General features: G+C 74.9%; 97 protein-coding genes and 1 pseudogene (1 of these 98 only partly in view). 49 read left to right on the forward strand and 49 right to left on the reverse strand.

Translation table 11 applies throughout. From position 1 onward, the window contains the following. The 4 genes from ACIRBX_RS02900 to ACIRBX_RS02915 form a co-directional block, all read left to right on the forward strand. A protein-coding gene (locus ACIRBX_RS02900) for an acyclic terpene utilization AtuA family protein (RefSeq protein ID WP_402293361.1) crosses the window boundary here: on the forward strand, positions 1-948 show its 3' portion. It extends 723 nt beyond the left edge of the window; the window shows 948 of its 1,671 coding nt (coding positions 724-1,671); the start codon falls outside the window, past its left edge; it ends in the stop codon at positions 946-948. Beyond that, positions 945-2,543: an acyl-CoA carboxylase subunit beta gene (locus tag ACIRBX_RS02905; protein ID WP_402293362.1), complete on the forward strand. Its 1,599-nt coding sequence runs from the start codon at positions 945-947 to the stop codon at positions 2,541-2,543. Before ACIRBX_RS02900 ends, ACIRBX_RS02905 begins: the two co-directional genes overlap by 4 nt. Before the next feature lie 116 nt (positions 2,544-2,659). Continuing rightward, positions 2,660-4,570, forward strand: coding sequence for an acetyl/propionyl/methylcrotonyl-CoA carboxylase subunit alpha (locus ACIRBX_RS02910; protein ID WP_402293363.1), 1,911 nt, complete (start codon positions 2,660-2,662; stop codon positions 4,568-4,570). Positions 4,571-4,619: 49 nt separating this feature from the next. After that, positions 4,620-5,798 (forward strand): acyl-CoA dehydrogenase family protein, encoded by a 1,179-nt coding sequence (locus ACIRBX_RS02915; RefSeq protein WP_402293364.1) that lies wholly within the window; start codon positions 4,620-4,622, stop codon positions 5,796-5,798. Between the two features lie 66 nt (positions 5,799-5,864). Here ACIRBX_RS02915 and ACIRBX_RS02920 read toward each other — a convergent pair whose 3' ends face one another. Together ACIRBX_RS02920 and ACIRBX_RS02925 are read right to left on the reverse strand one after the other, a co-directional pair. Then, positions 5,865-6,434 carry a hypothetical protein gene (locus ACIRBX_RS02920; RefSeq protein WP_402293365.1) on the reverse strand — a complete coding sequence of 190 codons (570 nt, stop codon included), beginning with the start codon at positions 6,432-6,434 and terminating at the stop codon, positions 5,865-5,867. 114 nt (positions 6,435-6,548) lie between these two features. Next, entirely contained in the window at positions 6,549-7,058 is a 510-nt protein-coding gene (locus tag ACIRBX_RS02925) for a GNAT family N-acetyltransferase (protein ID WP_402293366.1), read from the reverse strand. 76 nt (positions 7,059-7,134) lie between these two features. Here ACIRBX_RS02925 and ACIRBX_RS02930 point away from each other — a divergent pair, with 76 nt between their 5' ends. After that, complete coding sequence (locus ACIRBX_RS02930) at positions 7,135-7,335, forward strand: hypothetical protein (RefSeq protein WP_402293367.1); 201 nt, start codon at positions 7,135-7,137, stop codon at positions 7,333-7,335. A gap of 13 nt (positions 7,336-7,348) precedes the next feature. On the opposite strand, the gene ACIRBX_RS02935 is transcribed toward ACIRBX_RS02930, so the two are convergent. Next, on the reverse strand, positions 7,349-8,257 hold the full coding sequence (locus ACIRBX_RS02935) for a LysR family transcriptional regulator (RefSeq protein WP_402293368.1): 909 nt from the start codon (positions 8,255-8,257) through the stop codon (positions 7,349-7,351). Positions 8,258-8,484: 227 nt separating this feature from the next. On the opposite strand from ACIRBX_RS02935, the gene ACIRBX_RS02940 reads away from it, so the two are divergent. The 5 genes from ACIRBX_RS02940 (at position 8,485) to ACIRBX_RS02960 (ending at position 13,201) form a co-directional block, all read left to right on the forward strand. Next, the gene (locus ACIRBX_RS02940; RefSeq protein ID WP_402293369.1) at positions 8,485-9,132 is read left to right on the forward strand and encodes a dihydrofolate reductase family protein; all 648 of its coding nucleotides are present in this window, start codon (positions 8,485-8,487) and stop codon (positions 9,130-9,132) included. A gap of 54 nt (positions 9,133-9,186) precedes the next feature. Beyond that, the gene (locus ACIRBX_RS02945) at positions 9,187-9,735 is read left to right on the forward strand and encodes a dihydrofolate reductase family protein (RefSeq protein WP_402293370.1); all 549 of its coding nucleotides are present in this window, start codon (positions 9,187-9,189) and stop codon (positions 9,733-9,735) included. A gap of 250 nt (positions 9,736-9,985) precedes the next feature. After that, the gene (locus tag ACIRBX_RS02950; protein WP_402293371.1) at positions 9,986-10,549 is read left to right on the forward strand and encodes a GNAT family N-acetyltransferase; all 564 of its coding nucleotides are present in this window, start codon (positions 9,986-9,988) and stop codon (positions 10,547-10,549) included. A gap of 119 nt (positions 10,550-10,668) precedes the next feature. After that, positions 10,669-11,997: a serine hydrolase domain-containing protein gene (locus tag ACIRBX_RS02955; protein ID WP_402293372.1), complete on the forward strand. Its 1,329-nt coding sequence runs from the start codon at positions 10,669-10,671 to the stop codon at positions 11,995-11,997. Positions 11,998-12,475: 478 nt separating this feature from the next. Continuing rightward, positions 12,476-13,201: a transglycosylase family protein gene (locus ACIRBX_RS02960; protein ID WP_402293373.1), complete on the forward strand. Its 726-nt coding sequence runs from the start codon at positions 12,476-12,478 to the stop codon at positions 13,199-13,201. 90 nt (positions 13,202-13,291) lie between these two features. Here the strand turns inward: ACIRBX_RS02960 and ACIRBX_RS02965 are convergent, their stop codons facing one another. Further along, positions 13,292-13,927, reverse strand: a complete 636-nt coding sequence (locus ACIRBX_RS02965; RefSeq protein ID WP_402293374.1) for a DUF6629 family protein — start codon at positions 13,925-13,927, stop codon at positions 13,292-13,294. 219 nt (positions 13,928-14,146) lie between these two features. Beyond that, positions 14,147-14,512: a hypothetical protein gene (locus tag ACIRBX_RS02970; protein WP_402293375.1), complete on the reverse strand. Its 366-nt coding sequence runs from the start codon at positions 14,510-14,512 to the stop codon at positions 14,147-14,149. Positions 14,513-14,648: 136 nt separating this feature from the next. Between ACIRBX_RS02970 and ACIRBX_RS02975 the strand changes: the two genes are divergently transcribed. The 3 genes from ACIRBX_RS02975 (at position 14,649) to ACIRBX_RS02985 (ending at position 16,404) form a co-directional block, all read left to right on the forward strand. After that, complete coding sequence (locus ACIRBX_RS02975) at positions 14,649-15,020, forward strand: hypothetical protein (RefSeq protein ID WP_402293376.1); 372 nt, start codon at positions 14,649-14,651, stop codon at positions 15,018-15,020. 74 nt (positions 15,021-15,094) lie between these two features. Further along, positions 15,095-16,018, forward strand: coding sequence for a hypothetical protein (locus tag ACIRBX_RS02980; protein WP_402293377.1), 924 nt, complete (start codon positions 15,095-15,097; stop codon positions 16,016-16,018). Further along, on the forward strand, positions 16,015-16,404 hold the full coding sequence (locus ACIRBX_RS02985; protein ID WP_402293378.1) for a roadblock/LC7 domain-containing protein: 390 nt from the start codon (positions 16,015-16,017) through the stop codon (positions 16,402-16,404). The genes ACIRBX_RS02980 and ACIRBX_RS02985 overlap by 4 nt, the downstream gene beginning before the upstream one ends. 394 nt (positions 16,405-16,798) lie before the next feature. On the opposite strand, the gene ACIRBX_RS02990 is transcribed toward ACIRBX_RS02985, so the two are convergent. After that, positions 16,799-16,921 (reverse strand): hypothetical protein, encoded by a 123-nt coding sequence (locus ACIRBX_RS02990; protein ID WP_402293379.1) that lies wholly within the window; start codon positions 16,919-16,921, stop codon positions 16,799-16,801. 78 nt (positions 16,922-16,999) lie between these two features. Between ACIRBX_RS02990 and ACIRBX_RS02995 the strand changes: the two genes are divergently transcribed. From ACIRBX_RS02995 to ACIRBX_RS03045, 11 genes and pseudogenes are all read left to right on the forward strand, one after another. Further along, the gene (locus tag ACIRBX_RS02995) at positions 17,000-18,001 is read left to right on the forward strand and encodes an aldo/keto reductase (protein WP_402293380.1); all 1,002 of its coding nucleotides are present in this window, start codon (positions 17,000-17,002) and stop codon (positions 17,999-18,001) included. A gap of 135 nt (positions 18,002-18,136) precedes the next feature. Further along, positions 18,137-19,663: a hypothetical protein gene (locus ACIRBX_RS03000; protein WP_402293381.1), complete on the forward strand. Its 1,527-nt coding sequence runs from the start codon at positions 18,137-18,139 to the stop codon at positions 19,661-19,663. Next, complete coding sequence (locus tag ACIRBX_RS03005) at positions 19,660-20,802, forward strand: ARPP-2 domain-containing protein (RefSeq protein WP_402293382.1); 1,143 nt, start codon at positions 19,660-19,662, stop codon at positions 20,800-20,802. The genes ACIRBX_RS03000 and ACIRBX_RS03005 overlap by 4 nt, the downstream gene beginning before the upstream one ends. A 76-nt stretch (positions 20,803-20,878) precedes the next feature. Beyond that, positions 20,879-21,097, forward strand: coding sequence for a hypothetical protein (locus ACIRBX_RS03010; RefSeq protein ID WP_402293383.1), 219 nt, complete (start codon positions 20,879-20,881; stop codon positions 21,095-21,097). Between the two features lie 74 nt (positions 21,098-21,171). Beyond that, positions 21,172-22,596, forward strand: coding sequence for a hypothetical protein (locus ACIRBX_RS03015; RefSeq protein ID WP_402293384.1), 1,425 nt, complete (start codon positions 21,172-21,174; stop codon positions 22,594-22,596). A gap of 155 nt (positions 22,597-22,751) precedes the next feature. Further along, entirely contained in the window at positions 22,752-23,984 is a 1,233-nt protein-coding gene (locus tag ACIRBX_RS03020; RefSeq protein ID WP_402293385.1) for an AAA family ATPase, read from the forward strand. Then, on the forward strand, positions 23,981-25,378 hold the full coding sequence (locus ACIRBX_RS03025) for a VWA-like domain-containing protein (RefSeq protein WP_402293386.1): 1,398 nt from the start codon (positions 23,981-23,983) through the stop codon (positions 25,376-25,378). The genes ACIRBX_RS03020 and ACIRBX_RS03025 overlap by 4 nt, the downstream gene beginning before the upstream one ends. A gap of 88 nt (positions 25,379-25,466) precedes the next feature. Further along, positions 25,467-25,883, forward strand: a pseudogene (locus tag ACIRBX_RS03030) (nuclear transport factor 2 family protein); the annotation flags it as partial. 89 nt (positions 25,884-25,972) lie between these two features. Next, complete coding sequence (locus ACIRBX_RS03035) at positions 25,973-26,818, forward strand: NAD(P)H-binding protein (RefSeq protein ID WP_402293387.1); 846 nt, start codon at positions 25,973-25,975, stop codon at positions 26,816-26,818. 118 nt (positions 26,819-26,936) lie between these two features. Continuing rightward, on the forward strand, positions 26,937-27,503 hold the full coding sequence (locus ACIRBX_RS03040; protein WP_402293388.1) for a TetR/AcrR family transcriptional regulator: 567 nt from the start codon (positions 26,937-26,939) through the stop codon (positions 27,501-27,503). A 245-nt stretch (positions 27,504-27,748) separates the two neighbouring features. Beyond that, positions 27,749-28,006: a DUF6221 family protein gene (locus ACIRBX_RS03045; RefSeq protein ID WP_402293389.1), complete on the forward strand. Its 258-nt coding sequence runs from the start codon at positions 27,749-27,751 to the stop codon at positions 28,004-28,006. Between the two features lie 21 nt (positions 28,007-28,027). Here the strand turns inward: ACIRBX_RS03045 and ACIRBX_RS03050 are convergent, their stop codons facing one another. From ACIRBX_RS03050 to tdh, 5 genes are all read right to left on the reverse strand, one after another. Next, positions 28,028-28,918, reverse strand: coding sequence for a Gfo/Idh/MocA family protein (locus tag ACIRBX_RS03050; protein WP_402293885.1), 891 nt, complete (start codon positions 28,916-28,918; stop codon positions 28,028-28,030). A 385-nt stretch (positions 28,919-29,303) separates the two neighbouring features. Further along, on the reverse strand, positions 29,304-30,221 hold the full coding sequence (locus ACIRBX_RS03055) for a LysR family transcriptional regulator (protein WP_402293390.1): 918 nt from the start codon (positions 30,219-30,221) through the stop codon (positions 29,304-29,306). A gap of 595 nt (positions 30,222-30,816) precedes the next feature. After that, positions 30,817-31,017 (reverse strand): hypothetical protein, encoded by a 201-nt coding sequence (locus ACIRBX_RS03060; RefSeq protein ID WP_402293391.1) that lies wholly within the window; start codon positions 31,015-31,017, stop codon positions 30,817-30,819. 526 nt (positions 31,018-31,543) lie between these two features. After that, a complete protein-coding gene (locus tag ACIRBX_RS03065; RefSeq protein WP_402293392.1) occupies positions 31,544-32,752 on the reverse strand; it encodes a glycine C-acetyltransferase in 1,209 nt (402 codons plus the stop codon). Between the two features lie 34 nt (positions 32,753-32,786). Beyond that, a complete protein-coding gene (gene tdh, locus ACIRBX_RS03070; protein WP_402293393.1) occupies positions 32,787-33,815 on the reverse strand; it encodes an L-threonine 3-dehydrogenase in 1,029 nt (342 codons plus the stop codon). Positions 33,816-34,152: 337 nt separating this feature from the next. Here tdh and ACIRBX_RS03075 point away from each other — a divergent pair, with 337 nt between their 5' ends. The 4 genes from ACIRBX_RS03075 to ACIRBX_RS03090 all read left to right on the forward strand — a co-directional run bounded on the left by ACIRBX_RS03075 (position 34,153) and on the right by ACIRBX_RS03090 (position 36,545). Then, positions 34,153-35,004 carry a carbon-nitrogen hydrolase family protein gene (locus tag ACIRBX_RS03075; RefSeq protein ID WP_402293394.1) on the forward strand — a complete coding sequence of 284 codons (852 nt, stop codon included), beginning with the start codon at positions 34,153-34,155 and terminating at the stop codon, positions 35,002-35,004. A gap of 72 nt (positions 35,005-35,076) precedes the next feature. Continuing rightward, on the forward strand, positions 35,077-35,265 hold the full coding sequence (locus ACIRBX_RS03080; RefSeq protein ID WP_402293395.1) for a hypothetical protein: 189 nt from the start codon (positions 35,077-35,079) through the stop codon (positions 35,263-35,265). 134 nt (positions 35,266-35,399) lie between these two features. Then, positions 35,400-35,987, forward strand: a complete 588-nt coding sequence (locus ACIRBX_RS03085; protein ID WP_402293396.1) for a GNAT family N-acetyltransferase — start codon at positions 35,400-35,402, stop codon at positions 35,985-35,987. 18 nt (positions 35,988-36,005) lie between these two features. Further along, on the forward strand, positions 36,006-36,545 hold the full coding sequence (locus ACIRBX_RS03090; RefSeq protein WP_402293397.1) for an Imm21 family immunity protein: 540 nt from the start codon (positions 36,006-36,008) through the stop codon (positions 36,543-36,545). A gap of 54 nt (positions 36,546-36,599) precedes the next feature. Here the strand turns inward: ACIRBX_RS03090 and ACIRBX_RS03095 are convergent, their stop codons facing one another. Then, positions 36,600-37,661: an ATP-dependent DNA ligase gene (locus ACIRBX_RS03095; protein WP_402293398.1), complete on the reverse strand. Its 1,062-nt coding sequence runs from the start codon at positions 37,659-37,661 to the stop codon at positions 36,600-36,602. A 109-nt stretch (positions 37,662-37,770) separates the two neighbouring features. Between ACIRBX_RS03095 and ACIRBX_RS03100 the strand changes: the two genes are divergently transcribed. The 6 genes from ACIRBX_RS03100 to ligD all read left to right on the forward strand — a co-directional run bounded on the left by ACIRBX_RS03100 (position 37,771) and on the right by ligD (position 41,950). Then, complete coding sequence (locus tag ACIRBX_RS03100; protein ID WP_402293399.1) at positions 37,771-38,265, forward strand: low molecular weight phosphotyrosine protein phosphatase; 495 nt, start codon at positions 37,771-37,773, stop codon at positions 38,263-38,265. A gap of 196 nt (positions 38,266-38,461) precedes the next feature. After that, positions 38,462-38,845, forward strand: coding sequence for a hypothetical protein (locus ACIRBX_RS03105; RefSeq protein ID WP_402293400.1), 384 nt, complete (start codon positions 38,462-38,464; stop codon positions 38,843-38,845). Then, the gene (locus ACIRBX_RS03110; protein WP_402293401.1) at positions 38,845-39,933 is read left to right on the forward strand and encodes a hypothetical protein; all 1,089 of its coding nucleotides are present in this window, start codon (positions 38,845-38,847) and stop codon (positions 39,931-39,933) included. Before ACIRBX_RS03105 ends, ACIRBX_RS03110 begins: the two co-directional genes overlap by 1 nt. Positions 39,934-40,024: 91 nt before the next feature. Further along, on the forward strand, positions 40,025-40,432 hold the full coding sequence (locus ACIRBX_RS03115) for a roadblock/LC7 domain-containing protein (RefSeq protein ID WP_402293886.1): 408 nt from the start codon (positions 40,025-40,027) through the stop codon (positions 40,430-40,432). A 32-nt stretch (positions 40,433-40,464) separates the two neighbouring features. Continuing rightward, the gene (locus ACIRBX_RS03120; protein WP_402293402.1) at positions 40,465-40,839 is read left to right on the forward strand and encodes a hypothetical protein; all 375 of its coding nucleotides are present in this window, start codon (positions 40,465-40,467) and stop codon (positions 40,837-40,839) included. Positions 40,840-40,954: 115 nt separating this feature from the next. Further along, the gene (ligD, locus tag ACIRBX_RS03125) at positions 40,955-41,950 is read left to right on the forward strand and encodes a non-homologous end-joining DNA ligase (RefSeq protein ID WP_402293887.1); all 996 of its coding nucleotides are present in this window, start codon (positions 40,955-40,957) and stop codon (positions 41,948-41,950) included. Positions 41,951-41,967: 17 nt separating this feature from the next. On the opposite strand, the gene ACIRBX_RS03130 is transcribed toward ligD, so the two are convergent. The 4 genes from ACIRBX_RS03130 to ACIRBX_RS03145 form a co-directional block, all read right to left on the reverse strand. Then, positions 41,968-42,180 (reverse strand): hypothetical protein, encoded by a 213-nt coding sequence (locus tag ACIRBX_RS03130; protein WP_402293403.1) that lies wholly within the window; start codon positions 42,178-42,180, stop codon positions 41,968-41,970. A gap of 363 nt (positions 42,181-42,543) precedes the next feature. After that, the gene (locus tag ACIRBX_RS03135) at positions 42,544-43,719 is read right to left on the reverse strand and encodes an alanine--tRNA ligase-related protein (RefSeq protein ID WP_402293404.1); all 1,176 of its coding nucleotides are present in this window, start codon (positions 43,717-43,719) and stop codon (positions 42,544-42,546) included. 335 nt (positions 43,720-44,054) lie between these two features. Continuing rightward, positions 44,055-44,639: a GNAT family N-acetyltransferase gene (locus tag ACIRBX_RS03140; protein ID WP_402293405.1), complete on the reverse strand. Its 585-nt coding sequence runs from the start codon at positions 44,637-44,639 to the stop codon at positions 44,055-44,057. A gap of 20 nt (positions 44,640-44,659) precedes the next feature. Continuing rightward, complete coding sequence (locus ACIRBX_RS03145) at positions 44,660-46,009, reverse strand: hypothetical protein (RefSeq protein WP_402293406.1); 1,350 nt, start codon at positions 46,007-46,009, stop codon at positions 44,660-44,662. Between the two features lie 246 nt (positions 46,010-46,255). Between ACIRBX_RS03145 and ACIRBX_RS03150 the strand changes: the two genes are divergently transcribed. Both ACIRBX_RS03150 and ACIRBX_RS03155 read left to right on the forward strand, forming a co-directional pair. Beyond that, positions 46,256-46,717 (forward strand): ATP-binding protein, encoded by a 462-nt coding sequence (locus ACIRBX_RS03150; RefSeq protein ID WP_402293407.1) that lies wholly within the window; start codon positions 46,256-46,258, stop codon positions 46,715-46,717. A gap of 106 nt (positions 46,718-46,823) precedes the next feature. After that, the gene (locus tag ACIRBX_RS03155; protein ID WP_402293408.1) at positions 46,824-47,045 is read left to right on the forward strand and encodes a hypothetical protein; all 222 of its coding nucleotides are present in this window, start codon (positions 46,824-46,826) and stop codon (positions 47,043-47,045) included. 397 nt (positions 47,046-47,442) lie between these two features. Here ACIRBX_RS03155 and ACIRBX_RS03160 read toward each other — a convergent pair whose 3' ends face one another. Further along, positions 47,443-48,441 (reverse strand): ArsR/SmtB family transcription factor, encoded by a 999-nt coding sequence (locus ACIRBX_RS03160; protein ID WP_402293409.1) that lies wholly within the window; start codon positions 48,439-48,441, stop codon positions 47,443-47,445. A gap of 271 nt (positions 48,442-48,712) precedes the next feature. On the opposite strand from ACIRBX_RS03160, the gene ACIRBX_RS03165 reads away from it, so the two are divergent. Then, on the forward strand, positions 48,713-49,351 hold the full coding sequence (locus tag ACIRBX_RS03165; protein ID WP_402293410.1) for a GNAT family N-acetyltransferase: 639 nt from the start codon (positions 48,713-48,715) through the stop codon (positions 49,349-49,351). A 7-nt stretch (positions 49,352-49,358) separates the two neighbouring features. On the opposite strand, the gene ACIRBX_RS03170 is transcribed toward ACIRBX_RS03165, so the two are convergent. After that, positions 49,359-50,600, reverse strand: a complete 1,242-nt coding sequence (locus tag ACIRBX_RS03170) for an alpha/beta hydrolase family protein (protein WP_402293411.1) — start codon at positions 50,598-50,600, stop codon at positions 49,359-49,361. A gap of 112 nt (positions 50,601-50,712) precedes the next feature. Here ACIRBX_RS03170 and ACIRBX_RS03175 point away from each other — a divergent pair, with 112 nt between their 5' ends. The 3 genes from ACIRBX_RS03175 (at position 50,713) to ACIRBX_RS03185 (ending at position 52,764) form a co-directional block, all read left to right on the forward strand. Further along, positions 50,713-51,348: a TetR-like C-terminal domain-containing protein gene (locus ACIRBX_RS03175; protein ID WP_402293412.1), complete on the forward strand. Its 636-nt coding sequence runs from the start codon at positions 50,713-50,715 to the stop codon at positions 51,346-51,348. Positions 51,349-51,478: 130 nt separating this feature from the next. Continuing rightward, on the forward strand, positions 51,479-52,114 hold the full coding sequence (locus ACIRBX_RS03180; protein ID WP_402293413.1) for an HAD-IA family hydrolase: 636 nt from the start codon (positions 51,479-51,481) through the stop codon (positions 52,112-52,114). Further along, complete coding sequence (locus ACIRBX_RS03185) at positions 52,111-52,764, forward strand: maleylpyruvate isomerase N-terminal domain-containing protein (protein ID WP_402293414.1); 654 nt, start codon at positions 52,111-52,113, stop codon at positions 52,762-52,764. The genes ACIRBX_RS03180 and ACIRBX_RS03185 overlap by 4 nt, the downstream gene beginning before the upstream one ends. 48 nt (positions 52,765-52,812) lie before the next feature. Here ACIRBX_RS03185 and ACIRBX_RS03190 read toward each other — a convergent pair whose 3' ends face one another. The 7 genes from ACIRBX_RS03190 to ACIRBX_RS03220 form a co-directional block, all read right to left on the reverse strand. Further along, positions 52,813-53,760, reverse strand: coding sequence for a hypothetical protein (locus ACIRBX_RS03190; RefSeq protein WP_402293415.1), 948 nt, complete (start codon positions 53,758-53,760; stop codon positions 52,813-52,815). Between the two features lie 250 nt (positions 53,761-54,010). Further along, positions 54,011-54,484 (reverse strand): hypothetical protein, encoded by a 474-nt coding sequence (locus ACIRBX_RS03195; RefSeq protein WP_402293416.1) that lies wholly within the window; start codon positions 54,482-54,484, stop codon positions 54,011-54,013. 207 nt (positions 54,485-54,691) lie between these two features. After that, positions 54,692-55,237 carry a hypothetical protein gene (locus ACIRBX_RS03200; protein ID WP_402293417.1) on the reverse strand — a complete coding sequence of 182 codons (546 nt, stop codon included), beginning with the start codon at positions 55,235-55,237 and terminating at the stop codon, positions 54,692-54,694. 162 nt (positions 55,238-55,399) lie between these two features. Continuing rightward, positions 55,400-56,593 (reverse strand): 8-amino-7-oxononanoate synthase, encoded by a 1,194-nt coding sequence (locus ACIRBX_RS03205; RefSeq protein ID WP_402293418.1) that lies wholly within the window; start codon positions 56,591-56,593, stop codon positions 55,400-55,402. A 492-nt stretch (positions 56,594-57,085) separates the two neighbouring features. After that, entirely contained in the window at positions 57,086-57,769 is a 684-nt protein-coding gene (locus ACIRBX_RS03210; protein ID WP_402293419.1) for a hypothetical protein, read from the reverse strand. After that, on the reverse strand, positions 57,697-58,290 hold the full coding sequence (locus ACIRBX_RS03215; RefSeq protein ID WP_402293420.1) for a hypothetical protein: 594 nt from the start codon (positions 58,288-58,290) through the stop codon (positions 57,697-57,699). The genes ACIRBX_RS03210 and ACIRBX_RS03215 overlap by 73 nt, the downstream gene beginning before the upstream one ends. Positions 58,291-58,541: 251 nt before the next feature. Next, positions 58,542-61,145, reverse strand: a complete 2,604-nt coding sequence (locus tag ACIRBX_RS03220; RefSeq protein ID WP_402293421.1) for an ATP-dependent Clp protease ATP-binding subunit — start codon at positions 61,143-61,145, stop codon at positions 58,542-58,544. A 236-nt stretch (positions 61,146-61,381) separates the two neighbouring features. On the opposite strand from ACIRBX_RS03220, the gene ACIRBX_RS03225 reads away from it, so the two are divergent. Both ACIRBX_RS03225 and ACIRBX_RS03230 read left to right on the forward strand, forming a co-directional pair. Further along, positions 61,382-62,596, forward strand: a complete 1,215-nt coding sequence (locus tag ACIRBX_RS03225) for a glycosyltransferase (protein ID WP_402293422.1) — start codon at positions 61,382-61,384, stop codon at positions 62,594-62,596. 422 nt (positions 62,597-63,018) lie between these two features. Next, positions 63,019-64,782 carry a SpoIIE family protein phosphatase gene (locus tag ACIRBX_RS03230; RefSeq protein WP_402293423.1) on the forward strand — a complete coding sequence of 588 codons (1,764 nt, stop codon included), beginning with the start codon at positions 63,019-63,021 and terminating at the stop codon, positions 64,780-64,782. Between the two features lie 47 nt (positions 64,783-64,829). Here ACIRBX_RS03230 and ACIRBX_RS03235 read toward each other — a convergent pair whose 3' ends face one another. Continuing rightward, a complete protein-coding gene (locus tag ACIRBX_RS03235) occupies positions 64,830-65,705 on the reverse strand; it encodes a hypothetical protein (RefSeq protein WP_402293424.1) in 876 nt (291 codons plus the stop codon). 333 nt (positions 65,706-66,038) lie between these two features. Here ACIRBX_RS03235 and ACIRBX_RS03240 point away from each other — a divergent pair, with 333 nt between their 5' ends. After that, the gene (locus ACIRBX_RS03240; RefSeq protein ID WP_402293425.1) at positions 66,039-67,574 is read left to right on the forward strand and encodes an APC family permease; all 1,536 of its coding nucleotides are present in this window, start codon (positions 66,039-66,041) and stop codon (positions 67,572-67,574) included. Positions 67,575-67,746: 172 nt separating this feature from the next. Here the strand turns inward: ACIRBX_RS03240 and ACIRBX_RS03245 are convergent, their stop codons facing one another. The 3 genes from ACIRBX_RS03245 to ACIRBX_RS03255 form a co-directional block, all read right to left on the reverse strand. Next, positions 67,747-68,496 carry a response regulator transcription factor gene (locus tag ACIRBX_RS03245; RefSeq protein ID WP_402293426.1) on the reverse strand — a complete coding sequence of 250 codons (750 nt, stop codon included), beginning with the start codon at positions 68,494-68,496 and terminating at the stop codon, positions 67,747-67,749. A 216-nt stretch (positions 68,497-68,712) separates the two neighbouring features. After that, positions 68,713-69,669 carry a hypothetical protein gene (locus tag ACIRBX_RS03250; protein ID WP_402293427.1) on the reverse strand — a complete coding sequence of 319 codons (957 nt, stop codon included), beginning with the start codon at positions 69,667-69,669 and terminating at the stop codon, positions 68,713-68,715. A 170-nt stretch (positions 69,670-69,839) separates the two neighbouring features. Next, complete coding sequence (locus ACIRBX_RS03255) at positions 69,840-70,421, reverse strand: hypothetical protein (RefSeq protein WP_402293428.1); 582 nt, start codon at positions 70,419-70,421, stop codon at positions 69,840-69,842. A gap of 186 nt (positions 70,422-70,607) precedes the next feature. Between ACIRBX_RS03255 and ACIRBX_RS03260 the strand changes: the two genes are divergently transcribed. From ACIRBX_RS03260 to ACIRBX_RS03280, 5 genes are all read left to right on the forward strand, one after another. Beyond that, on the forward strand, positions 70,608-72,101 hold the full coding sequence (locus tag ACIRBX_RS03260; protein ID WP_402293429.1) for a sensor histidine kinase: 1,494 nt from the start codon (positions 70,608-70,610) through the stop codon (positions 72,099-72,101). 289 nt (positions 72,102-72,390) lie between these two features. After that, on the forward strand, positions 72,391-73,680 hold the full coding sequence (locus ACIRBX_RS03265; protein WP_402293430.1) for a choice-of-anchor A family protein: 1,290 nt from the start codon (positions 72,391-72,393) through the stop codon (positions 73,678-73,680). A 107-nt stretch (positions 73,681-73,787) separates the two neighbouring features. Continuing rightward, positions 73,788-74,729, forward strand: a complete 942-nt coding sequence (locus tag ACIRBX_RS03270; RefSeq protein ID WP_402293431.1) for a peptidoglycan-binding protein — start codon at positions 73,788-73,790, stop codon at positions 74,727-74,729. 95 nt (positions 74,730-74,824) lie between these two features. Continuing rightward, complete coding sequence (locus ACIRBX_RS03275; protein WP_402293432.1) at positions 74,825-76,462, forward strand: PAS domain-containing protein; 1,638 nt, start codon at positions 74,825-74,827, stop codon at positions 76,460-76,462. A gap of 25 nt (positions 76,463-76,487) precedes the next feature. Continuing rightward, positions 76,488-77,537, forward strand: coding sequence for a lytic polysaccharide monooxygenase (locus ACIRBX_RS03280; protein WP_402293433.1), 1,050 nt, complete (start codon positions 76,488-76,490; stop codon positions 77,535-77,537). Positions 77,538-77,611: 74 nt separating this feature from the next. Here the strand turns inward: ACIRBX_RS03280 and ACIRBX_RS03285 are convergent, their stop codons facing one another. Both ACIRBX_RS03285 and ACIRBX_RS03290 read right to left on the reverse strand, forming a co-directional pair. After that, positions 77,612-77,821, reverse strand: coding sequence for a DUF6243 family protein (locus ACIRBX_RS03285; RefSeq protein WP_402293434.1), 210 nt, complete (start codon positions 77,819-77,821; stop codon positions 77,612-77,614). A gap of 70 nt (positions 77,822-77,891) precedes the next feature. Beyond that, positions 77,892-78,593, reverse strand: coding sequence for a hypothetical protein (locus ACIRBX_RS03290; protein WP_402293435.1), 702 nt, complete (start codon positions 78,591-78,593; stop codon positions 77,892-77,894). Positions 78,594-78,713: 120 nt separating this feature from the next. Here ACIRBX_RS03290 and ACIRBX_RS03295 point away from each other — a divergent pair, with 120 nt between their 5' ends. Then, on the forward strand, positions 78,714-80,021 hold the full coding sequence (locus ACIRBX_RS03295; protein WP_402293436.1) for a cytochrome P450: 1,308 nt from the start codon (positions 78,714-78,716) through the stop codon (positions 80,019-80,021). Positions 80,022-80,028: 7 nt separating this feature from the next. On the opposite strand, the gene ACIRBX_RS03300 is transcribed toward ACIRBX_RS03295, so the two are convergent. The 18 genes from ACIRBX_RS03300 to ACIRBX_RS03385 all read right to left on the reverse strand — a co-directional run bounded on the left by ACIRBX_RS03300 (position 80,029) and on the right by ACIRBX_RS03385 (position 102,729). Then, a complete protein-coding gene (locus tag ACIRBX_RS03300; RefSeq protein WP_402293437.1) occupies positions 80,029-80,949 on the reverse strand; it encodes a TIGR04222 domain-containing membrane protein in 921 nt (306 codons plus the stop codon). A 141-nt stretch (positions 80,950-81,090) separates the two neighbouring features. Continuing rightward, positions 81,091-82,338, reverse strand: coding sequence for an ATP-grasp domain-containing protein (locus tag ACIRBX_RS03305; protein WP_402293438.1), 1,248 nt, complete (start codon positions 82,336-82,338; stop codon positions 81,091-81,093). Between the two features lie 30 nt (positions 82,339-82,368). Next, positions 82,369-83,238 (reverse strand): dimethylargininase, encoded by an 870-nt coding sequence (gene ddaH, locus ACIRBX_RS03310; RefSeq protein ID WP_402293439.1) that lies wholly within the window; start codon positions 83,236-83,238, stop codon positions 82,369-82,371. Positions 83,239-83,277: 39 nt separating this feature from the next. Continuing rightward, on the reverse strand, positions 83,278-84,540 hold the full coding sequence (locus tag ACIRBX_RS03315) for an acyl-CoA dehydrogenase family protein (protein ID WP_402293440.1): 1,263 nt from the start codon (positions 84,538-84,540) through the stop codon (positions 83,278-83,280). A 1-nt stretch (position 84,541) separates the two neighbouring features. Next, positions 84,542-85,123: a flavin reductase family protein gene (locus ACIRBX_RS03320; RefSeq protein ID WP_402293441.1), complete on the reverse strand. Its 582-nt coding sequence runs from the start codon at positions 85,121-85,123 to the stop codon at positions 84,542-84,544. A gap of 19 nt (positions 85,124-85,142) precedes the next feature. Beyond that, a complete protein-coding gene (locus ACIRBX_RS03325; RefSeq protein WP_402293442.1) occupies positions 85,143-86,507 on the reverse strand; it encodes an FAD-binding oxidoreductase in 1,365 nt (454 codons plus the stop codon). Beyond that, the gene (locus tag ACIRBX_RS03330) at positions 86,497-86,850 is read right to left on the reverse strand and encodes a hypothetical protein (protein WP_402293443.1); all 354 of its coding nucleotides are present in this window, start codon (positions 86,848-86,850) and stop codon (positions 86,497-86,499) included. The genes ACIRBX_RS03325 and ACIRBX_RS03330 overlap by 11 nt, the downstream gene beginning before the upstream one ends. After that, a complete protein-coding gene (locus ACIRBX_RS03335) occupies positions 86,847-88,163 on the reverse strand; it encodes an ATP-grasp domain-containing protein (RefSeq protein WP_402293444.1) in 1,317 nt (438 codons plus the stop codon). The genes ACIRBX_RS03330 and ACIRBX_RS03335 overlap by 4 nt, the downstream gene beginning before the upstream one ends. Then, positions 88,160-89,314 carry an NAD(P)/FAD-dependent oxidoreductase gene (locus ACIRBX_RS03340; RefSeq protein ID WP_402293445.1) on the reverse strand — a complete coding sequence of 385 codons (1,155 nt, stop codon included), beginning with the start codon at positions 89,312-89,314 and terminating at the stop codon, positions 88,160-88,162. The genes ACIRBX_RS03335 and ACIRBX_RS03340 overlap by 4 nt, the downstream gene beginning before the upstream one ends. 1 nt (position 89,315) lies before the next feature. Further along, complete coding sequence (locus tag ACIRBX_RS03345; RefSeq protein ID WP_402293446.1) at positions 89,316-90,872, reverse strand: class I tRNA ligase family protein; 1,557 nt, start codon at positions 90,870-90,872, stop codon at positions 89,316-89,318. Beyond that, positions 90,869-91,243, reverse strand: coding sequence for a cupin domain-containing protein (locus ACIRBX_RS03350; protein ID WP_402293447.1), 375 nt, complete (start codon positions 91,241-91,243; stop codon positions 90,869-90,871). The genes ACIRBX_RS03345 and ACIRBX_RS03350 overlap by 4 nt, the downstream gene beginning before the upstream one ends. After that, a complete protein-coding gene (locus ACIRBX_RS03355) occupies positions 91,243-92,529 on the reverse strand; it encodes a lysine N(6)-hydroxylase/L-ornithine N(5)-oxygenase family protein (RefSeq protein ID WP_402293448.1) in 1,287 nt (428 codons plus the stop codon). Before ACIRBX_RS03355 ends, ACIRBX_RS03350 begins: the two co-directional genes overlap by 1 nt. A 181-nt stretch (positions 92,530-92,710) precedes the next feature. Then, positions 92,711-94,852, reverse strand: a complete 2,142-nt coding sequence (locus ACIRBX_RS03360) for a hypothetical protein (RefSeq protein ID WP_402293449.1) — start codon at positions 94,850-94,852, stop codon at positions 92,711-92,713. A gap of 105 nt (positions 94,853-94,957) precedes the next feature. Then, positions 94,958-96,196, reverse strand: a complete 1,239-nt coding sequence (locus ACIRBX_RS03365; RefSeq protein WP_402293450.1) for an MFS transporter — start codon at positions 96,194-96,196, stop codon at positions 94,958-94,960. A 139-nt stretch (positions 96,197-96,335) separates the two neighbouring features. Continuing rightward, the gene (locus tag ACIRBX_RS03370; protein ID WP_402293888.1) at positions 96,336-97,169 is read right to left on the reverse strand and encodes an isocitrate lyase/phosphoenolpyruvate mutase family protein; all 834 of its coding nucleotides are present in this window, start codon (positions 97,167-97,169) and stop codon (positions 96,336-96,338) included. A 119-nt stretch (positions 97,170-97,288) separates the two neighbouring features. Continuing rightward, positions 97,289-97,915 (reverse strand): hypothetical protein, encoded by a 627-nt coding sequence (locus tag ACIRBX_RS03375; protein WP_402293451.1) that lies wholly within the window; start codon positions 97,913-97,915, stop codon positions 97,289-97,291. 58 nt (positions 97,916-97,973) lie between these two features. After that, complete coding sequence (locus tag ACIRBX_RS03380; protein ID WP_402293452.1) at positions 97,974-99,299, reverse strand: lanthionine synthetase C family protein; 1,326 nt, start codon at positions 99,297-99,299, stop codon at positions 97,974-97,976. A gap of 334 nt (positions 99,300-99,633) precedes the next feature. After that, the gene (locus tag ACIRBX_RS03385; RefSeq protein WP_402293453.1) at positions 99,634-102,729 is read right to left on the reverse strand and encodes a lantibiotic dehydratase; all 3,096 of its coding nucleotides are present in this window, start codon (positions 102,727-102,729) and stop codon (positions 99,634-99,636) included. Between the last annotated feature and the right edge of the window lie 150 nt (positions 102,730-102,879).

Here is a 102,879-nt window from a genome sequence, read left to right on the forward strand (position 1 = left end):
CTGCTGTACGAGACTTCGGGCGCCCGCTACGCCGGGCCGGATGTCACGGCCCGGCTGGACAGCGTCCGGCTCAGCCAGGACGGGCCGGACCGGGTGCGGATCGAGGGGGTCCGGGGCGAGGCCCCGCCGCCCACCCTCAAGGTGGGGCTCAACCGGCTCGGCGGCTGGCGGAACGAGGTGGTGTTCGTCCTCACCGGCCTGGACATCGAGCGGAAGGCGGACCTGGTCCGCCGTCAACTCGCGCCGCAGATCGGCGACATCGACGCCCGGTGGACGCTCGCCCGGACCGACCACCCGGACGCCGGCACCGAGGAGACCGCCTCCGCGCTGCTCCGCGTCACGGTCCGCAGCGAGGACCAGCACGCCGTCGGCCGGGCCTTCACCGCAGCCGCCGTCGAGCTCGGCCTCTCCGGCTACCCGGGCTTCCACGTCACCGCCCCGCCCGGCCCGGCCACCCCGTACGGCGTCTTCGAGTCCGTCCACCTGGACGCGGCGACGATCCCGCACACCGCCGTGCTCCCCGACGGCACCCGCCGGTCCGTGCCGCACCCCGGGACCACCCGGGCCCTGGAGCCGGCCGCCGTACCGCCGCTGCCACCGCCGCCACCGCCCGGCCCCACCCGCCGCGCACCGCTCGGCCTCGCCTTCGGCGCCCGCAGCGGCGACAAGGGCGGTGACGCCAATCTCGGCGTCTGGGCCCGCAGCGAGCCGGGCTGGCGCTGGCTGGCGCACCGCCTCACCGTCGACCGGCTCCGCGAACTCCTCCCGGAGACGGCCGACTTGACCATCCGCCGGCACCTGCTGCCCAACCTCCGCGCGGTCAACTTCGAACTCGTCGGCCTGCTCGGGGCCGGCGTCGCCTCCCAGCACCGCTTCGACCCGCAGGCCAAGGCCCTGGGCGAGTGGCTGCGCGCCCGTCACGTCGACCTTCCCGAGGAGCTGCTGTGACCACGCTGCCCACCCGCCTGGACCCGTCCTCCCCGGAGTACGCCGAGCACCGCGCCGCGATGCTCGGCAAGCTGGCCGAGCTGGACGCCGAGCACGCCAAGGCACTGGCCGGCGGCGGGCCCAAGTACCTGGAACGGCACCGGAGTCGGGGCAAGCTGCCGGCCCGCGAGCGGATCGAGCTGCTGCTCGACCCCGGTGCGCCGTTCCTGGAGCTGTCACCGCTGGCCGCCTGGGGCAGCGACCACCCGGTGGGGGCGGCGCTGGTCACCGGGATCGGGGTGATCGAGGGCACCGAGTGCGTGATCACCGCCAACGACCCGACCGTGCGCGGCGGGGCGAGCAATCCGTGGACCCTGCGCAAGGCACTGCGCGCCAACGAGATCGCGCTCGCCAACCGCCTCCCGGTGGTCAACCTGGTGGAGTCCGGCGGGGCCGACCTGCCCAGCCAGAAGGAGATCTTCATCCCGGGCGGCGCGCTCTTCCGCGACCTCACCCGGCTCTCGGCCGCCGGCATCCCCACCGTGGCGGTGGTGTTCGGCAACTCCACGGCGGGAGGCGCCTACGTCCCCGGGATGTCCGACCACACCGTGCTGGTCCGCGACCGGGCCAAGGTCTTCCTCGGCGGACCGCCGCTGGTGAAGATGGCCACCGGCGAGGAGTCCGACGACGAATCGCTCGGCGGCGCCGAGATGCACGCCCGCACCTCCGGGCTGGCCGACCACCTGGCCGAGGACGAGCACGACGCGCTGCGCACCGCCCGCCGGATCGTCCGCCGTCTGCGGTGGACGAAGGCCGGCCCAGGGCCGGACCTCGCCGCACGGCCGCCGAAGTACGCCGAGGAGGAGCTGCTCGGGCTGGTGCCCGCCGACCTCAAGGTGCCGTTCGACCCGCGCGAGGTGATCGCCCGGATCGTGGACGGCTCGGACTTCGACGAGTTCAAGCCGCTGTACGGGCCGAGCCTGGTCACCGGCTGGGCCGAGCTGCACGGGTACCCGGTCGGCGTGCTGGCCAACGCGCAGGGCGTGCTGTTCAGCGCGGAGTCCCAGAAGGCCGCCCAGTTCATCCAGTTGGCGAACCAGCGGGACATCCCGCTGGTCTTCCTGCACAACACCACCGGCTACATGGTGGGCCGGGCGTACGAGCAGGGCGGCATCATCAAGCACGGCGCGATGATGATCAACGCGGTCTCCAACAGCAAGGTCCCGCACCTCTCCGTCCTGGTCGGCGCCTCCTACGGGGCCGGGCACTACGGCATGTGCGGGCGGGCGTACGAGCCGCGCTTCCTGTTCGCCTGGCCGAGCGCCAAGTCCGCGGTGATGGGCCCCCAGCAGCTGGCCGGGGTGCTGTCGATCGTGGCCCGCCAGTCGGCGGCGGCCAAGGGGCAGCCGTACGACGAGGACGCCGACGCGGCGATCCGGGCCATGGTGGAGCAGCAGATCGAGGCCGAGTCGCTGCCGGTCTTCCTCTCCGGCCGGCTCTACGACGACGGGGTGATCGACCCCCGGGACACCCGCACCGTGCTCGGCATCTGCCTCTCCGCGATCCACAGCGCACCGGTCGAGGGCGCGCGGGGGTACGGCGTCTTCCGGATGTAGACCGGGGCCGCACCGACAGCTCCACGCGCGCACGGCACACCGGCTGCCCATCCCGCACGGCGCACGCCCCCTCCCACCGAACGGCCCGCCCCACCACGACACAGAGGGACTGACGGATGATCACATCGGTACTGGTCGCCAACCGGGGCGAGATCGCCCGCCGGGTCTTCCGCACCTGCCGGGCGCTCGGCATCGCCACCGTCGCCGTGCACTCGGACCCGGACGTCGACGCCCCGCACGTCCGGGAGGCCGACGCGGCCGTCCGGCTGCCCGGGGCGACGGCGGCGGAGACCTACCTGCGCGGCGAGCTGCTGGTGAAGGCGGCGCTGGCGGCCGGGGCGGACGCGGTCCACCCGGGGTACGGATTCCTCTCCGAGAGCGCGGAGTTCGCCCGCGCGGTGCTGGACGCCGGGCTGGTCTGGATCGGTCCGCCGCCGGAGTCGATCGCCGCGATGGGATCCAAGACGGCGGCCAAGCGGCTGATGGCGGAGGCCGGGGTGCCGGTGCTCGCGGTGCCGGCCGAGCCGACCGAGGCGGATCTGCCGCTGCTGGTCAAGGCGGCGGCCGGCGGCGGCGGCCGGGGCATGCGGATCGTCCGCCGACTGGCCGACCTGCCGGGCGAGTTGGCGGCGGCCCGGGCGGAGGCGGAGCGGGCCTTCGGGGACCAGGAGGTGTTCTGCGAGCCCTACCTGCCGGACGGCCGGCACGTGGAGGTGCAGCTGCTGGCCGACGGGCACGGCACCATCTGGGCGGTCGGCGACCGGGACTGCTCGCTCCAGCGGCGCCACCAGAAGGTGGTCGAGGAGGCCCCGGCACCGGGCCTCTCCGAGACGCTCCGGGCCGAGCTGCACCGCGCGGCGGTGGCGGCGGCCCGGGCGATCGGCTACCGGGGCGCCGGGACGGCCGAGTTCCTGCTCGGGCCGGACGGCCGGTGCTGGTTCCTGGAGATGAACACCCGCCTCCAGGTCGAGCACCCCGTCACCGAGTGCGTGACCGGGCTCGACCTGGTGGCCTGGCAGCTGCGGATCGCCGAGGGCGCCGCGCTGCCGCCCGAGCCGCCCGCCACCCGCGGCCACGCGATCGAGGCCCGGCTCTACGCGGAGGACGCCGAGCAGGACTGGCAGCCGCGCACCGGCACCCTGCACCGGCTCGAAGTGCCGGGCGTGACGGCCGAGTTCGAGACCGGCTCGACGGAGACCGGCCTGCGGCTGGACTCCGGGGTGGGCGACGGCACCGAGATCGGCCCGCACTACGATCCGATGCTGGCCAAGCTGATCGCCTGGGCTCCCACCCGCGCCGAGGCGGCCCGGCTGCTCGCCGCCGCGCTGGACCGGGCCCGGATCCACGGGCCCGGCAGCAACCGCGCGCTGCTCACCGCTGCGCTGCGCCACCCCGCCTTCCTGGCAGGCGAGTTGCACACCGGCTTCCTGACGGCGCACGACCTGGGCGGCGGCCGGCCGGACCTGCCGCTCGCCGCCCTGGTGGCAGCGCTGGCCGGGGCCGGCGGCGGCCCGTTCCCGCCCGGCTGGCGCAATCTGCCCTCCCAGCCGCAGCAGCGGACGTTCCGCGCCGAGGACGGCACCGAGCACCTCGTCCGCTACCGGCTGGACCGCTCGGGTCTGCACGTCGAGGGCTTCCCGGATCTCCAACTCCTGGAGCGCTCACCCGAGTCGGTGGCCCTGCGGGTCGCCGGGGTCACCCGGCGCTGGCGGCTCGCCCGCTACGGCGACCGGCTGTACCTGGACGGCCCGACCGGCGCCGTCACCCTCACCGAACTCCCGCTGCTGCCCGCACCGGTGGCCACCCACGCCCCCGGCGCCCTGCTCGCGCCGATGCCCGGCACCGTCACCCGCACCGCCGCCGAGCCCGGCCAGCGCGTCACCGCCGGGCAGCCGCTGCTCTGGCTGGAGGCGATGAAGATGGAGCACCGGATCAGCGCGCCGGCCGACGGCGTGCTGGCGGAACTCCGGGTCGCCGTCGGCCAGCAGGTCGAGCCCGGCACCCTGCTCGCCGTGGTCGAGAGCTGACCGCGCCCTCTCCCGAAGACCGTCCACCCCGCACGGAAGGACCACCCTCATGTCCGCGTCCGCACCGCTGCCCAGCACCGTCGAATCCGAGGAACACCAGGCCCTGCGCCGCGCGGTGGGCGATCTCGCCCGCAGCTTCGGCCCCGAGTACTTCCGCCGCAAGGCCCGGGCCGGCGAGCCCGTGGACGAGCTCTGGGCCGAGGCCGGCAAGGCCGGCTACCTGGGCGTCAACCTGCCGGCCGAGTACGGCGGCGGGGGCGGCGGTATCACCGAACTCGCGATCGTCCTGGAGGAGTTGGGCGCAGCCGGGGCGCCGCTGCTGATGATGATCGTCTCCCCGGCGATCTGCGGCACCGTGATCGCCCGCTACGGCACCGCCGAGCAGCGTGAGCGCTGGCTGCCCGGTCTGGCCGACGGCACCCGGCGGATGGCCTTCGGCATCACCGAGCCGGATGCCGGCTCCAACTCGCACCGGCTCACCACCACCGCCCGCCGGGACGGCACCGACTGGCTGCTCTCCGGCCGCAAGGTCTTCATCTCCGGTGTGGACCACGCCGACGCGGTGCTCTTCGTGGCCCGCACCGAGGACGCCCGGACGGGGCGGCTGAAGCCCGCCCTGTTCGTCGTCCCGCGCGACACCCCGGGCTTCGAGTACCGGCCGATCCCGATGGAACTGGTCACCGCCGAACGGCAGTTCCAGGTCTTCCTGGACGACGTCCGGCTGCCGGCGGACGCCCTGGTCGGCGCCGAGGACGCCGGGCTCGACCAGCTCTTCGCCGGGCTCAACCCCGAGCGGGTGATGACCGCCGCCTTCGCCCTCGGCCTGGCCCGGCAGGCCCTGGACGTGGCCACCGACTACGCCCGCACCCGCACCGTCTGGGACACCCCGATCGGCGCCCACCAGGCCATCGCCCACCCGCTGGCCCAGTGCGCGATCGAGATCGAGCTGGCCCGTCTGATGACCTCCCGGGCCGCCCAGCTCTACGACCTCGGCCACCACCAGGCGGCCGGCGAGGCGGCCAACATGGCCAAGTACGCCGCCGCCGAGGCCGCCTGCCGCACCGTCGACCAGGCCGTCCACACCCTGGGCGGCAACGGGCTCACCCAGGAGTACGGCCTGGCCGCCCTGCTCACCGCCACCCGGGTGGCCCGGATCGCCCCGGTCAGCCGGGAGATGATCCTGAACTACGTGTCCCAGCACACCCTGGGCCTGCCCCGCTCGTACTGATCCCCCGTCGGCCCGCTTCCGCGCCGTCCGGGGACGGTACGGAAGCGGGCCGACGCCGCACCGGGATCAGCGGATGGCGTTCTCGTAGGCCTTCGCCTGATCCGCCGTCAGCACGTGCGACACCCGCACCACCGTCACGCCCGAGCGGTAGAGGTGGTCCGGCGTGCTGAAGCCGCTGAACGTCGCCTGCATGGCGTCCACGTACTTCACCCAGGTCTCGGCGTCCTCCGGGGTCGCGAAGACCTCGACCGTCCCGCCGTAGGAGATGCTGTCCCGCCGCCCCTGCGAGGCGCCGTCCTTCGCCTTCGGCGAGTCGCTCACCCGGGTGTCGTCGAACGCGGTCTTCGACAGGTACTGGTGCGGACGGCCCAGCTTGCCGTTCGGGTCGCTAGTGGCGTCGTACGTCACGGTCAGCCGGACCGGCAGGGTCCTGGCGAGCTTCTCGGTGACGCTCTTCGCGTCGGGTGCCGGCGCGGCCGGCCGGGCGGACGAGGCGGATGGTGCGGACGGTGCGGACGGGCTGTCCGCGGCCGTGGCGGGCGGTGCCGCCACCGGGGCCGGGCCGGCGGCCTCACCGCACGCGGTGGTGGCGGTGAGGAGGAGGACGGAGAGGGTGATGGTGCTGCCGAAGCGCATGTTTTCCCCTGGTGCATTGAGAGTTGGGGAGACGGTAGTGCGCGCTCCGGTGGTGGGATGCCGAAGATGCCGACCTGTGACGCTGCACCGCAGCGGTCCGGCGGGCGTGCGTCCTCAGAGCTCCCGGATCATCACCTGGCGGGGCCAGCGGTCCAGGCCGTGGGCGGCTTCCGCCTCCCGGACGGTGCGCTGACCGGGGGTCAGGTCGGTGTCGGGGACGGTGTGGAAGCCGAGGCGGGCGTAGTAGGGCGCGTTCCAGGGCACGTCGGTGAAGGTGGTGAGGGTGAGGGCGGGCAGGCCCTCGGCGGCGGCGTGGGTGGCGGCCCGGTCGATCAAGGCGCGGCCGATGCCCCGGCGGCCGTGGTCCGGGTGCACGGAGACCTGCTCCACGTGCAGGTAGCCGTCCAGCGGCTCGGCCAGCAGGTAGCCGACCGGTGCGCCGTCGTCGGGGTCGAGGGCGACCCAGGCCAGGCCGGCCCGTTGGTGGGCGGCCATCCTGTCGAGCGGGATCGGGTCGTCGGAGGCCACCTCGTCCATCCCGATCCCGGCGAACAGGCGGCCGGCGGCCACCTCGATCTCCTGGAGCAGCGGGAGTTCCTCGGTGCGGGCGGTTCTGATCTGCATGCGGGCATTGTCGCCGGAGGCCGAGGGTCCGGGCGAGGCATTTGCGCCGAGCCGGCCACGGCCTCGGGATCGTCCGGTGACCGGCTCGTCCTCCGTCGGGTACGCCGCCCTGTGGACCACCGACCGCGACGCCCGGGTGCCGGAGCGGGCCGGTGACGGCTGTCTTCCGCTCAGCAGGGGACCGGCCCCGTCCTGCCTGGTGACCCGTCACGAGGAGCCGGCGGAGCGGATCGTGGCCCGGATGCCTGCCGCCGGGGTGGAGGTGGTGGCCCCCTGAGGCCGCGCCCTGGTCAGCGGGTGGTGGGGTCGTCCTGCTCGCGGAGTTCGTGGATGACGTTGACGAAGGCGCGGATGCGGGCGTTCTCGGCGGCGGTCAGCCAGAGCAGGCCGTAGTCGATGGTCGGTGCGTCGCCGAACGGGACGAAGACCACCCCGGGCCGGGTGTAGTAGGACGCGCCCCTGGCCGCGACCACCGAGACGCCGCTGCCCGCGCTGATGTGGGCCAGCACCTCCTGCCAGTAGGTGATCGGCGCCCCGTGCGGGATCGGCCGGCCGGAAGGGGTGCGGCTGGGGTAGTGGTACTCCAGCCAGTAGTCCGGGATCTTCCCGGTCATCGGGAGCAGCACGGTGTCCGCCAGGTCCTCCAGCGAAACGGTGGCCCGGCCGGCGAACGGGTGGTCGGCCGCGACCATCAGGGCGCGCGGCTCGGAGAAGACCAGCGGCCCGACCGTGATGTCCGGTTCGCGGACCGGGAACTCGGTGAGCTGGAGGTCGAGTCGGCCCGCGCGCAGCGGCCCGAACGGGTCGCCGAGCTGGGCCTCCTCGATCCGCACCTCGCAGTCGGGGTACCGCGCCCGGAACACCTCGGCGGCCCGGATCACCAGATCGCCGCACCAGAGTGCGGAGTACCCGACGGCCAGACTGCCGGTGATGCCGCGCGCGGCGATGATCGCCTGGGCCAGCCCGGCGCCGATCTGCTCGTAGGCCGGCCCGAGGTCGGCGCGGAGCCGCTCCCCGAGGGCGGTCAGCCGCACGTCCCGGCTGGTCCGCTCGAACAGCGGGGCACCGACCTGCCGTTCGAGCTTCTTGATGGTCTGGCTGATCCGCCCCGTACTGACGTGCAGGCGTTCGGCGGTGCGGCCGAAGTGCAGTTCCTCCGCCAGCGTCAGGAACGCCTCCAACTCCAGCCTCTCCAGCACGACTCCCCCGTCCGCGAACTGTCCACCCGATCCGTCAGCACGCTAGCCGGTCCGGCCCGGGGGCGTTGAACCGGGCTAAACGCTCGTGCCGGTGATGGCCGTTGATCGCCCTCCCGGCTCCCCGGCAGGCTGGAGCCGTCCGGCCGCGTCAGATCGGCCGGGCCGGGCTCCCGGTGACATCGACTCCCGGTGGAAGGCCCGTACTCGACCGACATTCCGGAGTGACCATGAAGCTCACCGTGACCACCTTCGTCTCCCTCGACGGCGTCCTGCAGAGCCCCGGCGGGCCGACCGAGGACGCCACCGACGGCTTCGACCTCGGCGGCTGGCTGGTCCCGTACGTCGACCAGGGCTTCGGCGAGATCGCCGGCCCGTGGTTCGACGACGCGGACGCCTTCCTGCTCGGCCGCCGCACCCACCAGCTGATGGCGGCACACTGGCCGCACGTCACCGATCCGGCCGACACGGCCGCGGTCAAGCTCAACTCCCTGCCCAAGTACGTCCCGTCCACCGGCCGCGAGGTCGCCGCATGGGCCGGGACCACGGTGCTCTCCGGCGACCTGGCGGCCGAGGTGAGGGCGCTCAAGGAGCTGGACGGCCGGGCGCTCCAGGTGCACGGCAGCGGTCGGCTGATCCAGTCGCTGCTGGCCCACGACCTGGTGGACGAACTGCGGCTGCTCACCTTCCCGGTGGTCCTGGGCCGGGGCAAGCGCCTGTTCGAGCCCGGCACCGTGCCGGCCGCCTGGCGGCTCACCGACGTCCGCTCCACCCCGGCCGGGGTGATCGGTCACACCTACGCCTTCGCCGGGCGGCCGGCGACGGGCGGCATCGGCATCGACGCCGACGGCCACGAGGAGCTGCTCCCGGTCTCCTGACCCGGGGCGCCTCCCGCTCCGGCCCCGACTCCCTTCATCCGGAAGGACGTTCACATGCGCAGCCTCACGGCCGGCTTCTTCGTCTCGCTCGACGGAGTCGTCGAAGCCCCGTACACCTGGCACTTCCCGTACCTGACCGACCAGGTCACCGAGGCGGTGATGGCGATGACCGCCAAGGCCGACGCCATGCTCTTCGGCCGGCACACCTACCAGGAGTTCGCCTCCCACTGGACCACCCAGCCCGACGACGACCCGCTGGCCGCCCACCTCAACTCCCTCACCAAGTACGTGGCGTCGAGCACCCTGGAGACGGCCGACTGGCAGAACTCGACGCTGCTCGGCGCCGAGGGCCTGGCCGAGCGGATCACCGGGATCAAGCAGCAACCGGGTGGCGACATCGCCGTCTCGGGCAGTGCCACCCTGGTCCGCTGGCTGCTCGCCAACGACCTGCTCGACGAACTCACCCTGCTGGTCCACCCGGTGGTACTCGGCACCGGCGCCCGCCTGTTCGAGGGCACCCTGCCACGCCGGGCGCTCACCCTGGCCCACTCCGCCGTCCTGGACAACGGGACCCTCCACCTCACCTACCGCACCACCCCCTGACGGCGGTCCGCCCCGGCTCCCCTCCCCCACGGAGGGCCGGGGCGGACCGTCCCGGGGCCGGCGGCCGTCAAGCCGGCCGGAGCGGCGGCCGTAAATCCGGTGCGACCGGGCCGCCCCGCCCCTACGGTGTCCGCCATGACTGCCGGCACCACCACCCCGTCCGCCTATCCGCCGCTCAACCTCCGGGTGAGCACCCCCCCGGCTCGAACTCCTCGGCGCCACCGACGAACTGCTGGAGCGCCTGCTCCCGGTGGTCCGCGCGGGCGTGGCCGACGGGCCGCCCCACCCGTTCGACGACCCGATCTCGCTCTACCTGGACAGCCCCGACCGCGAATGGGCCTGGCTCCGGGGCGTCTGGAACGGGCGTGCCCAGGTGCACGACGGGAACTGGCGCCTCTACTTCGTGGTGGTCGTGGACGGTGAACCCGTCGGCATGCAGGACGTGTTCGGCACCGACTTCGACACCTTCGGCACCGTCGGGACCTTCTCCTGGCTCGGCCCGGCCGCCCGGGGCAAGGGCTTCGGCAGGGAGATGCGCGAGGCGATCCTGCACCTGGCCTTCGAGGGCCTCGGCGCCCGGGAGGCCGCCAGCGCCGCCTTCTCCGACAACCTCGCATCCAACCGCGTCTCCGAGTCCCTCGGTTACACGCCCAACGGCACCGAGTGGGCCACCCGCCTGCTGGAGCCGGCCCCGATCGACCGCTGGCGCCTCACCCGCGCGCGGTGGTCCGCCCACCGCCGATCCGACATCACCCTCGCGGGCGTCGAGGCCTGTCTCCCGGTCCTCGGCATCCCCTCTCCCGCCGGGCCCTGACGGGCCGTCACCCCACCCCGGCACCGCGCTTTCGACGGCGCGGCACTATCGTTCGACCGGAACCCGAAGAGCCGGACAGTGGGGTCCCGGAGTCCGGACGCCCGTGGGGAGGTCGTCACGTGCTGGACGGACTGGACGAGCTGTGCACCGAGGCGCTGGCCCGACACGGCTGTGCCTCGGTCTCCGTCGCGGTGGCGGAGCGCGACGAGGTGGTCTTCACCCGGGCCTGGGGCCAGGCAGACCTGGCCACCCGTCGCCCCGCCACCCCGGAGACCGTGTACGGGCTGGCCTCCGTCACCAAGGCGTTCACCGCCACCGCCGTCCGGCTGGCCGCCGCCGAGGGCCTGCTCGACCTGGACTCCCCGGTCCCCGGCCGCTTCGACCGGGGCGCCCCCACACCGCGTCAGCTCCTGCTGCACCGCGGCGGCCTCCCGGCCTTCTACGACTTCCACTACGGCACCGGCCCGCGCCCCGTCCGGGCCGAGCGGTACCGTGCCCAGGTACGCGCACCCGGGACCGACTTCGAGTACGCCAACCTCGGCTACCAGGAGCTCGCCGACCTGCTGGAGCGCACCACCGGCCGCCCGTTCGCCACCTTCCTCCGGGACCGGATCGCCACACCGCTCGGCCTCACCGGCTTCACCCACGGCGCCGCCGGTCCGGCCCCGGACTCCACCGCCGTGGCGACCCGCTACTCGGCCGCCGGCCGCGCCTACCCCACCTGCCGCACCGGCCATCCGGCCGCCACCGCCGCCTGGGCCACCGCCGCCGACATCGCACTCTTCGCCCGGACCTCCGCCCGCCTGGTCGCCTCGGCACCGGAGGACGCCGAGCCCCTCAACGCCCACACCGGGTACGGCTACGGCCGGCTCGTGTCGCGCGGCCCGGGCCCGCTGGTCCTCAGCCACGGCGGAGGGATGGGTGGGGTCGCCGCAATGATGATCGACTTCCCCGAGCAGGAGGTCTCCCTCGCCGTCCTGACCAACTCCACCGACAAGTCCACCCGCGACCTGGTGGTCCGTCACCTCGGCACCGGCCTGGTCCCCGGCTTCGACCCGGAGCGGCACCTCGACACCGGCTCCGACGCCTCCCGCCCGGCCGACCTCCCGGCGGGTCGCTGGAGCGGTGGGATCACCACGCCCGAGGGCCCCGTCCCGCTCCGCCTCGACCTGCTGCCGCCCGACCGGGTGCGGATCCACCTCGCCGGTGCCCCGCCCATCACCTGCGGCGCCACCGCCTCCACCCGCCACGACCTCCAGGCCACCGCGCCGCTCCAGCTCCCCACCGCGGACGCCCGGCTGAACAGCCCGCACCTCGGGCTCGCCCTCGGCTTCCGGCAGGGCGCCCTCACCGGCCGGGCCGTCGCCTACAAGCCCGACGACCGGGAGGGCTTCCTCGGCTCCTACCTCCCCCATTCCTGCACCCTCCGCCCGCTGGACCACGGCTGATCCGGGCGCGGGTGGGGTGGGTGTGAGGGGGGCCACGGGCGGGTGCGGTCGGGTCGGACCCTCCGTGGCCGGGCGCTCGCACTCGGTCGAGACCGCACCCCCGAGCACCACCGCCAGGCCGTGGCACCGGTCACAACAACACCCGCAACGATCTCCCCCACCACCCGTCCGGCCCGCCACCTCGGGCCCCACGCCCGGACCCTACCTTCGGTAACCCCACCCTGAGCTGCGATCTCCTCCGAATCCTTGCCCCCACGCCCAACCACTCGTAGCTTCGAAACCAGTGCACAGCGCACCACCCGGGCCCACCACCCGCAGCCCCCGCCCACCCGGCGGCCGGGCACACACGGCGAAGGTGACCGGGGCGGCAGACCGCGACCGACACGCGAACAGCCGCCCACCGAGTGCGACATCACGGAACACCCCCCTCACAGGGCCCACTCCGTGCTGTCCGTCCGGGACTTCCGAGAGGATCCGTATGACCTTCCGTCACGAGACCACCGCCGCCACCACCACCTCCTCCGCCAAGCGCAACCGCCTGCGGATGGTCCTCATCGGCGGCGCCGTGGCCGCCCTCCCGGCAGCAGGCCTCGTCACGGCCACCTCGGCCTCCGCCGCGTCCTCCTCCACCTGGGACGCCGTCGCCCAGTGCGAGAGCACCGGCAACTGGAACACCAACACCGGCAACGGCTTCTCCGGCGGCCTCCAGTTCACCCCCAGCACCTGGGCCGCCTACGGCGGCACCCAGTACGCCGGCTCCGCCGACCAGGCCACCAAGGGACAGCAGATCGCCGTCGCCGAGAAGGTCCTCCAGGGCCAGGGCCCCGGCGCCTGGCCCGTCTGCTCCGTCAAGGCCGGCCTCACCAAGGGCGGCACCCCCGCCCAGACCGACACCACCACCGCGAGCACCCCGGCGAAGTCCACCAAGACCGCCAAGTCCGCGGACCAGACCACCAAGGCCGCCCCCAAGAACGACACCCAGGCCGCCTCCCGCAGCACCGAGCGCACCCCGGTCACCAAGACCACCCCCGCCGCCCCCACGCAGCAGAACACCAGTGACAGCTACACCGTCAAGAGCGGCGACACCCTCGCCGCCATCGCCGCCACCAACGGCGTCGACCTCGGCACCCTCTACACCAACAACGCCTCCGTCATCGGCGACGACATCGACCTCATCCTGCCCGGCCAGGTCCTCAGCATCTGACCCCACAGAAGACCAGCCACGGCACACCACGAAGCCCCCGCGCACCCACCCACACGGCGCACGGGGGCTTCGACCGCTCTCAACCGTCCTTCACCGCTCCGGCTCCGAGGACGGCCGACGGAGCCAGCGCAGCAGCAGGACGCTGGCCAGCGCGGCCAGTGCACACCAGGTGGAGACGAAGGCGGTCCGCCAGAGCAGCGCGCAGACCCCCGCCGCCACCGCGACCGACCAGCCCAGCAGGCGGAGTTCCGGGACGGGGTTGAGCACCAACGGGCCCAGTACCGCGAGCAGATAGGTCGTCAGGAACACGGGGGCGAACGGGACCCCGACCGCGTACTCCAGGGTGTGCCCGCGCACCTCGGCGGTGACCGGCCCGCCCAGCACTGCGAGGGTGAGCACCACTGCGGTGACCAGCCCGATCGCCACGAACCCGACCAACCGGCGGGGCCGCCCGGCGGCCCGCCAGGCACCCACCGGGACCAGCAGGGCGAGCAGCGGCATGGCGATCAGCGCCCACCCGACCCCGGCCGACCGGGCGAGCCCGGGACCGATCCGACCCTCCTCGCCCAACCACACCACGGCTTCGACGAGTTGGTGCACCCCGAGGACCAACGGCAGTGCCGCCAAGGGCAGTTGCCGACGGTCACGCACCGCCCCCAGGCACACCACCCCGAGGCCCGAGACCCCGGCGCCCATCACCAGGTCCGCCTGCGCACTCCAGCACATCGCCCCGCCCGGACCTCGACGCCGACCTCTCCGCCCGACGATCGGTCACCCCGGCCGCCGCCAGCGTGATTGACGGGACCGACCGGGAACGAATCACCTGACCGGACCACAGATCCGTGACACCCCGTCATTGCCGCGTCACGCATTCCGGAATCACCACGACAGGACATCGTGCACGAACTCACCGTCGTGCCACCTCCGCCGGCCGGGACGCCCGGATCAGAAGTCGAGCGCGGCCTCGATGCGCTTGAGACCGTGCCGGGCGAGTGCCAGGTTGGCCCGCGAGCGGTCCAGCGCGAGGTAGAGGAAGAGCGATCCGTGACTGCGGGCCAGCGGGCGGATCAGGTGGTACTGCGTGCCGAGGGTGATGAGGATGTCCTCGATGACGTCGTCGATCGAGAGCGCGGCGAGGGCCCGCACCTTGGCCCGGACGACCTCGGTGTTGGCGGCCGCCGCGACCTCGAGGTCGAGCTGCTGACCGCCGCCGAGGACCCCGAGCGACATACCGCTCTCGTAGTCGGCGAGGGCCACGCCGACGGCACCTTCGATGGCCATCGCTTCCTTGAGTGCGACGTCAATGTTCATGCGCTGTTCGTCCTTTGAATGACTTCCGAGTGGAACTCCCGCGTGCGGGACCAAAGTAGCAAGAAACTCCCGGGCGATGATCACCTCATGGAATGGGTGCACTAAAGTACGGTCCCAGTGTTCGCAAGGCGAAGGGATGCAGGTGCACGCGCTCGAAGCCGCCCTCTCCGACGTGCTCGGCTCCCCCGGAGTGGTCGGCGCCGCCCTCGTCGACGGCGTCACCGGCCTGACCTACCGGGCCTGTGGTGACCACCCCCTGCTGGGAGCCGGATCCGGGCCGGAGCTGGCCGAGTTGGCTGCTCTGATCGAGGAACGCCTCTGCGCGGCGGGAGCGGGCGACGGGTTGGAGGGCATCGTGGTGACCAGCACCCGCCACCACGAGGTCACCCGGGTCCTGCACGGCCACGGCGATCCGCTGCTCCTCGTCACGGTGCTGGACCGCGAGCGGACCAATCTCGCGCTGGCGGTCCACCAGAGCGCCGTCCAGGCAAGGGACTTGCTGGCATGACCGGTCCCTCTCCCGACCCGACGTCGGCACCGGCACCGGCATCCGCACCAACAGGACAGCCCGCCGTACGGAACGTGCCCGCGCTGCTGCTCGCGCTGCGCGAGGAGGGCTTCACCGGCTCGGTCGTCATCTCCAGTGCCCCCGGCGGCACGATCCACCTGGAGCACGGACTGGTCACCGCCATCGAGACGCCCGGGGCTCCGACCGCCGAGACCCTGCTGCTGAAGTCACGACGCGTCAGCGAGCACGACTGGGCTGCCGCCGAGGCGGCGGCCCGGTCGGCCGACCATGCCGCAGGCCGGCCTGCGGACCTCGGGGCGGCCCTGGTGGCCCAGGCATCGATCGGGGCGGCCGAGCTCGAAACCGTATGCGCCGCCGCCGTGTTCGACGGGGCCTTCGCCCTGGTGCTGAGCCCGCCCGGGAGTTGGGAGACGCACGCTGCGACTCCGCCTGCCGGGCTCGCCCTGCGTCCCGGGGTCGAACCGCAGCGGCTCTTCGCCGAGACCGCTCGCCGGACGGCCCTGCTCACCCGCCTCTGGGGCCCGCCCGGGGAGCTCGCCCGCCGGCGGATCACACCCGCCACGACCTCCGTCGCCACCTCCCCGGGGATCCCGCTCCGCCAGCGGGAGGTGCTCGCCGCCGCCACCGGCCGGCGGACCGCACGGGACATCGCCTTCGCCCTGGGGCGGGGCGTGTTCGCGGTGCTCCTCGACCTGGTCCGGCTGGACGCCCGGCGCCTGCTCCACCGGCCCGCGGCCCCTGCCGCGACCGCTCCGAGCGTGGCCCGGCGCACCCCGCCGAGCGAGCCGCAGGCCGGCCGCCCCGGCGCCGACCCGCTCCCCCTGCCGCGCCGCGTGCCGGGCGGACGCAACCCCGCCTCGCACCACCGCTCCGCCGTCAGCACCACACCGGCCGAGGGGGCGTCAGCTCCGTTCGGCAGCCCAGCAGTCCCTCACCGCGCCCGCGCCACGGACACCACCGAGAAGAGCACACCATGACCAGTCAGACACCCGCCGCCGTCCTCGTGGGCGAGCTGCAGTCCCTCCGTGACCGGGTCATGGGCATCTCCGAGAGCGTCATCTCCACCGCCGACGGCCTGCTGGTCGCGGCCGACACCGCTGGCGTCCATCCCGAGTCGGCATCCGCCCTCTCGGCCGCCATGCTCGGCCTGGGCCGGCGCACAGCGGCCGAGTTCGGCGTGGGCGGCCTGCGGGACGTGGTCACCCGGTGCAGCGGCGGCTACGTCGTGGTGCTGGCGATCGGGGATCAGGCCCTGCTGATGGTCCTCGGTGACGAGGGCCTCGACATCGCCGGCCTGCACCGCGAGTCCGCCGCCACCGTCCGCCGCCTCGGCGAGCTCCTCGGGCTGGTCCCGGCCGCCTGAGCGTCCTCGCGCCGCTTCGTCCGTACGCTCGTCGCGCTCGTGATCGAGTCCTGGACGATCGATGGCGCATGCCCTGGGACCGCCTCGTCCGAGACGGTCCTGGGAGGAGGGTGCGCGCGCGATCGGTCCGCCTCCGGCCTCGTCCCGCAGTGCGTGCGCGTCCGCCGGACGGGGCGCCGTGCCCGGGCATGACGCTCCACCAGGTCGCCAGGGGATTCCGGCGACTCCTCGCGACCTGGGACGGCCCGCGCCCGACGCGCCACCGACCACCTGCCCGACCCACACCGGCCCCGCCCTCAGCCTCAGCCCCGGCCCCGGCCTGACGAAGCACTACCAGGACGTCCCGGCAGGTCGGAGCGTCGCCACCGGCCGGGACGTGTTCGGTGCGGTGCAGCTACTCGCACTCGTCGAAGAGCAGCACGCTGCCGACCGGCAGCCGGCCGGGAGGTATCGACCTGGCATCGCCGAGGTCCACCAGGGTGGCACCGGCCCCGGCCGGCGAAGCGTCCCGGACCACATCCGCAGGATGCGGGCGTGACCGGCCGCTGACGTAGGGTTCGGGTACGGAACCCGCCTCGCCGAAGGGACGCCCAGCATGGCCACCACCCCCACCACCGGATCCACCGTCAGCTCCGCCGCGGGGGTCACCCGGTTCGGGCTGGGGACGGCGGCGGTCGGGCGGCCCGGGTACATCAACCTGGGCCGGGAGGCGGACCTGCCGACCGGGCGGAGCGTGGCCGGGCTGCGGCAGCGGACGCACGAGTTGCTGGACCAGGCGTTCGCGGCGGGCGTGCGGTACCTGGACACCGCCCGCTCCTACGGCCTGGCCGAGGAGTTCCTCGGCGAGTGGCTGGCCGGGCACCCGCAGGCGGCGCGCGAGGTCACGGTGGGGAGCAAGTGGGGCTACACCTACACGGCCGACTGGCAGGCCTCGGGCGTGTCGGTGCACGAGGTGAAGGACCACTCGGTCGAGGTGTTCGACCGTCAGATCGCCGAGAGCCGCACGCTGCTGGGCAAGCGGCTGGACGTCTACCTGGTGCACTCCGTGACGCCCGACAGCCCCGCCCTCACCGACGCCGCGCTGCACGGCCGGCTGGCGGCACTGGCCGCCGAGGGGATCCGGATCGGGCTCTCCACCAGCGGCCCGGCGCAGGCCGCCACCCTCCGCGCGGCGGGCGGGGTGACGGTGGACGGGCAGCCGCTGTTCAGCGCCGTGCAGTCCACCTGGAACGTGCTGGAGCCCTCCGCCGGGCCCGCGCTCGCCGAGGCGCACGCGGCCGGCTGGCTGGTGGTGATCAAGGAGGGGATGGCCAACGGCCGCCTGGCGGGCCGGCACGCCACCACCCCGTGGACCGCCCCGCTGCGCGCCGTGGCGGCGGAGACCGGGGCCGGCCCGGACGCCGTCGCGCTGGCGGTCGCCGCCGCGCAGCCGTGGGCCGACGTGGTGCTCTCCGGCGCGGCCACCTCCGAACAGTTGGCCTCCAACCTGGCCGCCGCCGAGCTGCGGCTCACGGCCGGCCAGCTCGCCGCCCTGGCCCCGCTGGCCGAGCCCGCCGAGGAGTACTGGCGCACCCGCTCGGCACTGCCCTGGGCCTGAGTGCTACCGTCGGACGGCCGGCCGCGGGACTCCGGTGCGACTTCCGGAGCCTTCCTATAACGCAGTGATTCGCAGTTCGCGCCCCCATTCCCCGGCCGGCTCCCCATTCAAGGCCGGCAGCGAGGACGAGAGACCGTGGAGACGTACGGCGACCTGATCGCCGCCGACGACGTACTGCTCTTCGTCAACGCCGCGATCACCGCGACCGGCCAGCGCGAGTTCCATGCCGAGGCGGCCGAGCAGCAGCTCTCGCTCGGCTTCCTGCACGAGTACATGTTGGTCAACTACCGTGGCCCGTACGCCGCTTCGCTCGCGCTGGACATCAACGACCACAATGCCGCGCTGATCGTCCGCCAGCTGCTGGAGACCGCGAAGGACGCCACCGAGGAGCAGCGCCGCACCGAAGGACGGCTGATCGCCCGCCGGCTCGCGCTGCTGCCGCCGCAGCGGGTCTACCGGCTGATCGGCGAGCTGCGCCGGGCCCGGGTGAACAACCGCCGCACCCGGGCCATCCTGCGCGACTGGCTGGCCGCCCGGCCGGACCAGACGCTGGACGCGGTCAAGTACCGGGGCGGGCTCAAGCTGGCCCTCCGGCACCTGCACCTGCGGCCCGCCGAGCCCGAGACCGGGGACTTCCTGTTCGGCAAGGCCGCCCGGCGGGCCGGGCGGTACCGGGCACCGCTGCTGGACGCCTGGACCAGGGCGCACTACGAGCAGGGCGCCCTCTACCAGCTGCCGTACACCGTGGCGGAGGGCTTCGCCGCCAAGCACGGCATCCCGCGGGAGGCCTTCCTCCGGAAGATCGAGCCCCGGATGACGGCCCTGGAGCGGCTCCGGCTCCAGGAATCGGCCCGCCGGACCGGGGCCGCCGAGGTCGCCGCCGACCTGCACCGGATGCCGCTCACCCGGCTCGCGGTCTACGCGCTGGGGCTGCCGACCGCCGACCGGATCGCCCGCCGGGCCGAGCTCACCGACGCGCTGCGCGCCGCCGCTCGCCGCACCGCCGGTACGCAGCAAGGGAGTTGGGGACGGGTCTCGGCGGTGCTGGACGACAGCTTCTCCTCGGCCGGCTCCGGGCAGAAGCGCCGCCGACCGCTGGCTGCCGCCCTGGCCTGCCACTTCCTGCTGGAGGCGCTGGCCGCCGAGGGCGGGTACCGGGCCTTCTGGACCTCGGGTCGCACCGATGCGCTGCTGCTCCACCCGCTCGGCCCGACACCGCTGGGGCGGCGGATCGTGGACGCCCTGGAGACCACGCCCGACCGGCTGGTGATCCTCTCGGACGGCTGGGACAACGCCCCGCCCGGGATGGCCGCCGAGGTGCTGCGGGTCTGGCACACCCGGCTGGATCCGGACCACCGGACCGGCATCGTCCATCTGAACCCGGTCTTCGACGCCGAGACCTTCGACGTCCGCCGCCTGGCCCCGACCGTGCCCACCGCCGGACTGCGGGACGCGGCGGACCTGCCGACCCTGGCCGAGTTCGCCCGGTTCGCCGAAGGGCGCACCGGTATCGGCGAGTTGACCGCGCACCTGGCCCTGCGCATCGAGCGGTTCCTCGACCCCGCACGCGCCGGGGAGCCCGGACCGTCCGGGGACTCAGGGAAGCCCGGGGAGCCTGGGGAACCGTCGCCGGACCCGTCCCGAACGGGAGGAGCGCAGTGAGCACCACCCCCTTCACCCTCACCCTCGACGGGCTGACCACCCGGCCGGCCCAGGTCTGGGGCGGGGTCCGGCTGGTGCCCCTGGTCCGCGAGCAGCCGATCACCGACCTGCGGCTGCGCCAGGAGCTGTACGGCGAGCGCGAGGCCACCGTCACCGCCGGCCCGCAGGCCTACACCGCCTTCCTGCCGCACGGCTTCGTGGCCGACTGGACCCGGGACGGCACCCCGGCCGCCGCCTACGGCACCCAACTCGGCTCCGCCGCACCGGAGTCCGTGCCGCTGGAGCGTCGGCCGGGCCGGCTCGCCCAGCGGGCCGACCGGACCCGGCTGCGCTTCCTCCCGCTCCACCTGGCCCTGGAGGGCTACCTCGCCCTGCACTTCGGCGGGCCCGCCCTGGCCTGGCGCGAGTGGTCGCAGCGCGCGCTGCGGCACGGCCTGTCGCCGCGCGAGGAGGAGGCGTACTGCGGGGCCGCCGTGCGCGGACTCGCCGACGCACTCCGGGTGTTCGAGCTGCACCCGGGCCAGTGCGGCCTGCTGCTGTACGTCGCGGACGCGCTCGCCGCCGCCTTCGTGGTGCCGCACCCGGAGGACTACCGGGCGCTGCACCGGAGCCTGCTGCTCGACCTCTACGGCGACGCGGTGCACCACTACGCACTGCTCTCCGCTCCGGTGCCGGACTTCCGGGCCGATCTCCGCTCCGGCCCGCCGATCCGCTCGCTGACCGAGCTGCGGGCGGCCGTGGGGCAGCAGGAGCATGCCTGGGCGGAGTTCCACGACTCCACGATGGCAGGGGAGTTGCTCGGCGCCGTCTACCGCGGCAGGACGGTGCGCCGGATGGACCGCTTCACGCTGCTGCGCTTCCTGCCCGAGTTCCGCCCCCGGCAGGAGAACCACATCGGGGAGGCGATCACCGACGAGCACGGCCGCCTGGCCTACCTGAAGACCTTCCGCCTCTCCGAGGCCCAGACCAAGCGCGGCCACCTGCTGGACACCCTGGCCGCCCACGACTGGCACCTGACGAACGCCGCCTCCGCCCTCGGCCTGGAGGAGCACCAGCTGGGCCTGCGCCTGGAGTCGGCCGGCTTCGGCCACCTGCTCCGCCAGGACGTCCTCGACCACTACCGCCGTCAGGCCCGCTGAGCTCGTCGCCGGGCGGGCCCGGCCCCGCCCGGAAAACCCCTGGCCCGGCTGCTCCCCGGAATGATGCGATGCCTGGATGGAGAACTCCCCGTGGGACCGGCTACCGCCGCAGGCTCGGATCGAAGCGGACCGGCTGATCGCCGCCGGGCAGCACGTCCGGGCGATCTGGTGGATGCGCGAGTGCTCCGCCGCGCCGAAGCCCGGCATCCACGCATGCCTCGACCTGATCTCGGAGCGCATCCCGGTGGTACGGGGACCGGTGTCGCCCAACCCACTGGCGCCGGACGGGCGGTAGGGGTTACGCTCCCCCACGATGATCACTCACTCCTTCTTCGGATCGGGGGTCTCGTCCACGTTCGGTGAGTGCTGATGGCCACTCACCCCGTGTACGAGGACTCCTACCTCTCCCGCTGGCTGCGCGTGCGCGAGTACGCCGTGCCGCCCGTCATGATCGAGCAGTCCACCGCCCGCCGCGCCGTCGGCGACTGGGCGGGAGCCTGTGCTGCCGCCCACCTGGACGTGGACCTCGATCTACGGACCGTGAACCGGGCCTTCGGCCGCGAGTTCACCGGTCGACTCCGTTCCGATCTCCGCCACCTGGCGCCCGATCTGCTGCGCTGGCACCTGCCCAGGACGGCCCCCGACGGGCTGCTCCGGGCCGGGCTGACGCTCAGCCTGGCCCGGTACCGGCTGCCCGGCCGGTCGGCGCCGGTGCACCTGGTGGCCCGTACCCCGCCCGCCTGGGCGGACGGCGGTCAGCGCTTCTCGCTGGCCCTCTGGGGAGCCGACGACACCGACCCCGGCGTACCGCACCCGCACCTGCGGCCGGACCCGCGCTTCCGGTTCGATCTGCACCGCCACCTCTGGGACGTCCGCCGGACGGCCGAGCTGCCGACCAGGGTCGGCGCTGACCGTCAACCTCCCGATGAGCAGCCCGAGTTGGCGGCCCTGCGGCAGCCCGACCTGGTGGCCATGCGGCAGCCCGAACTGGCGACCGCACGATGGGCCGCCGAAGCAGCGCTGCTGCGGGCGGCCGACGGCTGCCCGGAACACCCGGTGGTAGTGCGGCTCGGCATCCGCCATCGCCGGCTCCTGCTGCCGGACGGTCGGCTGGTCGACGGTGAACCACCGGCAGCCCTGCGGAGGTTCGGCAGCGGAGGGTGGGCTGCCCTGCCCGTGCTGCCCGACGCCTCGACCTGGACGCTGCCGGACCTGCTGCTGCTCCGCAGCGGCGTGATCGACCCCGGCCGGCTCCATCCCCTGGTCGCGTCGGCCCTGGCACCGGGCTACCCCGCCTCACCGCTGCCCCCGTCGGCCACCGTCGCCGGACCACAGCTGGTGGACTGCCAGGGTGCCCGGCACCGGATCGGCCTGGTCGAGGGCGTCCTCAGCGCACTCGATCACGACCCGGCGGAGATCGCCCGGGAGCAGCTGATCGGCGCCCTCGGCGGTCGCCAGCTCCCGTGCCTGGAGACGATCGAGCGGGCCCACCGGCACCCCGAGGAGCTGACCGGCGTCCGGGAGCGCCTGGTGCACGGTGACACCTCCGGCGCGCTGGCCGTGATCGAGGCGCTGCTCGGCCCCGCCGCCCTGCTGCCCCCGGGCAGACTCCGTGAGGAGTTGGAGGCGGCGGCCGAACGGCGCGTCGTGCACGGCCTCCACCGGGCCGACCTGCTGAGCCGCCACCGCCCGACGCCCCGGACCGGTCGGCGGATCGACGGCCGGGTCCGGGTCCGGGGTGACCTTCGGGACCGGCTCCGGAACCGTCCCCGGCTCGCCGCCCTGCCGCGCTGACCCCGGCCGCTCCGACGGCTTCTGCACCTCCTCCGCAGCACTGACCCTCGCTCCGCCCCCGTCCCTGAACCCGAGCCGCACCGGCCGCGCCGCCGCAGGGCTGCCCCCTGCCGCACGAAGACGCCTCGGCTCCCGAATCCCCAAGGTGACCCGCCATGATGACCTCCCCTGCCCCGATGCCCCAACTCGACGTCGCCGAGCAGCTGTTGACGCTGCTCGGCAGCACCACCACCGAGCCCAGGACCGACCCCCAGCTGGAGGCCCTGACCCTGGCCGTGGCCGCCGACCTGCCGGTTCTGCTCTGGGGCGAGCCCGGCATCGGCAAGACCGCCGCCCTCACCCAGCTCGCCGAGACCCTCGACCTGCCGCTGACCACCGTGATCGCCAGCGTGCACGAGCCCTCCGACTTCTCCGGCCTTCCGGTGATCGGCGACGACCCCGCCGTCCAGGGCGTGCCGATGGCCCCACCGGACTGGGCGGTCCGGCTGGTCCGGGCCGGGCGCGGGCTGCTCTTCCTGGACGAGCTCTCCACCGCACCCCCGGCCGTCCAGGCCGCGCTGCTGCGCCTGGTGCTGGAGCGCCGGGTCGGCGCGCTCCGACTCCCGCCCGGCGTACGGATCGTGGCCGCCGCCAACCCGCGCTCCTCGGCTGCCGACGGCTGGGAGCTGAGCGCACCGCTGGCCAACCGCTTCGTCCACCTCCGGTGGACCCACGAGCACGAGGTGGTGGTGCGCGGCTTCGGCGGCACCTGGCCGCGCGCGGTCCTGCCGGCCCTCGACCCGGACGCACTGCCGGAGGCCGTCGCCTTCGCCCGCCGGGCGGTCTGCACGCTGCTGACCGTCCGTCCGGAGCTGGTGCACCGGCTGCCCGACGGCGAGACCCGGCGCGGCGGGCCCTGGCCCTCGCCGCGCAGTTGGGAGATGACGCTCCGTCTGATCGCCTTCGCCACCGCCGCCGGGTCCTCCCGCGAGGTGCTCTCGATGCTGGTGCGCGGCACCGTCGGCGACGGCCCCGGTCTGGAGCTGATGGCCAGCGCGGAGCGGATGGACCTGCCCGATCCGGAGCTGCTGCTGGCCGACCCGGCCGCCGTCGAGCTGCCGCACCGCGGCGACCTGCGGCAGGCGGTGCTGGACGGTGTGGTGGCGGCGGTGCGCAAGCGGCCGACCCAGCAGCGCTGGGACGCCGCCTGGCAGGTGCTGGCCCTGGCGCTGGAGACCGGTGCGCCCGATCTGGTGGTGGTCCCGGCGAACACCCTGGCCTCGCTCCGGCAGGACGGCTGGACGGTGCCCACGATCGTCGACCGCCTGGCCGGGACGGTCCAACTGGCCCAGCGCGCCGACCGCTTGGCGGCCGCCACCGCCAAGGAGGCTGCGGGGGTGGGCCGATGAACAACGCACCGGTCAGCACCTGGCCGACCGACACCGCGCCGATCGACACCGTGCCGCCGCGCCCAAAGCCCGCCCCGCCGAGGCCCCGCCCGCAACCCCACCCCGGCCCGCCGGTAGTGCCGCAACGGCCGGCCACCCCCACGACCCCGACGCCACCGCCCGCACTGGACCTGGAGAAGCTGTACGCCGCCCGCCTGCACGCCGCCCGGGCCCGTCCGTACCTGGCCACCGCGCTGTACGCGCTGCACGTGGTGGAGTCCCGGCGGGTGCCGACCATGGCCGTCGACTCGCACTGGCGCTGCTACGTCTCCCCGTCCTTCGTCGCCAAGACCCCGCTCGCCGACCTGGCCTCGGTCTGGGTGCACGAGGTGTCCCACCTGCTCCGCGACCATCACGGCCGGAGCGAGCGGTACGCCCGGCGCCACGGGCTCACCGGCCCCGCGGAGCGGCTGCGGATGAACATCGCGGCCGATCTGGAGATCAACGACGACGCCTTCGGGGACGGCCTGGTGCAGCCGGCGGGCGCGCTGACGCCGGATCAGCTGGCTCTGGGTGAAGGGCAGTTGATGGAGGAGTACCTGCACTTCGTGGGGCTAGGCAAGCTCACCGAAGCGTGGGCCTGGCTGGACTGCGGCAGCGGCGCCGACGGCCTGGAGCGGGAGTGGGACCTCGGGCCCGGCGGCGCGAACGGGCTGTCCGCGCACGAGCGGGACGCGGTGCGGTTCCGGGTGGCACAGGGCATCAACGGCGCTCCGGGGTCGGCACCCAAGGGCTGGCGGCGCTGGGCCGACGAGGCACTCCACCCGCCGCAGCCCTGGCGGCAGTTGCTCGGTGCGGCGCTGCGCGCGGCCGTCTCCGGCTCCGGCGCGGGCGAGGACTACAGCTACGGCCGACCCGCCCGCCGCTCGGCCGGACTGCCCGGGGTGGTGCTGCCCAGCCTGCGCCGCCGCCCGCCCCGGGTGGCGGTGGTGATCGACACCTCCGGCTCGGTCAGCGACCACGAACTCGGCACCGCCCTGCTGGAGGTGGCCGCGATCACCCGCGCCGTCGGCAACCGCCGGGACCAGGTCTCGGTGATCTCCTGCGACGCCTCGGCGACGCTGGCGCGCACGCTCTGCGAGGACGCGGGCATCCCGCTGATCGGCGGCGGGGGCACCAACCTGCGGGCCGGCTTCACCAGGGCGCTGCGACTGCGCCCGCACCCGGACGTGGTGGTGGTGCTGACTGACGGTCAGACCCCCTGGCCCTCCGCCCCGCCGCCGGCCCGGACCGTGGTCGGCCTCTTCCCGCGCGAACGCCGCCCCGGCTACGACGAGGAGGACCCGGACTACGTCCCGGACCACCCACCGGCCTGGGCCCGCACCGTCGTGCTCGGCTCCTCCTCGGCGGCCTGACCTCGCTTGATAAGCGGACCAGCAGTCCGTATGGTTGCGGCCATGCGGACCGCCGGTCCGCTTCGTCCTGCCGATCGGAGCTGCCTTCATGCCCCCTTCCCCCTCTGCCGAAGAGCTCTACCGCCACGGCCTGCGCCTGCTGCTGGCCCGGGACGTCGCCGGCTGGGTCGACCTCTGGGCGGAGGACGGCGTGATGGAGTTCCCGTTCGCCCCCGAGGGCTGGCCCACCCGGCTGACGGGCCGGGCCGCCGTGGCCGGGTACATGCGGCACTACCCCGACCACGTCGAGCTGCACGACTTCCCGGAGTTGACGGTGCACCGGACCGCCGATCCGGAGACGATCGTGGCCGAGATGCGCGGCACCGGCCGGCTGGTACGGACCGGCGGACCCTTCGAGATGACCTACATCGCCGTGGTCACCGTCCGGGACGGCCGGTTCCAGCACTACCGCGACTACTGGAACCCGCTGGCCGTCCCCCTGCCCGGCGCCGGCTTCGCCGCAGCCGAAGCCGAACCCGAGACCGGGACCGGGGCCGAGACCGAAGTCGGGACCCGGGCCGAGATCACCGGAGCCGACACGAGCGGCGCCGCCCGATGAGCGCCGTCCTGGTCACCGGGGCCACCGGCACCACCGGCCGCCGGGTCAGCGCCGGGCTGGCGGCCGAGGGCCACCGGGTGACGGCGGCCGGACGGGCAGCCTCCCCGGTGGCGGGCGCCCGGGCCGTGACCTTCGACTGGCACCGGCCCGCCACCTGGGCCGGGGCCCTCGACGGTGCGGACCGCGTCTACCTCGTCCCGCCGGTCGGCGACGCCGAACCGGCCGGAGTGATGCTGCCCTTCCTCCGGCTGGCCCGCGAGCACGGGGTGCACCGGGCCGTGCTGCTCGGCTCCTCGGCGATCCCGGCCGGCGGCCCGGCGGTGGGGCGGGTGCACGCCGAACTGCCCGGCCTGTTCCCCGAGTGGGCCGTGCTCCGGCCGTCCTGGTTCATGCAGAACTTCACCGGGTCGATGCCCCACGCCCGCAGCATCCGGGAGGAAGGGGTGATCCGGACGGCCACCGGGAGCGGCCGGGTCGGGTTCGTCGACGCGGACGACATCGCCGCCGTCGCGGTCCGCGCCCTCACCGACCGGACGGTCCCCGGCACCGACCTGGTGCTGACCGGCCCCCGGGCCCTGGGGTACGACGAGGTGGCCACGATCCTCAGCGAGGTGACCGGACGCCCGGTCGCCCACCGGAAACTGACGGTCGACCAGCTGCGGGAGCGCTGGGCCGCCGAGATCCCAGACGAGTTCGCCACCCTGCTGGCCGAGCTCGACCGGTCCATCGCGGCGGGGGCGGAGGACCGCACCACGGACACCGTCCGCCGGGTCACCGGCCGCGATCCGGGCTCCTTCCGCGCCTTCGCCGAACGGGAGCTGGGCCGGACCGCCGGCCACTGACGGCCGGGCCGGGGTGCACGGGCCCCGACGCCGAGCCCCGTGCACTCCGGCCCGGTCGCAGGACGTATCGTCGACTGTTCGCCGGCACCCCGGCCGGCCGGACCCCGGAAGGACCCCCGTGACCCAGCGGACCGAGCGCGCGGACGCGCAGCGCAACCGCGAGGCCGTACTCGCGGCGGCCGACGCCCTGTTCGCCGCGAGCAGCGCCCCGCACGACGTGTCGATGGACGAGGTCGCGGCGGCGGCGGGGGTGGGGAAGGGCACGCTGTTCCGCCGCTTCGGTGACCGGGCGGGGCTGATCGGCGCGCTGATCGAGGCCCGGTTCGGCCCGGTCCGGCAGGCCGTGCTGGCGGCGGCGGAGGGTGCGTCACCGGAGCGACGGGTGCGCGAACTGCTGGACGCCGCCCTCCGCTTCAAGGCCGAGAACCGGCACCTGATGGCCGCCGCCGAGAGCGCCGGGCTCGGCTCCCCGTACCAGGCCGGGCACTACGCGTGGTGGCACACCACCCTGCGCGCCGCCCTGGCCGAGCTGCCGGCCGTCCACGGCCCGGACTTCACCGCCCACGCCCTGCTGGCCGCGATCCGCGCCGACCTGGTGGTCCACCTGATCGACCGTCAGGACGAGACCCCCGACAGCCTGCGCGCCGCGCTGGCCGCCCACCTGGACGACCTGCTCGGCAGCTGACCGGGCACCGGCCCGCGATCGCCGGACGGTGCCGGTCGACCCGACGGCCTGCCGGGCGCACCGGCACGTCCGGCTCGGACCGAGCCCGACGACCAAGCGCCCGGTGATTCCGGCGGCGGCCGGGGCACCGGAGTCCACCTCTCCGCCCCCTCCTCCGGGCGCGGGGATGACCCGACTCGTCGGGCGGGCCGGTCGGGACGGAAATGCCTTGTCCCACGCTGCTGCCCGTAGGCGACGATGACCTCATGGACGACCTCGTCGGATTCCTTCAGCGCCGCATCATGGCCGACAACCACGCCTATGTCGAGGTGGCCCACCGCTTCGGGGGCGACGCCCTGCTCGACAGCCACCTGCCGATGCTCGACCTGGTCGAGATGCTGGCCAGGCAGTACGAGGCGATGGAGCCGGCGGATGCCCGCCGCCCCGGCCTCGCGTACGCGCTCACCGTCCTGGCGCAGTCGTACGACGAGCACCCCGACTACCGCCAGGAGTGGCGTCCGTAGGCCCGGTCGCCGAGGCACCCGCTACCCGCCGATCCGCTCCACGATCAGCTCGCACAGCTCGTGGGTGCGCAGCGCGTCCCGGGCGGACACCGTCCGGCCGGAGCGGACGGCGTCCAGGAAGCCGGTGACGACCTGCTCGATGCCCCGCTGGCGGGCCACCGGCACCCAGTCGCCCCGGCGGCGGACGGTGGGCTGGCCCCGGTGGTCGATCACCTCGGCGAGGTTGTGCACCTCGCGCTTGGAGTCGCCGCCGGAGACCTCGAGGATCTCCTCGGTGGAGCCGGAGAGGCGGTTCATGATGCCGAGCGCGGCGAAGCCCTCGCCCGCCAGGGTGAGCACCACGTGCTCCACCAGGCCCTCCCGGACCCGGGCCCGGACGTCCACGTGCTGGATCTCGCCGGGGACCAGGAAGCGCAGGGTGTCCACCACGTGGATGAAGTCGTCGTAGACCAGGGTGCGGGCGGCCTCCGGCAGGCCCTCGCGGTTCTTCTGCAGCACGATCAGATCGCGCGGACGCTCCTTGGCGAGCAGGTAGCCGGGGGCGTGGCGGCGGTTGAAGCCGACCGCCAGCGAGCGGCCCTCGCGCTCCGCCAGGTCGGTCAACTTCCGTGCGCCGTCCAGGTGGTAGTCCAGCGGCTTGTCCACGTAGACGTCGATCCCGGCCTCCAGCAGGGCCGTCACGATCGGCACGTGCTGGTCGGTGCTGGCGTGCACGAAGGCGGCCCGCAGGCCGCTGTCGATCAGCTCGCCGAGATCGGTGAAGCGGGCGTCGATCCGGTGGGTGTCGCCGATCCGGTCGAGCTTGGCCCGGTCCCGGGTCATCAGCCGCAGGTCCAGGCCCGGCAGGGCGGTGAGCACCGGGAGGTACGCCTTCTGCGCGATGTCCCCGAGCCCGATCACCCCGACCGGCAGGGAGGGGACGGACTGACCGGCGGCGGGCTGGCTCATCGGCGGCGCTCCTGTGCGTCTGGTGCCGGCGTACGTCCGGTACCGGGGTACGCCTGACGGCGGCTCACGGCCGCCGCCCCGGCGGGGCGCGGCCACACCGGCAGCATATCGAGAGCCCCGGCCGGCCCTCCCGACCCGGCTCCGGTACCGCACCGGCCGTCAGCGCGGGCTGCGGGCGGCTCCGGAGCAGCCGGAGCCTCAGGCGGGCCGGGCGGAGGCGGGAGCCGTGGCCGGGCCGTGGCCCGAGGACCGTGAGCGGCCTGCCGGCAGCACGCACCTGGACGGGCCGTAGACGGCACGAGCCCCGGCGGCCCGGGAGCTGCCCACCCGGGGAGGACCGGACGCGGTGTCAGTCCGTCCCGAGCCCCGCCGCCGCCGTGGTCAGTGCGGCCAGCACCGGGCGCACCAGCGGGTGCCGCTCCGCCCCGGTCCGGACCGCCGCGAACACCTTCCGGGTGGCCAGCGCACTGTCCACCGGCCGGACCGCCACCGCGCCCAGGTCGACCCCGCGCAGCGCCGAGCGCGGCACCAGGGCGACCCCGGCCCCGGCCGAGGCGAGCGCGACCACGGCGCGGAAGTCGTCCGAGGAGTGCACCAGCCGGGGCTGGAAGCCCGCGTACTCGCAGGCCAGCAGGACCACGTCGTGGCAGGGGTTGCCCGGGTACGGGCCGATCCACGGCTCGGCGGCCAGCTCGGCCACCGCGATCGGCCCGGTGCCGCCGGTCAGCCGGTGGCCGAGCGGGAGCACCGCCTCGAAGGGCTCGGCGTACAGCGGTACCCGGGTGAGCCGCTGGTCGTCGGCCCTCGGGGCGCCCCGGTACTCGACGGCGAGGGCGATGTCGGCCCGGCCGTCCAGCACCATCGGCAGGCTGGCGTCGCCCTCCGCGTCCAGCACCCGCAGCCGGACACCGGGGGCGCCGGAGGCCAGGTCGGCGATGGCGGGGGCGAGCACCAGGGCGATCCCGGTGGCGAAGGCGGCCACCGTCACCTCACCGGCCACGCCCTCCTGGTAGGCCGCCAGATCGGCCTCGGCGCGCTCCAGTTGGGCCAGCACCAGATCGGCGTGGAGCAGCAGGATCTCCCCGGCGGCGGTCAGCCGGACGCCCCGGCCCTCCCGCGCCAGCAGGTGGTGCCCGGTCTCCTGCTCCAGCGCGGCGAGCTGCTGGGACACGGCGGAGGGGGTCAGGTAGAGCGCGGCCGCGGCGGCCGTCACCGTCCGGTGGTCGGCGACGGCCCGAAGGGTCCGCAGCCGTCTTGCGTCGATCACCCCGCCATTCTGCCAGCGCGGCCCGGGCACTCCGGTCACACCCGCCCCGGGCCGCCCTGTCACCCCTCGCGGCGGGTGATCTCCGTTACCCGGCGGGGGCGATTCCGTGACCGCCTGACGGGTACTCAGTTGTCCGTGCACACTGCGACACTCGTGCCACGGACCGCCACCACGCCCCGTAGTGGTGACCGGTCCCGGTGTGTATCGTCACAACCCGCGATCAGCTGCGTCCCACGGCGCGGTTGGCCGACCGTGCACGGAGCAGCTGGGGGGCGGCATCCATGGCCATCGACATTCCGGGCGAACTCCAGACCGTGATGAGACTGCTCGGCCTGAACTGGCCCGGGGCGAACGAGGACGAGCTGCTCGAACTCGCCAACCAGCTGACCAAGTTGGCCTCCGCCCTGGACAACGTCCAGCTGGCCGGGGACAAGGCGCTGGCCGAGTTGGGCGAGGTCTACCAGGGCGCCTCGGCCGATCAGCTGGCCGCGCTCTGGAAGACCTACTCCACGTACTCCGGCATGGTGGTCGACGGCTGCCAGCTGGTGGCCACCGCCCTCAAGGGCGCGGCCCTGGTGGTCGAGGTCTGCAAGGGTCAGACGCTCATCCAACTGGTCAACATACAGGCCCAGTTGGCCGCCTCGTCGGCCACCTTCGGGCTGAGCACGGCGGCGGTCATCGCGATGGGGCGGGAGATCGTCGCGCGGCTGCTGGACGAGGCGGTGCAGCAGCTCGCCCAGGCGCTGGCGAAGCCGATCGCCGACCTGGCCGAGCTGGTGGTCGCGCAGGTGGTCAACCCCGGCGGGGGCGGCGGCCCGGGGGGCGGCTTCCGGGTGGATCCGGGCGCGCTGGCGGCCTGCGCCGCGGTGCTGCGCCGGCACGCCGACGACCTGGACTCCTCGGGCAGTTCCTTCCGCAGCGTCGTGCAGGGCCTGGACATGGGCAATCCCTCGGACGCCTTCGGCAAGCTGGCTGTGGCCGTCGCCGAGCAGGTGCTGAAGACCGTCGGGACGGAGGTGCTCCAGCGCGTCCTCGGCTCCTTCACCGGGACCGCCGACAAGATGGACACCGTCGTACGGAACCTCACCGAGAACGAGGACGAGCAGACCCGGGCGCTGAACGGCGGCTTCGCCCAGCTGGCCGGCGGCTACGGCGCCGCCCCGGCCGGACCGCGGTTGGCCGGGCTGACCGGCGGTAGCGCGACGGGCCCGGACGGCGCCGCCCGTCCCGCCGCCGGGGTGAGCGGGCCGGGCTCCCTGGCCGCAGCGGCGGGTCCCGCCGGCGGTGCCGGACGGGACCCGGGCCTGGCGGCCTTCGACGCGTTACGCCCCCGGCTGGGCGGCCTGCTCGGCGGCAAGGGCGGCGCGGGCGTCCACGAACGCGGCGACGGCTCGCTCGACGTCCTCGGCGGAGTGCGCGGCGGACAGCTGCACGCGAATCCGGGCCTGCCCGTGCGGAACGACCGGGAACGAGAAGCCGATCACGTAGACGCCCCGCTCCAGCAGCAGTTCGGCCAGCCGGCCGGCCTCGGCCGCGTCCCCGATCATGACGGGGGCAATCGGGTGGGTGCCGGGAAGAATGTCGAAGCCGGCCTGGGTCATCCGGCTGCGGAACAGCGCGGTGTTGGCGGCCAGCCGGTCCCGCAGGTCCCCGGAGTGCTCCACCAGGTCCAGCACGGTCAGGCTCGCGGCGGCGATCACCGGGGCCAGGGAGTTGGAGAACAGGTACGGGCGGCTGCGCTGGCGCAGCAGCGCCACGATCTCGGCGCGCGCCGCGACGTAGCCGCCCGAGGCCCCGCCGAGCGCCTTGCCGAGGGTGCCGGTGATGATGTCGACGCGGTCCCGGACCCCGTGCAGTTCCGGGGTGCCGGCGCCGTGCTCGCCGACGAAGCCGACGGCGTGTGAGTCGTCGACCATGACCATCGCGTCGTAACGGTCCGCCAGGTCGCAGATCTCCCGCAGCGGGGCGATGTAGCCGTCCATGGAGAACACGCCGTCGGTGACGATCAGTCGGCGGCGGGCGTCCTGGGTGTCCTGGAGCTGCTTCTCCAGGTCGGCCAGGTCGCGGTTGGCGTAGCGGTGGCGGCGGGCCTTCGAGAGCCGGATGCCGTCGATGATGCTGGCGTGGTTGAGCGCGTCGGAGATGACCGCGTCCCGGTCGTCCAGCAGGGTCTCGAAGACGCCGCCGTTGGCGTCGAAGCAGGAGGAGTAGAGGATGGTGTCCTCCTGGCCGAGGAAGGCCGAGAGGCGGTCCTCCAGCTGCTTGTGCACGTCCTGGGTGCCGCAGATGAAGCGGACCGAGGCCATGCCGTAGCCCCAGCGGTCCAGCGCCTCCTTGGCCGAGGCGAGCACGGCGGGGTGGTCGGCCAGGCCGAGGTAGTTGTTTGCGCAGAAGTTCAGCACCTCGGCGCCGCCGGTCACCTGCACGGCGGCGTTCTGCGGGGTGCCGATGACCCGCTCCGGCTTGAACAGACCGGCCTCGCGGATCTCGGTCAGGGTGGCGCTGATGTCGCTGCGGACGTTCTCGAACACGAGAGGGGACTCCTACCTGAGAGCTGAGAGGGGGTCAGACGGTCCAGTCGAGGATGATCTTGCCGCAGCGGCCGCCGGCCGCCTCGTCGAACGCCGCCTCGAAGTCGGCCGCCGGGTACCGGTTGGTGATCACCGGGCTGAGGTCGAGGCCGCCCTCCAGCAGGACCGACATCGCGTACCAGGTCTCGAACATCTCCCGGCCGTAGATGCCCTTGATGGTGATCATCGAGGTGACGATCCGGGCCCAGTCCACCGCGAAGTCGTCGGCGGGCAGGCCGAGCATGGCGATCTTCCCGCCGTGCGTCATGTTGGCGATCATCGACTGCATCGCCTCGGGGCGGCCGGACATCTCCAGGCCGACGTCGAAGCCCTCGCGCATGCCGAGCTGCTTCTGGCCCTCCTCGATGGTGTGCTCCGCGACGTTCAGCGCCAGCGTGACGCCCACCTTGCGGGCCAGGTCCAGGCGGTAGGGCGAGACGTCGGTGATCACCACGTTGCGCGCGCCGGCGTGCTTGGCCACGGCGGCGGCCATGATGCCGATCGGGCCCGCGCCGGTGACCAGCACGTCCTCGCCGACCAGCGGGAAGGAGAGCGCGGTGTGCACCGCGTTGCCGAACGGGTCGAAGATGGCGGCCACGTCCAGGTCGACCGGCACCCGGTGCACCCAGACGTTGGAGGCGGGCAGCGCCACGTACTCGGCGAAGGCGCCGTCCCGGTTGACCCCGAGGCCGACCGTGTTGCGACAGAGGTGGCGGCGGCCGGCCAGGCAGTTGCGGCACTTGCCGCAGACCAGGTGGCCCTCACCGCTGACCAGGTCGCCGACGGCGACGTCGGTGACGCCCGCACCGATCTCGGCCACCTCGCCGACGAACTCGTGACCGATCGTCATGGGGGTCTTGATGGTCTGCTGGGCCCAGCCGTCCCACGCGCGGATGTGCAGGTCGGTCCCGCAGATGCCGGTCCGCAGCACCTTGATCAGCACGTCGGTGGGGCCGATCTCCGGCACGGGGACGTCGGTCAGCCAGAGCCCGGGCTCGGCGTTCTGCTTGACGAGTGCCTTCACGGCGACGGCTCCTGACGCACGGTGGGACGGATGCGGGCGTGCCGGTGCGGCCGGAGCACGGCTGGTCGCCGGGGCCGCGCGGGCACTGTGCAATCTGCCTGCTCGGCGGCGTTCCGGTCCATCGAGGAATTCTTAACGGCCGCCACAGCTCGGCTTCACGATCGTGCCCGAGGCGCACTCCCGCACCGCTCCGCCGTGCCGGGGATCACCCGGACGCGGTACGGCCGCGCACCACCGCCCGACACTCCGTCAGGTCGGCTACCGCCCGCCCCACCCACAGCCGTAGCACCCGAAGCCCCTTCTCTCCCCTTACCACCGCCTGCTAGGTTGGCGGTCCATGGACGATCTCCGTGAGCTGCCCACCACCCCCCTCACCCTGAGTGCCGGTCAGGCCCCCTGCGTCCCGCTGGACGTCCCCGCCAACGTGACCACCGCCGCCGGGCTGGTCCGCCGGGCCGCCGCCGAGGGCTCGCGCCTGCTGGTGCTGCCCGAGCTCTTCCTCACCGGCTACGAACTCGCCGGCATCACCGCCGCCGCCGACACCCTGCCGCTGCGCCCCGACGACCCCCGGCTCGACCCGCTGGCCGCCGCCTGCGCCGAGACCGGCACCGCCGTGGTGGCCGGCGCCCCGACCCGCGATGCCGAGAGCGGCCGACTCCGGATCTCCGTCCTGGTGTTGGGACGGGACGGCCGCTTCGTCACGCAGTACGACAAGCAGCACTCCACGCCGAACGAGCGCGCCGCCGGCTTCTCCCCCGGCACCCGGGGTGCCAGCCTCACCCTGGACGGCTGGCGGCTCGGCCTCGGCATCTGCTGGGACCTCGGCTTCCCCGAGCACGCCCGGGCCGCCGCCCTCGACGGCGCCCACGCCTACCTGCTCGGCGCGATGCTCGGCCGCGGCAGCGGCGCCCACCAGCGCGCCACCGTGCTGCCGGCCCGGGCCCTCGACAACACCTGCTACGTGCTGCTCGCCAACCACTGCGCGGCCAGCGGCCCGTACCACGGCTGCGGCGGCAGTGCGGTCTGGGCCCCCGACGGCACCCTGCTCGCCGAGGCCGGCGAAGGCCCGACCGTGCTCACCGTCACCCTCGACCCGGCCGTGCTGGCCGCCGCCCGTGAGGAGGACCCGGTGCTCGCCGACCCCTCCCTGCGCGCGCCCGTCCTCCCCCGGACCTCCACCCCCGTTTGAGACTTCCGGCCCCGTCCCGGGCTCCCGGCCGGTGAAACCTTCACTGCGAAGTTCAATGGAAGACTCGAAGGCATGCGATTCCACCTCGAAGTCGACCTGTCCGACCCCGCCGTCCTGGCCGACGCCCACGCCGAACTCGGCCGCATCCTCCGCTACTGGGCCGGCAACCTCCACCACTACCCCCTGGAAGCCGGCGTCCAGGAGACGATCACCGACTCCGCCCACCGCCCGGTCGGCACCTGGCACTACACCCTGACGTAGCGTCAGCCGGTGCTCCTGCCCCCACCTCCGCCGCCCACCGCCGCCCGGAGGCGGCCCGGCCATCCACCGCAACGACCGGGCCGCCGAGGGAAAACGGCTTGGCGGTACCCCGGTCGCTTGAGCATGATCGGGCGATGGAGACCCCCGAGACCCCCCGGCGCGTGATCCGCGTCGACGCCGAACTGACGCTGCGCGCCTACCAGCCCGCCGACCTGCCCGAGCTGCGGAAGGTGGTCGAGGAGTCCCTCGACCACCTCGTGCCGTGGATGCCCTGGGCCTCCGACGACACCCCGGAGCGCACCGCCGAGTTCGTCGACTCCCGTGCGGAGAAGTGGGAGAACGGCACCGACTACACCTACGCCATCGTGCTGGACGGCGCGATCGCCGGCTCCACCGGGCTCTTCCGCCGCGAGGGCGATCCGGCGGAGCGCCGCGAGATCGGCTACTGGCTGCACCCCGCCGCCACCGGCCGGGGCGTCGTCTCCCGCGCCGCCCGCGCCCTGACCGTCGAGGCGTTCCGCCTCCCCGAGGTGGCCTACGTCGAGATCGTCCACGACGACGCCAACCGGGCCAGCGGCGCCGTCCCGGCCCGCCTCGGCTTCACCGACCTCGGCACCGTCCCGTCCGAGAAGCTCGCCCCCGCCGACACCGGCGCCGACCGCCACTGGCGCCTGACCCGCGATCAGCTCCCCACCCTGACCGGCACCTCCCCGCAGGGCTAGGGGTGCGACCATGACCGGATGACCCGATCCCCCCGGCCCCGGCAGATCGACCCTCGGCAGCGAACACCGGCACCCACCCCGACGCCGACCTGGCTCGACCGGACCGACTCCGCGCGCTACGCCCTCCTCCCCGAGCACCTGGTGTCCCGGTGGACCGGCGAGGAGGCGTACGACGCCGCCGGCGAGTACGCGGCGTCCGTCCGGCTCGACGACCACGACGTGGTCGTGCTCGGCGGGGAACCGCTGCCGGTCACCTGGATCGCCGACCACCTGGTCTTCGCCCGCTGGATCGCGGCCGACGACGACCGCTCGCTGCTCCCCACCGTGGAGCGGGCCCTGGCGACCGGTGTCTGGGAGGACGCCGTCACGCTCCGGCTCGGTGGCCGCTACGTGCTGACCGACGCCGGCTACGACGGCGAGCACATCCTCGGTCTCGACCGGGCCGATCCGCCGGAGCTCCTCCGGCTGACGGTCCCGGCCGGGCGCTACCTGCTCCGGTCGCTGGTGGTCGATCCCGACGCCGAGTACTACCTGGAGCACCTGCTCCCGCTCGATTGACCCGCCGTCAGCCGCCGACAGCACCTCAACTGCGGCCGTCCGGCTGACCCGCCGTCAGCCGCGCAGCACGTCCGCCAGGTCGTAGCCGACCGGCTCCTCCAACTGCTCGTAGGTGCAGGACTCCGGGGTGCGGTCCGGGCGCCAGCGCTTGAACTGGGTGGTGTGGCGGAAGCGGGTGCCCTCCATGTGGTCGTAGCCGACCTCGCAGACCCGCTCGGGGCGCAGCGGGACCCAGGAGAGGTCCTTGCCGCCGGTCCACCGGCTCTGGCCGCCGGGCAGCCGGGCCGCCGCCTGGGCGCTCTCCTCGCGCCAGGCCGCCCAGGGGTGGTCCGCACCCTCCGGCAGCCGCAACGCGGCCAGCTCCTCGGCGAGTTCGGCCCGCCGCTTCATCGGGAAGGAGGCGCTGACCCCGACGTGCTGGAGCTGGCCGTCGGCGTCGTAGAGGCCGAGCAGCAGGGAGCCGACCACCGGGCCGCTCTTGTGCTCGCGGTAGCCGGCCAGCACGCAGTCCGCCGTCCGGGCGTGCTTGATCTTGTACATCGACCGGGCCCCGGGCTGGTAGGGCTGGTCCAGCGGCTTGGCCACCACCCCGTCCAGCCCGGCCCCCTCGAACCGGCCGAACCAGAGCTGCGCCAGCTCCGGATCGGTGGTCGCGGGCGCCAGGTGGACGGGGGGCCGGGCCCCGGCCAGCGCGCGCTCCAGCTGCGCCCGGCGCTCCGTCAGCGGGAGCCCGTCGTACGCCCGGTCGCCGAGGGCGAGCAGGTCGAAGGCGACGAAGGAGGCGGGGGTGCGTTCGGCCAGGGTGCGGACCCGGGAGGCGGCGGGGTGGATCCGCTCCAGCAGTTCCTCGAAGTGCAGCCTGCCGTCGTGCGCGATCACGATCTCGCCGTCCAGCACGCAGCGCGGCGGCAGCTCGGCCCGGACCGCCTCGACCAGCTCGGGGAAGTACCGGGTGAGCGGCTTGCCGGTGCGGCTGCCGATCTCGACCTCGTCGCCGTCCCGGAAGACCACCGCCCGGAAGCCGTCCCACTTGGCCTCGTACTGCATCCCGGCCGGGATCCTCGTCACCGCCTTCGCCAGCATCGGCGAGACCGGCGGCATCACTGGCAGCTCCATGCTCCGATCCTGGCGCCCCGTCAGCCGACCTGCGCGCCGGGCACGGCCGGGCGGGCGGATATGCTCCGTACACGGGGAGTCGGAGCACGCACCGCGAGAGGCGGCCACCATGACCAAGCCCACCGGCCCCACCACTCCCGCCACCCCCGCCCCGGCCGGGCGGCCGGACCCGTCCGCCCGTCCCCGCCGGGTCCTGGTGGTCTGCAAGGGCAACATCTGCCGCAGCCCGGCCGCTGCCGCGCTGCTGGCGGCCCGCTCGCCCGACCGTCCCGAGGTCCGCTCGGCCGCCACCACCTCCTGGCACCTGGGCGAGCCCGCCGACCCGCTGATGGTCCAGACCATGGCGCGAATCGGGTACGACCTGTCCGGGCACCGGGCGGCCCTGCTCACCGCCGAACTGGTCGACTGGGCCGACGAACTGATCGCGGTCGACACCGAGACCACCCGGGCCGTCCGCCGGCTGGCCGGACCGGCCCGGACCGTGCACCAGCTCTCCGACCAGGGCATCTTCGACCCCTGGGGCGGCCCGCCGGACGACTTCGCCCGCACGGTGCGCGAGATCGAGGCCGCGCTCGGGCCGCACCACCGCCCCGCGCCCGCCTGAGCATTCGTCAGACCATCCCACTATCACGCGGGTTGGCCGCACGGAGGGATTCGGGCATATGCCCGACGAGTATGACGGATTCCTTCCCGCAGCCGCCCCGGCCGGGCTAGCGTTACGTCCCGCAGAGGTTACCGCGAGTGAGCGCGGTACCGCAGGCGTGCTCTTCGACGGGTGCGCGGGAGGGATGTGCTGCCCGGTGCCGGGAATCGATGACTGCCTCGCCGAGGCCATGGGCGTGCCGGGCGCGCTCGGGGTCAGCCTGGTCGACTGGACCAGCGGCCTCGCCCTCGGCACCGCCGGGGAGGGCCCCGGCGGTGACCACGAGGCCGGTGCGGCGGACGCCACCGAGCTGGCCCGGGCCGTCACCCAGGGCGCCTCGTTCACCGACCCGGCGGCCGGCACCGCCCCCGCCGAGGACCTGATCCTCAGCTCGGCCGGCGCCTACCACCTGGTCCGCTTCCTGGAGACCGACTTCGACAGCAGCCTGATCCTCTACCTCCGGCTGGACCGCGAACGGGCCAACCTCGCCATGGCCAGGCTCCGACTGGCCGCCATCGCCGATCAGTTGGTGCTGGACTGATGCCGTACACCAGGCCCGTGGAGGCCGTCCGCCTGCCCCGCCGCCGCCGCTCCGGCTGCGCGCCGGCCACCCCGTTCGAGCACGAGCTGACCGAGCTGGCCGCCCGCCGGGCCACCGGGGTGCTCAGCGGGGAGCACGGCCGGGTGCACCTGGCCCAGGGCGCCGTGGTCTACGCCGAGAGCCACAGCGCACCCGGCGTCGAGGCCCTGCTGACCGGCTGCGGCCGGATCGCCTCCGCCGAGTGGGCCTCGCTGCTGGGCAGTTGCTCCGCCACCGGCCGCCCGCTGGCCGAACTACTGCTCCGCACCGGCCTGGTGACCCGCAGCGAACTGCAACTCTGCCTGACCACGGCCGTGTTGGACGCCGCCTTCTTCGCCCTCGGCCCGGCCGGCCGCCGCCCGGTGTTCATCCCCTCGGCGGCCCCGCTCTTCGCCCTCACCCGACCGCTGACGGTCCGCGAGCTGCGCGCGGCGGTCGGCCGCCGCCGCGCCCTGCTGGACCGGGTCTGGCCCGCACCGCAGGGCGAGCACGGCCCGGTGCTGCGCCGCCGCACCGGCGGCGGCCCGGTCCGCGGGTGCACCCTGCGCCGCCGGGCCGTGCTGGAGGCGGCCGACGGACTGCGCACCCCGTCCGAGATCGCCCTGCTGCTCGGGCGCTCCGCCTTCACCACCCTGCTCGACCTGCGCCACCTGGCGGCCGGCGGCCTGCTCGAAGCCCCCGCCACGACTCCCGTCCCGCTCCCGGCCACCGGCCTGACGCCCGCCGTCACCCCGGTCATCCCGGTCATTCCCACGGTGCCCGCCGCGCCCCCCGCTCCCCCGCGCCCGGCCACACCTCCCCCCGGCACGCCCCGCCCGGCGGCCCCCACCGCCTCCCCCTCCCGGCCGGTGCCCTCGGTACCGCCGCCCCGCTCCGCGCCGCCGGCCCCCACTCCACCGGTGCCCGTCGTCCCGGTGATCACCTCACTGCCGACGGCGACGGCCCCCGGACGGACCCCGGTCACGCAGCCAACCCCCGCGTACGACCCGTCAGATCCGCACGTCGCTCTGCTGCTCCGCATCCGAGCCGGCCTGGAGGCCCGACTGTGACTTGCCCGCCCACCCCGACCGCCCGGTCGTCCCGTCCCTCCGAGTCATGAAGCGCACCTTGCGACAGTTCACGGCCCGGAAGCCACCCGTCATGATCGACCCGGCGGCACTCGCCGACCCCGGCCTACAGGCCGAACTGCACGGGCTGCGGGCCCGGGTGCCGCACCTGACCGGCAGTCTGATCGCCACCACCGACGGCCTGGTGGTCGCGCACGACGCCGCGACCCTGGAGCCCTCCGGCGTGGCCGCGCTGACCGCCGCCGCGCTCGGCGTCGGCGCCCGGCTGGCCGAGGCCACCGGCCAGGGCGAGTTCCGCGAGCTGATCACCCGGGGCGAGCGCGGCTACACCGCCACCTACGCCGCCGGGGCCTACGTGGTGCTCACCCTGCTGGCCGGACCGGACGCCAACCTGGGCCGGCTCCACCTGGAGGCCCGCCGGGCCGGACAGCGGATCGCCGACCTGGCCGACCTCGCACTCGAACGCAACCCCCGTCCCTGACGCCCGTTCACCCACCTTCCAAGGAGAACACCATGGCCACCACCGAGACCGCCCTGAAGGACATCATGAGTTCGATCGAGGGCGCCATCGGCGTCGCCCTGGTCGACTACACCAGCGGCATGGCCCTCGGCACCCTGGGCGGCAGCGCCGAGCTGGACCTGAACGTCGCCGCCGCCGGCAACACCGACGTGGTGCGCGCCAAGGTCCGGGCGATCGAGCTGCTCGGCCTCAAGGAGGCCATCGAGGACATCCTGATCACCCTCAGCAGCCAGTACCACCTGATCCGCCCGCTCACCAACCGCTCGGGCAAGGGCCTCTTCCTCTACCTGGCGATCGACAAGGGCCGGGCCAACCTCGCGATGGCCCGCCACCAGCTCAAGCGCGTCGAGGCCGAGCTGGAGGTCTGACGCCCCGTCCGTCCCCGGTCCCCCCGGTCCGTCCCCCGGCGCCACTCCCGGCCCGCCCCGCAGGCGCGGGCGGGCCGGGCCGCCTAGCGTGGGCCGCATGGCGAGCAGCACGGCGATCGAACTGGACGTGGACGGCCGCGCGGTGCGGCTCTCCAACCCGGACAAGGTGTACTTCCCGGAGCACGGCTACACCAAGCGGGACGTCGCCGAGTACTACCTGGCGGTCGCCCCCGGCGCACTGCGCGGGCTGCGCGAGCGGCCGACCACGCTCCAGCGCTTCCCGGACGGCATCGAGGGCGAGTCCTTCTACCAGAAGCGCGCCCCGAAGAACGTGCCCGACTGGCTGCCCACCGCCCGGATCGCCTTCCCCAGCGGGCGCACCGCCGACGAGATCTGCCCGACCGAGGCCGCCGCCGTGCTCTGGGCGGTCAACCTCGGCTGCCTCACCTTCCACCCCTGGCCGGTCCGCCGCGCCGACACCGAGCACCCGGACGAACTGCGGATCGACCTCGACCCGCAGCCCGGCACCGACTTCGCCGACGCCGTCCGGGCCGCGCACCTGCTCCGCGAGGTGCTGGCCGAGCACGGCCTGCGCGGCTGGCCGAAGACCTCCGGCGGGCGCGGCCTGCACGTCTACGTCCCGATCGTGCCGGAGTGGACCTTCGCCGAGGCCCGCCGCGCCGTGATCGCACTCGGCCGCGAGCTGGAGCACCGGGTGCCGGACCGGGTGACCACCAACTGGTGGAAGGAGGAGCGCGGTCCGCGGATCTTCGTGGACTACAACCAGATGGCCCGGGACCGCACCATCGCCTCCCCCTACTCCGTCCGCCCGCGCCCCGGGGCCACCGTCTCCACCCCGCTGCGCTGGGAGGAGCTGGACTCCGTCTCCCCCGCCGACTTCACCATCCGCACCGTGCCCGCCCGGTACGCCGAGATCGGCGACCCGCACGCCGACCTCGACGAGCACGCCTTCCGCCTCGACCCGCTGCTCGCGCTGGCGGACCGTCAGGCCGCCGACCACGGCGTCGGCGACCTCCCCTACCCGCCCGACCACCCGAAGGTGGCGGGCGAACCGCCCCGGGTCCAGCCCAGCCGGGCCCGGAAGCACTGACACCCGCGCCGGCCCGGTCAGCGCCGCCGACGGTCGCGCGGTCGCCCGATCCGGCGCGGCGCCTGCCAGGCGGCGAACAGGACGCCGGCCGCCCCGATCACCGCCTGGAGCTCCCCCGGCCCGGCCAGCAGGCAGATGGCGGTGCAGACCACCAGGATCGCCAGCAGGGCGATCAGGTCGAGCCTGCGCTGGTCGGGACCGGAGTCCTCCTCGGGCTCCTGGAAGGGCATCGGGCGGGAATCCGCAGTGGACTCCGCAGTGGGCTCCGCAGTGGACCCCGCAGTTGACTCCGGGAGCGCGCCCGGCAGGCGGCCCGCCGTGGGGTCCGGCATGGGCCCCGGCTCGGACCCCGGCGCGGCGGACTGGTCCTGCGGCGGCTGAACGTGCGACGACACGGCTGGTCTCCCACCGTCGGGAGGGAGCAGGCCACCGGGAGCACGACCCCGTGGAAAGCAAACAGGCCGCATCACGCCGCATGTCTCCTGGGGTCGTTTCCCCGGCCCCGCCGCGCAACGCGACGGAACCTGCTCCCCCAAAGATCATGCAGCCGAGCGGCCACACACCACTCATGTAAGCCGATCCCTGACGCCCTGTCAATGTCCTTCCGTGGAGCGGAGGTTGGTGACCAGCTCGCGGGGGAGTCCGTGGGTGTCGTGCAGCTCGTGGAAGTCCTGCTCGGTGAGCCGGCCCCGGTAGCGCGGACGGGACAGCACCCGCCGGCCGCGCTCCAGCAGCCGGTCGAAGCGCTGCTCCTCCTCCGACAGCACCTGCCGCACCACCTCCGGGTCGGTGTCCTGCCGGAAGCGGTCCAGGGTGTGCCGGACCAGCTCCACCGGCAGGTCGCCGAGGCCGGCCGAGGGATCGGTCCGGCGCAGCACGGTGAGCACCCTGCGCAGCAGCCGGCGCAGCACGTAGCCCCGGCCGGTGGTGGACGGGAGCACCCCGTCGCCGATCACCACCACGGCGGAGCGCAGGTGGTCGGCGACCAGCCGCAGCGAGGGGTCGTCGAGCCGCCAGACACCCGGGAGGAGTCGGCGCCAGGGTTCGAAGACGTCGCCGTCGAAGACCGAGCGCCCGCCCTGGAGCAGGGTGGCCAGCCGCTCCAGCCCGAGCCCCGTGTCGATGTTGCGCTGCGGGAGCGGCACCAGTGAGCCGTCCTCCAGGCGGCGGTGACGCATCATCACGTGGTTCCACACCTCCACCCAGCGGTCGTCCCCGGTCGGGGTGGACTCCGGCGGGGTGTCGCCGGTCCAGAGGAAGATCTCCGAATCGGGGCCGCACGGGCCGGTCGGCCCGTTCGACCACCAGTTGTCCTCGACGGTGAGCTCGACCGGTACGCCCAGCCGCTGCCAGAGCTCCAGCGAACCGGTGTCGGGGCCGGTCCGCCCGTCCCCGCCGAAGGCGGTGGCGTGCAGCAGCCCCGGATCGATGCCGAAGCCCTCGGTGAGCAGCCCGTACCCCCACTCCAGGCTCTGCGGCCCCTCGTAGTCGCCGAGCGACCAGGTGCCGAGCATCTCGAAGACGGTCAGGTGGGTGAGGTCGCCGACCTCGTCGAGGTCGGTGGTGCGCAGGCAGCGCTGCACGTTGACCAGCCGTCGGCCGAGCGGGTGCGGCCGGCCCTCCAGGTACGGGGTGAGCGGGTGCATGCCGGAGGTGGTGAAGAGCACCGGGTCGCCCGGCGGCGGCAGCAGGGTCGAGCCGGTGATCGGGCGGTGGCCCCGGCCACGGTAGTACTCGGTGAACGTGCGGACGATCCGGTCGGTGTCCATGGTGCGCTCCTTGGCGATCTACGATCTGCGATCTGCGGGGAGGCGCCGGACGGCGGTGCGCACGGACGGTGGGACCGGGTCTGGAGACGACACCACCGGCGGACCGTGTCCGGTCGCCGGTGGGAGGTGAGGGTACGTCAGGCGGCGGCCGGCGAGCTGGTCGCTCGCGCGGCGGCGGTGGTGCGGTATCGGTCCATGACGTCCATGCCACCGAGGGTAACGCGGCCGGGCAGCCGTGGCACCGGGATTTCCGTCACATGGCCGCCCGGCCCCGCGCCGCCCTCCGGGCGTCGGCCCGGCCGGCTGCCCGGAAGCCCGGCCGTCCGTCCGTCCGCTCAGCCGCAGCGCGGGGTGCTCAACCGCGCCACCACACCGGGGCGCAGCACCATCGCGTCGTACTCGGGGGATTCGGGGGCGTGCCGGATCCGGCCGCCGATCACCTGGTAGCCCCAGCGGGGATAGGCGCTGCGGGCCGGTTCGTTGTCGTGGATGCAGGTGAGGGTGGTCCAGCGCTCGGGCCGGTGGCGGACGATCTCGTCGTGCAGGCGACGGCCGATGCCCTGGTTCCCCAGGCTCGGCAGGACCATCAACTCCCGCAGCCAGAAGACGTCCTCGGCGTCCGCCGCGTCCAACGCAGCCGTCGGCCGACTGCTGCCGAGGCTGACCCACCAGGCCCGGTCGGCGGGGAGCGTCACCCCGTGCACCAGCCCGACGGGCCGGCCGGCCAGGGTGGCGGTGACGGTCTCGAAGCCCGGCATCCCCATCGCCCCGCGCAGCCGCTCCTCGAAGGACTCCACCGAGAAGAACGGGTCCCCGGCGTACGGTGGCACCCCGTAGACCACCCGGTAGACCGCCACCAGGTCGCCCAGGACCTCCTCCGCGTCCTGCCCGTGGTGGTGTCGGAACTCGATGTCGTGCACGTGCCTGTCCTCCGCCCGGCTCAGGCGGTCCAGGCCGCCAGCCGCTCCGTGGTCTCCCTGACCTCGGCCAGGGACTGATGAGCCGTCAGTTTCTCACGGAACAGGGACAGTTGACGTTTGTTGCGGGCCGAGGCCATCCCGCCCTCGATCAGCCGCAGCGACTCCTGGGCGGCGGCCACCGTGCGGTCCACGTCCCGGTCCTGGAGGGCGGCGTAGGAGAGCCGGGCCAGGCACATGCCCCGGTTCCGGGAGTGCGCGATGTGCTGGAGCCGGGCCGAGCGGTCCAGTAGCCGGACGGCCTGCCGGTAGTGGCCGAGGTCGAGTCGGCACATGCCCTCCAGGCAGACCAGCTCGGCCTCGTTGAGGAAGCGCACCCAGCTCGGGTCCCGGTCGGTGGTGCCCCGGCCGAAGGCCTGCCAGGCCCGGCGGATCGCCGCCGCGCAGGCGGTCTCGTTGCCGAGCCGCCCGTAGCCCTGGGCCTCCCGGACGGCCAGCAGGGCCGTCACCCGGGGCGGTGCGCTCCACTCGGCCGCGTGCGCCTGGGCGATCCGGGCGTACCGAACGGCCTCCCGGGGCTTGTTCAGGTCGACGCTCTGCCGGGCCATGTTGGCCAGGGTGCGGGTGGCCAGCGGGTCGTTCCCGGAGAGCACGGCGGTGTTCAGCGCCTCGGAGAAGTACACCCGGGCCTCGGTCTGGCGCTCCGCGTCGTAGCAGAACCAGCCGAGCGAGGTGGTGAGTTGGCCCGCGATGTCGTGCAGCTCGCGGCCGACCGCCTCGCCGTAGGTGGCGTGGTCGATCAGGTCGTGCACCCGGAGCAGCTGGGCGCGGGCCGAGCGCCACAGCAGGTCGCCGCCGAAGCGCTGGTCGATCGCGTCGAGGTCGAGCGCGGTGGCCCGCAGCTCCTCGATCTCGTCCGCGCCGATCCGGGCCCCGCCGTGGGCGGCCACCGGGGCCGCGTCGAGCCAGGGCAGGCCACCGAGGGCGGCCGTTCCTACCGTTCTGAGAGCCTGACGGCGGTTCACTGGTCCGTGCTGGTCTTCCGTCTCGTGGTCCACCGCGCTGTCGGGCGGGCCGAAGGGGATCGCGGACATCACCGACACCACCGGCAGCCCGCCCCGGACGACGAAGCCGAGCGCCTCCGGCCCCCGGTCGAAGGCCGCCCGCAGGGCCGAGGCGTGGTCCGGCCGGGGCCACGGCGGAGCCGGGGCCTCCCAGCGCCGGTAGGTCCGCACGTTCACCTGGAACGCGCGGCTGGCCAGCACCTGCTGCCCCGCCGTGCTGATCCCGGCCGCGGCGGCCTCCTGGGAGAACCAGCCCTTGGAGATCCTGGCCGCGTAGAGCAACTCGTTGCCCGGCGGTCGCCGCCCCATGATGCCCCCTCCGCCACTGCTCCCTGACTGTCCGTGAACAGTGATCACGGTAGAGCAGTCCGCACCGCGACTCGCCGCCCCGTCCCCCGGACGAGGGACTCCGGACCGAACCGGTCCCCTGCATGCCCTCGCTATGCCCTCTCCGTGCCCTCGCGCCGGAGCGTTCCGACCGCCACCCTGGGTCACCACAGGAGCCGGGCGCTCCCGACGGATGGGAACGGACGGGAGATGGGAGCGGTACCGGTGATGACGACCCTTCAGGTGTGGGAGACGGACTTCCCGGCCCGGGCCGAGGCCGCGCGGCTGGCCCGGAGCTGGGTGCGCGGGCTGCTGACCGAGCACGGCTGGCCCGAGGACCGGGCCGACGACGTGGTGACCATCTGCTCGGAGCTGGTCACCAACGTCCTGCTGCACGCCTCCGGCCACCACCCGGCCGTGCCCGTCCGCCTCGAACTCGACCGCCTCGGCGGCTCCTGCCGCCTGGAGGTCAGCGACAGCCGCACCGAACGCGGCCCGGTGGTCCGCCCGGCCGGCGTCCGCGACCACGGCCAGGGCATGCGGCTGGTCGACGCGCTGGCCGCCGACTGGGGCGTCACCGCGCGGGGCGCCGCCAAGACCGTCTGGGCCGTCGTGCTGCACGGGGCAGCCGACCCGGAGGCGGCCGACCGGGGCGTCCCGGCCGGGGAGTCGGTGAGCGGCGTGTCCTGACGGCGCGTCGCTTCGCCGACACCCGGGTGCCGCGCCCGGCGTGCGGGGCGGGCGGGAGGCCGGTTGGCTGACCGGAGACCGTACCGACCAGGAAGGGCGATGTGCCATGACGGTGACCGCAGACCTCGACAAGATCCTCGACAAGGCGTACGAGAACCTCAGCCTGGAGGAGGTGCTCAAGGCACCGGTGGCGGCCCTGGCCGGGCTGACCGACGCCCACGGCACCGCCCTCGAAGCCCTGCGGATCAAGAGCATCGGGGACCTCGGCCGCAACAAGTACATCCGGGCCGCCGTCGCCATGGCCGATCTCCAGGACCGCGCGCACTGACCCGACCGGCTCCGGTGGACACCCCGCGCCCACCGGAGCCGCCCCGGTGCGGCGGCCTCACGGGCCGCTGCGGGGCAGCGCCCACGGTGCCCGGAGCAGGCGCCCGCGCTCCGGGCCGGTCCGGTGACCGTCCCCGGCACGGGCTCCGGTGCCTGAGCGGCCGTCAGGCCGGGCCCGGCAGCGGCGGGTTGTCCGCCGTCGCCATGGCCGATCTCCAGGACCGCGCGCACTGACCCGACCGGCTCCGGTGGACACCACGCGTCCACCGGAGCCGCCCCGGTGTGGCGGCCTCACGGGGGTGCTGCGGGGCGGCGTCCACGGTGCCCGGAGCAGGCGCCCGCGCTCCGGGCCGGTCCGGTGACCGTCCCCGGCACGGGCTCCGGTGCCTGAGCGGCCGTCAGGCCGGGCCCGGCAGCGGCGGGTTGTCGGCGAGCAGGTCGTGGCCGACCTCGGTGAGGCTGTGGCGGACCTGCTTGCCCTCGCGGTGGGTGGCGATCAGTCCGGCCGTCCGCAGCGCGGTGGCGTGGGCGGAGGCGGAGGGCGGGGTGACGCCCAGGCGCCGGGCGAGGCCGGTGGTGGAGCAGGCACCGCCCGCGATGGCACGCAGCACCCGGGCCCGGGCGGGGCCGAGCACGGTGGCGAGGCCGTCGGTCTCCGGCGGCCGGGCGGTGGGATCGGTGGCCGGGTGGGCTATCGGGTACAGCAGGAGGCTCTGGCGGCCCGGCTCGGCGAGCACGCTGACGTTGTGCTGGACGAAGTAGTTGGGCCGCAACTCCAGCCCCCGGCCGTCGAGTTCGATGGAGGCCGACAGTTCGCCGAGGGTGCACTCCAGGACTCCCTCGTCCCGCCAGACGGCCTTGGGGTGCAGCGAGCCGAGCATTTCCCCGATCCCGCCCCGGGCGGCGGCCCGGGCCCGGGCCGCGATGTCGGCCTCCAGGGCGCGGCGGATGTCCGGCCAGTCCGGGGCCAGGCAGGCCTGGAACAGCGCCCAGGCGCCGTCACCCACCTCGCGCAGGCCGCGGCTGCCGTCCTCGCGCAACCGGGCCAGCGCGGGCGGGACTTCGGCCACCTCGCCGAACATCGCGACGCCCTCCTGCACCGCCTGCTCCGGGACGGAGAGCAACGCGTCGAGCTCGTCGGTCAGCTGCCGGCGGACGGCGTCCAGGTCGGCCACCATGAAGTCGGGCACACCGATCGGGCTCGCGTTGACCACCTCCAGGAAGCGCGCGGCCCGCTGCGGCACGTGCCGGCGGGCGTCCCGCCACCACCGCTCGCTGCGCGTCCCGGCACCCTGGTGGATGCCGATCCGGGCCGCGCCGGCCACCAGGTGGTCCAGCGGCGACACCACGAACCGGGTCCGCGCGAGGTCCGCGACCCCGAACCTCAGTGCGATCACGAACCTTCCCCCGCCCCCGCAGCCGTCCTGACCTGCGCCTTGCCGACCATTAGGCCCAGAGGCTAATGCATGGCCCTCCGACCACCCCCGTTGGCATGCTCGCTGACGTCAGCACGGCCGAGCGGCCGCTCCGGCCCCCACCACGAGGGGAGTGGGGGCCGGAGCGGTCCCTCGGCCGGACGCGAGACGCCAGCCCGCCGTGGCGTGCGGACGACCGCTCGCCCAGCCCCCGGCGTGACCCCCGGCGCCCTACGGTGCCTACCCTGGAGCCATGCTCAAGACGATCTTGGATGCCGCCGCAGCGGGCCGGTTCCCCGCTGCGGACGGCTCGGTGACGGTGGTTCAGCAGCCCAGCGAGCGGGACGCCGGGGTGGTCGCGTTCAGCGCGCACGCCGTGGTCTTCACCGACCAGGACCCGGAGTGGGTGCGGGCCGCCGTGGCGGCGGCGCCCTCCGACGAGCTGGCCGCGCCGATGAACCCGCACTTCCTGGCCGCCTTCGCGGACCGCACCGGGCGCCGGATGGACACCATCGACCTGCTCTCGGCCGGCTCGCGACTGCCCGGCGAGGCCCCGCTGCCGCTGGCGCCGCTCACCGACCGGGACCACCCGCGGATCGTCCGGGCCCTCGACTACCGCGAGGACGTCCGGGTCTGGACGGTGCCCGGCGGGGTGCTGATCCTCGGCCGGGGGCTGGCCGGGCGCTGGGAGTGCGCCATCGAGGTCTCCCCCGAGGCACGGGGCCGGGGCCTGGGGCGCGACCTCGCCCTGAGCGCCCGTCACCTGCTGCCCGAGGGCGACCACGTCTGGGCCCAGCAGTCGCCCGGAAACGTACCGAGCGTCCGGTCCTTCCAGGCGGCCGGCTTCCGCCCGGTCGGCGCGGAGGCCCTGATGATCCCGCGTCAGGACTGAGCCCCGCTCAGGCGGCAGCGGGCGGGGCGGCCGACGGCGCGGCGGACCCGGCGGCCGGCAGGGTGCCGGCCAGCCAGTCGAAGGTGACCTGCTGGAAGCGGGCCATGGCACCCATGTGGCAGTGCTCCCCCGCGCCGTCCTCCTCCCGCAGGGTGACCAGGGCGTGCGGGCAGCGCAGCGCCGCAGCGACCCGCTGGGGCTGCCCACGGAAGAACTGGTCGTCGGCCGCGTCCAGGACCAGGGTCGGACAGGCGATCAGCTCGGCGGCGCCGTCGAGGGTGTAGGCGGCGGTACGGCGGACGTAGTCGCAGGCCGAGGACGCCCCGAAGGTCCAGATCCCGTTCCGCATCGCCCAGTTGACCTGGGTGTCGGCCGCCATCACCAGGGCCAGCACCGGCCCGGCGACGTCGTCCCGGCCCGCCGTGATCCAGTCCGCCAGGAACGGCGGCATCGCCGTCAGATGCGGCTCCTGGTAGTCGTACAGGCCGTCGTCGAGCACCAGCGCGGCGAGCCGGTGCTCGTGGGCGGCGGCCCGGGCCGCCAGGTAGCCGCCCAGGCTGTAGCCGAACAGCACCAGCCGGGCCGGATCGACCTCGGCGCGGGTGAGCGCGTAGTCGACCACCGGGGTCACCACCGCCTCCCAGTCCGGCCGGAAGACCAGGCCCTGGACGCGCAGCGCCGCGCCCTGGCCGGGGCCGTCGAAGGCGAGCACGTTGTAGCCCCGGCGCAGCGCAGCCGCCGCGAGGACGAAGTAGGACTCCTCCAGCGTGGAGTCGAAGCCGCTGGTGAAAAGGACGGTGGGGCGGGCGGCACCGGAGTCGTCCACCAGGAAGAGGTAGCCCGGGAGGGAGGTGTCCTCGTACGGGATCGTGACGGCCTCGACCGGACGGTCCATCAGGCCGGCGGCGGTGGCGAAGGTCTCCCGGGAGAGCCGCGAGAGCTCCTGCACCTCGGGGTCGCGGGCCGGGTCGTCCCGGCGGTAGAACTCGGCCGTGCGGTAGTAGTTGGAGGCCCGCAGCAGTGCCTCGCGCGCGCTGACCCGGGCGCCGTCGGCCAGCGCCCGCCGACCGAGGTCGTGGACGCGGTCGGCGGTTGCCCGCCACTCGCGCAGCCACGCCGCGGTGTCCCCCTCCCCGATCCGGCCGGCGGTGGCCACCACCTCACCCAGGTCGGCCCCGGCCTCCTGGGCGAAGCCGGCGGCCCGGAGGGTCTCGAAGGAGAACGACTCGTCCTCGAACAGGAACTTCATGGTGCGCACCTCCGCACATAGTCGAGACGGACCCGTTCCGTCTCATCTCTCGACCGACGGTACGCCCGCCCGAGACGAGACGCAACCGTTCCGTATCGACTAGACTCACCCCATGGCACGCGCATCCGACCCCACCCCCTCCGACCCCGCCCCCTCCGACACCACCGCCCCCCGGCCCCCCGGCGGCCCGGTGCTCCAGGACTCGGTGACCACGGCGATCACCGAGGCCTTCTTCGCCGAGCTGGCCTCGGCCGGATACGCCAGGCTCTCCCTGGAGGCGGTGGCCAGGCGCGCGGGCGCCGGAAAGGCCGCCATCTACCGGCGGTGGTCCTCCAAGCAGGAGATGGCCGTCGCCCTGCTGTCGGACCTGGTCGCCCACACCCCCGAGCCCCCCGACAGCGGTTCGCTCCGAGGTGACCTGCGGGCCTTCCTGGGCGAGGTCGCCGAGGGCCTGTCCCATCCGCTCGCCGCCCGGATCGTCCCCGACCTGATCGCCGAGGGCGGGCGCAACGACGAACTGGGCCAGGCCCTCCTGCGCACCGTCCGCGACCCGCGCCGCGCCCGCGCCACCCGCATGCTGCAACGCGCCGTGGACCGCGGCGAACTCCCGGCCGGGCTCGACCTCGACATCGCCCTCGACCTGCTGGCCGGCCCGCTGTACTGGCACCTCGCCGTCGTCCACGCCCCCGCCGGTCCCGACTACCTCGACCGGCTCACGAACGCCCTGCTCGCCGCCCTGACCGCCTGACCCGTCGGCCGCCTGACCCACCGTCCCGGAATGCGACGGGCCCGTCACGATCCGCCGACAGGCATCCGCCCCACTGCCGCACGGCGGCGACAGTGGGCGCACCGACCTACTGCGGCAAGGGGGAACGAGCATGACCACGGCCTGCGTCATCCTCGACATCGGCGGCGTGCTGGAGCTCACGCCCGAGACCGGCTGGGTGCGGAGCTGGGAGGAGCGGCTCGCCCTGCCGCCGGGCGGGATCGCCGAGCGGATGGGGGACGTCTGGCGGGCGGGCCGGATCGGGGAGGTCGAGGAGGCGGAGGTGGAGCGGCAGGTGGCGCTCCGGCTCGGTCTGGACGAGGCGGGCCGGAGCGCCTTCCTGGCCGACCTCTGGACCGCCTACCTGGGCACGCCGAACGACGGACTCGTCTCGTACGTCCGCGCGTTGAAGGGGAGCTGCCGCCTGGGCATCCTGAGCAACAGCTTCGTCGGCGCCCGGGAACGGGAGGCCGCCCGCTACCACTACGACGACTGGGCGGAGCGGATCGTCTACTCGCACGAGATCGGCTTCGAGAAACCCGACCCGCGCGCCTACCGGGCGGTCTGCGCCGCCCTCGGGGTGCGGCCGGAGGACTGCCTCTTCGTGGACGACTCCCCCGTCTGCACCGAGGGCGCGGAGACGGCCGGGATGCGGGCACACCTGTTCCGGGACACCGCCGGGACGGTCGCCCGGATCGCCGAACACCTGGCCCGGTACGGGGGCGGACACGGTAACGTCCGGGCATGAGCACCTCCACCGGCCCCGTGACCGCAGACGACCTCGACCTCGCCGTCCAGCACGCCTTGGCGGCCCTGGAGCGCGCGCCCGAGGGCACCGACTGGGACCGGCCGGCCGGCAGTCTGACCTGGACCTGCTGGGAGACGGTCGAGCACCTGGCCGACGACCTCTTCGCCTACGCGGCCCAACTCGGCCCGCGCAAGCCACCGTTGACCGGCGAGGTGCCGTTCGTCTGGGAGGCCCGGCGCGAGGGCGGCCCGGCCAACGCGATCCACGCCGACCGGACGGCGGGCCCGTCCGGGCTGCTCCAGGTGCTGGAGGCGGCCGGGGCGTTCCTGGTCGCACTGGTGCGGGTGACGGGGCCTCAGGTCCGGGCCTACCACGGGTACGGGATCTCGGACGCCGAGGGCTTCGCCGCCATGGGCGTCGTGGAGACCCTGGTGCACACCCACGACCTGGCCGAGGGTCTCGGACTCGACTGGGCCCCGCCCGCCGGGGTCTGCGCCCGGACGGTGGCCCGGCTGTTCCCGGACGCCCCGGCGGGCCAGGACCCGTGGCGGACCCTGCTCTGGTGCACGGGCCGTGCGGACCTGCCGGGCCGTCAGCGCCCCGCCCGCTGGCGGTGGGACGGCCGCCCCGCAGCCGAGCGGACGGACTGAGACTCGGGCGGATCGGGCGGGGCATCGGGAGAGCGGGCGGCGGCCTGCTCAGCTGCTGTGGAGCTCGGCGCGCAGCAGGTTCGGGTCCGGGGGCTGGGTGAAGAAGGCGCCGTCGGTGACCTGGACCCGGCCGCCGCAGACCGTGACCGAGGTGGGGTTGGAGAGCCCGTCCTGCCGGGTCAGCACCACCGTGCGGGTGCCGCCGGTGGCGACGTGGACCACCTCGTCGGCCACGTTCCGGGCCGCGAGCAGGTCGTCGTCCCGGCCGGTGAAGCCGAAGTCGTCGATGCCGTCGAGGCCGGTCAGCCTGGTCTCCACCGGGCCCGCGCTGCCGTCCGGGGCGACCGGGATGCGCAGCACGGTGCCCCGGTCGGTGTTGGAGACCCAGACCGCGCCGTCGTGGAGGCGGGCGCCGTTGGCGCCGATGAAGCCGACCGGCCGGAGTTCGTCGGCGGTGGCCCAGGCCTCGGGGACGCCGCCGTCGGCCGGGATCCGCCAGACGGTGCCGAGCACCGAATCGGCGGCGTAGAGCATGCCGTGCTCCTGATCGAGCGTCAGGCCGTTCGGGATGCCCTCGGGCGGGAGGGCGGCGATCCGCTCGGGCGGGCAGCCGGGCCGGATCCGCCAGACGCCGGTGGACGCCTCCCCGGTCACGTAGTTGACGAAGAGGGTGCCGTCCTCGGCCCGGGCGATGCCGGTCAGCGCCGCGTAGCCGAACAGCGGGGTGGCCGGCCGGTCGACGGCGGGCAGGGTGGCCAGGATCGCCACCTGACCGTCCGGCCCGACCCGGGCCACCTGGCGGCTGCGCAGCAGGGTCAGGACCGCGCCACCGTCGGGCTCCGGCACCAGGTTCTCCGGCAACTGCCCGGCGGCGAAGTCGAAGTGGGCCGCGACGTACGGGGCGGCGAGCGGTGGGGCGACGGCCGTCGCCGAGGCGGGCGCGAGCAGCACCAGGGCCAGGGCTGCGGCCCCGGCCAGGCGGGTGGAGCGGTACACGGGGACTCCTCACGGGGACGCGCCGGGCACCGGTCGACGGTCACGGGCCCGGCCTTGCCCCACAGCAGAGCACGCCCGCCGCCCGGCTGCCCGCCGGGCTGCGCCACCCGGTGGCCGGCCCCGGCCCCGGTCCCGGCCGCCGTCCGCAGGTGGCGTGGGAGGGGATACCGGGCGGGTGTGCGGTGAGCCCGCACCGGCCGGCCGGGGCCGGGCCGGGGCCGGGCCGGTACGGGCTCACCGGCCGGTCCGGTCAGACGGTGTCGAGCTGGCCGTTCACGTACAGCTTGCCGGTCGCGCTGAGCAGTGCGGGGTTGGTCACCGGGCGGACCGGGCCGAGGCAGTGCACCTGGAAGTTCGGGTTCAGGGTGGTGGGCCCGCAGTGCACGTCGCCGCCGAAGCTGGTGACCTCGCTGCCCTCGATGGTGACGGCACTCGGGGCGCCGTAGCTGTCCACCACCAGGACGGCCTGGACCGAGCTGCCGCCGTTGCTGAACAGCAGGCAGCTCTGGAAGGTGATCTCCCGGTTGGCCCGGTGGTCCTTGCGGGTGCAGTTGAACGCACCGGAGGGGTAGGCGTTCCAGGTCGACTCGGTGATCGCGGGCGAGCCCGGTCCGGCCGCGCCGGTACCGGCGCCCGCCCCGACGGCGGAGGCCGGACCCGCTCCGAGGGCGCCGAGGGCGGCGACTCCGGCGAGGGTGGCGAGGAGCCTGTTGGTGCGCTGCATGTGGTTCTGTCCCTTGGTTCGGGTGACGTCCCGGGGGTGGCTCCCCGGCACCTGTCGCGACGGGTGGCGACCCGCCGTCCGGCCCAAGCTTCGTCCCCGACGCACCGGGGCGGCCATGTGCCGATCGGCACGGATACCGGGCCTCCGGCGCGAGCCCCCGTGCCGATCGGCACTGTTCGCCCGGCGTGCTCTCTGGTAGGGGGCGGCTCAGCCCTGCGCGTTGTGGAAGCCGATCAGCAGCGCTCCCCACCAGCCGAGTTGGGAGAGCAGCGCGGAGGCCGCGCCGCGCAGCAGCAGCGGCCGGGGCGGGCGCCGGTCGCCGTAGTGGGCCAGTCGGCGCTGGAGGGCCAGGGCCTGCACGCCGTTGAGGGCGATCAGCAGCACCAGCACCAGCTTGAGCCGGGTCAGGCCGGAGTCGAGGCGGGGCTCCAGCAGGATGCCGCTGAGCGTCAGCCCGGCCAGGCCGCCCCAGATCGGGACGTGCAACGGGGCCGCCAGGTCCAGCACTTGGCAGAGCGTGCGGCGGCCGAACAGCCAGAGCGCGCCGACGTAGTCGACGGCCAGGACCGCGCCGAAGCCGGCCACCAGGGAGACCAGGTGCACCAGCAGGGCGGCGGTGTGCAGGGCGGGTGCGGTCCGGACGTGACCGGCCGTCCAGGCGCTGGCGGCCCAGAAGACGGCCAGCCCGAACGACACCAGGGCATGGCGGAGTGCACTGCCGCGCGGGGGCACGGCAGGGTCGGACTGAGGCATGGGGGTGCTCCCGGGTGGGGGTCCGGCAGACTGACGCAGTGTCAGGTCAGGGTTCCGCTTCCCGGCCGATCTCGTCAATAGGTCTGGACCAATCGGAGGGTCGGACGACCTCCCCGCACCCCCCGGGAGCACACGAACGACTCGGATCGAGCCCGAGCTCCGTCAGCCCCGGGGCGCCGTCCGGCGGATCACCGCCACCGCCTCGGCGATCTGCCGGTCCGTCAGGTCGCCCCGGGCGGTGAGCCGCAGGCGCGAGACGCCGTCCGGCACCGACGGCGGCCGGAAGCAGCCGACCGCGAGACCGGCGGCCCGGCAGTCGGCCGCCCACTGCACGGCCGCCTCCGGGCCCGGGGCCCGGACCGAGACCACGGCGGCGTCCGGGGCACTGGCCGTCAGCCCGGCGGCGGTCAGCTGCGCGGAGAGCGAGCGGGCCACCTCCAGCGCCCGTCCGGCCCGGTGCGGCTCGGCCCGCAGCAGCCGCAGCGCGCCGAGCGCGGCGCCGACGGCGGCCGGGGCGAGGCCGGTGTCGAAGATGAAGGTGCGGGCGGTCTCGGTCAGGTGCCTGATCACCCGTCGGGGGCCGAGCACCGCCCCGCCCTGCGAGGCGAGCGACTTGGAGAGGGTGACGGTGGCGACCGTGTCGGGCGCGCCGGCCAGTCCGGCGGCGGCCGGCGCGCCGCTGCCGCCGGGGCCGAGCACTCCGAGTCCGTGCGCGTCGTCGATCAGCAGGGCGGCGCCGTGCGCGCGGGCGGCGGCGGAGAGCGCGCCGATCCGGGCCGCGTTGCCGTCCACCGAGAACACCGAGTCGCTCACCACCAGCGCACGGCGGTGGGTGCGCCCGGCGAGCGCCTCCGCGACCGCCGCCGGGTCGTCGTGCGGGGCCCGGTGCACGTCGCTGCGGGAGAGGCGGCAGCCGTCGATCAGTGAGGCGTGGTTGTTGGCGTCCGAGACGATCAGGGTGTCCGGATCGGTGAGCGCGGTGAGCGCGGCCAGGTTGGCGGCGTAGCCGGAGGAGAAGACCAGCGCCGCCTCCACCCCGCAGAAGTCGGCCAGCTCCTGCTCGAGTTCGGTGTGCAGCGCGGTGGTGCCGGTGACCAGCCGGGAGCCGGTGGCGCCGCCGCCCCAGCGCAGCGCGGCGTCGGCGGCGGCCCGGGTGACGACGGGGTGGTGCACCAGGCCGAGGTAGTCGTTGCTCGCCAGGTCCAGCACCGGGTCCTCGGCGGGGCGGCTGCGCAGCGTCCTGGTGAGCCCGGCGGCGGCACGCAGCCCGGCCGCCTCGTCGAGCCAGTCGAAGACGGCGGCGGGGCCGCTGGTGGAAGCGCTGCTGGCGGCGTCGGGCCGGGCGGAGTGGACCATGGCCCGCACTCTGTCACCCACCCGGCCCGGGGACAACGCCCCGCCCGGCCCACCCCTCGTCACACCACGCCTGACCTGCGGAGACACCGGAGCTCGGGGCGGCTGATGTGGCTGAGTTCACGCCCCCGAACGGACAGCCAGGGACCTGCCCGGACCGCGTGCCGACGACGGGAGGCGCGCCCCGGCCGGACCGCCGCCGGTCGGCACCGGACCGGCCGACGGCCCCGGCACCCCCGGTGCACGTCATGGGCGAGGCCGGCCGGACTCCCGCGCCGCAGGCCATCTCGGACGGGCCGTCAGCGGACGACACCGGGGGCCCGCCGAGGCAGGGGGCGGCGTGTGGCCCGGTACCCGCCCCCGACCACCAACGGCCAAGGCCGCTCCGGGGGCACCACCGACGAGCCGTCAGGAGGCAGCGTCCGGCCCGGCGCCACCGGGAGTGGTGAAGCGCCGGGTGCGGCGCACTGCCGCCCGGCCCCGCCGCTGCCGGGTTCACCCCGTCGATGAGCCGTCCGCAGCCGGTGCCGTCCCGGCATCCTGCCGAGCGGCGAAGCGGAATGGGACCCCCAGGTACTCGGCCAGGGCCCGTCCGGCGCGCTCGGCCGCCAGGACCTCGAGCGGGCCCCCGTCCGGGGCCGCCGCGCCGAGGAAGTGCTCGGCCGAAGGGCGGTCCACCCGGGCGATCGTGTGCCGTTCCCCCGCGTCGGCGGTGACCACGAACAGCTCCGTGACCCGCCCCCGTACGGGGTGCTCGCCCTGGACCGCCGCTACGGCCGCCACCGGACCGCCAGTGCCGGCCGCCTTGCGGGCCAGCGACTCGAGGTCGAGCGGACTGACCGGATCGCGAGCGCCCCGGTCACCGTGGTGCGCCACCCGGTCCGCCGTGATCAGCCGGGCGGTGTCGGGCCCGATGCCGTCGGGCACCAGCCCGAGCTGCCCGATGAGTCGGTCGGCCTGGTGCGACCGGCCCATCAGCACGTAGCCGTCGATCTCCTCCCGGAGTCCGGCCGGCAGGCCCGCCCACCATGCGGCCCGGGCCGCCGCGTCCATCGGGACCGTGGACGGTTCCGCCTCGGCCGAGGCCGAGTCCACCTGACGACCGGTCAGCGGGACCGAGGGGCGCCAGCGCGGCGCCTCGTCGTCGGGCTCGTCGGGGCTGGCGAAGTGGAACGGCACGCCGAGACGCTCGGCCAGCGTCGGCCCGCTCGCTCGGCGGCCACCGCCGCCGCGGGCCGACGCCCCGTCACCGCACTCGCACTCGCACCCGCACCCGCACCCGCTTCGAGGAAGCGCTCCGCGGTCGACTGGTACACCGAAGCGAGGCTGCGCTCCGACTCCGGTCCGTCGATGACGGCCCGCAGGATCACGAACCAGTCGTGGACGGTGTCCCCGTCCCAGACCGCCTCGACGGCCACCACCCGCCCCTCGCACCCGGCCGCCTTGCGGGCCAGCGACTCCGGGTCGAGCGGACTGTCCGGCTCGCCGGCCACCCGGTCCGCGTAGTGGGCGTAGCGGTCTCCCGCGATCAGTTGGGCGCAGCCGACCCCGATGCCGTCGATCCGGAAGCCGACTGCCGTGATCACCCTCACCGCGCCCAGCATGGCGTCCTGGCACACGTACCCGTCGATCTCCTCGCGGATGCCGGCCGGCAGCCCGGCCCACCACTCGTCCCTGGCTTCCCGTCGCAGGATGACCATTCGTACCCCCTCGGTTCCGGCACGCACCATAGCCTCCCCGGGGCGAGCGTGCGATGGCCCCCGGTCACACTCGGCGCGACGTCCGGCGTCGGCCCCGCCGTAACGCCCCGGCCCGGGGCGCGTCGCCGGCGCACGGCGGGCCGCACCTGCGGGCACATCCTCACCCGGCCCGGCCCCACCGCCTCCCGGACCGCGAACCGCCGCGCCCGCCCCTCCGGCGTGGCCGGTGGGGCGGGCGCGGTGACGGCGGCTCAGACCACCGGCTTCACGTCGGTGCCCTCCCCGAAAGCGGCCTTCGCGTCGTCCTCGCTCGCCGGAGGCTGCTCGGCGGCGGCCCGTTCCTCGGCCTCGACCTGCTCGGTGGACTTCGGGCGGCCGATCGAGACCGCGAGCTCGTCCCCGTCGGCGTCGGCCACGATGGTGTCGCCGGGCTCCAGTTCGCCGCCGAGCAGCAGCGAAGCGACCTTGTTGTCCAGCTCGCTCTGGATGGTGCGGCGCAGCGGACGGGCGCCGAAGGCGGGCTGGTGGCCGTGGGCGACCAGCAGCCTGCGGGCCGCCTCGGTCACCTCCAGCTCCATGCCCTGGGCCCGGACCCGGCGTTCGCTGCCCTTGAGCAGCAGGTCGACGATCTTCCCGAGGTCGTCGGCGGTGAGCGCGTCGAAGATGACGGTTTCGTCGATCCGGTTGAGGAACTCGGGCGGGAAGTGCGCCTGGAGGTCGGCCATCAACTGCGGGCGGATCGCGGCGGTGTCGCCCTCGGCGGCCAGGATGCGCTGGGCACCGATGTTGCTGGTGAGGATCACCACCGTGTTCCGGAAGTCCACCGTGCGGCCCTGGCCGTCCGTCAGCCGGCCGTCGTCCAGCACCTGGAGCAGGGTGTTGAAGACGTCGGGGTGCGCCTTCTCCACCTCGTCGAAGAGCAGCACGCTGTACGGCTTGCGGCGGACCTTCTCGGTCAGCTGCCCGGCCTCCTCGTAGCCGACGTAGCCGGGCGGAGCGCCGACCAGCCGGGAGACGGTGTGCTTCTCCTGGAACTCGCTCATGTCGAAGCGGATCAGCCGGTCCTCGTCGCCGAACAGCAACTCGGCCAGTGCCTTGGCGAGTTCGGTCTTGCCGACGCCGGTCGGGCCGAGGAAGAGGAAGGAGCCGACCGGCCGGTCCGGGTCGCCCATGCCGGCCCGGCTGCGGCGGACCGCCTCGGCGATCGCCACCACCGCCTCGTCCTGGCCGATCACCCGGCTGTGCAGGGCGTCCTCCAGCTTGAGCAGCCGGTCCTTCTCGCTCTCGGTCATCTGGGCCACCGGGATGCCGGTCCGCCGGGAGAGCACCTCGGCGATGTCGTCCACCGTCACCGCCATCACGCCCTCGCGGCGCTCGGCGATCCCGGCCAGCTCGGCCTCGGCCTCGGCGATCCGCTTCTTCAGCTCGCCCGCCCGGTCGAACTCCTCGGCGGCCACCGCCTGATCCTTCTCCCGGCGCAGCTTGGCGATCCGGTCCTCCAGGCCGATCGCCGGGGTGGACTTGCCGAGCGACTTCAGCCGGACCCGGGCACCGGCCTGGTCGAGCAGGTCGATGGCCTTGTCGGGCAGGAAGCGGTCGCTGACGTAGCGATCGGAGAGCTCGGCGGCGGCCACCAACGCGCCGTCGGAGAAGCGGACTTGGTGGTGCTCCTCGTAGGCGTCGCGCAGGCCCTCCAGGATCTGCACCGTCTCCTCGACGCTCGGCTCGGGCACCAGCACCGGCTGGAAGCGGCGCTCCAGGGCGGCGTCCTTCTCGACGTGCTTGCGGTACTCGTCGATGGTGGTGGCACCGATCACGTGCAACTCGCCGCGCGCCAGGGCGGGCTTGAGCATGTTCCCGGCGTCCATCGCGCCCTCGCCGCCGGCGCCGGCCCCCACCACCGTGTGCAACTCGTCGATGAACAGCACCAGGTGGTCGGAGGACTCCTTGACCTCGTCGATCACCCCCTTCAGCCGCTCCTCGAACTCGCCCCGGTACTTGGCGCCGGCCACCATGCCGGCCAGGTCCAGCGAGACCACCCGACGGCCCTCCAGGGTGGCGGGTACCTCCCCGGCCACGATCCGCTGGGCCAGGCCCTCCACGATCGCGGTCTTGCCGACCCCGGGCTCGCCGATCAGCACCGGGTTGTTCTTGGACCGCCGGGAGAGGATCTCGACGGTCTGCTCGATCTCCTCGGCCCGGCCGACCACCGGGTCGAGCTTCCCGGCCCGGGCGTCGGCGGTCAGGTCCCGCCCGTACTCGTCCAGGGTGGGGGTGGTGGAGGCCCCGGTGGCCGGGGTGCCCTCGCCCGCGGCGGCCCGGTCGGTGTCGGTGCGCAGCCGCTTGAGGTCGGTGCCGCCGGAGGTGAGCAGCTTGGCCGCTCCCGAGTCCGGGTCGTCCAGCAGGGCGCCGAGGATGTGCTCGGGCCCGATGTAGGAGCCGCCGGCGGCCTGCGAGCGGGCGTGCGCGGAGCGCAGCACCCGCTTGGCGGCGGGGGTGAGCCGGGGATCGGCGGAGGGGGTGCCGGCGACGCCCGGCATCACCTTGGCCAGCTCCTCGCCCAGTTGGTCCGGGTCCACCCCGGCCTGCACCAGCAGGCCGCGGGCCGGCTCGACCAGGGTGGCGGCCCAGAGCAGGTGCCCGGTGTCCAGGTCCTCGCTGCCGTCCTCCTCCGCGCGGGCGGACGCCCGGGCGATCAGCTCGCGGGCCGAGTCGGAGAGCAGCTTGCCGATCGGCACCCGCTGGACGGCCGGCGGCGAGGAGGACGGGGACATCCCGAAGAAGCGGTTGAGCAGGTCCGAGAACGGGTCCGGGCCCTCGTGCGCGCCGAACGAACCGAAGGGGGGCATGGACATACCGGTACGGCCTCCTAGACCCCCCGTCAGATGGCGTGACTGCTCCTCCATCCGACCACCGGGCCGGGCCGTGCTCCCTGCGCTGCTGCGCCATCCGGGCGGCGGCCCGCCGGGCCCGTGGCCCGCGCTCTCCGCCGTGATCAACTTATAACGCGTCAGGGGGCTTGTGGCAAGGGCCCCTTGACCACGCAGAATCACCCCTCGAACAACGATCACCGACCTTCGGGGGACCTGAGATGCGTGTACTTCTGCTGGCCTACGGATCGCGCGGCGACGTCGAGCCGATGGTGGGCCTGGCACTCGCCCTGCGCGAAGCCGGCGCCGAGGTGCGGTTCTGCGCGCCGCCGGACTTCGCCGGGCTGGTGGCGGAGAGCGGGCTGGAACTGGTGCCGCTCGGCCGGTCACTGCGGGAGACGGCCCGTCAGGCCGTCCTGGGGACGGGGCCGGTGATGACCCTCCAGGAGCGGGCCGCGCTGGTGGTCGCCGAGACCTACGCACAGACCTTGCCCGCCGCCGAGGGCTGCGACGCCGTGGTGGCCACCGGCCTGGTGCCGGCCGCGGCCGCCGCCCGGACGGTCGCCGACCGGCTCGGCGTGCCGTACTCCTTCGTCGCCTACTTCCCCAGCTACCTGCCCTCCGCCGACCACCCGCCGCTGCCCTGGCCGGGCCACCCGCTGCCGGTGGAGGAGACCGACAACCGGGTGCTCTGGCAGCAGAACGAAGAGGTGCTGGACGAACTCTTCCGCGACGCCGTCAACGTCCACCGGACCTCGGTCGGCCTGGAGCCGGTCGCCCACGTCCGCCCGTACGTGCTGACGGACCGTCCGCTGCTGGCGGCGGACGCCGACCTCTCCCCCTGGCAGCCGACCGACGAGCTCGCGGTGGTGCAGACCGGCGCCTTCGTCCGGCCGGACGACCGCCCGCTGCCGGACGCGCTGGAGGAGTTCCTGACGGCGGGTGAGGCCCCGGTGTACGTCGGCTTCGGCTCGATGCCGGTACGGGACGCGGAGGCGGTGGCCCGGAACGCGGTGGCCGCCGTCCGGGCCCAGGGGCGCCGGGTGCTGCTGGCCCGGGGCTGGGCCGAGCTGGCCACCGGGCCGGCGGCGGACGTGCACCTGCTGGACGAGGTGAACCAGCAGGCGCTGTTCCGCCGGGTGGCGGCGGTGGTGCACCACGGCGGGGCCGGCACCACGACCACCGCCGCCGGGGCCGGGGCGCCCCAGGTGCTGGTACCGCAGATGGCCGACCAGCCGTACTGGGCCCGCCGGGTGGCCAAGCTCGGCGTCGGAGTGGCGCACGACGGGCCGGTGCCGACCTTCGACTCGCTCTCGGCCGCGCTCGCGGTGGCCCTCGCCCCGGAGACCGCCGACCGCGCCCGCGCGCTGGCCGGCCGCCTGCGCACCGACGGGGCCGCGACCGCCGCGCGGCTGCTGCTGGCGGGCGGCGCCTGACGGACCGACCCGGAGCACCGCTGCGGGGCGGGAACCGGGGGAGCTCGCAGGAGCGGCCCTCCTGCTCCCCGCCCCGCGCCTCCGGAGGACGGCCCGGACACGGCCGGCGACCCCCGGCCGAGCCCGGGCGCGGCCGACCGAGCGCCTCCGAACGCCGGACGGCACGAGCCCCGACGGACGGACGGCGGCCCCGGCCGCACCGGGCGCGAAGGTGGGCGACACCACGCCGCGCTTCTGTCGCCCGCCCCGCTCCCGCGTGCCACGACCCGAGCACTACCGCCAGCCACGAGCAGGGCCGGGTGACGGACGGGCGGCGGCCACACCGGGCGCGAAGGTGGGCGACACCACGCCGCGCTTCTGTCGCCCGCCCCGCTCTCGCGTGCGACGATCCGAGCACTGCCGCCAGCCACGAGGAGGGCCGGGTGTCGCTGGACATATTGAGCGAGGAGCAGGCCCGGGACCTGCTCCGCCGGCTCGGGCGGCCGTCGCCGGACTCCCCGGAGGTGGCCGCCCTGGCCCGGCTGGTGGCCGACCACACCGTGATGCGGGCGGTCGCCGACGGCACCTCGGTCGGCGTCGCGGTGCTCGACGCCGAGCTGCGCTACCGCTACGTCAACGAGGCGCTCGCCGCGATGAACGGCACCCCCGCCCCGGATCACCTCGGCAAGCGCCTGGCCGACGTCGTCCCCGGTGTGAACGTCGACCACACCGAGGCCGCGCTGCGCTCGGTCCTGGAGACCGGACGGCCGGTGGCCCATCTGGTCGAGGGCACCACCGCGCCCGGCCCGGCCGCCCCGGTGCGGTTCTGGCACAACGCCTTCCACCGGCTGGAGGAGGAGGACGGCGCCCCGCTCGGCGTGGTCGCCCTGGTCCTGGAGATCACCGAGGACCGCCGGATCCGCGAGGCGCTCTCCCTCGCCTCCACCCGGCTGACCCTGTTCGACGAAGCCGCCACCCGGATCGGCACCACCCTGGACGTCCGGCAGACCTGCCAGGAGCTGACCGAACTGCTGGTGCCCCGGCTCGCCGACCTCGCCGTGGTGGACGTCCTCGACCTCGACCGGCACCTCGCCGCGCCGCACCCGCAGGAAGGACTCCACCTGCACCGCCTCGCCCTGACCGCCGTGCCCCGGCTCGCCGAGGCGACCCACCTGCTCGGCGCCCCCGGTGCCCCCGTCACGCCGAGACCCGGCTCGGACCTGACCCGGTGCCTGGACGAGCAGCGCCCGGTGGTCTCCGACCTGCTCGGCCCGGACGGCACCGGGCTGCTCGGTCTGCCGCCCGAGCGGATCGCGCTGCACCGGCGGCTGGGCCTGCACTCGGCCTGCCACGTGCCGCTGACGGCCCGTCACGACGTGATCGGCGTGGTCTCCCTGGTCCGCTCGACCGGATCGCCGCCGTTCACCCCGCAGGAAGCCGACCTAGCGGGCGAGTTGGCCCTGCGGGCGGCCAACTCCATCGACAACGCCCAGCGCTACGCCCACGAGCGGCGCAGCGCGGTGCTGCTCCAGCGCGCCCTGCTCTCGGACGCCACCGTGCCCGGCCCGGGGGTGGAGTGCGCCCGGCGCTACCTGCCGGCCGGCGCGGCGGCCGAGATCGGCGGCGACTGGTACGACACCCTGGCCCTGCCCGGCGGCTCCACCCTGCTGACGGTCGGCGACGTGATGGGCCACGGGTTGGACGCCGCGGCCACCATGGCCGAGTACCGCTCGGTGATCCGCACCCTGGCGCTCCAGGGCCTGCCCCCGGCCGCCGTCCTGGACGCCGCCGAGCACACCGTCCAGGCCCTCGACCAGGAACGGGTGGCCACCTGTCTGACCGTCACCTTCTCCCCCGCCACCCGCACCGCAGTGCTGGCCACCGCCGGCCACCTGCCGCCCCTGCTGATCCCGCCCGACGGCCCGCCCCGGCTGCTCGACCTCCCGGTCGGCCCCCCGCTCGGCGCCGGGCCGGGACCGCACCGCAGCCGCACCCTCCGCCTGCCGCCCGGCGCCGTCCTGCTGCTCTACACCGACGGCCTGGTGGAGCGCCGCGACCAGGACATCGACCAGGGCCTGGCAGCCTTGGCCGCGCTCGCCTTCGAGCAGGCCGGCCCCCTGGAGTCCGTCCTCGACACCGCCGTCACCCTGCTGGCCGGCGCCCGGGTCGGAGACGACGTCTCCCTGCTCGCGGTCCGCACCGCCTGACCCCGCCGCTCCGACCCGCCTCCCTGTCCCGACCCCGGTCCAGGGGCTCAGCCGGCCAGGTCGAAGACGCCCCACTCGGTGAAGGGTTCGGGCTGGACGTAGATCCGGCTGCCACGGCTGACCACCCGTCGGCGGGTCAGGGCGGAGCCGTCGGGCCCGGTGAGGGTGCCAACCCCGGTCCTCCGGACGGCGGTCCCGGTGAGTACGCCGTGGGCGAGGCGGTCCTGATGTTCGCCGCTGCCGCCGAAGAGGACGACCCGGTCGCCGTGGACGGCCAGCGCCGTGGCGCTGCGGATCCGGTTCGACCACACCCGCACCGGCGGTTCGCCCCGGGCGGCCCGGTCCGGGCGGATCTCCACCACCGGGAAGTCGGTGTAGGGGCAGGCCCAGGCGGTGGTGCCGGACACGTTCAGGGCGTAGCAGTCGAACAGGCCGGGGATGCCGGCCCCGGCCGAGGTCCAGACGAGCTCGCCGGTGGGGCTCCAGCGGCGGATGCCCAGCGGGTTCTCGTCGAAGTGCCCGGCCCAGAGGTGGCCGGCCTCGTCCACCAGCAGGTGCTCGATCGCGTCCCCGATGCCGAAGGCGCGGCTCTCGTGGCCGAGTCGGTCGAAGACCTGGACCTGCCGGGCCTCGTCGTGCCGGCCGGTGCGGGCGGCGGCGACCACGAACCCGCCCTCGGGCAGCCGGTCGAGGAGCGGCCAGCGGGCCCGTACGGACCGCAGTTCGGTGACCTCGGCGCCCCCGTCCGGGCGGACCGAGACCACCAGGGCGTCGTACGGCGGGTGCTCCCGGCCGCGCTGCGGGGCCTGCTCGGCCAGCAGCCAGTGGGCGGTGCCGGCCGCGTCGACCGTACTGGTCCGGACGTGGCGGTGGTGGTGGGCCCGGGGCAGGCGGGCGTGGGGGACGAGGGGGGTCTGCTGCACGGCGGTCTCTCCTGGGGGCGTGTCGGACGGCCGGTGGGCGCGGTGGCTCGGCAGCGGCCGGTGGCGCACGGGCCCGGGAGAGCGGGCGGGGGTGCCTAGCAGGCACGGGCCTTTGCGTGGGTCATGGGGGTGATCGTCACCGACCGGCCGCCCGGTGGCAACGCCTTTTCCGCGCGCCTCCGACGGGCACCCCGGTGTCCGGGCCGAGGGCGGGGACGGGCGGGCCGGGCATCGCGCCGGTGGGGGCCGGACGGGTGGTTCGACGGCGCGTGGGCGGGCGGGTCGCGCCCCCGGCGCGTGACGGGCGGTCAGGATGCCTCTTCGGGAGGAATCGTGAGCCACAGCACGGACGCACCGCACCAGCCGGAGAAGGACCTCCAGGAGAAGGGGCTCAGATCGGGGGCCGTCGGGCTGGTGGCCAGCGTGGTGCTGAGCGTCTCCTCCGTCGCCCCGGTCTACGCCCTCACCGCCACCCTCGGGCCGACGGTGGCCCAGGTCGGTCTCCAGATGCCCGCCGTCTTCCTGGCCGGCTTCCTGCCGATGCTCCTGGTGGCCTACGCCTACCGGGAGTTGAACCGGGTGATGCCGGACTGCGGCACCTCCTTCACCTGGACGGCCAAGGCCTTCGGCCCGTACGCCGGGTGGATGTGCGGCTGGGGGCTGGTGGTGGCCACCATCATCGTGCTCTCCAACCTGGCCGGGGTGGCGGTCTCGTTCTTCTACCTGATGCTGGCCCAGGTCTTCGAGAACCCGGGCCTCGCCGACCTCGCGCACAACCGCGGCGTCAACGTACTGACCTGCGTGGTCTTCGTCGCCCTGGCCACCGCCATCGCCTACCGGGGTGTGACCCTCACCAAGGAGGTCCAGTACGTCCTGGTGGGGCTCCAGTTGGCGGTGCTGGCGGTCTTCTCGCTGTTCGCCTTCGTCAAGGCCGATCAGGGGCGCTCGCCGCTGGCCATCGAGTTCAGCTGGCAGTGGCTGGACCCCTTCGCGGTGCAGTCCTTCGCCGCCTTCACCGCCGGGCTCTCGCTCTCCCTCTTCATCTACTGGGGCTGGGACACCTCACTGACCGTCAACGAGGAGACGGCCGGCTCCGCCGCCACCCCCGGCCGGGCCGCGCTGCTCACCATGCTGGTGATCCTCACCGCCTACCTGGTCACCGCGGTGGCCACCCAGCGGTTCGCCGGGGTGGGCACCGAGTCGTACGGGCTGGGCAATCCGGAGACCGAGGACAACGTCTTCGCCGCCCTGGCCAAGCCGGTGCTCGGCTCGCTCTCCATCCTCATCTACGTGGCGGTGCTGGCGAGTTCGGCCTCCAGCCTGCAGACCACCTTCCTGCCGCCGGCCCGCACCATGCTCGCCATGGGCACCTACCGGGCCATCCCGGCCCGGCTGGCCCGGATCCACCCGAGGTTCGCCAGCCCGTCCGCCGCCACCCTGCTGGCCGGGGCCGGCACGGCGGTCTTCTACTCCACCATGACGCTGATCAGCGACAGCGTGCTGGTGGACACCATCTTCACCCTGGGCATGATGATCTGCTTCTACTACGGACTCACCGCCTACGCCTGCGTCTGGTACTTCCGGCGCGAACTCACCTCCTCCGTCCACGCGTTCCTCTTCAAGGGCCTCTTCCCCCTGCTCGGGGCCGCGCTGCTCACCGCCGTCTTCGCCAAGACCGCCGTGGACACCTTCGACCCGGCCTACGGCTCCGGCACCTCGCTGTTCGGCGTCGGCACCGTCTTCCTGATCGGCTTCGGCCTGCTCGCCCTCGGCGTGCTGCTGATGCTGCTCCAGCGCCGCCGCGCACCCGCCTTCTTCCGGGGCGAGACGCTGCGCCACGACACCCCGTCCCTGATCGTCGAGGACTGACGGACCGGCGCCCGGCACACGCCCGGGCCGGCGACGGCCACGTGCCCGTCGCCGGCCCGGACACTTTCGGACACCTGGTGTCACCAATGGTTCGGAAAACGCCAAAAAAAGCCCGCCGGACTCGGCGGAGCGGTGCGGGACCGGCACGGCACCGGATCAGCGCATCAGCGCATCAGCGGAAGGGTGGTGCCTCCAAGCGGAAGCCGACACCGCGCACGGTGTAGAGGTAGCGCGGCCGGGTGGGGGTCTCGCCGAGCTTGCGCCGCAGCCAGGAGAGGTGGACGTCGATGGTCTGGACGCTCCCGTAGCTGTCCTGCCAGACGCCCGCCAGGATCTGCCGGCGGGTCACCACCGTGCCGGGCCGGGCCGCGAGGTAGGCCAGCAGGTCGAACTCACGCCGGGTCAGGTCGAGCGGCTGCCCGTCCAGAGCCGCCTCCCGGCGCCGGGTGTCCACCGCCAGCCCGCCCACCCGCAGCACCTCCGAGGCGGGCGGCGCTGCGGCGGCGAACCGGCGCAGCACTGCGGCTATCCGGGCGCTCAGATGGCTGCCCGAGAAGGGCTTGACCAGGTAGTCGTCGGCGCCGTCGTTGAGCAGCCGGACGATCTCGTTCTCGTCGTCCCGGGCGGTGGAGATGATCACCGGCACGTCGGTGAGGCTGCGGATCATCTTGAGCGCGTCGGCGCCGTCGAGGTCGGGCAGGCCGAGGTCGAGCAGCACGAGGTCGCAGTCGCCCGCCGCGACCTCGCGCAGCGCGCCGAGCGCGGTGCCCACACTCCGGACGGGGTGGCCGACCGAGGTGAGGTGCCGGATCAGCACGGAGCGGACGCGCGGGTCGTCCTCGACCACCAGGACGGTGGGGGCGTTCGGGTGCGGCGCCGTCGGCGGGTACGCCGTCGGTGGCCGGGTGGAGGAGTCGGGCATGCTCGGACCTTCTCGTCGGGTCGGGCAGGAGCTCACCCTCAGTAATACATGAGGGCTTCTCGGGTTGATCAGCATACTGGCGCCAGTCCGACCAAAGCTGCCAAACGGGATATCCCGTAGGGGAATCCACGCCGGATCGGCACTGGACGCGCCCCGGCCCGGCCGGGCCGGCAGCTCCGGTCGGCTACCTTGTGTGACGGGTGGGCGTCCACCCCCTCAGACCTGCGACCAGCGCCACGGCGCGGGCCCCGCCTCGCCGCGCAGGCAGGCCAGCCGGTGCAGCGCCTCCCGGTGGTGCCCCGCGCCGAGGTCCGCCCGGCGCACCTCGCGCATCAGGTGACCGAGCGCCAGCACCTCCCGCAGCACCGAGTAGCCGTCCCAGTCCGTGAGATCGCCGGAGGACGGCCCCGGGGCGAACCGGGCGTAGGCCGCCGCGAACTCCCGGTAGCTCCCCCGGTGCCCGTGCACCAGGTCGGAGCGCCAGCGGGCCGCCGCGACGTCCCACTCCCGGCGACCCCGGGCGAGCGGCCGGGTGAGCACCAGCTGACGGGTGTTCACCCGGCGGTAGCAGGTCGCGGGCTGACTGCCCGCCAGGATGGTGGTGGGCGAGGTCGGCCAGTCGAGGCACTGCCAGAGCCCGGCCAGCCACCCGGCCCGGTGGCGGATCCACTCGGCGTCCGGCGGGCTGAGCGGCGAGCGGTCGAGGCCCGTCAGCAGCCCGTCGAACGGGTCGTGGTCCCCGGCGGCCGAGCGGTCCGGCGGCGGGAGCAGGTGGAGGGCCGCGGCCGCGTACGCGGCTGCGGCGGCGTCCTGGTCCACCCGGTGGCCCCGGGGCTGCTCCCAGAAGGTGACGAAGCGGCTGCCGCCGGCCACCGCCCGGTCGGAGCGCGGCAGCAGCACGTCCAGTCCGTAGGCGCTGATCCGGTACGCGTCGGCCATCAACGACTGGGCCTGCCAAGCCAGTTCGGGCGGGTAGACGTAGGCGAGGAGCTCCGCCCGGGGCAGCGACCAGATCCCGTGGCCCTCCTCCTCCCCCGCGTACTCGGCCTGCTCGGCCGGCAGCCCCAGGGCGGTGGCGGCCCGGGTCACGGCATCGTGGTCGGCCTCCATCCGGCGGGCCCGGACGGCATTGCCGAAGCGGATCAGGGTGCGGGTGCGCGGTCCCGGCGTCATGGAGCCCTCCTGGTGCGGCTCGGTGCCCCGGCGCCGGGCCCGGCGGGAGCGCGGGCGGGCGGATCGGGGGTGGCGGCAGCGACGCTAGGCGACCGGAGGGGCGGATCGGTGGGTCGTTGGGATTCGCTCAGGGAACCTTCGGAGTCCCTTCGGACTTCCGGCCGCCGGCCTCACTGCTCGTAGGTCTCCACCAGCGGTGCGTGGCCGTTCCAGGTGGCGAAGACCGAGGAGGTCCGGCCGTCCTTGGTGAAGTCGACCCGCAGCCAGGTCTCGGTGCGCCAGGTCTGCACCGCCCAGCCGGGGCCCGGCGAGGCCGAGATCAGCGTCGCCGAATCGCGGCCCAGGGCCAGTGCCACCCGCCCGCCCCGGACGGTGTAGCCACGGCTGTCGGCACCCTCCGGCGCGGCGGCGGGCGGCGGAGCGCTCGGAGTCGTGGTCACGCCGGCGGTGGCACGCGGGGACCGTGAGGCGCTCGGAGTGGTCGGAGCCGCGCCGGACGGGACCGGGCCGGACGGGACCAGGCCGACCGTCGCGCCGGGCGCCGGGGTCGCCCGGCCGGTGCTCCGGGCCGCCGCCGGGGTGGAGACCGGCGGCAGGGCCCCGGCGATCGCGCCCGGGCGGGCGGGCACGAAGACCGCGTCCGGCGGTCCGAAGACCGCCTCGCGCAGCACCAGATTGACGCCCGCCCAGGAGATGGCGGCAGCTGCCGCGGTGGCGGCCAGCCAGGCCGTCGTCAGGGTCCGCATTCGCATGACCGCTATCCTGCACTATCGCGACGGGCCCCCGGAAAGGCGGTCCGGATTCCGGGGGAATTGGCCCCCCGGGACCCACGGTGGTGTATTCGTCCACCACCGGCCGGGGCTCACCGACCACGAGTGGGGAAACATGTCGTCGACAGAGTCGGGAACGGCCGGGGCGGGCCACCGGTGAGGGGCGCGATGGCCCGGTTCGCGGTGGCGGTGGCCGCGATGGTCGCCCTGGCGTTCCTGATACCGCTGGCGCTCACCGTCCGCGAGTTCGCCCGCGAGCGGGCCTTCACCCAGGCCGAGCAGCAGGCCGCCGCGATCGATCCGGTCCTGGTGGTGACGACCGATCAGGAGCAGCTGCGCCGGGCACTGGCCTCCATCCCGGCGGGCCAGGCGGGCCGGATCGCCGTCCACCTGCCGTCCGGGGTGGTGGTCGGCGCCGGCCGGGCGGACGGCGCCCGGGTCGCGGCAGCGGCCGGGCAGGGGCGGGCGTACAGCGCGGAGGTGCCCGGCGGGTACGCGGTGCTGCGGCCGGTGGTGCTGGAGCCCGGCACGGTCGCGGTGGTGGAGGTGTACCTGCTGGACGGCGACCTGACCCGGGGGCTGTGGAGCACCTGGCTGGTGCTCGGCGGGGTGGCGCTCTGCCTGGTGCTGATCTCCAGCCTGGTGGCCGACCGGCTGGCGGCCCGGCTGGTGGGCGCCACCCGCGACCTGGCCGCGGTGGCCCGGACGCTGGGGTCGGGCGACCTGGAGGCGGTGGCCGACACCCGGGGGCCGTACGAGCTGCGCGAGGTGGGGCTGGCGTTCAACGCGATGGCGGGGCGGATGCGGTCGATGATCGTCGCCGAGCGGGAGTTCGCCGCCGACCTCTCGCACCGGCTGCGCACGCCGCTGACGGCGCTGCGGTTCACCGCGAGCGCGCTGGAGGACGGGCCGATGGCCGATCAGGCCCGGGACGTGGCGGACTGGTTGGAGCGCGAGGTGGACTCGGTGATCAGCAGTGCCCGGGCCGGCAGCGGCCCGCGCGAGCCGGCCGGGTGCGACGCGGTGCAGGTGCTGGGCGAACGGATGGCGTTCTGGTCGGCGCTGGCCGACGACCAGGGCCGACGCTGGGACTGGACCTCCGAGCCGGGGCCCTGCCCGGTGCCGGTGGCCCCCGCCGAGCTGGCCGCCGCGCTCGACGCGATCCTCGGCAACGTCTTCCGGCACACCCGGCCGGGCACCGGCTTCGCGGTGGCGCTGCGGCTGGGCGGTCACGGCGCGGGCGAGCAGGGCCGGGTCGGCCGCCGCTCCGACGGGACGTCAGGCGCGCGCTCCGGCGGTCATCCCGCCGGGCGGTCGGACGGAGCGTCAGGCCGGAGCCCCGGCGGGCAGCTGGTGATCGGTGTCGGCGATGCCGGGCCCGGCATCGCCGACCCGGAGACCGCCCTGCTCCGGGGCCACGGCACCGTGCGCGAGGGCTCCACCGGGCTGGGCCTGGACATCGTCCGGCGGCTGGCCGAGGAGGCCGGCGGCACGCTCCGGCTGGGCCGCTCCGAGCAGGGCGGCGCGCTGGTCGAACTCACCCTGCCGACCGGCCCGGCCGCGGACCCGTCCACCACCCCGCCGGGCCCCCGGCGGCGGACCGCCGGACTGCGGCGCGCGGACCGGCGGGGCCCCCGGAAGGGCGGATTGGAGTTTCTTTAAAGTCGCTGCGAAACGCCTTGAAGCAGCTGTTATCCGAGCGTTATCAAGCGGCTTTTCGGTGCTCTTCCCGCTGTTAGAGTCCGCTGTCGTGAAGACCGGAACCATAAACCTCGACCGCATTTCCGCGCCGCTCCGCACGGCGATCGCCGTTTCGACCTGCGCGGGAATTCTCCTCACCACTTCTGCACATTCCGCCGAAGCCGCTCCCGGGAACGGCCGGTCGGCCTCCTGCCCCGGCGCCGGCCAGTACCCGCCGATCGGGCCCGAGCCCCGCTTCACCGACGGGAACGTGGCCGTCTTCGCCGGCGGCGACTACACCGCCGACGGCGGCACGGCCGAGGCCGAGGGCCTGGTGGTGGTGGCAGGCGACGCCACCTTCGCCAAGAGCGGCGGCGGGGTGTTCAACATCGGCCGGGTCGGCGCCGGTTCGGGCATCCTGCCTGCCTCCGGACAGGTGATGCTGGCCGTCGGCGGCGACCTGCACATCGCCAAGGGCACCACCCTGGACATCGGCTCCGGCCTGACCACCGGGCCGGGCTACGGCGGCGGCGTCCGGGCCGGCGGCACCATCGACGCCAAGGGTCCGCTGGACACCAACGGCGGCGAGCAGCGCTCCCGGGTGGGCAAGGCCGCCGCCCTCGACCCGTACGCGGCCTTCGACGCGACCCTGCGGGACCAGTCGGCCGCGCTCGGCGCGCTCCGGCCGACCGGCACCGCGCAGCGCTCGGGCGGGACGGTGACCTTCCGCAGCACCGGCCCGTCCACCGGCACGCTCCAGGTCTTCGAGCTCGCCTCGGCCGACCTGGACGGCGCCTCCACCTTCGTCTTCGAGTCGATCCCGGCGGAGGCCTCGGTCCTGGTCAACGTCACCGGCACGCACCCGGTGTCGGTCTCCCCGATGGCGGTCGGCTACAACGGCGACCGGGTCGACGTGTACAGCTCCGCGCACTTCGGCGAGGCCTCCGCCAAGGTGCTCTACAACCTGCGCGAGACACCGAAGGTGACCCTCGGCGGCGGTGGCAACTTCATCGGCTCGCTGCTGGCCCCCAAGGCCTCCGCCGATCTGACCGCCAGCACCAACGGCCGGCTGTTCGTCGGCGGCGACCTGCGCACCCACGGGTCGGGCAACGAGAGCCACAACTACCCGTGGACCGGCGCCCCGGCGTTCTCCTGCTCCCCCACCCCCGTGCCGCAGCCCAGCACCCCGCCGGTCCCCACCCCGGCCCCGAGTCCCACCCCGAGCGTCCCGGGCCAGACCCCGCCCGCCACGCCGAGCACCCCGCCGACCCCCGGCACCCCGACCGGCCCCGGCACGCCGAGCACCCCCGGCACCCCGAACACCCCGAGCGCACCGGGCAGTCGCAAGCCGTCCGCACCGCCCACCTCCGCCCGGCCGACCACCCCGGGCGGCGCCGCTCCCGCGCCGTCTCCGACACCCGACCGTCCGGCGCCCGGCACCTCGCTCGCCTTCACCGGCTCCACCGGGACCTTCCTGATCGCCGGCACCGGCGTGGCCACCCTGGTGATCGGCGGCGGCGTACTGGTGGCCCTCCGCCGCCGCCGCGGCAGCACCGGCTGACCACCCCTCAGGACCGCGGGCGCGGTCCCCCCCCCCTCACCGCGCCCGCTCCCCCTCCCCGCTCCCGCCACGTCCTCCCGCGCCGTCCGCCCCGAAGGAACCGCACCATGTCGTACCCGCGCTGCGCCGCCTGCGACTCGCCCCGGCCCGGTGGCACGTGCCCCTGCACCCCCGGCCCGGCCGAGCCGGTCCCGCTGGTGCGCCCGTACGTCACGACCGTCCAGGTCGTCGAGGGTCCCTCCCCCACCCTGCGGTCCGTCGGGGCCCCGGCGGCCCCGGCCGCCCGTCCGGGCGGGCCGGCCCTGGTGCCCGCGCCGGTCGCGCGGACGGCCACCGGGCGGCCCGGCGGTGCGCACCGGCTGCGCACGTGGACCGCCCGCCGGGCCCGGGTCCTGCTCGGCACGTCCTGCGTGCTCGCGGTCTGCGGCAGCCTCGGCCCGGCGCTGATGACGCGTCAGCCCGCCGAGCGCGCCGACCCGCCGCCGACCGTGCTCACCCTGACCTTCGAACCGACCGGCACCGCCTCCCCGGAGGGCACCCCCGCCACCGGCCCGGCGGCCACCCCGGCCACCCCGGCCACCGGCAGCCCGAGCGCCGCGCCGAGCAGCCCCACCCGCACGCCCCGGCCCCGCACCACACCCCCGCACCCAGCGGCCGGCGCCGCCGAGCGCACCCCTGCCCCGCCCACCTCCGTCACCGCCCCGGCCGCCACCGGCCCCGCCGCCGCGACCACCGGACCCGGTACCCCGGCCACCCCCGCCCCCACGGCCACCACCCCGCCGAGCCCGGCCCCGACCCCGCCGACCGTGCCACCGGCCGCGCCGGTGCTCCGCCCCGGTGACAGCGGGCCGCAGGTCCGCCGGTTGCAGACCTTGCTGCTGGACCTGGCCTGCGCACCCTCCCGCTACCGCAAGGTCACCGGCCTGTTCGACGACTGGACCCGGGCGGTGCTGACCTCCTTCCAGCGCCGTGCCGACATCCGCGGCGAGGACGGCACCTACGGCCCGGCCACCCGGGCCGCGCTGGAGGCCGCCGTGCCCCGCTGCTGACCCGCCCACCACCCCCGGCCCACCCCACCCAGCCCGACCCACCGTCAGACCGACCCACCGTCAGACCGCCCCGACCACCCCACCGGACGGACCCCGTGAACGCCTCCCTGCCCGGCGACGCCCTCGCCACCGTCCTCGAAGCCCTGCCCGACCCGGCCCTGCTGATCAACGGCAACGGCACCGTCCTGGCCGCCAACTCCCCGGCGCACCAAGCCTTCCAGGCACCGGGGACGTTCCTGGTCGGCCTGGGCGTCCTCGACCTGCTGCCCGGGCTCGACCCCCGGTGCATCCCCGGGTCGATGCGCCCGGCAGGCGGCCCCGGCTCCGCCGAGACCGTCCGCACCACCGCCCGGCGCACCGACGCCAGCACCTTCCCCGCCGAGGTCCGGGCCACCGAGATCGGCGGCGAGCTGGCCGCCGTGCTGCTGCCCTCCGTCCGCCCCGGCCCGTCCGGCGGGCTGCTCCTGCTGGTCGCCCGGGACCTGACGGAGCTCCGGCAGGCCCACGCCGACTTGGTCCGCCTCCGGGTGGAGACCGAGACGGTGCTGCGCACCTGCTCCGAGGGCATCCTCGGGATCGACTCCGAGGGGCGGTGCGTGCTGGCCAATCCGGCCGCCCTCCACCTGCTGCGCTACCGGGCCGATGACCTCGCGGGCCGCCCGCTCCACTCCCTGCTGCCGCCGGGGGCCACCTCCGCACCACCCGCCGTGCTCGCCGCCCTGGCCACCGGCCGGCGCAGCGCAGGCTCGGCGACGCTGCGCCGCCGGGACGGCGTCCCGCTCGCCGTGGACCTGCGGGCCGTGCCGCTGCACCACGAGGGCCGGGTGGCCGGGGTGGTGATGGCCTTCACCGACCGGGGCCGCGAGCTCTCCGCCGCCGCCGGGCACGCCTATCTGACCGCCGTGCTGCGCAACAGCGTCGGCCCGTCGAGCAGCGCCCTGGCCGACCGTCTGGAGCGGCTCGCGCACGACCCCGCCGCCCGGCTGTGGCCCGAGGCGATCGGCGAACTCCGCTACCTGGCCACCGAGTTCGCCCGCTCCCGGGCGCTGGTCTCCCAAGTCCTGGACGATCTCACCGCCCCGGCCGGGGAGGCCGAGCCGCCCCGCGCCGAACCGGTGGCGCTGCGTCAGGTGCTGCACAGGGCCGTCGACCGGGCCGATGTGCTGGCCGGGTCGGACCGGGTGCGGTACACCGTGCGGGCCGCCGCCGTCGAGATCAGCGCCGATCCGCAACTGCTGGCCGAGGCGCTGGCCCTGCTGGCGGCCGACGCGAGCGGCGGCGGACAGCGGCCCGGCGGACCGGCCGGGCGGGAGCTGCCGACGGTGCTGCTGGTGGGGGTGCGGGACCACAGCGGCATCCGGATCGAGATCACCGGCCCCGGTGGCGACGGCCGGACCGGCCACCTCCCGCTGGCCCGCGAGATGGTCGAGGTGCACGGCGGCGTCCTCCAGCCGCTCCGCCCGGCCGGGCACCAGGGCGTCACGTACGTGATCGACCTGCCGCTCGTCCCCGACCACCACGCCGGGCCGGGCGGGTCCTCCCCACGCCGCCGGCACGCCCGGCCCGCCACCGGCCCGGACTCCCTCGGCCTGGCCCCGGCTCCGACCACCCGGCCCCCGCTCGCCATCGCACCTGCACCCGCACCCGCACCCGCACCCGCACCCGAGCGGAGCTCCGGCCGCCACCGCGCCGCCGCCGATCAGGCCGACTCCGCCACACCACGCACCGCCTGACGCTCCATCACTCGAAGGGACCCTCATGCCCAGCCCCCGCCGACTGCTCGCCCCCACCCTGCTCGCCGCCCTCGCCGTGCTCGCCACGGCCGGCCCCGCCGACGCCCACGGCTCGCTGCAGAAGCCGCTCAGCCGTATCGAGGGCTGCTACCTGGAGGGCGCCGAGCACCCGAAGTCCGCCGCCTGCCAGGCGGCCGTCGCCCTCGGCGGCACCGCCGCGCTCTACGACTGGATGAGCCTGCGCATCGGCGAGGCCGCCGGACGGCACCGCCAACTGATCCCGGACGGCAGGCTGTGCAGCGCCGGCAGCGAGATGTACAAGGGGATGGACCTGCCGCGCGCCGACTGGCCCGCCACCCGGCTGACCTCCGGTGCGGACTACACCTTCGAGTTCCGGGCCACCGCGCCGCACAAGGGCACCTTCCAGCTGTACCTGACCAACGCGGGCTACTCCCCGACCAGGCCGCTCCGCTGGGCCGACCTCTCCCCGGAGCCCTTCCTGACCGTCACCGACCCCCAACTGTCGAACGGCTCCTACCTGTTGCCCGGGAAGATCCCGGCCGGCCGCACCGGCCGGCAGCTGATCTACGTCATCTGGCAGCGCTCGGACAGCCCGGAGGCCTTCTACTCCTGCTCCGACGTGGTCTTCGAGGGCTCCGGCACGGCCGCCGAGGCCCCGCCGGTCACCGCAGCCCCCGCCGCCGACCACGCCGGACACGACCACGGCCCCACCCTGCCGCCCCCGCCGCCCCACACTCCGAGCCCCAAGCCCTCGCCGACCCGCACCCCCGGCGCCACCCCGACCCCGACCGCGAGCCCGACCCAGCCCCCGAGCACACCGGCACCCGCGAGTCCGACGCCGAGTCAGAGCCCCACGACCACACCGCCCCCGGCCCCGAGCACACCGCCCACCACCCCCGGGGCCGGGCCGGCCGGAGACCTCACCCGCACCGCCTCCACCCGCCCGGCCGGGCCGGGCAGCCTGAGCCTCGCCATCGGCGCCGCCGTCCTGCTGGCCGCAGCGGCAGCACTGCTGCGCCGCCGCCTCCGGCCCGGGCACGGCTCGCACCGCTAGGGAGGGCAGCCCCTGCCATGGCGGTCCGGCAGCCACGCGCACCCGCACCGCCGCCACGCACGGCCGACGGTGCGTCAGCTCTGCGCGGTGCCGTCCTCCGCCTGCCGGGCCGCCTCGGCGGCGGCCTCCTTCTCGCGGATCTTGCGCACCAGCTCCGCCTTCAGGTCGGCCGCACCCTGGCGGTCGAGGTTGCGGTGCGGACCGTTGTTCTGCCGCTCGGTGCGGGACAGCCGCTTCCGCTGGCCACCGCCCATGCCCACGGGGTTGTTGATGTTCTTGCTCACGGTGACGGACTCTCCCGGTACTGAGGTGAGGGGCGACGACGTCGACGGACGTCAGCGAGGGTCCATCCTCTCACTCGCCGATCGGCGCCGGCCCCTGCGCCCGTGCCTCCGCCTGGCCGGCCGCGCCCGCCAGGCCCGCACGGGTCAGCGCGCGGAGCACGGCCGGCTGGTCGATCGGGTCCCCGTCGCCGTTGGTGGCGCCCAGGGCGGCCGGCAGGGCGGCGGGATCCAGACGGTAGGACTCGGCGTCGGCGAGGAAGCGCTCGGCACCCTCGGCGTCGGTGCGGTCGGCCAGGTTGAAGCGGACCGTGCGGAGCACGTCGTCCCGGTCGGCGAACTCGCCGATGCCGCAGTCCAGTCCGTCGTCGTCGAGGTCCTCGGGGTACGGCGCGCGAGCCCAGGCACCGTTCTCGTACCAGTAGACGCAGCCGATCTCCCAGCCCGCGATCCGCTCCCGGAGCTCCGCGTACGGCAGCCAGTCCGGGCCGCCCGCGAGCACGTCGATGGCCGGCTCGTACCACTTGACGGCGCTCGACTCGTCCTCGCCGTAGAGCACGAACCGGCCCTCGCCCAGGCTCTCGAAGATCCACCAGGTGCAGCCGCTGTCGTCCCAGTGCAGGCCGACCTCGTCGATCCAGCGCCCGCGTCGGTGCACCGAGGGGCGGGCCTCCGCCTCGGCGGTCGCCCGCAGCGCGGCGAGCAGCGCCCAGCGGGCCCAAAGCCGCTCGGCCGGGGGCAGGTCGGTGGGCAGTCCCGGGCGGTTGATGGTCATGTGCGGGCCCCCGTGTGCGGTCGGTTCGGTGATCGCCGACACGATAGCGGGCTGTCGCGACACCGCACCGATGACGTACGGTCCGTACTGACCTGCCGTCAGAGAGTGAGGAGCGGGCCGGTGTCCACCGACGCGACGACCACCGCGCAGCCCGTGCCCGTCCCCGTACCCGTGCTGGACCCGGCCGTGGTGGCCGACTGGCGGGCCAGGGGCGGCGAGCTGGTGGAGCTGCTGGCCACCGCACGGGCCGCGCTCGGGCCGGTGGCCGGGGTGCCGGTCGGCGACCGGCCGACGGTGCTGGCGACCGGGCCGGCCGAGGTGCAGCACGTGCTGGCGCACCACCCCGACCGCTACGTCAAGCGCTCGCACCGGGCCCGGATGCTGATCGGGGACGGCGTGCTGGCCGCCACCGGGGAGGCCTGGAAGCGCCAACGCAAGCTGCTCCAGGGGCAGTTCACCGGCGCCGGGATGCGACGCTACGAGCGGCGGATCGCCGCCGCCGCGCGGAGCACCGCCACCCGTTGGACCGGGCAGGCGGAGGACGGCGGCGTGCTGGACCTCGGCGACGAGATGCGCCGCTTCGCCCTGGACACCATCTGGCGCTCACTCACCGGCCACCCGCTGAACGGCGCCACCGACCGCGAACTCGGCGCGGTGGCCACCGTGGTGGCCCGGATGCCCGAGCTGCCCGCCGACGCGGCCGACGCCCGGGAGGCGGTGGCCGGGGAGCTGGCCCGGATCGACCTGATCGCCGACCGGGCCATCGAAGCCGCCCGCTCCGGCCCGCCCGGGCCGGACGGCCCGGGACTGCTGGCGCTGCTCACCGAGGACGACCACGGCTACTCGGACCGGCTGATCCGGGACGAGCTGGTCACCCTGCTGGTGGCCGGGCACGAGACCACCGCCACCACCCTCACCTGGCTGTACCTGCTGCTGGACCGTCACCCGGGCGCCCGGGAGGCCGCGTTGGCCGCCGGCCCGGCCGGCTCGCCGCAGCGGCGCGAGGCGGTGCTCGCGCTGGTCCACGAGACCCTGCGCCTCTACCCCTCCGCCTGGCTACTCCCCCGGCACGCGCTGGAGGCCGACGTGCTCGGCGGCCACCGGATCGAGGCCGGCACCGACGTACTGGTCTCCCCCTACCTCACCCACCGGGACCCGGTCCGCTGGCCCGACCCCGAGCGCTTCGACCCCACCCGCTTCACCGTCCCCGGCCGCCGCCCCGCCGAGCTGGGCGCCTACCTGCCGTTCGGCCTGGGCGCCCGTGCCTGCCTGGGCATCCAGTTCGCCCTCCGGGAGACCGTCGCTCTGCTCGAACTCCTGCTGCCCGTCTGGACGGTGAGGCTGCACAACCCCCCGCTGGGCGCCTCCTACAGCATCACCGTCCGCCCCGACGGCCCCGTGCTCGCCACCCTCTCACCGGACGTCTGACGACTCCTCACGCCCCACCCCCTCCACCGCAACCACCACCACCGCAACCACCGCCGCCGCCGCACCCCAAGCCGCCGGCACCGACTCCGCCCGAGCCTCCCGAACCGGCCGAACCGGCCGACCTACCGGGGCGCTTCCGCAGCAGCTTGGCCTCCCGCTCCCGGAGCTCGCGCTGCTCCCGCCACCGCACCATCGCGGCCAGCCGCGAGGCGCTGTCGGCCACCAGCAGGTCGTGGCCGGGCGGCAGTCCGGCCAGCCCGCGCACCGCGACGACCTGCGGCAGCGGCGCGTCCGCGCCCAGCCGTGCCTCCACGAGCGCCAGCAGTGCGCCGCCGTGCCGGGTCCGGACGGGCGCCGTCGGCAGCCGGTGCCGGTACAGGGCGACCGCCCAGCCGAGCAGCCCGGCGGCGGCTCCGAGCAGCACCGGGCCGGCGTCCCGGGCCAGCACCCACCAGATCACGACGGCCCCGATCAGCACCGCAACGGCCAGGTCGACCGCCTTCCAGCGGTCCTCGCGGGCCGGGCCGGTGTGCGCGGCCGGATCCACCAGCAGCCCGCGCCGGATCAGCTCGGGCTCCAGGGAGGACGCACCCGGATCGCCCCGGTGCCCCCTCGGCAGCTCGTCCAGGTCCCGGGTCCGGGACGACCCGACGGCCCTGATCACCCACGCCTCGGCCGGATGCCGGGCCGCGGTGTCCGTCACGGTGACCACACCCGAACGGGCGGCGACCAGCCGCCCCTGCCCGTGCATGACCACGAGCACGGTCTCGGTCACCCGACCGGCCAACCGGGCCAGCGCGTACGGGTCGAGGTCTGCGGGTGCCGTGTCGAGCGGTGCCCGGCCACCGCCCCGGACGGCGCGCATCCAGCGCAGCCACCGCCCGGTCGGCGGCCCCAGCAGCAGTGCGCCGAGCATCAGGAGAACCACCGGAATCCACACAACGCCCCCCGAATGAACGTGACGTGACCCACCGTCAGTGTGACCCGGCTCACTCGGGTCGACAAGCGATCGGACCGCACGCCGGTGCGCCGTCCCCGGCGGGGACGGCGCACCGGTCTCCGGCGGGGGTCAGCCGGCGGTCCGGATCGTGATGGCGTCGGTGACCGCCTCGGCGGTGGCCAGGGCCTCCTCCGGGGTGGCGCCCCGGGTCATCACCGAGCCCACCCGGTCCCAGGAGCTGCGGAGCCGGCGGACCGTCTGGCCGGGCTCCAGGTGCAGCGAGAGCGAGAGCACCCCGGGCAGTGCTCCGGCCTCCGCCACCCCGTCGACCGAGACCACCTCGCCCGGCTCGGCCTGGATGAACCGCACCGCCGCGCCCCCGGCCGCCACCTGCGGCAGCGGCTCGGGCCGCCCGCCCTGCATGACGGTGTAGAACTCGGCCGCCAGGTTGATCCGGTACGCCTCCTCGATCAGCATCGGGATGCCGTCGCCGGGGAACCGGCCCGCGCACTCCACCAGGTACGGGACGCCGCCCTGGACGATCCACTCGCAGTGCACCATCCCGCTGCCGAAGGCCACCGCCTCCAGCACCCGCCCGGTCTCACCGACCAGCAGCGCGGACAGCTCGGCCGAGAGGCCGGCCGCCGGCACCGAGTGGCCCAGCTCGATCGGGCGGTCGCCGGGGTAGAGCAGCTTGCCGGTGACGTTGGAGAACAGCACCTCGCCCTCGCGGACCAGCAGTTCGACGCTGAACTCCTCGCCGTGGACGTACTGCTCGATCAGCATCCGCAGCTCGCGCTCCCGGTCCGGCACCAGGTAGCCCTCGTCCTGGGTGGTGCAGTCCGCCCAGACCGCCTCCAGGTCGTCCAGGTCGTGCAGCACCCGGGTGCCCACCGAGGCCTGCCGGTTGGCCGGCTTGAGCACCAGCGAGCCGGGGTGCGCGGCGGCGAACTCCCGAAGCTCCTCGACCGAACCCACCTCCCGGGAGGCCGGGTTGGCGATCCCGGCGGCCCGGGTGACCTTGCGCAGCAGCGCCTTGTCCCGCATCACCTGGGCGGCGCCCGCCCCCGCCCCCGGCAGGCCGTAGCGCTCGGCCAGCCGGGCCGCGAACGGGGTCGCGTACTCCAGCAGCGGGGCGATCAGGGCCGGGTCCAGGTCGGGGTAGGTGTTGTAGAACTCGTCGGCCGCACCCGGTAGTTGGTACTCCCAGCCGATCAGCTCGCGGAGCATCACGGCGCCGTCCAGGGCGCTCTTCAGGTCGCGGTTGCGGATCACGTCCGGCTCGTCGATGACGATCACCGAGCCGGGGGCGAACTCCTTCACCACCGGGAGCACGTTGACGTAGCCGACGATGATCCAGGGCTGCTGCGCGGTCATCGGTTTCTCCTTCGGGTCAGGTCGGGGAGGTCAGTGGCGGAGTTCGAGGGTGCAGCACTTGGCGCTGCCGCCGGCCTTCAACAGCTCGGTGAGGTCGACTCCGTGGGTGCGGAAGCCGCGCTCGCGGAGCTGGGCGGCCAGGCCGGTGGCGGCCTCGGGGAGGATGACGTTCAGCCCGTCGGAGACCGCGTTCAGGCCGAAGACCACCGCATCGGCCTCGGTGGCGATCACCGCGTCCGGGAAGAGCGCGCGCAGCACGGCGCGGCTCTCCTGGCTGAACGCGGCGGGGTAGTACATCACCTCGTCCTGGTCGAGCACGGCCAGCGCGGTGTCCAGGTGGTAGAAGCGCGGGTCGACCAGCTGGAGGCCGACCACCGGGCGGCCGAACAGCTCGGTGGCCTCGGCCTGCGAGCGCGGGTCGGAGCGGAAGCCGTTGCCGGCCAGGATGGCGCGGCCGGTGGTGAGGTAGTCGCCCTCGCCCTCGTTCGGGTACGCGGCCTGGACCACCTCGGCGAAGCCCTGGGCCCGGAACCAGTCGACGTAGTGGGCGGATTCGCCGTCCCGCTCGGGGTGCCGGAAGCGGGCGACCAGCACCTTGTCGTCGACCACGGTGGCGCCGTTGGCCGCGAAGACCATGTCCGGCAGGGCCGGGTCCGGGTCGATGGTCTGGACGTGGTGGCCGAGCGAGACCAGCAGGTTGTGCAGCACCTCCCACTGGGCCACGGCCAGCGCGTTGGAGGTGGGCTTGGCCGGGTTCATCCAGGGGTTGATCGAGTAGGTGACGTCGAAGAAGTCCGGACGGCACATCAGGAAGTGGCGCAGCCGCGCCCGGCGGGGGATCCGCGCGGTGGTGAGGGAGGTGGCGGCCGGGGCGGTGGCGGGGGTGAGCAGCTCGGTCATGGCGGTGGTTCCTTCCAAGTCAGCGGAGAGGTGGGGGATTCAGCTGGTGATGCCGAGGCTGAGCGGGAAGCCGGGCCGGCTGCCGAGCAGGTGCGCACCGGCGGACTGCAGGATCTTGTCCTGGGCCACCACGTGCTGGCACATCGTCATGGTGTCGCGCAGCCAGCGGTCGAGCGGGTTGGGCCGGTAGACCGAGGAGGTCTGCATCAGGTCGTAGAGCCGCATCACGATGGAGCGGGCGGTGCGGAAGGCGTGCAGCCGGGAGAGCGGCAGGGCGGCCCGCTCCTCGGGGGTCAGGTCGTCCAGGGTGCCGCCGGGGGCGGAGAGCACCTCCCACTGGCGGCGCAGCGCGCCGTAGACGCCCTCGCGGGTGGCGTGGAAGTCGGCCTCGCACTCGGCCAGGGCGACCTGCATCCGCCAGGTGTCGGCCCAACCGGAGCCGCCGGGGCCGGACTTGGCGACCACCTGGGCGCGCACCCAGTCGAGGGCGGCGCGGGCCACCCCGAGCGGGACGCCCGGCATGTTCCGCATGTGCACCTCGGGCTGGGCCAGCGGGCCCTCGGCGCCCCGCACCGTGTCGAAGGTGAGGGTGCGGCCGGCCGGGACGAACACGTCCTTGATGGCGTAGTCGCAACTCCCGCTGCCCGCCAGGCCGGTGGTCCTCCAGGTGTCGATCACCTCGACCTGGGCGGCGGGCACCATCAGCAGGATGGAGTCCTGGGCGCCCTCGGCCGGGTAGGGGGCGCCGTCCTCGAAGACGAAGGCACCGGAAATCACCCAGTCGGCGTGGGTGATGCCGCTGCCGAACTGCCAGCGCCCGCTGAGGCGGTAGCCGCCCTCCACCCGGTCGGCCCGGCCGGTGGGGAAGAGCAGGCCGGCCGTGGTCATGTCCAGCCGGGGGAACATCTCCTTGGCCACCGGCTCGTCCAGGAAGGCCGCGTAGAGGCCGGAGTCCATGCCGATCATCGCGGCCCAGCCGGCCGAGGGGTCGCCGTAGGCGAGCGCCTCGACCACCTCGGTCTGCTCGACCGAGCTGAGCTCGGGGCCGCCCCAGCTGCGGGCGAAGCCCATCCGGAAGGCGCCGGTGGCGCGGACCGCCTCGACCACGTCGGCGGGCAGCCGGCGGGTCTGCTCGATCCGCTCGCCGTGCTCGCGCAGCCAGGGGGCCAACTCCTTGGCGGCGGCCAGGATCCCGGCGGCCGTGTTGGGCACCTCGGCCGGCACCGGAGCGGGGGCGGCGGGCTCGGCGGGGCGGCAGGTGGCAGAAGGGGCGGGGGCGGAGATGGGTGTGGGGTAGGGCATCTCAGGACTCCTTCGGGGCAGCGGCAAGGGCGGCAGCGGCAGGGACGGCGGCGGGCGGGGCCGCGACGGCGTCGGTGGCGGGCGGCAGCTGCCGGAAGCCGCCGTGCAGGAAGAGCAGGGGCGGGCGGTGGTCGCCGCCGGCGGTGGCGACCACCTCGCCGATCACCATCGTGTGGTCGCCGATCTCGAAGCTGTCCCGCAGGACGCACTCCAGGCCGGCCATCGCGTCCAGCAGCAGGGCGCCGGTCTCGCTCCCCGGGCGGGCGGCCAGGTGGTCGACCACCTCGGCCCGCTCGGCCCGGCCCCGGGCCAGACTGCGGGCCAGCGGCTCGGCCTCGCCGTCGAGGATCGCCACCGCCCACTTCTTGGTCTCCAGCAGGTCGCCGAGGAAGCGGGACTCGCGGTGCAGCGAGAGCGAGACCAGTGGCGGGTGCAACGAGACGGAGGTCAGCGAGTTGAGCGTCACCGCGTCGTGGCGGCGGGCGCCGTCGCGGTCGGCGTAGGTAGTCGCGACGCAGACTCCGGTGGCGAAGTCGCGCATCACGCCGCGCAGATCGGGTGAGACGGGTGACGTGGCGGTCATGGCGGGCTCCTGTCCCGTCTCAGACGGACTGGGGGTGGGTGAAGACGCGGTCCGGGTCGTAGCGGCGCTTGACCTCGCGCAGCCGGGCCAGGTTGGGGCCGTGGTAGGCGGCGAGCGCCTCCCCGGCCGGCCGGTCGGGGTCGGCGAAGTTGAGGTAGGAGGCGTCCCGGGCGTGCTCGCCCATCGCGGCGTGCAGGTCGGTCAGCCAGTCGAGGTTGGCCTGCCGGAGCTCCTCCGGGTCGTCCGGGCTCCAGGAGGTGTCCATCGAGATGAGGAAGAGCACGTCCCGGTGCGGGAACGCGGTCTCGGTGACCGGCACCCGGTTGATCGCCCCGCCCCAGGTGAACAGGGCCACCCCGGCGCCGTCCGGGTTCCCGCTGCCGGGCCACTTCTGCAGGGCCGTCAGCACGGTGTCGATCGCGGCCGGTCCGATCGGCTCGGTGACCGTCCTGGTGCGGACGGCGAACGGGTCCCCGGAGGTCTCGTGGTGCAGGAAGTCCTTGGCCTCCCAGTACCCCATGTCCTCGATCACCGTCCGCTCGGGCACGGCGGCAGCGATCGCCGGGGCGAGCAGCTCGCGCAGCTCGCTCGCCGGGCCGAGGTGCTGACCGATCACCGAAACCGAACCGCCGTCCGTACCGGCCCGGTTGACCCCGATCCGGGCCGCGAACTCGTCCGGTGCGGTGGCCATGATCCGCTGCATCACGGTCAGCACCACCGCCGCGTCGGCCAGCGGCCAGAGCAGCAGGCAGGTGGAGCTGGCCACCGTCGGCCGGGCCTGGAAGGTGAAGGAGGTGTTGACCCCGAAGGTGCCACCGCCACCGCCCTTGCAGGCCCAGAACAGGTCGGGGTGCTCGGTCTCGTTGCACCGCACCAACGTGCCGTCGGCCAGCACCACTTCGGTCTCCACCAGCGAGTCGCAGGTGAGCCCGAAGGCCCGGGAGACGGCGGCCACGCCGCCTCCCAGGGTCAGGCCGCCGATGCCGACCTGGTCGGAGTTGCCCAGCGGCACCGCCAGGTCGTGCCGCTCCAGCTCGGCGTAGAGCCGGCCGGAGCGCACGCCCCCTCCGACGGTGACCAGCTCCCGCGCCCGGTCCACCGTGATGGTGTCCAGGCCGCCGAGGTCCAGCACCAGCCCGGTGGTGGCGGCCTGGCCGGAGTAGCCGTGGCCGCCGCCCCGGGCCGCCAGCGGCAGCCCCTCGGCCCGGGCCCAGGCGATGCCCCGGGCCACGTCGGCGACGCTGCCGACGGAGAGCACGCCGGCGGGGGTGACGTCGGCGTAGCGGCGGTTGAAGGCGGAGCTGCGCTCCTCGAAGCCCTCGTCCCCCGCCAGCCGGACGGTGCCGTCCACCGCGGCCCGCAGGCCGGCCCAGTCAGCAGCCATCGCCCTCACCGCCCTCGGTGGTCACCTCGGTCAGAAAGGAGGTGCCGCTGCGCGCGTGCGGGCCGTAGCGCTCCCACTCCTCGCGGATCAGCAGGTCCCCGCCGGGGCCGGTGTAGGGGGTGTTGACGGTCCGTCCGGCGATCACCTCGCCGTCGTCCAGCACCATGGTGTAGGCCAGCTCCAGCACCCCTTCCGGGCTGCAGACCCCGGCCACATTCCCCCGGCGGACCGGGCCGCCGGCGAAGTCCGCCCAGACCAGGTCGTCCTCCTGGTGGTAGCGGGCCACCACCCCGTCCTCGGCCTCCAGCTTGCGGAACTGGCGGCCGTCGTAGTCGATCCTCATGTCCGTGCCTCCGCCACGTCGGTGTCCAGCAGGCCGGCCGGCATCTCCAGCACCGCGTCGATCTCCTTGCGGGCCAGCGGCTCGCCGGTCAGCTCGACCGCCGCCAGCGCGGCGTCCAGCCGCTCCGCGCACTGCTCCCGGCTGTCGCCGGTGCAGACCACGAAGGAGTGCCGGGCCAGGTAGCCGCCGGGCGGCAGCCGCAGCTCGGTGCCCGGGGAGACCATCGGCTCGGCCGCCACCAGGCCGGGCAGCCCGGCGGGGAGCCGGACCTCGCCGACGGTGCAGTCCTCGGCCGGGTAGCCGAACCGGATGCCCGCCACGCCCCGGTGACGCGGGGTCAGCTCCGAGCGCAGCCCGAGCGCCGTCTCCACCAGCACCTCGCCCGGGTCGATCCCGGTGGCCAGCCGGCCCAGGTAGGGGATCAGGTCCCCGCCGAGCCGCCCGTTCACCTCGATCACCACCGGGCCGTACGGGGTGAGCTTGAGCTCGGCGTGGGTCATGCCGTCCTCCACCCCCAGCACCTGGTGGGTCTTGGCCAGCACGTCCAGCAGCACCTGGTCGTGGAGCAGCGGGTCGTCCGCGTCCACCACGTGCCCGGTCTCCTCGAAGTACGGGTGCATCCCGGTCTGCTTGCGGGCCACGTGCACCGCGCGGTACTCGCCGCGCTGCACCACGCCGTCCACGCTGATCTCCGGCCCGCCGGCGAAGCCCTCGACCATCGCACCGCCCCGGTAGGGCTCGTCGCCGACCAGTCCGGCGTTCGAGGCGACCAGGTAGGCCGCGTCCAACTGCCCTTCGTCCTCGGCGAGTACGACGCCCATCGAGGCGCCGAGTGCGCGCGGCTTGACCACCACGGGGTAGCCGATGGCGCGGGCGGCGGCCCGGGCCGCCTCGGGGGTGTCGACCAGTTCGAAGCCGGGCTGCGGGAGTCCGGCGGCGGTCAGCAGGCGCCGGGTGGTGTGCTTGTCCCGGCAGCCGACCACCCCGGCCAGGCCGAGGCCCGGCAGGCCGAACTCGGCGGCCAGCTCGGCGGTCGGCATCACCAGCGGCTCGTCGTAGCAGACGATGCCGGCCACCGTCCGCCGGGCGGCGATCTCCCGGGCGGCGGCCTTGAGCTGCTCGTGGTCGAAGACGTTGACCACGGTGATCTCGTCGAAGTACGGGGTCTGCCAGGTCGGGTGCAGGTTGTTCACCAGCACCGGCTTCAGGCCGAGTTCGACGGCCCGGCGGGCGGCCGACTCGATCAGGTACTCGCGGTAGTACCGCAGTCCGCTGCCGATCACCAGCAGCACGCGGTCCTCGTCGGCGCTCATGGCTTCTCCTCTCCTGCGGTCGGGGGTGTGGTCGGCGGTGTCGTCAGGGGTGTGGTCGGCGGTACGCCCGTGGGCGCGGTCGGGGGTACGAAGGGCTCGGGGTTCTCCAGCGCCGCCACGATCCGGTCGGCGACCAGCGGGGCGGTGCGGAAGCCGTCACCGCCGCTGGCGGTCCTGGCCCAGGTGGCCGGGCCGATCCGGACCAGGTGGGCGGCTCCGGTGCCGGCGTCCACCAGGTAGTGGCAGCGCTTGACCGCCAGCACCTGGTAGCGGTCCGGGTCGGTCAGGATCGGCTCGGCCAACACCTGCTCCGCCCACCGGAGTTCCTCCTCCGGGCTGCCGTCGGTGGCCAGCTCCGCCTCCCGGCAGACGGCCGCCGAGCTCACCTTGAGCAGGGTGCCGTCACCGGGCGGCAGCAGCCAGGCCAGGCCCTCGCTGCCGATCCGGCCGACCCCGGGGGTGCGCTCCCAGGCCGCCGCCAGCTCCTCCGGCGGCTTGAGGTAGACCAGGGTCTGCCGGTGCAGCAGCATCGGCAGCTCGACCAGGTCCTTGGACCACGGGCCGGTGGCGATCAGGGTCAGGTCGGCGGTCAGGCTGCGGGCGTCGGGCAGGTGCACCTCGCCGGTCTCCGGATCGACGGCCTTGACCTCCTGCCAGGGCAGCAGGGTGACCCCGGGGCGGGCGGCCAGCCAGCGGACCACCGCCTGGAGCGCGTGGTCGGCCAGCAGCACCCCGCCGTGGTGCTCCCGCACGCCGACCGTCCCCTCGGGGAAGCGGACGTGCGGCAGCTCGGCGGGCTCGGTCAGGGTGACCGGCACCCCCGCCTCGGCGGCCACCGCGGCGATCCGGTCGGCCTCCTCGACCGGCCAGGCCGTCACCATGCCCACCCGGCGGTAGAACCGGGTGCCGAGCATCGCCTCCAGCGCCAGCCAGCGCCGGTGCGCCACCGCGATCCGCCGGGTGCCGGCCAGGTCGGACGGGTCCAGCGCGCGCACCGCCCGGTGCTGGTCGAAGGAGGTGGAGCCCGGGTTGGGGATCGCCCCCCGGTCCAGCACGGTGACCTGATGGCCCGCCAGCGAGCAGCGCACGGCGGTGAGCAGGCCGGTCACCCCGGCGCCGATCACCACCACCCGGCGGCTCTCGGTGGCCATCTCAGTCCACCCCCACGGCGAGGTGGGGCAGCGGCCGCACCGTCAGCTCGGTGGTGGTGCACGGGCCGCCCAGCAGCAGGGTGTCCAGCGCCCGCGAGGCCAGCGCCTCGGCGGCCAGGTCCACCAGGATCGGCGCGGCGCAGCGCAGCACGGTGCGCACCTGGTGGGCGTGGTCGCCCGCCTGCTGGTCCGTCACCTCCCAGCGGTCCAGCCGGCCGAGCTGCTCGGCCAGCGTCTCGGCGGCCCGGACCAGGCTGAAGCCCTCCGTGTCGTAGGCGGCGGCGAACCGCGCGGTGATCCGGTCGGCGGCGGCCCGGGAGGCGGCCGAGACCGGCAGGGTGCGCCCGGCGTGCCGGGCGTCCTTCTCGGCGATCCGGTTCCACGGCGCGACCAGCCGGGCGCCGGTGACGGCGGCCAGCTGCTCCCAGCCGAAGTTGGTGCGCTGGTACTCGGGGCTGGTGGCGGCCAAGTGGTAGCGGCCGACGTCCCTCGGCAGCCGGTCGGCCAGCTCCTGTCCCCAGACCAGGTGGCCCCGGCTGGTGGAGAACTTCTGGTGGTCCAGCTCGTAGAACTCGTTGGTGACGAAGCGGGCGGGCAGCGCGTAGCGGTCGCCGAGCGCCATCAGCATGGCCACGCCCGCGACGGCGAACGGGAAGGTGTTGTCGAAGCCGAGGAAGTAGACCACCTCGGTGCCGGCCTCCGGCCACCACAACTGGTCGTCGGCGGCGAGCACTTCGCCGCGCTTCTCGGCGCCCAGGCCGGTGGTGTACATCGACCAGGCCATGGTCTCGGCGTTCGGGTTGATCACCTGTCCGGGCACCTCGGGGAACGGGGCGGGGATGCCCCAGGCGCCGGGGTAGGTGACCGGGAAGTCCGGCAGCGGGGCGGCCAGCATCTCCCGGACGGCCAGTGCCATGTGCGGGCGCAGCGCGGCCCCGGTCTGCTCGAAGTAGGCCCGCAGCTGCTCCCGGTACTGCTCCAACGGCAGGACCAGCACCGGGAGTTCGCGGATCTCCAGCTGCTCCGACGGGTCCTCGGTGGAGCGCGGGTCGATCAGCGATCCGGCCGCCAGCGGGTGGCCGCAGCTCTCGCAGAGGCCGGCGCAGCCCTCGGTCAGGCAGAGCGGGCAGCCGCCCTTGACGAAGCCGTCGGTCAGGTACTCCCCGGTGCTCGGCCGGTAGGGGAAGCGCACCGGCCGGAGCTCCAGCTTCCCGGCCGCGTGCAGCCGGGAGTGGAAGTCCAGCACCAGCTTGGTGAAGCGCTCCTCGTCCCGGCTGAAGCCGTCCACCCCGATGCCGAGCGCGGCCAGGGTGGCCTCGATCCGGGCGGTGGAGTCGGCCACCAGGTCCTCGGGGGTGGTGCCGAGCCGGCGGGCGGTGGTGACCACGAAGCTGGAGGTGTCCTGGGCCCCGGTGCCGAGCACCGCCTCCCGGCCGGTGGCCCGCTGGTAGCGGGTGAAGACGTCGGCGGCCAGGAACGGCCCGGCCAGGTGGCCGAGGTGGAGGTCGCCGTTGGCGGTCGGGGCGGGCGAGACCACCGCGACCCGGCCCGCCGTCACGACCCCGCTCCCGCCGTGAGGTGCCTGGAGAGGAAGTCGGCCGCCATCGGGGCGTCCCACCAGATGCCGTAGTACTCGAAGTCGGCCGCGGAGCGGTTGACCACCTGGTGGGTGGAGCCCGGCGGCAGGTGGACGATGTCGCCCGCCTTGAACTCGCGCTCGGCGCCGTCCACCACCAGGGCCGCGTCACCGGTCAGCGCGATGAAGATCTCGTACTCGTGGTGGCTGTGCGGGTCGGACTCGCCGCCCGCCCGGACCACGCACCAGGCGCCCTCGAAGGGGGAGTTGAGCGGGGCCCAGGGCTTGAGCCGCTCGCCCTCGATGCCGTAGGCCGGGGTCAGGTTGGCCCGGTCCAGTCTGCGGATCTCCATCAGTGGGTGCCTCCGATCGTGGCGGCGACGCTGCGCCGGTCGAGCAGGTCGGTGGTGATCTCGTGCGAGCGGGAGGCCAGCACGCTGAGCAGCGAGTCCGAGATGCCGTGGGTGGCCTCGTTGAAGCCCTGGAGGTAGAGGCCGCCCCGGGCGGCGGCGCCGAGCTCGACCCGGTAGCGGCGGTTCACCTCGATCTCCTCGAGGCCCAGCTGTCCGGCCAGGTGGCGGACCATCGCGGGCATCCGCTGGTCGTAGCCGGTGCCGAGCAGCACCAGGTCGCAGCGGAGCGGCTCGACCTTGCCGGTGCGGCGGTCGCGCAGCTCCAGCACCACCTCGCCGTCCTCCACCCGGGCGGCCAGCACCTCGGTCATCGGACGGACGGCCGAGCGCGGGGTGCCGTCCAGCTTCTGCCGGTAGAGCATCGCGTAGGTCTCGTCCAGGAACGGCGCGGCCAGGCCGGCGTAGTTGGTCAGCCGCAGCTCGTCCAGGATCTGCTTGCGGGCCTCGGGGGCGGTCTCGTGGAAGTCGTCGACGAAGGACGGGAAGAACAGCTCGTTGACGAACTTGCTGGTCTGGTAGTTCATCAGGCCGATCGAGCGGTGCACCAGGGTCGGCGTGCTCAGCGGCAGGTCGTTGTGGACGGAGACGAACATCTCGGCGGCGCTCTGCGCAGCGCCTATCACCACCACTCTGGTCGGCCGGTCCACCGGGTGGCGGGCGATCCGGGTGGCGTACTGGGAGCTGTGGATGACCCGGTCGGTCGGCAGCCCGGCGAACACCTCGGGCACGTGCGCGTCCCGGCCGGTGCCGACCACCAGGTCGCGGGCGTCCACCGTGTCACCGCCGGCCAGGGTGGCCCGCCAGCCGGCCACCGTGCCGTCGTCGGCCAGCCGGGGCGCCAGCGAGGTGACGCCGGCGTTGTACCGCACCCGGACCTGGTCCAGCTGGTTCGCCACCCACTGGAGGTAGTCGGAGAGTTCGCGGCGGTACGGGTTGAAGGTGCCGAGGTTGACGAACTCGTCGAGTCGGCCCTGCTGGTGCAGGAAGGTCAGGAAGGAGAACCGGCTCTGCGGGTTGCGCAGGGTCACCAGGTCCTTGAGGAAGGAGACCTGGCTGCGGGCGAACGGGAGCAGCAGGTTGCGCTGCCACTTCACGTCCGGGTGCTGCTCCAGGATCAGGGTGCCCGCGGCCAGCCCGGCCGAGCCGGACTCCTCCAGTGCCACGGCCAGCGCCAGATTGGACGGGCCGGCACCGATCGCCAGCACCTCGACCTCGTGGTTCGTCATGCTCTGCCACCACCTCGCTGCTCGTCCCACCGCCCGTTGGGGTGCGGTCGGGGTGAACCCCCGTTTCCGTTGCCGGGCGGTTCGTTGGGACGATTCAAGCGAGCGGCGGGATTGGTCGGCAGCCTTGTCCGGGAGGGCCGATCAACCACCCCTGGCGGGGAGTTGATCGGCCCGTGCGCCGTCAGGCGGTGGTGCCCGGACCGGATGCGACGGCCGCCTCGGGAGCGGCCGGCGCGGACGCGGCCGACCCCGGAGCAGCCGACTGGGGAGCAGCTTGCCCGGGTGCGGCAGGCTCGGGTCGGATCTGCGGGAAGGGCAGCGCCCGGCGGGGCAGCAGATTGCGCGCCGGGTCGCGGTCGCGGACGAAGGCCCGGACCAGCGGGTCCAGCCGGTAGCCGCCGTGCCGCTCGCCGGGGCGGAGCATGCCCGCCTCCACCAGTTCGTCCACCGCCTCCTCGGCCCCGGCCAGCACCGGGTCCTCCGCCCACAGCTCGCGCTCCGGCAGCACCGCCAGCCGGTCGATCAACCCGGCTGCCGCCTCGCCCAGTTGGACGTGCGCCGAATTGATCGCCTCCCGCATCGAGAGGTCACCGACGCAGAGCCAGTCCAGCAGCGCGGACGGCTCCACCAGCCGGGCCACCGCCCAGCGCAGCGGCACCTCGGGACGGGCCAGCAGCTTGCGGGTGGCGATGTCCAGGGCCAGCGGCAGGTCACCGCAGAGCGCGGCCAGCCGGTCCACCGCCGCCGGGTCGGCCCCGGCCCGCTCCGGCAGCACCGCCGTGATCAACGCGGCCGACTCGTCCCGGGCCAGCGGGTCCAGCCGCAGCCGGCGGACGTCACGCAGACCGAGGAGCGAGGTGCGGCTGACCACCAGGGTGGTGCTGGTCTCGCTGTCCGCGAGCAGCGGGCGGACCTGGCGCTCGCAGTGGACGTTCTCCAGCAGCACCAGCAGCCGCCGCCGGGCCAGCAACGAGCGGTACAGCGCGGCCCGTTGATCGGGCGTGGCCGGGATGCGCTCCGGCTCCACCCCGAGCGCGGTCAGGAAGGCGCAGAGCAGACCGCCGAGGTCGTACCGGACCTCGGTCAGCGGCCCGAGATCGGCGTACAGCTGCCCGTCCACCATCCCGGGCGCGAGGTCGTGCGCGTGCCGCAGCGCCAGCTCGCTCTTGCCCACCCCGACCGGCCCGCTGATCACCACCGGGCTCCCGCCGGGCCCGCCGAGTCGGCACAGCTCGGCCCGCCGTCCGATCAATCCCTGCGGGCGGAGCGGGAGTTGACGGGGCACCGGATGACCGGCCGAGGACGGCCGGACGGCGGCCCCGGGGTAGCCGCTCCCGGTCGCCGGCAGCCCGTTCGCGGCAGGGCCATCGCCGAGCTCCGCCGCCGGGGCCGTTACCGCAGCCGATGCGAGGTGCCCCTCCGCGCCGGACGCCTCCGCCGCCCCCGGTCGCCCGGCCGACTCCGGCCACGCACCGTGCGGCGCCCCGCCGAGCGGACCTGGCGAAGGCGGCCCGAGGACGGCCCCGGAGTGCCCGCCCCGGTCCGACGGCAGCCCGGGGGCGACGAGACCACCACCGACCTCCCCTGCCGCCGAGGCCGTTGCCAGGTTAGGGGCCGGGGCCGGGGCCGACGGGCGCTGATTCGCCGCGCCATACGCCTCCGCCACTCCCGGTTGCCCGGCCGGCTCCGGCCACGCACCGTGCGGCGCCCCGCCGAGCCCGCCGGTCAGGTAGCCGTCGTCGGGCCCGCGCCGCGCCGCCCACTCGTCCGCACCGGCCGTACCGACCGGACCAGCCGTCCCGTCCGGGCGGCCGAACTGCTGCGCCTGCTCGGTGCGGACCGCCGGAGGGCCGTCGGCCCCGGGCCGCTCCGCTCCTCCCGCCTGCGGACCGGCGCCGGGATGCCCGGCCCCGGGCCGGGCCGGGTGAGCGTCCGGGTCCGGCCCGCCCGCCCGCGCGGGCGCGGCACCGGCCGGACCCGTCCCCCCGTCCCTCCGCGTGGCCGGCTCCCCCGCTGCCTCCGGTGGCGCCGCCGGGCGGTTGCCGATCACCGGAACGCCGCCCCGGGTGGCGGCGGACAGCCAGCGCCCGCGCCACTCCTCGCGCTCGCCGCCGCAGGCAGCGGCGTAGGCCAGCGCCACCTGGAGGGTCGGCAGGCGGTGGCCGTTGGCCGCACTGGAGAGGACCGAGGCGGAGTACATCGCGGTCCGTGCCATGTCCCGGTAGGTCGGATTGCCCGCCTCCGCACGCAGACGGCGGAGCCGGCTGGCGAAGTCCGCCACCGCTCCGCCCGAGGCGTCCACCGGTCTTTCGGGTCTGCCCATCTGCCCCAATCCCTTCCCTGATCCCGGTCGAGGAGGAAGAACGGACGCGGCGGAGTGGGCCGCCCGGTGTCTCCCGGCGGCCCACTCCCCCACGTTGTCGGTGCGTCAGGCGGCGGGGGTCCCCCGCATGCCCAGGTGGGCGCAGAGCGCGGCCACCAGGCCGACCACTCCGCAGACCCACCACACACCGTTGCCGAGCGCGCTCCAGGCGAACACGCCCACGGTCGGCCCGAGCGCCAGCCCGACCCCGAACCCGGCCTGGTGGGCCGCGATGTAACGGGCCTTCACCGCCGCCGGGTAGGTGGCCGGGTGGGCGAACATGGTCGGCCCGCTGATCATCACGCCGAACACGAACACCACCGTGCAGAGCACGATCGTCACCCACGAGCCGAACGGCAGGCCGTACCCGGCCACCCCGATCGCCATCAGCGCGGTGCCGATGCCGCCCGCCAGGTGCGGCGGCCAGCGCTTGACGTAGCTGGTGAGCTTGAGTTCACAACTGATCAGGATCACCGAGGAGGCGGTCAGCACCGTGCTGTAGAGCGCGGTCGGGTGCCCCTCGGAGCTGATCTTCAGCGGCAGCGCCACGGTGTACTGGACGTAGATCACCGAGCCCAGCAGCACCGAGGCCAGGAAGGCCAGGTACTTGCGGTCCCCCAGCAGCGTGGCGTAGCTCGCCTTCGGCTGCGGGCCGTCCTCCTCCTCGTCGGCCGCCGGAGCGGCGACCTTGGGGAGCAGGGTGAGGGCCAGCAGCGCGTACCCCAGCGCGGTGGCCGCGTCCAGGTAGAACAGCAGGTCCCAGTCGAGCAGGATCAGCCCGGCCGCGATCAGCGGGCTGAGCGCGGCACCCCCGTTCAGCGCGATCCGCATCATCGAGAAGCCCATCACCCGGTGCTCGTCCGGGATCAGGTCGCTCAGCAGCACCGAGGCCGCCGGGCGGTAGCTCTGGGTGGCCAGACCGGCCAGTGCCACCGCCACCAGCAGCACCGGGAAGCGGCCCGCCCCGCTCAGGGTCGGGATCAGGGCCAGGATCACCGCCGAGGTGGCCATCGCCCCGGTGATGGTGGCCCGCGGGCCGTAGCGCTGGACCAGTTCGCCGCCCAGGATGGTGCCCAGCACCGCGCCGACGCTGTAGGCGGTCAGTGCCAACCCGGCGTGCCCGACCGTCAGCCCACGGGCCGTCAGGTAGAGCACCAGGAAGGTCTGGACGAAGGCACCCATCTGGTTGATCAGGACGCCGCCCAGCAGGTACCGGACGGCGACCGGCGTCTGTCGCAGGGTGGCGAAGACCCCTGGTGGGGCCACCGCCGGTTTCGTGGTGCCGCTCTCGGCTGTGGTGGTCACTTGGCTCGTCCTCGCTCCCGGCCGGCTGTGCTCGGATGTGGTGCGCGGGCTGACGGCAACGGTGCCGCCAGCCCGCCTCAACTCCCGGTCATTCCAGCGGAGTCGGCGATTGACCGACAGTTTTGATCGGCACCGCCGATCAACGGCTGAAGGCGCCGTTCACGGTGCCGAAGTCCAGCGCACCGGCCAGCGCGTCGTAGCTGCCGCGCTCCACCAGCTCGGCGGCGGCGCGCTGCGCCAGGGTGTACGCGGCCTGTGCCACGGCGGTGCCCACGCTCACCCGGCGCACCCCGGCGGCCTCGAACTCGGCCACCGTCGGCGCCCCCGGCCCGGCCATCACATTGACCGGCAGCGGCTGGGCCTTGACCAGCTCGGCGATCACGGTGAGGTCCAGCAGCCCCGGCACGAACAGCACGTCGGCCCCGGCCTCCGCGTAGACGGCGGCCCGGGACAGCACGTCGTCCGCCCGGCCGGCCTCCTCGCCGATGCCGAACAGGAAGACGTCGGTCCGCAGGTTCACCACCAGCTCCGGCAGCCCGGCCCGCTCGGCGGCCTCGCGGGCGGCCCGGATCCGGCCGGCCTGCTCCTCGGCGGTGAAGAGCGTGAAGTCCGGCTTGGAGTCCTCCAGGTTGATCCCGACCGCACCGGCCGCGATCACCGCCTCGACGGTGGCGGCCACGTCCGCGGGGGCCGGACCGTAGCCGCCCTCGACGTCGGCGGTCACCGGCAGCTCGACGGCCGCCGCGATCCGGCGCACCTGCTCCACCATCTCGTCCCGGCTCAGCGCCTGCTGGTCCGGCTTGCCCTGGGCCCAGGACACTCCACCGCTGGTGGTGGCGATCGCCTTGACGCCGGCCCGGGCGATCAACGCCGCACTGCCGGCGTCCCAGGCGTTCGGCAGCACCAGTACGCCGTCCTTGTGCAGCTCCCGCAGCGCAGCGGCCCTGGCCTGCTGAGTCTCCGTCACGATGATCTCACCTTTCCCTGGAGGGTTTGGGCGGTATCGTCCTGACCTGCCGCTGTGACGGTCAACACAGGCGAACGAACTCCATCAGGTTCGATTGCGCACGGCCGCCGGGTGTGGTGTACAGGTCAGTCGAACCACACCACCAACCGGACGTTCTCCTTCCCGTGCACCTCGGCGAGCGCCCTCATCACCGCCCACACCGGCCCCCACTCCCCGTCCGGCCCGGCGGCCTCCCGGCGCCGCAGCCGCACCACCCGGAAGCCGACCTCGCCGTCCCGCCACTCGGTGCCCTCCGGCCACCGCCGCCCTCCGTAGCCCGGGTCCGGCCGCTCGGGCAGCCCGGCGAGCCGGGCGAAGTCCCGGCTCCAGGCCGCCTTGGCGTACGGCATCCAGCGCCCGTCGGCGTCGATCCGGCACTCGTGGATCCGGTCGTCCACGTCGGCCGACGGCTCGTCCCAGTCGACCGCCTCGACCTCGGCCCAGCCGATCCAGGTCTCGCCCATCGCGTCGGACCGCCACGCGGCGTGCGCGGCGCGGGTCGGCCCGGCCAGGTCATCGGGCAGGCCCCGGCCGGCGGCCAGCGGTGCGAAGTTGGCGAGGTCGCGGACGCCGAACAGGCAACCGAAGGCGTCGTAGTCCCGCCCGGCGTAGAGCAGTTCGAGGTCGATCGCCGCCGACCAGCCGTCCTCCTCGTCCGGCGGCATGCCGTGGGAGGCCCTGCACTCGACGAATCCGTGGATGTCCGTACCCATGGCGGTGATTGTGCTGACCGGCGCTCCGCCCGCACCAGCGGTTTTCCGGACCGCCCGGTCAGCCGAGCAGCAGCGGCATGTCCCAGCCCGAGGCGGTTCCCCCCGTCGCGTAGGCGTCCAGCGCCAGCGCGACGCCCGCCGCGCCGTCCAGGTAGCCCGAGACGTCGCTGCCGTACTCCCGCTTCGTCATGGTGAAGCGGTAGCCGAACGGCAGCTCGGGGTCGAACGCCCCGACCAGCCGGGCGGCCAGCCCGTCCCGGACCCGCTCGATCCGCTCCTCGCCGAACTCCTCGTTCAGCCGACCGAGTTGGTGCAGCGCACCGGCCCAGCCGTGGCACAGCGCGTGGTCGTGCAGGCCCCAACCGTCCGGCGGGGTGGTGAGCAGCCGCTCCACCGACCGCCGGGCCAGCCCGGTCAGGTCCGGCCGGTCCAGCGCCAGGCCGGCCAGCTGCACCGCCCGGGAGACCCCGGGGGCGCCGTAGCACCAGGACGGCCAGCCGGGCGGCAGGTCGTACGCCCGGGGCCCGGCCAGGTACTGGCGCAGCGTCAGGTGCGGCGGCCAGTACGGGCCGTGCGCGTCCCGGACCGCCCACCGGGCCAGCAGGCCCGCGCCCGCCTCGATCGCCTCGGCCTGGCCCGGCAGCCGCACGCCCTGCCGCCAGGCCAGCGCGAGCAGGGCCAGCGGACCCGCCACGCCGTGCGAGAGGCCGAGGTTGAGGTGGCCGCCGGGGAAGTCGTGCTCGGCACCGGTCCGGGGCGCGTCCAGCGCCCACCAGCGCGGCACCCGGTGGCCCTGGTGCTCCACCTCGCCGAGCGAGAGGGCGGTCAGGTAGCCCAGCACCGCCTCCAGCTCCGGGCGGCAGGCCTCCTCCCGGGCCAGCAGGTACCGGCCGACGCCGGTCATGCCGCGCACCACCTCGTAGTGGCCAATGGTGGCGAGCGGGGCGTCGGTCACCTCCGGCAGCGCGGTGCGGACCAACTCCCGCTGGTAGTCGTCGAGTCGGTGCAGCGCGGAGACGTACCCCCCGGTGGCCCGGTGCGCCAGCAGCACCGCGAAGGCCAGTGCGCCCGGCCCCTTGAAGATCCCGCTGGCCACCGTGCCGCCCTCGGCCACCGCCCGGGTCGCCAGCCCCAGGTACCCGTGCGCCCGGGCCGCCCGGCCCTCGACCGGCAGGGCTCCGCCGCTGAACGCGATCGCCAGCCCGGGACTCCCGCTGCCGAGCGTCAGCTCGGCCCAGACGTTCTCGCCCCGCCCGTCCTCGGCCGCCTCGTCCGGGATCGCCGTCGCCGCCGCAGTCGCGGCCGGATCGGCCAGCCGGTCGAGCACGGCGGCCGACACCGCCCCGGCCCGCTCGCGCAGCTCGGCACGGTCAGGAGTGGTCATGAGTACTGCCTCCCAGCAGGGTTGACGTCCGGAACCGAAGATGACACCGCCGAGCCGAACGGCCGCCCCGGCAGCACCGCACCCGCACTCCTCCGGTAGACGCCACCGGACGACCGGCCGAAGCGGGACGAGCCGAAGCCCTCGGGACGGCCCGAGCCCGGAACGGCACCACCGCCCGGCACCGACCGCCCCGGCAGCGCCGCACTCACCGCTCCCGCACCCGCGCGCCTCCGGTGGACACCACCGCACGACCGGCCGAGGCAAGACGAAGCGAAGCGCTCGGGACGACCGGAGCCCGGTACGGCGCCACCGCCCAGCCCCGGCAACGCCGGCCTCACTGCTCCCCCGCCCCGGCCCGCCGCCGACCGAGCACCGTGCGGGCGGCCCCGCGCAGCACCGCGTAGCCCCGGGCCTCCGCCGCCGGGTCGGTGCCGAACAGCCGGTTCTGCCGCATGTGCAGCAGTGAGCGCAGCGCCTCGTCCCGATCGGCCACCGTGGCCCCGTTCAGCATCAACTCGCCGTAGGCGCGCGGTGCTTCGTCCTCCGCCCAGAGCGCCGCCAGCTGCGGCATGCCCAGCCGCTCCGACGCCGCCCCAAAGCCGCCCGGCCGCAGCAGCTCGTCGGCCAGCGCCCGGTGGCGCTGGTAGAGCCCGTGGTCCGGCCCCTTGTCGAAGGAGGCGTCGACCCACCCGCACCAGTCCCACTCCCCCAGCGACTCCAGCAGCAGCCCGTGCCCGAAGGCGGCCAGCACCTCGTCCGGCACCGCCGCCGCACCCGCCCCCCGCGCGGCCAGCTGCACCAGCGCGGAGCGACTGTCCGTCAGGAACAGCCGCTCGGCGGCCTCCTGCACCGCCTCGCCCCCGTACCGGTCGGTCTCCGGCCGGTAGGTGTCGAGCATCATCGTCCGCACCGCCCCGCGCTCCACCAACCGCCGGACGCCGCGCGCCAGCGCGGGGAGCGCCCGCCCGTACAGCGCCGCCGGATCGGGCCCGTGCAGCCGCAGCCGCAGGTGCGGCTCGGGGTCCCGGTAGCGCAGGAAGAACCAGCGGTCGACGTCCTCCGCAGCCTCCGCGAGCAGCCCGGGCAGGTGCGCGGCCAGCAGAGCGTCGTGGGCGGCCGGTTCGGCGTACAGCTTGAGGTAGAGCCAGTCCTCCCCGGGCAGGTGCAGCGCCGTTGGCGCGGCCCGCAGCGGCGCCCGCTCCGCCTCCGGCGGGCGCGGCACCGGGGCTCCGGCCCGGGCCAGCGGGAGCACGATCTCGGTGGCGTGCCCGGAGTTCCACCCCAGCCCCTCGCCCCCGGCGGTCAGGTCCTGGTACAGCACGAACCTCGGCTGGGCGGCGGTGAGTTCCGCCCGCAGCAGCTCCCGGTCCCAGGGCTCGTCCAGGTCGACGGGGTACATCTGGTCGTTGCGGGCGATCTGGAGCCGGGCCGGCACCCGGTACCGCCGCCGCCACTCCCCCAACTCCCGCTCCCACTCCGCCCGTCCGGCCCCGGCAGCGTCCCGCAGCCGCCGCCCGGCCAGCCAGCGGGCCGGTGAGGTCAGCACCCGCCCGTAGCGGACCGCCGGCAGGTAGGGCAGGGTGTCCAGCCCGGCCCAGTCCCAGCCGGTCCAGACCCGGGGGCGGGCGGCGGCCAGCTCGACCAGGAAGCGGGCCACCGGCGGGGCCTGGGCGTCCAGGGCAAGCATGTGCGGGAGCACCGGCACCACCTGACGCCCGGTCGGGCCGTGCAGCAGCCGCAGGCCGTCGGCGCCGGCCGCGACCAGCAGGGTGCGCCAGTCCAGGCAGTGCGGGTCGGTGCGGTCGTCCGGCAGGCCGACGGGTATCCGGTACGGGAGCAGCCGGGGCACCTGGACGATGTTCAGCGAGCGCGGATCGCGCGGGGCGATCTCCAGCTGGGCCAACAGGGCCTCCTGGTCCGGCGGTTCGGCCACCAACCGGGCCAGCTCCCCGGTCAGCCCGGTGGCCTCGGCGAACCGCCCGGCCGTCGCGCCCGCCGTCCAGGAGCCGATGTGCGGGCTGCCGAGCAGCAGGTAGTCGCCCCGGTCCAGCGCGTCGGGGCTGTCGGCCAGCAGCTGGAAGCAGAGCTCCAGGGTGCGCGGCGGCCGGGCCTGCGGGTCGTGTCCGGCCAGCCCGGCGATCCGCCGGACGTCCGCGTCGGTGAGCACCAGCTCACCGCCCTCCAGCACCGCCTGCTGGACCAGTTCGGCGATCGCGGCCCGGCGCGGCCGGTCGGCCTCGGCGCCCGGACCGGTGCGGGGGTAGGGGTCCTCGGCGGTGTGGTCGGGCGGCAGGCCGAGGCCCCGGTGCGGATCGACCAGCTCGGCCAGCGGGACGGCCGAGGCGGTGCCGTAGCGCTCGATGAAGCGGTCCCGGTAGTCCCGCAGGTGCGGCAGGGCGCCCCACTCCGGGGTCATCGCCCAGATCGCGGCGGCGTAGCGACGCGCCTCCTCGCCGACCGAGGCGGGCAGCACCGACTCCCCGGGGAAGGTCAGGTCCACCTGCACGGGCGGGCGCCCGCCCTCGTCCGGCGCCGGGTCCAGCTCCCGGACGGCGGCCAGCAGCGCCCGCCAGCGCTCCCCGCCCTCGCCCGGCCGCTCCCCCTCGTACGCGGCGGCGGCCTGCCGGACGGCCCGCAGGCCCTCGGCGGCGCCGGGCACCGCACCCTCGACGGCGGCCTCGATCCGGTCCAGCGCGGCGGCGTCGATCCGGTGCGGGGTGAGCGAGGTGAGCAGGAAGCCGTGCTGCACCAGGCCGGCCAGCAGACCGTCCAGCCGGTCCGCTCCCACCGAGGGGAAACGTTCCGTCAACTGCGCCAGCAGGGCGGCGTACCCGACCGGGCGGGCGGCGGTCGCGGCGCGGACGGCGGCGACCACCGCGTTGTCCCGCACCGACACCTCGCGGCCCTCGACCTCCCGGCTCAGCCGGCCGTCCCGGAGCACGGCCAGGTCGTCCAGCACCACCTCCACCCGGCGGCGCACCCCGGGCACGGCCAGCCAGTCCAGCACCCGCCGGTGCAGCCAGCCGCCGTCCAGCCGGACCGTGACCTCGCCCGGACCGACCGGCCCGGCTTTGGCCGCCGCGCCGAACCGGGCCCGGCCGACGCCGGCGAACAGGCCGAACGGGGTCGGCCGCCCACCGGAGCGGCGGGCGTAGCGGGTCAGGGTGCGGGCCGCGCTGAGCACGCGCTTGCGGCCGAGCTCCGCCGCGCCCTGCTCGTCGGCCAGCCGCCGCAGGCTCGACTCCAGGCTGCCGCTGGCCACTTCGACGGCCTGCCGGAGCAGCGGCCGGGCGGCCAGCTCCCGCACCCCGGCCAGCGGCGCGGCCGGGTCGATCCGGGCCTCGGCCCCGGTGCGCGGCGTGCTCGCCGTCCGCACCAGCACCGGCTCCCGCACCTCGAAGACCTCGAAGATGTCCCGCTCAGCTCGCACCGCGTCCGTCCCCGTCCTGGCTGCCGTTCACCCCGTACACGCGGACGCGGGGGGGGGGCCGGGCCCCCCCCCCCCCCCCCCCCCCACACCACACACCCCCCCCCCCCCCCCCCCCCCCCCCCCCCCCCCCCCCCCCCCCCCCCCCCCCCG

It is taken from the genome of Kitasatospora sp. NPDC096147, from assembly GCF_044763225.1.
In the GTDB taxonomy this organism is placed as follows: domain Bacteria; phylum Actinomycetota; class Actinomycetes; order Streptomycetales; family Streptomycetaceae; genus Kitasatospora.

Bases quoted from the DNA above. Each gene is read 5' to 3' on its own strand.
- ACIRBX_RS02945 (WP_402293370.1), top strand. From the start codon at position 9,187: ATGCGCAGCCTCACGGCCGGCTTCTTCGTCTCGCTCGACGGAGTCGTC.
- ACIRBX_RS03315 (WP_402293440.1), bottom strand. From the start codon at position 84,540: ATGCCCTACCCCACACCCATCTCCGCCCCCGCCCCTTCTGCCACCTGC.
- ACIRBX_RS03135 (WP_402293404.1), bottom strand. From the start codon at position 43,719: ATGGACACCGACCGGATCGTCCGCACGTTCACCGAGTACTACCGTGGC.
- ACIRBX_RS03120 (WP_402293402.1), top strand. From the start codon at position 40,465: ATGGCCACCACCGAGACCGCCCTGAAGGACATCATGAGTTCGATCGAG.
- ACIRBX_RS03080 (WP_402293395.1), top strand. From the start codon at position 35,077: ATGCGATTCCACCTCGAAGTCGACCTGTCCGACCCCGCCGTCCTGGCC.
- ACIRBX_RS03305 (WP_402293438.1), bottom strand. From the start codon at position 82,338: ATGACCGCGCAGCAGCCCTGGATCATCGTCGGCTACGTCAACGTGCTC.
- ACIRBX_RS03090 (WP_402293397.1), top strand. From the start codon at position 36,006: ATGACCCGATCCCCCCGGCCCCGGCAGATCGACCCTCGGCAGCGAACA.
- ACIRBX_RS02965 (WP_402293374.1), bottom strand. From the start codon at position 13,927: ATGTGCTGGAGTGCGCAGGCGGACCTGGTGATGGGCGCCGGGGTCTCG.
- ACIRBX_RS03035 (WP_402293387.1), top strand. From the start codon at position 25,973: ATGAGCGCCGTCCTGGTCACCGGGGCCACCGGCACCACCGGCCGCCGG.
- ACIRBX_RS03095 (WP_402293398.1), bottom strand. From the start codon at position 37,661: ATGGAGCTGCCAGTGATGCCGCCGGTCTCGCCGATGCTGGCGAAGGCG.
- ACIRBX_RS02925 (WP_402293366.1), bottom strand. From the start codon at position 7,058: ATGCAGATCAGAACCGCCCGCACCGAGGAACTCCCGCTGCTCCAGGAG.
- ACIRBX_RS02920 (WP_402293365.1), bottom strand. From the start codon at position 6,434: ATGCGCTTCGGCAGCACCATCACCCTCTCCGTCCTCCTCCTCACCGCC.
- ACIRBX_RS03375 (WP_402293451.1), bottom strand. From the start codon at position 97,915: ATGGGTACGGACATCCACGGATTCGTCGAGTGCAGGGCCTCCCACGGC.
- ACIRBX_RS03260 (WP_402293429.1), top strand. From the start codon at position 70,608: ATGGCCCGGTTCGCGGTGGCGGTGGCCGCGATGGTCGCCCTGGCGTTC.
- ACIRBX_RS03110 (WP_402293401.1), top strand. From the start codon at position 38,845: ATGCCGTACACCAGGCCCGTGGAGGCCGTCCGCCTGCCCCGCCGCCGC.
- ACIRBX_RS03155 (WP_402293408.1), top strand. From the start codon at position 46,824: ATGACGGTGACCGCAGACCTCGACAAGATCCTCGACAAGGCGTACGAG.
- ACIRBX_RS02995 (WP_402293380.1), top strand. From the start codon at position 17,000: ATGGCCACCACCCCCACCACCGGATCCACCGTCAGCTCCGCCGCGGGG.
- ACIRBX_RS03200 (WP_402293417.1), bottom strand. From the start codon at position 55,237: ATGCCTCAGTCCGACCCTGCCGTGCCCCCGCGCGGCAGTGCACTCCGC.
- ACIRBX_RS03215 (WP_402293420.1), bottom strand. From the start codon at position 58,290: ATGGTCATCCTGCGACGGGAAGCCAGGGACGAGTGGTGGGCCGGGCTG.
- ACIRBX_RS03205 (WP_402293418.1), bottom strand. From the start codon at position 56,593: ATGGTCCACTCCGCCCGGCCCGACGCCGCCAGCAGCGCTTCCACCAGC.
- ACIRBX_RS03075 (WP_402293394.1), top strand. From the start codon at position 34,153: ATGGACGATCTCCGTGAGCTGCCCACCACCCCCCTCACCCTGAGTGCC.
- ACIRBX_RS03340 (WP_402293445.1), bottom strand. From the start codon at position 89,314: ATGGCCACCGAGAGCCGCCGGGTGGTGGTGATCGGCGCCGGGGTGACC.
- ACIRBX_RS03280 (WP_402293433.1), top strand. From the start codon at position 76,488: ATGCCCAGCCCCCGCCGACTGCTCGCCCCCACCCTGCTCGCCGCCCTC.
- ACIRBX_RS03325 (WP_402293442.1), bottom strand. From the start codon at position 86,507: ATGGCTGCTGACTGGGCCGGCCTGCGGGCCGCGGTGGACGGCACCGTC.
- ACIRBX_RS03330 (WP_402293443.1), bottom strand. From the start codon at position 86,850: ATGAGGATCGACTACGACGGCCGCCAGTTCCGCAAGCTGGAGGCCGAG.
- ACIRBX_RS03020 (WP_402293385.1), top strand. From the start codon at position 22,752: ATGATGACCTCCCCTGCCCCGATGCCCCAACTCGACGTCGCCGAGCAG.
- ACIRBX_RS03270 (WP_402293431.1), top strand. From the start codon at position 73,788: ATGTCGTACCCGCGCTGCGCCGCCTGCGACTCGCCCCGGCCCGGTGGC.
- ACIRBX_RS03100 (WP_402293399.1), top strand. From the start codon at position 37,771: ATGACCAAGCCCACCGGCCCCACCACTCCCGCCACCCCCGCCCCGGCC.
- ACIRBX_RS02970 (WP_402293375.1), bottom strand. From the start codon at position 14,512: ATGAACATTGACGTCGCACTCAAGGAAGCGATGGCCATCGAAGGTGCC.
- ACIRBX_RS03045 (WP_402293389.1), top strand. From the start codon at position 27,749: ATGGACGACCTCGTCGGATTCCTTCAGCGCCGCATCATGGCCGACAAC.
- ACIRBX_RS03130 (WP_402293403.1), bottom strand. From the start codon at position 42,180: ATGCCCTTCCAGGAGCCCGAGGAGGACTCCGGTCCCGACCAGCGCAGG.
- ACIRBX_RS03220 (WP_402293421.1), bottom strand. From the start codon at position 61,145: ATGTCCATGCCCCCCTTCGGTTCGTTCGGCGCGCACGAGGGCCCGGAC.
- ddaH (WP_402293439.1), bottom strand. From the start codon at position 83,238: ATGACCGAGCTGCTCACCCCCGCCACCGCCCCGGCCGCCACCTCCCTC.
- ACIRBX_RS02960 (WP_402293373.1), top strand. From the start codon at position 12,476: ATGACCTTCCGTCACGAGACCACCGCCGCCACCACCACCTCCTCCGCC.
- ACIRBX_RS02915 (WP_402293364.1), top strand. From the start codon at position 4,620: ATGTCCGCGTCCGCACCGCTGCCCAGCACCGTCGAATCCGAGGAACAC.
- ACIRBX_RS03115 (WP_402293886.1), top strand. From the start codon at position 40,025: ATGATCGACCCGGCGGCACTCGCCGACCCCGGCCTACAGGCCGAACTG.
- ACIRBX_RS03175 (WP_402293412.1), top strand. From the start codon at position 50,713: ATGGCACGCGCATCCGACCCCACCCCCTCCGACCCCGCCCCCTCCGAC.
- ACIRBX_RS03170 (WP_402293411.1), bottom strand. From the start codon at position 50,600: ATGAAGTTCCTGTTCGAGGACGAGTCGTTCTCCTTCGAGACCCTCCGG.
- ACIRBX_RS03245 (WP_402293426.1), bottom strand. From the start codon at position 68,496: ATGCCCGACTCCTCCACCCGGCCACCGACGGCGTACCCGCCGACGGCG.
- ACIRBX_RS03335 (WP_402293444.1), bottom strand. From the start codon at position 88,163: ATGAGCGCCGACGAGGACCGCGTGCTGCTGGTGATCGGCAGCGGACTG.
- ACIRBX_RS03010 (WP_402293383.1), top strand. From the start codon at position 20,879: ATGGAGAACTCCCCGTGGGACCGGCTACCGCCGCAGGCTCGGATCGAA.
- ACIRBX_RS02910 (WP_402293363.1), top strand. From the start codon at position 2,660: ATGATCACATCGGTACTGGTCGCCAACCGGGGCGAGATCGCCCGCCGG.
- ACIRBX_RS03185 (WP_402293414.1), top strand. From the start codon at position 52,111: ATGAGCACCTCCACCGGCCCCGTGACCGCAGACGACCTCGACCTCGCC.
- ACIRBX_RS03250 (WP_402293427.1), bottom strand. From the start codon at position 69,669: ATGACGCCGGGACCGCGCACCCGCACCCTGATCCGCTTCGGCAATGCC.
- ACIRBX_RS03355 (WP_402293448.1), bottom strand. From the start codon at position 92,529: ATGACGAACCACGAGGTCGAGGTGCTGGCGATCGGTGCCGGCCCGTCC.
- ACIRBX_RS03320 (WP_402293441.1), bottom strand. From the start codon at position 85,123: ATGACCGCCACGTCACCCGTCTCACCCGATCTGCGCGGCGTGATGCGC.
- ACIRBX_RS03225 (WP_402293422.1), top strand. From the start codon at position 61,382: ATGCGTGTACTTCTGCTGGCCTACGGATCGCGCGGCGACGTCGAGCCG.
- ACIRBX_RS03380 (WP_402293452.1), bottom strand. From the start codon at position 99,299: ATGACCACTCCTGACCGTGCCGAGCTGCGCGAGCGGGCCGGGGCGGTG.
- ACIRBX_RS03145 (WP_402293406.1), bottom strand. From the start codon at position 46,009: ATGGGGCGGCGACCGCCGGGCAACGAGTTGCTCTACGCGGCCAGGATC.
- ACIRBX_RS03360 (WP_402293449.1), bottom strand. From the start codon at position 94,852: ATGGGCAGACCCGAAAGACCGGTGGACGCCTCGGGCGGAGCGGTGGCG.
- ACIRBX_RS03290 (WP_402293435.1), bottom strand. From the start codon at position 78,593: ATGACCATCAACCGCCCGGGACTGCCCACCGACCTGCCCCCGGCCGAG.
- ACIRBX_RS03180 (WP_402293413.1), top strand. From the start codon at position 51,479: ATGACCACGGCCTGCGTCATCCTCGACATCGGCGGCGTGCTGGAGCTC.
- ACIRBX_RS03025 (WP_402293386.1), top strand. From the start codon at position 23,981: ATGAACAACGCACCGGTCAGCACCTGGCCGACCGACACCGCGCCGATC.
- ACIRBX_RS03150 (WP_402293407.1), top strand. From the start codon at position 46,256: ATGACGACCCTTCAGGTGTGGGAGACGGACTTCCCGGCCCGGGCCGAG.
- ACIRBX_RS02985 (WP_402293378.1), top strand. From the start codon at position 16,015: ATGACCAGTCAGACACCCGCCGCCGTCCTCGTGGGCGAGCTGCAGTCC.
- ACIRBX_RS03195 (WP_402293416.1), bottom strand. From the start codon at position 54,484: ATGCAGCGCACCAACAGGCTCCTCGCCACCCTCGCCGGAGTCGCCGCC.
- ACIRBX_RS03165 (WP_402293410.1), top strand. From the start codon at position 48,713: ATGCTCAAGACGATCTTGGATGCCGCCGCAGCGGGCCGGTTCCCCGCT.
- ACIRBX_RS02975 (WP_402293376.1), top strand. From the start codon at position 14,649: ATGCAGGTGCACGCGCTCGAAGCCGCCCTCTCCGACGTGCTCGGCTCC.
- ACIRBX_RS03085 (WP_402293396.1), top strand. From the start codon at position 35,400: ATGGAGACCCCCGAGACCCCCCGGCGCGTGATCCGCGTCGACGCCGAA.
- ACIRBX_RS03255 (WP_402293428.1), bottom strand. From the start codon at position 70,421: ATGCGAATGCGGACCCTGACGACGGCCTGGCTGGCCGCCACCGCGGCA.
- ACIRBX_RS02940 (WP_402293369.1), top strand. From the start codon at position 8,485: ATGAAGCTCACCGTGACCACCTTCGTCTCCCTCGACGGCGTCCTGCAG.
- ACIRBX_RS03350 (WP_402293447.1), bottom strand. From the start codon at position 91,243: ATGGAGATCCGCAGACTGGACCGGGCCAACCTGACCCCGGCCTACGGC.
- ACIRBX_RS03015 (WP_402293384.1), top strand. From the start codon at position 21,172: ATGGCCACTCACCCCGTGTACGAGGACTCCTACCTCTCCCGCTGGCTG.